A 102,792-nucleotide genomic window follows, 5' to 3' on the forward strand; every position below is an offset into this window, starting at 1 on the left:
CTGTAGCCCCGACCGGATTCGAACCGGCGCTACCGCCTTGAGAGGGCGGCGTCCTGGGCCACTAGACGACGGGGCCAGGCACTTTTCCTGCTTCGACCGCCCTGACGAGCGGTGCGGCAGTAGTCTAACGGCACCGGCTCCGGGCACCGACGACGGCCCTGGGCGCCGTGCGCCGGCGCAGGTGACAGGGCCGAAACGCGAAGAAGCCCGCCCCACCGAGGTGGGACGGGCTGTCATCACTTCTGTAGCCCCGACCGGATTCGAACCGGCGCTACCGCCTTGAGAGGGCGGCGTCCTGGGCCACTAGACGACGGGGCCAGAACTTCCCTTGCTCCCCCGACCCTTCCGGGCGGGGAAGCTGCACTCTATCAGAGATCATCTCCGCCCCCGAGGGGACGGAGGTGAACTCCATCAGAATCCAGCGACCGGGGCTCTCACGAACCCGCGGCTGCGCTGGGGTACCAGGACTCGAACCTAGACTAACTGAACCAGAATCAGTCGGGCTGCCAATTACCCCATACCCCATTGGCCCCTTGCGGCGCCGGGAATGAACCTTACCCTCCCGGCACCGACAGGCCAAATCCAACCCCCCACACCGCCACTGAACTGCGGAAACAGGTGGTCGGACCGCTCAGGCGACCGGAACCACCGGGTTGGTGAGCTCGCCGATCCCCTCGATCCGCACGGTGACCGTATCCCCCTCGGTGAGCGGGCTAACCCCCGCCGGGGTGCCGGTCAGCACCACGTCGCCCGGCAGCAGCGTCATCACGTGCGAGATGTACGACACCAGCCCCGCCACGTCGAAGACCATGTCCCGGGTCCGGCCGAGCTGGCGTACCTCCATCTCCTCGGGATTGCGACCCACCTCACAGCGGATCTCCAGATCGGAGACGTCCAGCCCGGTGGTGATCCACGGGCCGATCGGGCAGAACGAGTCGAAGCCCTTGGCCCGGGTCCACTGCCCGTCCGAGCGCTGCAGGTCCCGCGCCGTGACGTCGTTGGCGCAGGTGTAGCCGAAGATGGCCTTCTCCGCGGCTGCCCGGTCGGCCCGCCGCGCGCCGGGAGCCCCGATCACCACGGCCAGCTCGGCCTCGTGCTCCACCTGCTTGGAGAAGATCGGCAGCCGGATCGCGTCCCGCGGTCCGATCACCGAGGTGGAGGGCTTGAGGAAGAGCAGCGGCTCCCTCGGCACCTCGCTGCCGTGTTCGGCGGCGTGCTCGGCGTAGTTGCGGCCGACACAGACCACCTTGCTCGGCAGGATCGGCGAGAGCAGCCGGACGTCGGAGAGCGCCCAGCGGGCGCCGGAGAACTGGATCTGCCCGAACGGGTGGCCCTCGATCTCGGCGATGGTCAGGCCCTGCGGCCCGGCCTCCGGCTCGCCCTCGACGACCCCGAACGACATTCCCTTGGCATGAGCAAAACGAGCGATACGCACCAGGCCAATCTAGCCCCCGGTACGGCGTCGGTCCGCCGACGGCGGCGTCCGGCCCGGGTGGCGTCGGCGCAGCGTACGCCACCCGCCGCCGGCCGGGGCGGGGTTCGGCACTTCGTACCCGCGCGGAGGTCCCCGCCCATAGTTTCGGCTCCGGAGGTTCGTTCGTATGCCTGCATCGAGACGACACCACAGGGCCCTCGCAGTGATCGTGAACTGTCTGGGCATCCTCGCCGCCGTGCCGGCGCTGCCCACGACGGCTCCGGCGACCAGGGCCGCGGCGGCCACGCCGGCACCAGAAGCGTCGACCAGCCCGGCACCGGCCGCGGCGGCCACGCCGCAGGGGCACGCCGGGGCGGCCGGACCGCCGGGGGCGCACGCCGGGGCGGCCGGACCGCCGGGGGCGCACGCCGCGCCGGCGGCGCCCGGGGTGGCGGCCACCGGTGCGGTGATCCCGGTGACACCGGCCGCACCGGCGCCCGGGATGGCCACCACGGCGAACCCGGGAGCACCCCGGCCGGCCCCGCCGATCACCGTGGCCGTCGCGCCCGCCGCGACACCGGTGCCCGGCTACCGGATCCTGATCCGCAACTCCGCCGCCACGACGGTAATCACCACGGTCCGGCAGGAGCTGCCGCCGGGTTCGTCGACCACCGCGGTGAGCGCGGGCGGACTGGCCACCCGACAGAACGGCACCGGCGAGGTCACCTGGCGGCTCACCGTGCCGGCCCGTAGCTCCCGGACGCTGGACACCGCGCTGGCCGCCACCGCGCCCGGCCGGGCGCTGACCGCGCCGGCCTGCGCGTTCACCAGCGACGGCAACCGGCCGTACGACTGCGCGACCGCCACCTGGCAGGCCGCCCCGGCGACGCCCGAGGCGCAGGTCACCCCAGCGCCGCCCTGGCGCCGCCCACCGGTCCTGGCGGCCGCGCTGGCCGCGCTGCTGGTGCTCGCCGCGGGCGGGCTCTGGTGGTGGCAGCGGGCGCGCCGGCGGCGCGGCGGCGTGGAGCCGACCGGCACCGCGCCGGCGGCCGCCGGCCAGCCCACGTACGCCGGGGGCCCCAGCGCCCCGGGCGGCGGCACCGTCTACCCCCGTCCCGCCTCACCCGGGCCGGGGGCGCGCCGTCGCACCCCGCCGGTGTGGCTGGTCGTCGGAGTGGCGGCGGCCGTGCTGGCCGGCGTGGTCTTCGCCGCGGTCTGGACCGGCACCCAGCGGGTCGCCGCGATCGACACCACCAAGCAACCGACCAGCGGCGCCTGGATGGGCCGCAGCGCCACCGGTGCGGTCGGGACTCCGCTGCGGGAGAAGGCGTTCGAGTTCACCGTCTACCGGGTGAGCTGTGCGACGGCGAAGGTGGCGAGCCAGCAGTGCCAGGCCACGGTCGGAGTGCGCAACGTCACGCCGGAGCAGCAGACCTGGCACGGCCAGCTCCAGCGGGCGTACCTGCAGGGCGGGAACTGGGTGAGCACCGACGAGGACGCCACCCGGCTGGCGAACCTGGGCCGCGACGTCTTCGCCCAGCCGGTGGCGGCGGGCAACCGGGTGGTGCTGCCGCTGGTCTTCACCGTCGACGGCATGCAGAAGCCGAAGCAGTTGGAGCTGCGCAGCGGGGTCTTCTCCGCCGGGGTACGGGTGGACGTGCCCTGACCGGGGGCGGGCGGCGGTCGTACCCTGGGGTCCGTGACCGCCGCCCTCGCTCCCGCCACCGCCCTCGACGCGGCCGACTGGCAGGCCCGGCGGGCCGCGCACGAGGCGCGGGTGGACGCCTGGCTGGCGTCGCACCTGGCCCGCCGCCGCACCGGCGGGCGACACCCGGTCGAGGACTTCCTCTTCACCTACTACTCGCACCGGCCGGCCCAGCTGCGCCGCTGGCACCCGGGCGCCGGCGTGCTGCTGCGCGACGCGGACCCGGCCGAGTTCGGCCGGGACTACCGCGCCGACGCCGCCGGGGCCACCCTGGACACCGATCGGGTACGCACCCGCCGCGCCGACTCCATCGCCTGGATCCGCGGGCTGCTCACCGCCACCGCCTCCCGGCCGGCGCACTTCGGCTGCTTCGGGATGCACGAGTGGGCGATGGTCTACCGGCAGACCCAGGAGGAGGTACGCCACAACGCCTGGCCGCTGCGGCTGTCCCCGGAGCGGACCGCCGCGGTGGTCGAGGATCGGGGCGTGCGGTGCAGCCACTTCGACGCTTACCGGTTCTTCACCGCGCCGGCCCGACCGTTGAACCTGCTCACCCCGACCCGGGAGAGCCAGCACGCGCTGGAGCAGCCGGGCTGCCTGCACGCCAACATGGACCTCTACAAGTACGCGTACAAGCTCTCCCCGCTGGTGCCGAGCGAGGTGGTCGCGGACGCGTTCGCGCTGGCCCGGGAGATCCGCACGTTGGACATGCGGGCCAGCCCGTACGACCTGGCCGCGCTCGGGTACCCGGCGGTCCGGGTGGAGACCCCGGAGGGCCGGGCCGAGTACGCGACCGCGCAGCGCGGCTTCGCGGAGCGGGCCAGCGGGCTGCGGGCCCGGCTGGTGGCCGCCCTCGACACCGCCCTTCCTGCCTGACGGGCCGCTCCGCCAGGGCTGCCCGGCGGGTGGGTCAGCCGGCCCGCAGGCCGCGCAACAGCACGGTTCTGTCAGCAGCGAGGACGTCGCGCATCGGTCACCGCGTCCGGGCGTCCGCGGTGCGCCGCCCACTCCGGCGTGAGGATCGACATCACCGTGGCGTCCACCCAGCCGTCGCCGTCGCGCAGCACCTGCCGCAGCACGCCCTCGGCGACGAAGCCCACCTTCTCGTACGCCCGGCGGGCGCGGGGATTGAACGAGAACACCTCCAGCGAGATCCGGTGCAGGCCGAGCCGTTCGAAGCCGTGGCCGACGATGAGGCGTACCGCCTCGGTGCCGAGGCCCCGGTCCCGGCCGGCCGCGGTGAGCAGGATGCGGAAGGTGCAGTTGTCGTTGTGCCGGTCCCAGTTGTTCAGCACCACCTCGCCGACGCAGGCGCCGGTGGCGTTGTCGACCACCGCCAGGTCGAGCCGGTCGGTCTGCGCGTTGCGGCTGCCGTACCAGGAGCGCAGCCGCTCCTCGTCGATCTCGTCGGGCGGGCTGCCGGTCAGCCGCGCCAGCTCCGGGTCGGCCAGCGCCTCCCGGAAGGTGGCGAGGTCGTCGTCGACGAACGGCCGCAGCGTGACCAGGTCACCGGCGAGCGTGGGCTTGGTGGCGAAGTCGGGGGTCATCCGGGGATTGTCGGGAGCGGCCCGAGGTTCCTCAATCGGTTTTCGCGGCGGCCCGCTCGTCCCGGTGGCGCAGCCGCTCCTCCAGCTCGGCCATGGTGGCGACGAACCAGAGCTGGTCGCCCCGGTTCGCCTCGGCGACGAAGTCGCGCAGGGCGGTGCTGCGGGCGACGTGCGGCGAGACGTCGCCGACCACGGCCAGTCGCAGCCGGTAGTTGACGAACTTCTGCACCAGCTCCCCCGCCACCCCGGTACGCAGCGTGAAGAACTCGACGGCGAGCCGGCGTACCGGCAGCAGGACCAGGTCCGCCCCGTAGCCGAGCGCCTCGCCGATCACGTCCGTCGCGTCGGCGGCGGAGCAGAGCTTCGGCCCGTCGGCGGCGCAGGCGAGCACGGTGCGCCCGTGCAGGGTGACCAGGGTGTCGGCGGACATGCTGGCAGCCTAGGCAGCCGGACCGGAGCCGGGCACCCGAATTCCGGCGCTCAGTCGCCGTCGACCCGGCGGTCGCGCTTGCGCTGCGCCTGGCGCTTCTTGTCGGCGAGCCGGCGCTCCTTGGCGCCCCGGGACGGGCGGGTCGGCCGGCGGGGCGGGGGTGGCGGCGCGACCGCCTCGCGCAGCAGCGCGACCATCCGCTCCCGGGCCGCCTCCCGGTTGGCCAACTGGGCCCGGTGCTCGCTGGCGGCGATCGTCAGCACCCCGTCGACCAGCCGGCCGGCCATGCGGTCCAGCGCCCGCGCCCGTAGCGCCGGCGGCAGGCTGGGCGTGGCGGCGAGGTCGAAGCTCAACTCCACCCGGGAGTCGGTGGTGTTCACGCCCTGCCCGCCCGGACCGGAGGACCGGGAGAACCGCTCCCGCAGCTCGGCGGCCGGCACGATCCATCGGTCGGTCACCCGCAGTCCGTCGTCCACGCCCCGAGGCTAACGCCCCCGGCTGCCGTGCGGGGCGGTGGAGCTCGGCGTCGGGCTCGGCCCGGGCTCGGCCCGGCCCTGGTCGGGACCGACGGTGGCGTACGCGACCGCGCCGACCAGCAGCAGCGCGACGATGCCGATTTTGGTGGCTGCCAGCCGGATGAGCAGCCATGCCGCCTTGCGGAGGATCGGCACGCTCCTTTTCGTGGTCTGGTAGTCGGACCATCCACGACGCGCCCGCGCATAGGCGGCACCCATCACGCCACCGCCCAGGATGCCGACTGCCAGCAGGACCGCCATGAGTGATCGCTCCACCCACGCCAGTATCCATACTCAACGTCATATTTCCATGGCCCGATGGTCCTGCGCCGGATATCCGACAGTTCTTCCGTTACGACCGTCCGGTCCTGGCGCGTCCTGACTCAGCCGCCCTTGCCGATGATCGTGTCGGCGGTCTGCTGCACCTGGTCGATCGGGATGGCGAACCCGATGCCGATCGAGCCGTTGCCGTCGATGGTGGCGATCGCCGTGTTCACCCCGACCACCTCGCCGCGCGCGTTGACCAGCGGACCGCCGGAGTTCCCCGGGTTGATCGAGGCGTCGGTCTGCACCGCGGTGCGCCGGTTGGTGCCGAGGCGTACCGGGCGGTCCAGGGCGCTGACGATGCCCGCCGTCACCGTGCCGGCCAGCCCGAGCGGCGAGCCGACCGCCAGCACCGGCTCGCCCACCCTGGCCGAGCGGGGCTTGGCCAGCGGCAGCGGCGCCAGCCGGGCCGCCGCCGGCACCTTCAGCACCGCGAGGTCGCTGCCCGGTTCCCGGCCGACCACCTCGGCGGCGTACCGCCGGCCGTCGGGCAGCTCCACGGTCACCGTACCCCCGCCCCCCCTGGCCAGGATGTGGTCGTTGGTGATGAGGTGCTGCTGGTCGTCGATGGCGAAGCCGGACCCGGTGGCGCCCTGGCCGGAGCCCCCGCCGGCCAGCACCGACACCACGCCGGGCACGGTCTTCTGGGCGGCGGTCACCAGTTCCGCCGGGACCGGGGCGGCGGAGGCCGCCGTCGGCCCGGGGCCGCCGCCCTGGCCGGCCACCCACCCGCCGGCCGCCGCGCCGGAGACGGTGGAGAGCGCCACCACCGCCGCCGCGGTCAGCAGCCGCCGGCGCCAGCTCCGCCGGGAAGGATCCTCTCCCGACCCCGGTACGTCCCACCGGTGCCGCCCGTCCGGCCCCAGCTCGGGCGAGACGAACCACGGTCCCCGGGGCTCGCCCAGTCCGGTCTGTACTGCCATACGTCCGCTCCTCACTGCTCGCTCGACGGGCTCAGGGCAGGCGGGAGAACCACCGCATCGACCCGGCCGCGGCGCCCATGGCGAACACCAGCCCGAGACCGATGAACCGGGCGGAGATGTCCTGGCGTTCCTTGCGGTAGCCCACCGAGGAGCCGATGTCCTCGTAGACGCCGCGCAGCTCCTCATTCGAATCGGCCTCGTGGAACCCGCCCCCGGTCTCCTCGGCGACCGCCTTGAGAGTCTGCCCGTCGACCGGCACCTGGATCGGCCGGCCGCCCCGGTCGACGAAGCCGCCGGGGGTGCCGAAGGAGATGGTGTGCACCGGCACCTTGGCCGCCACGGCTGCCGCAGTGGCCTCCATCGGGTCCATGCCGGCCGTGTTCGCCCCGTCGGAGAGCACGATGATCCGGGCCGGTGGCGGCTGCTTCGCCGCCTTGTCGTCCAGGCCCTTGACCGCGCCCAGCGAGGCGCTGATCGCCTCGCCGATCGCGGTGCCCTGCACCCCGGTCATCCCCTCGGCGAGCCGCCCGATCCCGTCGTGCAGCGCCTCCCGGTCGGTGCCCGGCGGCACCACCACCGCCGCGCTGCCGGCGAACGCCACCAGCCCGACGTTGAACTCGTCGGGCAACCCGTCGACGAACTGGGAGGCGGCCTCCTTGGCCGCGCTGAGCCGGTCCGGTTCGACGTCGGTGGCGAGCATCGAGGTGGAGACGTCGACGGCGACCACGACGGTGGCCCGCTCCCGGGGCACCCTCACCTCGGCGCTGGGCCGGGCGAAACCCACCACCAGCAGCGCCAGCATGGCCAGGAAGAGGCCGGCGGGCAGGTGCCGCCGCCACGAGGGTCGGACCGGCGCCACCCGGTCGAGCAGCCGCAGGTTGGTGAACCGGACGGCGTAGGCGCTGCGCCGGCGCTGCATGAGCAGGTAGCCGACCGCCAGGGCGAGCACCCCGAACAGCAGCAGGAGCCGGACGGGCGACTGCCAGGTCACGCGCTACCTCCCCGGGTCACGGCGGGCGCCGCCGCGAGGCGGCGCTGGGCGTGCACGTGCCGGACGATGTCGGCGGTCCAGTCGCGGTCGGTGCGCAGCGCCAGGTGGGCCGCGCCGGACCGGCGCAGCGCCCGGCGTACCTGGTCGCGCTGGGCGGCGGCGGCGCTGGCGTAGCGCCGGCGCAGGGCCGGGTCGCCGGTCCAGACCTCCCGCCGCCGGCCGGTCTCCGGGTCGACCAGGGTGACCAGGCCGACGTCCGGCAGCTCCAGCTCACGCGGGTCGGTCACCTCGACGGCGAGCACCTGGTGGCGGGCCGCCAACCGGCGCAGCGCCGGTTCCCAGGGCGCCTGCTCGTGGTGGTCGTCGGGCAGCCCGTCGAGGAAGTCGGAGACCAGCACGACCAGGCCACGCCGGGTGGCGACCCGCTGCACCTCGGCGAGCGCGTCGCCCAGGTCGGGCGGGGCCGGAGCGGCGCCGTCGTCGTACCCGCCGGCGCGCGGCGCGGTCAGCAGCGCGCGGAGCAGCCCGAGCAGGTGGGTACGACCGCCGCGGGCCGGGAACCGGCGCAGCCCGGTCGGGGCGAGGACCTGCGCGCCGAGCCGGTTGCCGGCGCCGGCGGTGAGGAAGCCGACCGCCGCCACGGCGGCCACCGACAGCTCCCGCTTGTCCAGTTCGGCGGTGCCGAACTCCATGCTCGGGCTGGCGTCCACCAGCAGCCAGGTGGTCAGCTCCCGGTCGGCGTCCACCTCGCGGACGTGCGGCACGGTGGTCCGGGCGGTGACCGCCCAGTCCATCCGGCGGACCTCGTCCTCCCCCGGCCGGTACTCCCGGCTGCCGGCGATCTCGCTGCCGGGCCCCGGCAGCAGGCCACGGTGCTGACCCTGGAGCATGCCGTCCAGGCGGCGGGTGACGGTCAGTTCCAGCCGGCGCAGCTGCTGGTCGGGGGCGAGGTCGGCCAGGCCCGGTTCGGCCTGGACGGGCGCGGTGGCGCGCCTCACGCCGCCGCCAGGTCGGGCGCGTGCTCGGGGTGCCCGGTGGCCAGCACGGGCGGCGGCACCGCCTCGACCAGCCGACGCACCACCGCCTCGGCGGTGATCCCGTCGGCGACCGCGTCGAAGGAGAGCACCAGCCGGTGGGACAGGACGTCCACCGCCAGCTCGCGGACGTCCTCCGGCAGCACGTACTCCCGGCCGCGCAGCAGCGCCTGGGCCCGGGCGGCGGCGACCAGTCCGAGGGTGGCCCGGGGGCTCGCCCCGTACGCCAGCATCGGGGCGAGCTCGGGCAGCCCGAACCGGCCCGGGTCGCGGGTGGCCAGGATGAGCCGGACGACGTACTCGGCCAACGCGTGGTGCACGAAGATGTGGGCCGCGCACTGCTGGAAGCCCCGCAGCCGCGCCGGGTCGAGCAGTTGCCGCGGTCGGGGCCGGTCGGTGCTCATCCGGTAGAGGATGGCCAGCTCGTCGTCGTCGCTCGGGTAGTCGACGACGACCTTCATCAGGAACCGGTCGCGCTGCGCCTCGGGGAGCTGGTAGACCCCCTCGGACTCGATCGGGTTCTGGGTGGCGAGTACCAGGAACGGCTCCGGCACCGGCCAGCTCCGGCCCCCGATGGTGACCTGGCGCTCCGCCATCGCCTCCAGCAGCGCCGACTGCACCTTCGCCGGGGCCCGGTTGATCTCGTCGGCCAGCACCAGGTTGGCCATGATCGGGCCCAGCTCGATGTCGAAGCTCTCCTTGGACGCCCGGTAGATGCGGGTGCCGACGATGTCCGAGGGGACCAGGTCGGGGGTGAACTGGATCCGGGAGAAGGTGCCGCCGACCACGGTGGCGAGGGTGTGCGCGGCGAGCGTCTTCGCCACGCCGGGCACCCCCTCCAGCAGGCAGTGCCCGTCCGCGATCAGCCCGGTGAGCAGGCGTTCGACGAGCCGATCCTGCCCGACGATCACGCGTTTGACCTCGAAGAGGGTCTGTTCCAGCTCGGCGCCCACCGCGTCGGGATCGACCGGGCTGGGCAGGCTGGCCAGGGTGTCCGACATGTCCGTCACGGTGCTTGCTTCCCGTGCGATGGGCGAACAAACGTCGGATTATCAGCGCCGGGCAGGCCCTTTCCCACCCGGAAGGGGACGAGTCACCCCTCCGGTGCGCAACGTCGTTCGCCGGCAGAGGTGCGGACGTTCCAGACCAGACGGTGCCGCGACCGGCCCGCCCGTTAGCCTGACGCCATGATCGAAGCCGCCCCGACGCCGACGGCACGACACCGGGGCCTGACCCTGCTCTGCTGGCTCGCGGTCGTCCCCGGCGTCGGCTGGGCGGCGGTCCGCCTCGCCGGGTTGGAGCGGGGGCCGCTGGTGCAGGCGGTCGCCTTCACGCCGTACGTCGCGGGGTGGAGCATGCTGGCGCTGGTGCTGGCGCTCGCCCTACGACGCCGCTGGCCGGCGGTGCTCGCGGCCGTGGTGGCGCTGGTGCTCGTCGGGGCGGTGGCGCCGCGGGCCCTCTCCTCCGGGCAGCCGGCGGCGGGCGGGCCGACGCTGCGGGTGCTCACCGCCAACCTGCTCAAGGGCGGCGGGGACGCGCGGACGCTGGTCGACCTGGTACGGCGGCACCGGGTGGACGTGCTCGCCGTGCAGGAGTTCACCCCACAGGTCCAGGTCGCGCTGGATCAGCAGGGGCTGGCGGACCTGCTGCCACACCGGCAGCTCAACGCCGAGGTGGGCACCACCGGCTCGGGGCTCTACAGCCGGTTCCCGCTCTCCGCCGGCGGCTTCCGGCGCAACGCCGGCTTTGCCTTCAGCCAGGCGTACGCCACGGCGGCGGTGCCCGGCGCGCCGCCGCTGCGGGTCGAGTCGGCCCACCCGGCCGCGCCGTACGCCGTGGAGGTGGTCGATGAGTGGTTCACCGACCTGCGGGCGCAGCCACGGGCCACCCCGGACGGCCCGTTGAGCATCCTCGCCGGGGACTTCAACGCCACCCTCGACCACGCCCCGCTGCGCGCGCTGCTGCGCAGCGGGTACGTCGACGCCGCCGGGGCCGGGCTGACCGGCACCTGGGGCCCCTACGACGGCGACCCGATCCCCCCGGTCGCCATCGACCACGTCCTGGTCGACCAGAGGATCGCCGTCACCGCGGCCACCGTGCACCCGGTGCCCGGCAGCGACCATCGCGCCGTCCTCGCCACCCTCCGCCTCCCGGCCGCCTGACCGGCCGGGTCAGACGCGGGCCCGGTCGAGGCCGTAGGTGAGGGCGTCGACCAGGGCGTGCCAGGACGCTTCGACCACGTTGGGGTGGACGCCGACCGTGGTCCAGTCGCGGCCGGTGCCGTCGGCGGTCTCCACCAGGACGCGGGTCACCGCGCCGGTGCCGTGGCTGCCCTCCAGGATCCGGACCTTGTAGTCGGCGAGTTCGAAGTCGCGCAGCTCGGGGTAGTGCCGGGAGAGCCCGACCCGGAGCGCCTCGTCGAGGGCGTTGATCGGGCCGTTTCCCTCGGCGGTGGCGATCACCCGCTCGCCGCGTACCCGGATCTTCACGGTGGCCTCGGAGACGACCGCGCCGTCCTCCCGGTGCTCGACCAGCACCCGGTACGACTCCAGCGCGAACGGCCGCAGCGGCGCGGCGTCCGGCAGCTCGGAGCGGACCAGCAGCTCGAACGAGGCGTCGGCGGCCTCGAACGACCAGCCGCCCGCCTCCAGCTCCTTGACCCGGCTGGTCACCTTCGACACAGCCTCCGGATGGCCGGCCAGGTCCAGGCCCAGCTCGCGGCTCTTGAGCTCGACGCTGGCCCGGCCGGCCATCTCGGTCACCAGGATCCGCATGTCGTTGCCCACCACCGACGGGTCCACGTGGTTGTAGAGCAACGGGTCGACCTTGATCGCGCTCGCGTGCAGCCCGGCCTTGTGGGCGAAGGCGGCGGCCCCGGCGTACGCCTGGTGGGTGTCGGGGGCGATGTTGGCGATCTCGGCGATGGCGTGCGAGACCCGCACCATCTGTTCCAGGCAGCCCTCGGGCAGGACGGGCAGCCCGAGCTTGAGCTGGAGGTTGGCCACCACCGCGAAGATGTCGGCGTTGCCGGGGCGTTCGCCGTACCCGTTGGCGGTGCCCTGGACGTGCCGGACCCCGGCCTCGACGGCGGCGACCGTGTTGGCCACCGCGCAGGCGGTGTCGTTCTGGGCGTGCATGCCGAACAGCTCCGGACCGACCCCGACCCGCGCGGTCAGGTCGGCGATGGCGGCGCTCACCTGGGACGGCAGCATGCCGCCGTTGGTGTCGCAGAGCACCATCCGCTCGGCGCCCGCGGCGAGCGCGGTCTCGACCACCGCGGCGGTGTACGCCGGGTCGTGCCGGTACCCGTCGAAGAAGTGCTCCCCGTCGACGAAGACCCGCCGCCCCTCGCGGACCAGGTGCGCCACCGTGTCGTGGATCATCGACAGGTTCTCCGCGCCGCTGGTCCGCAGGGCCCGCTCCACGTGCCGGATGTCGGCCTTGGCGACCAGGGCGATCGCCGGGGTCTCCGCGTCGAGCAGGCCGCGCACCTGCGGGTCGTCGGCGACCGCCACCCCGGCCCGGCGGGTCGCGCCGAAGGCGACCAGCAGCGCGTGGCGCAGGTGCAGCTCGGTCCGGGCGCGGCGGAAGAACTCGGTGTCCTTCGGCACGGCGCCCGGCCAGCCGCCCTCGATGAAGCCGACCCCGAACTCGTCGAGCAGCCGGGCCACCGCGAGCTTGTCGACCACCGAGTAGCTGAGCCCCTCGCGCTGGGCGCCGTCACGCAGCGTGGTGTCGTAGACCTGGAACGTCATGGGAGTCCCTTCTTCGGACCTCTGGGGAGCAACAAAAAGACCCCCCGCTGATGCGGGAGGTCTGCGCGCTCGGCGGAGGGGAGGCCGGCGCGCTAGCTGCCAATGATGAGGACGGTGCTGGTCACGATCGCCACTTTGCCACTCCCCCCCGGTTCTGGGAGGCACAATCCACATGGCGGGACGATGATGCAACGTCGCCGTACTCGATCGACCGACCGCTCCGGGCAGAACCCGCTGCCGGTGATCGACTTCACAAGTCATCCGGCCGCCAGTCGGCGGGAAACAACGCTGCGGAAGTATTTGGAACCGATCCAGTTACCGGCCTCGTGCCGTTGTCAAGGAGGACCCGTGCTCACTGTCGGTGACCGCTTCCCCGAATACGAACTCACCGCCTGCGTGTCGCTGGACGCCGACAAGGCGTTCGAGACGATCAACCACAAGTCCCACGAGGGCAAGTGGCGGGTGGTCTTCTTCTGGCCGAAGGACTTCACCTTCATCTGCCCGACGGAGATCGCCGAGTTCGGCCGGCTCAACGGGGAGTTCGCGGACCGCGACGCCCAGGTGCTCGGCGCCTCCGTGGACAACGAGTTCGTCCACTACGCCTGGCGCAAGGACCACCCGGACCTGCGCGAGCTGCCGTTCCCGATGCTCAGCGACGTCAAGCGTGAGCTGACCGACGCCTGCGGCATCCTCGGCGAGGACGGCGTCGCCCAGCGCGCCACCTTCATCGTCGACCCGGACAACGAGATCCAGTTCGCCATGGTCACCGCCGGCTCGGTCGGCCGGAACGTCTCCGAGGTGCTGCGGGTGCTCGACGCCCTGCAGACCGACGAGCTCTGCCCGTGCAACTGGAACAAGGGCGGCGCGACCCTGGACGCCACCGCGCTGCTCGCCGGCGCCGGCGCCTGACATGGGTCTGGACGCGGTCAAGGCGGCTCTGCCCGAGTACGCCAAGGACATCAAGCTCAACCTCGGTTCCACCGTCGCCACCTCGACGCTGAACCCGGCGCAGGCCTGGGGCACCGCCCTGGCCTGCGCGGTCGCGGCGCGCAACCCGGTGGTGCTGCGGGAGATCGCCGCCGAGGCGGCCGACCACCTCAAGCCGGAGGCGGTCGAGGCGGCCAAGGGCGCGGCCACCATCATGGCCATGAACAACGTCTACTACCGGGCCAAGCACCTGATCGGCGACGACCAGTACGCGTCGATGCCGGCCCGGCTGCGGATGCAGATCATCGCCAGGCCGGGCGTGGACAAGGGCGACTTCGAGCTGTGGTGCCTCGCCGTCTCGGCGATCACCGGCTGCGGGGTCTGCCTGGAGTCGCACGAGAAGGCGCTGCGCGGCGCCGGGTTCACCCGGGAGCAGGTGCACGAGGGGCTGCGGATCGCGGCCGTCGTGCACGCCGCCGCGGTGGCGCTGGACGCGCAGGCCGCGCTGGTCTGACCCGGACGGCCGGACGGGCCGGTGCCGCATCATGCGGCGCCGGCCCATCGTCGTTTTCGGTCATAGGGTGTGGAGGCCGGCGGACCCGGGTACCTGATTTCCGGACACGGAAGACCTTTTCTCCAATACGACTACGACAGTCGAGGCAGGAGTAATCCCATGGACAGGCTCGACCCCCGCACCACGCACGGCACCACCGACCCGATGATCGACGGCGGCCAGGGCGCCGTCGCCGGCGGTGCCCCCGCCGGCGCCTTCAGCCCGTGGAGCTACCGGGACCAGGCCGGAGTGACCGACGCCGACCTCGTCGGCTACAAGGTCGAGGCCACCGACGGCAGCATCGGCAAGATCGACAGCGCGAGCCACGAGGTCGGCGGCAGCTACCTGGTCGTCGACACCGGCCCGTGGATCTTCGGCAAGAAGGTCATGCTGCCCGCCGGCACCGTCAACCAGGTCGACCACGACGACAAGAGGGTCTTCGTCGACCGCAGCAAGGACCAGATCAAGGCCGCCCCGGAGTACGACGAGACCAGCCACAGCGACCCGGCCTACCGGGACAAGCTGGGCGGCTACTACGACGAGAGCTACGGCAACGTGCCCCCGGGCACCGCGCGGTAAGCAGATCGGACACGACGGCCGGTGGGGCGATGCCCCACCGGCCGTTACCGTGTCAGCGTGGACGCCATCGAGATCAACCGCAGGATCCCGTTCTCCGCGATGTTCAACTTCCGCGACGTCGGCGGCTACGCCGGCCACGACGGACGCACCGTACGCTGGGGCCGGCTCTACCGCTCGGACTCGCCGCACCGGATCGACGGCGCCGACCGGGAGGCCTTCACCGCCCTCGGCGTCCGCACCGTCATCGACCTGCGCCGGCCGTCCGAGGTGGAGCGGGACGGTCGGGTGCCGGAGCAGGACGGGCTGGCGTACCGCAACATCCACCCGGAGCACGTCGACTGGGGTGAGCGCCCCTACCAGCAGGGCTCGGACCTCCCCCGCTACCTCGCCGACCGGTACGCCGACCTCGCCGACACCGGCGCCGGAGGGCTGGCCGAGGCGGTCGGCCTGATCGCCGACGAGGCCAACGTTCCCGTCCTGGTGCACTGCGTCGCGGGCAAGGACCGCACCGGCATCGTCTGCGGGCTCACCCTGGCCGTCCTCGGCGTCGCCGACGCCGAGATCGCCACCGACTACGCCCTGAGCACCGAGGCCGCCGAGCAGTTCCAGGCCTGGTTCACCAGCACCGGAAGGCAGATCCGGCCGGGGCTGCCACCGCTCACCACCCCGGCCGAGGCGATGACGCTCTTCCTGGCCGAGCTGCGGCAGCGGCACGGCTCGGTGGAGGACTACCTGCGGCAGGCCGGGGTGACCGACGCCCAGCTCGCCGCCCTCCGCGACCACCTGCTGGAGTGACCTGCGGCCAGGCCGCAAGCGCCGTCTGCGGCATGTCGCGGTGTAGCCGGACCGGGCCACCGCGACATGCCGCGAACGGCGTGACGGGCCGCGCAGACACGTCCGCCGGCCCGCCAATTCGGCGGGCCGGCGGACGGCACGAACAGATCAGAGGACGTGCCGCACCCAGCCGTGCGGGTCCTCGGCCTCGCCGCGCTGGATGGACACCAGCTGCTCGCGCAGCGCGGTGGTGGACCGGCCCGGCTCACCCCCGCCGATCAGGAACTCGCCGTCCGGGAAGCGCACCCGGCCGATCGGGGTGATCACCGCGGCGGTGCCGCAGGCGAAGACCTCCCGCAGCCGACCGCTGGCGGCGTCCGCCTGCCAGTCGGCGAAGCTGACCGGCCGCTCCTCGACCCGGTGCCCGGAGGCGGCGGCCAGGGTGAGAATGGCGTCCCGGGTGATGCCGGGCAGGATCGTGCCGGTCAGCGGCGGGGTGACCAGGGTGTTGTCGTCGTAGACGAAGAAGACGTTCATGCCGCCCAACTCGTCGACGAACCGGCGCTCCACCGCGTCGAGGAAGACCACCTGGTCGCAGCCGGCCTCGATCGCCTCGGCCTGGGCGGCCAGCGAGGCGGCGTAGTTGCCGCCGCACTTCGCCGCGCCGGTGCCGCCGGGGGCGGCCCGGGTGTAGTCCGGGGAGACCCAGACCGTGACCGGCTTGACCCCGCCGGCGAAGTACGCCCCGGCCGGCGAGGCGATGACCAGGTAGAGGTACTCGGTGGCCGGGCGGACGCCGAGGAAGACCTCGCTGGCGAACATGAACGGCCGCAGGTAGAGGCTGGCGTCCGGGCCCTCCGGGATCCAGTCCCGGTCGATCTCGACCAGCCGGCGCAGCGACTCGACGAAGGTCTCCGGCGGCAGCTCCGGCATGGCCAGCCGCCGCGCGGAGGCGGCGAAGCGGGACGCGTTGGCCTCCGGGCGGAACATGGTGACCGAACCGTCCGCGGTGCGGTAGGCCTTCAGGCCCTCGAAGATCTCCTGCGCGTAGTGCAGGACCGCGCTGGCCGGGTCCATCGGGATCGGCGCACGCGCCTCGACCCGGGCGTCGTACCAGCCCTTGCCGGCGGCGTACCGGATGGTCACCATGTGGTCGGTGAAGACCCGGCCGAAGCCCGGGTTGGCCAGCAGGGCGGCCCGGTCGGCGGCGGATACCGGCGCGGGATTCGGACGGATCTCGAAATCGAGCTTGTCACCACCGCTCATCGCGCTGACCTCCCTGCGGGTTCGCGGCGTGCGGGGCCGCACACCGACTCGGTGCCAGAAACTTACCCCGAACGGTCGTTCAGCGGATAGCTCCGGCAGGCAGATCGAGCACCCCGGATGGGGGGCGCGCCAGGGGCCGCCGCGCCGACGACGGTGGGACGAGTCCGGTCCGGCCCGGGGTCCGGCGGACCCGGTACCGGACCGGTGGAGGAGGCGACGGGCCGGTCAGGCCACGGCGTGGGCGGCGAGCCGGTCGCCGACCTCCTCGGTGCGCAGCGGTACGCCCGGAGCCCGGGCGGCCAACTCGGCGGCGACCGCCCCGGTCACCCGCGCGGCGGCGTCGGCGTGGCCGAGCTGGTCGAGCAGGAGCGCGGCGGAGAGCACCGCGGCCACCGGGTCGGCGATCCCCTTGCCGGCGATGTCCGGCGCCGAGCCGTGCACCGGCTCGAACATCGACGGGTACGTCCCCTCCGGGTTGATGCAGCCGCTGGCGGCCAGCCCGATCCCGCCGGTGACCGCGGCGGCGATGTCGGTGAGGATGTCGCCGAAGAGGTTGTCGGTGACCACCACGTCGTACCGCTGGGGCTGGGTGACCAGGAACATCGCCGCGGCGTCGACGTGCTGGTATTCCGTGGTCACGTCGGGGTGCTCGGCGGCGACGGCCTCGAAGGCGCGGGCCCAGAGCGACCCGGCGTGGGTCAGCACGTTGGTCTTGTGCACCAGGGTGACCTTGCGCCGCTCCCGGCGGGCGGCCCTGGCGAAGGCGTCCCGGATCACCCGCTCGACCCCGTGCCGGGTGTTCAGGCTCTCCTCGGTGGCCACCTCGGCCGGGGTGTCCCGGTGCAGCACCCCGCCGGCGCCGGCGTAGAGCCCCTCGGTGCCCTCCCGGACCACGACCAGGTCGACCTCGCCGGGCTTGACGGTGGCCAGCGGACCGGACACCCCCGGCCAGAGCCGGGACGGGCGCAGGTTGACGTACTGGTCGAAAGCGAACCGCAGCTTGAGCAGCAGGCCGCGCTCCAGCACGCCCGGCGGCACGGTCGGGTCGCCGACCGCGCCGAGCAGGATCGCGTCGTGGCCGGCCAGCTCGGTCAGCACGGGGTCGGGCAGCACCTCGCCGGTGCGGTGGTACCGCGCCGCGCCGAGGTCGTACTCCGTGGTCTCGATCCCGGGGAGCACGGCGTCGAGGACCTTGCGGGCCTGCGCGACCACCTCGGGTCCGATCCCGTCCCCGGCCACCACCGCGATGCGTGCCACCTGGCGCTCCCCACCTCGTCGCTCCCGTGCACGGTACGTCGCCGTCCCGTTTCCCGGTACGCATCTTCCACCATTCGGGATATTCGAATGCTCAGCAGGCTCCCAGGCGGCATTCATGGTGCGGTCATCTCCACTACCTAGGGTCGAAGACGTTCGGGTCACGGGGCCCGGGACGGAAATCGCCGCGGCGCTGCGGCGCCCGTCGGCGAAGGGGCAGGTGGCATGCGGATCGACCAGCAGTCCAGACAGGGCCGGATGGACGAGCAGCCGCGCACCCGGTGGGTGGACCAGGCGGCCTTCTCCCGACGCCGGCCGGACCTGCGGCTGGGCACCCGCAGCCCGCGGGTCGACCAGTCCGGCGAGGCCGCCGTCGACCGGATCGCCGCCCAGCACACCGTCCAGACCAGCACCGCCGAGTATTCACTGCTGCTCAACGCCCCCCAGCACCTGGGCCGCCGGGTCGTCGGCGACGCGCTCCGCGACGCCGTCGCCGAGCTGCGCGCCATCGACCTCACCTACGGCCCCACCCGCCCGGACAGCCTGGTCTCCCGGCTGCGCCGGGGTGAGATCAGCCCCGAGTCGTACCCGCCGCTGGCCGACCTGGTGGACCGCTGCGCGGCGATGCGCGCCGCCACCGACGGCTGGTTCGACGCCTGGGCGGTGCCGGGCGGCTTCGACCCGGGCGGCCTGCTCAACGGCTGGGCCGTGGAGCGCGCGGCGGCCCGGCTGCGCGCCGCCGGGATCACCGACTACGCGGTGCTCTCCGGCGCCGACCTGACGGTACGCGGCCACGCCGCGCACGGCGGGCCCTGGCGGGTGGCTGTGCACCACCCGACCGACGGGCGACGGGCGCCGCTGGTGCTGGAGATGACCGCCGGCGCGGTGGGCACCTCGGGGGTGACCGGCCGCCGCGGCCACGTGGTCGACCCGCACACCGGCGAGCCGGCCGAGCAGCTGGTCGCCGCCACCGTCGTCGGGCCCGACCTCGCGGTCGCCGACGCCTACGCCACCGCGCTGTACGCGGCCGGCCCCACCGGGCTGTCCTGGTTCCGCAACGGCTCGGGATACCAGGCTCTCTTCGCCCATCGCCGTCGCTGAGCGGCGCGGCGGCGCGTCGGCCAGCCTGTGGAGGGGGTCCACGGGGTGGCGCGGTCGACGGGCCGGCAATCGGCCCCCACGGTCTCGGCAACGACCCGTGGGGGCCGATCAGCGACGAGTGCGCGTGGCTCGCGCAATCGAGGGGTGCGGACCGGCCGGCCGAACGCCTGACCTCGCCACCCGAAGACGGGTCAACGCCTCGACTCACCCGGTGACCGCACCGGTACGCTAGCGAATCGACACAACTCGACGCAAGAGTCTCCACAGCGGACCGTTCCCCGAGGACGGTCCCGTCCCTGCGCCGACGCCGGCGGGTCAGTGTCGCCCGCGTGAACGGCGGATGGCACGCTGTGCGCCGTGAGTTTCGATCTGAGCGTGTGGGCCCTGCACGACGGGGCCACGCCCGAGGACGTCCGGGCGGCGGTGCGGCGGTGCCGCGAGGGGCACCACAGCGACCGGTACCCGGACCCGCGGTTGGTCGGTTTCTACCGGGCCATCACCGCCACGTACCCCGACCGGCCGGCCGGCCCGGGGACCCCGTGGGAGGTCGCACCGCTGCACGCCGCCGGCGACCACGTGGAGCTCAACCTCGTCCCCACCTGCGAGGACCAGGTGCTGCTCGACATCGAGCGGCTGGCCGGCGAGCACGGCCTGATGCTCTTCGACGCCCAGGACGGCTCGGTCTACCCGCCGCCGTCCCGCGTCACCGGCTGATCCGGCATACGGAAAGGGCCCGGCCGTGACGACCGGGCCCTTCGTGCTGCCGGAAAACTACTCGTCGCGCAGGTCGGCAGCGCTGGCCGCGGTCGCGCCGATCGAGTCGGCCGCCGAGGTGAGCAGGTCCGCCCCGAGCGCCTGGTCGACGGTGAGGGTCATCAGCGTCTCGCCGCCGGCCTCCCGGCGGGCGACCTGCATCGCCGCGATGTTGATGCCGGCCTCGCCGAGCAGGGTGCCGACGGTGCCAACCACGCCTGGGCGGTCGACGTAGCGCAGGAAGAGCAGGATGCCCTCCGCGCCGATCTCCACGTCGAACCCGTCCACCTCGGTCAGCTTGATGACGTCCCGGGCGCCGGTCTGGGTGACCGTGCCGGAGACGCTGACCGTACGGCCGTCGGGCAGCGCGCCCCGGACGGTGACGAGGTTGGCGTGGTCGACCGTCTCGGCCTGGGTCGCCAGGGACACCTCGACGCCCCGCTCGGCGGCCAGGTGCGGCGCGTTGACGTAGGTGACCTGCTCCTCCACCACGGAGCTGAACAGCCCCTTGGTGGCGGCGAGCTTGAGGACCGAGACGTCGTGGTTGACGATCTCGCCGCGCACCTCGACGGTGACGCTGGCGGCCACCCCGCCGGCCACCGCGGTGAAGGCCCGGCCGAGCTTCTCGGCCAGCGGCAGCAGCGGGCGGACGTCCTCGGCGACCACGCCGCCGGCCTGCACATTCACCGCGTCCGGGACGAACTCGCCCTGCAGCGCCAGCCTGACGCTCCTGGCCACGGCCAGGCCGGCCTTGTCCTGCGCCTCGTGGGTGGAGGCGCCCAGGTGCGGGGTGGCCACCACGTTGTCGAAGGCGAACAGCGGCGACGAGGTGCAGGGCTCCTTGGCGTACACGTCGACGCCGGCGCCGGCGACCCGGCCCTCGGCGATCGCGTCGGCGAGGGCCTGCTCGTCGACCAGGCCGCCGCGGGCGGCGTTGATGATCCGCACGCCGGGCTTGACGATCGCCAGCTCCTTCTCACCGATCAGGCCCACGGTCTCCGGGGTCTTCGGCAGGTGGATGGAGATGAAGTCGCTCTCCCGCAGCAGCTCCTCCAGGCCCACCAGGCGGACGCCGAGCTGGGCCGCGCGGGCCGGCTGGATGTAGGGGTCGTACGCGATCAGCCGGGTGCCGAACGCGGCGATCCGCTGGGCGAAGAGCACGCCGATGCGGCCCAGTCCGACCACGCCCACGGTCTTGCCCTGCAGCTCCACGCCGGTGTACTTGGACCGCTTCCACTCCCCCGCCTTGAGCGCGGCGCTGGCCGCGGCGGTGTTCCGCGCGACGGCGAGCAGCAGCGCGACGGCCTGCTCGGCCGCGGAGACGATGTTGGAGGTGGGCGCGTTGACGACCATCACGCCACGCGCGGTGGCGGCCGGCACCTCGACGTTGTCCAGTCCGATGCCGGCCCGGGCGACCACCTTGAGTCGCGGCGCGGCCGCGATCGCCTCGGCGTCGATCTGGGTGGCGCTGCGTACGATCACCGCGTCGGCCTCGGAGAGCGCGGAGAGCAGGGCAGGGCGGTCGGTGCCGTCGACATGACGCACGTCGAAGTCGTGCGCGAGCACCTCGATGGCGGCGGGAGCGAGTTCTTCGGCGATCAGTACGACAGGATTCATCGGTCCTCGTAGACGTCGTATGCGGTCGGCCGGGGCGACGGGACGCCGCGCTGCGCCCTACGCTGATCCGTGCCATGGCCGTCAGGTGCCGGCTACGCACCTACCAGGGATCGTAGGCGGCGGCCCGCCCGGCGTGTCCCGGACCGCGGGGTGAGCGCCCTCACACAGGGTTGTCGCACGCCCGTCATCCCCGGTTCACCAGCGAGCGCGGTTGACCTTGCCCGCTACAACGGGGGCCAGCGTCCGCAACGGGGAGGAGCGCTGCCATGTCACCCGCCCTCCGCATCGCGCTGCTGCGTCCACTGGCCCGCCCACACCCGCTGCGGTACGGGCCACGGCTGGCCGAGGCGTTGGTCACCCGGTCCCAGCAGGTGAAAAGCTCCGCCCGGTCCGTCCCCCGCCGCACCGCGGCCGCCGAGGAGGCGGTGGCGCTCTACCGGCGGGTGGACCGGGAGCAGCCGGGCCGGCACCGGGCCGGTCTCGCCCGAGCCCTGGTCGCGCGGGCCGCCGTCCCGGACGACCGCACCGCCGCCGCCGCGCTCGCGCAGTGCGAGGAGGCGATCGGGTACGTCGAGGGAGCCACCGACCGCGCGTCCCAGGTCGTGCTCGCCGAGGCCCGCCGGTTGGCGGCCACCCTCCTGTACCGCTCCGGGGAGGTACGCGAGGCGCTGCGGCTGGCGCTGCGCGCCCGGTCGACCTGGCGTCGTCTCGTGCCACGCTCCGTCGACGAGCGGATGCGGTCGGCGTTGACGCTGTCGGTGATCGGGGACTGCCAGGCGGCGCTGCAAGGCCCAGAGGAGGCGCTGGCGGCCCGGCAGGAGGCGATGGCGCTCTACCGGGAGGTCCCGCTGCTGCGGCAGGCCCGGTGGCCACCGTCGGGACAGTTGATCGCGATCGGCCTGGTCGAGTCGCTGGCTGCGGTCGGGCGGCTGGCGGAGGCTGGCGCCCTGGCCACCGAGACCCGTACCGAACTGCGGTTCCTGGCCCGGATCAGGCTGCGGCCGGAGCTGGTCCAGCCCGGGCTCGGGCGGCTGCTGACCGCGCTCGCCGGGTGCCGGCAGGCGCTCGACGAACCGGACGTGGCCCGGCGCGCCGCTGAGGAGGCGGTCGACCACTGGCGGTCGGCGCTGGCCAGCGGGTCGTCCACAGACCGGGGCGGACTGGGTAACGCGCTGCTCGTCCTGGCCGAGGTGGCGAAGCGGGCGGGCCACCGGGACGAGGCGGCCGAGCGGCTGGCGGAGGCGGTCGACCTTGCCCGGGACGCCGACGACGACGTGCTGGCCCGGGCCCTGCCCGAGCTGTTCCAACTGCGAGTGGAGGGCGACGGGCCGGCAGCCCGGGCGCTGCTGGCCGAGGCGGTCGCCCTCTGCCGGCAGCACCACGCGCGGCTGCCGGAGGTGTGGCGTCCACGGCTGGTCGTCGCCCTGTCGTTGACCTGCATGATGTCCGCGTTCCACTGGCCGTCGTCCGCAGTCGGTGCGACCCGGCCGAGGCCGCAGCCCGCCACCGCCGACACGGTGTCCGCCGAGAAGGTGCGGGAGGGGCAGGCGGCCGGACGGGAAGCGGTGGAGCTGGGACGGCTGCTGGTCGATGCCGACCCTCGGTACCGGGAGCTGCTCTCCGGCGGCCTCTTCTGGCTGGGACGGATGGTGCACCTCGGCGGTGACCCGCTCGGCTCGGCCGAGCTGCTTGGTGAGTGCGTGGCGATCCGGCGGGAGCTGTTCGCGGCCGACCCGGCGAAGCACCGGCTGTCGCTCACGGAGGCCCTGTGCGACCTGGGCAACCGGCGACACGTCCTCGACCGGCTCGACGAGGCGCTCGACGCCTACCGCGAGTGCGTCGACCTGCTGCGGGCGGACCCGGAGCGGATCCACCAGGCGGAACTCCTCACCCCGCTGCGCAACATGGGGCGTACGCTCTGGCGCCTCCACCGGAAGGCCGAGGCGGAGCGCGTCCGGGACGAGATCCTCGCCGTCGAGGAGTCGGTCGGGACCGCCGGTCCCGACCCGGCGTGATCCATACCGGGAACAGGACCGTACGCACGCGGCCCGCGACCCGACGCCGGGGAGAGCGTCGGGTCGCGGGCCGCCGGGCCCCCGTGCGGGAAGGCGCGTCAGGCGGTCTCGGTGATCGGCCGGTCCACCCAGCTCATCATCGCCCGCAGCTTCTGGCCGGTCTCCTCGATCGGGTGCGCCGCGCCCTCGGCCCGCCACTTGGCGAAGTTCGGCCGGCCGGCCTCGTCCTCGGCCACCCACTCGCGGGCGAACTCGCCAGACTGGATCTCGCCGAGGATCTTGCGCATCTCCTCCTTGACCCGGGAGTCGATGACCCGGGGGCCGCGGGAGAGGTCGCCGTACTCGGCGGTGTCGGAGACGCTGTACCGCATCCGGGCGATGCCGCCCTCGTACATCAGGTCGACGATGAGCTTCAGCTCGTGCAGGCACTCGAAGTAGGCCACCTCGGGGGCGTAGCCGGCCTCGGTGAGCACCTCGAAGCCGGTCTGCACCAGCGCCGCCGCGCCGCCGCAGAGCACCGCCTGCTCGCCGAAGAGGTCGGTCTCGGTCTCCTCGGTAAAGGTGGTCCGGATCGCGCCGGCCCGGGTGCCGCCGATGCCCTTGGCGTACGACAGGGCCAGCGGGAACGCGGTGCCGCTGGGGTCCTGCTCAACGGCGACCAGGCAGGGCACGCCCTTGCCGTCGACGTATTGGCGACGGACCAGGTGACCGGGGCCCTTCGGGGCGACCATCGCGACGTCCACGTCGGCCGGCGGGGTGATCAGGCCGTACCGGATGTTGAAGCCGTGGCCGAAGAAGAGCGCCTTGCCGGGGGCCAGGTTGGGCGCGATCGCCTCGGCGTAGAGCCCGCGCTGCGCGGTGTCCGGCGCCAGGATCATGATCACGTCGGCCTCGGCCGCCGCCTCGGCCGGCGTGCGCACCCGCAGGCCCTGCTCCTCGGCCTTCGGCCGGCTCTTCGATCCCGCCGGCAGGCCGATCACCACGTCGACGCCGGAGTCGCGCAGCGACAGCGCGTGGGCGTGGCCCTGGCTGCCGTACCCGATCACCGCGACCTTGCGGCCCTGGATCAGGCCCAGGTCGGCATCGTCGTCGTAGTACACCTCAACGCTCATTGACTTCCCTTTCGTACGGCGGCCCTCAGCGGTCCGTCGTGGACTTGTGCGGTGGGGATCAGGCGGCACGCAGCGCGGGACCGGCGGTGATCGAGCGCGAGCCGCGCCCGATCGCCACCGTGCCGGACTGGACCATCTCCTTGATGCCGAACGGTTCGAGGTCGCGCAGCAGCGCGTCGAGCTTGTCCGGGGTGCCGGTGGCCTCGATGGTCAGCGTGTCCGGTGCGACGTCGACCACCCGGGCCCGGAACAGGTTGACCGTCTCCAGCACCTGCGCCCGGGCGTTGCGGTCCGCGCGGACCTTGACCAGCAGCAGCTCCCGGGCCACCGAGACCTGCGGGTCCAACTCGACGATCTTGAGTACGTTGACCAGCTTGTTGAGCTGCTTGGTGACCTGCTCCAGCGGGGACGACTCGGCGTTGACCACGATGGTGATCCGGGAGACGTCCGCGTTCTCGGTCTCGCCGACGGCCAGGCTGTCGATGTTGAAGCCGCGCCGGGAGAAGAGACCGGAGACCCGGGCCAGCACACCGGGCTTGTTCTCCACCAGGACGGAAAGGGTGTGCAGAGTCATCAGATCTCGTCCTCGTCGAAGGCCGGGCGGACGCCACGGGCGAACATGATCTCGTCGTTGCCGGTGCCGGCGGCCACCATCGGCCAGACCATCGCGTCCTTGCCGACCACGAAGTCGATCACCACCGGCGCGTCGGTGATCGCCATCGCCGCCTCGATGGTCCGGTCCACGTCCTCGGCGGTCTCGCAGCGCAGGCCGATGCAGCCGAGCGCCTCGGCCAGCTTGACGAAGTCCGGGATGCGGTGCTTGTGGGTGCCCAGCTCAGTGTTGGAGTAGCGCTCGCCGTAGAAGAGCGTCTGCCACTGCCGGACCATGCCGAGGTTGCCGTTGTTGATCACGGCGATCTTGACCGGGATGCCCTCCAGCGCGCAGGTGGCCAGCTCCTGGTTGGTCATCTGGAAGCAACCGTCGCCGTCCACCGCCCAGACCACCGTGTCCGGCCGGCCGACCTTGGCGCCCATCGCCGCCGGGACGGCGTAGCCCATGGTGCCGAGGCCACCGGAGTTGAGCCAGGTGCCGGGCTTCTCGTACGAGATGAACTGGCTGGCCCACATCTGGTGCTGGCCGACGCCGGCGACGTAGACCGCGTCCGGGCCGACGATCTCGCCCAGCCGCTTGATCACGTACTGCGGGGAGAGGGTGCCGTCGCCCGGCTCCTCGTAGCCGAGCGGGTAGCGCTCGCGCAGGTCGTCCAGCTGCGTCCACCAGTCGGACAGGTCGGCGCGGTGGCCGGTCTTCCGCTCCGCGCTGACCGCGGTGATCAGCTCGTCGATGACGTGCCGGGCGTCACCGACGATCGGCACGTCCGCGTGCCGGTTCTTGCCGATCTCGGCCGGGTCGATGTCGGCGTGCACCACCATCGCGTCCGGGGCGAACGAGTCCAGCCGGCCGGTGACCCGGTCGTCGAAGCGCGCCCCGAGCGCCACGATCAGGTCGGACTTCTGCAGGCCGTAGACCGCGGCGACGGTGCCGTGCATGCCGGGCATGCCCAGGTGCTGGCGGTGCGAGTCGGGGAACGCGCCCAGCGCCATCAGCGTGGTGACCACCGGGATGCCGGTCAGCTCGGCGAGCTTGCGCAACCCCTCGGTCGCGCCGGCCTTGAGCACCCCGCCGCCGACGTAGAGCACCGGCCGGCGGGCGGTGCTCATCAGCCGGGCCGCCTCCCGGATCTGCTTGCCGTGCGGGTGCAGGGTCGGCCGGTAGCCGGGCAGGTCGAGGGTGGGCGGCCAGGAGAAGGTGGTCGGCGCCTGGAGGACGTCCTTGGGGATGTCGACCAGCACCGGCCCGGGCCGGCCGGTGGAGGCGAGGTGGAACGCCTCGGCCAGCACCTGGGGGATCTCCTCGGCGGTCTGCACCAGGAAGTTGTGCTTGGTGATCGGCAGGGTGATGCCCTGGATGTCCGCCTCCTGGAAGGCGTCCGTGCCGATCGACGGGCGCGCCACCTGGCCGGTGATCGCGACCATCGGCACCGAGTCCATGTACGCGTCGGCGATCGGGGTCACCAGGTTGGTCGCGCCCGGCCCGGAGGTGGCGATGCAGACGCCGACCCGGCCGGTCGCCTGGGCGTAGCCGGTGGCGGCGTGCCCGGCGCCCTGCTCGTGGCGGACCAGGATGTGCCGGACGGTGGAGTCGTAGAGCGGGTCGTACGCGGGCAGGATCGCGCCGCCAGGGATGCCGAAGACGACCTCGACGTCGAGCGCCTCGAGGGACCGCACCAGCGAGCCGGCGCCGGAGACCTGGGCCGGCGCGGGCTGCCGTACGGCCGGGGCGGCCGGGACGGCGCCGGTACGCGGCGCGGGGGTGTGATCGGCGTCGCTGGCCGGCTCGGTGGCCGTCCGCGCCCGCCGGGCGGAGTGGGCGAGTGTCTCTGGCGTGGGTCTCGTCATGGCGGTTCAGGCCTTCGGCTGGAGTGGGTGGAGCTACTTCGACACGAGCAACGCGGGCGGGGCCCGCCCCGACGGGGTCCGACGGCAATAAAAACGGCCCTCGTGCAGATGCACGGGGCCAGCGCACTCTCGGCGGAGGAGAGTGCGCTCAGTCAAGTACTCGCAGCGACCGGATCGACGACATGTGGACCAGCCTGACGCATCTCACGCGATGAGTCAACTGATCCCACATGTTGGTTCACGAACGGGGGACCCTGTCTCCCGTCGTGGGGCCGGCAACCGTCCCGGCCTGCGCGGATCCCTCGTGGGAGGCGCGCGGCGCGGGCACCGGTGCCGACGCTGGCGGATTGGACCGCAGCCGCGGCAGGAGCGGCGACGGGCCGGGACGCAGCGGCGCGGACGGCGGGGCCGGCGGCAGCGACGCCGGGCGCGCGCCGGGCGAGGTGGCCGCCTCCAGCATCGCCTCCAGGTGCTCCGCCGGCACCCCCCAGCCGAAGAGCGCCCCCTGGCCGAAGCGGCAGCCGGCGGCGACCACCGCGGCCAGCTCGGTCGGCGTGGTGACCCCCTCGGCGATCACCTCCAGGCCGAGCTGGTGGCCGAGCCGCATGACGATGTCGACCATCGGCGCGAAGGCCGGTCCGTCCCGGTCCACCGGGCGGACCGGTTCGTGCTCGGCGACCAGGCTGTGGTCGATCTTGAGGATGTCGATCGGGAGCCGGCGCAGCTGCCCCAGCGACGAGTACCCGGCGCCGAAGTCGTCCAGCGCGATGCGTACCCCGGTCAGCCGCAGCGCGGTCAGCCGGCGGATCAGCTCGTCCAGGTCGGTGGCGACCGCGTGCTCGGTGACCTCCAGCACCAGCCGCTGCGGCGGCACGTGGTGGGCCCGGAGCGCCTCGGCGACCTGCACGACGTACTCCGGGGCGTGCAGCTCGCGCGGGGAGACGTTGACCGAGACCCAGACGTCGTGCCCGTCGGCCAGCCAGCGGGAGAGCTGCCAGCAGGCCTGGTGCAGCACCCAGGCGCCCAGCTTGGCGATCATCCCGCACTCCTCGGCGAGCGGGATGAACTCGTCAGGCCGGACGTTGCCCAGCTCCGGGTGGTGCCAGCGCAGCAGCGCCTCGGCGCCGACCGGGCGGACCGAGGGCAGCGAGGCGACCGGCTGGAACGCCAGCCGCAGCTCGTCGCGTTCGATCGCGCCGCGCATCTCGTGCTCCAGCCGGGTCCGCCGCAGCAGCATTCGGTCATACGTGCCGTCGTAGCGCTCGATCCGGTTCTTGCCGCGCTGCTTGGCGTAGCGCAGCGCCAGGTCGGCGTGGCGGAGCAGTCCCACCACGTCGGGCTCGCCGCTCTGGCCGGCCACCCCGATGCTGACCGAGAGGAACACCGGCCCGTCCGGCTGGTCGAAAGCCCGGCCGAGCACCCCGAGCAGCCGCTCGGCGACCGCGTCGGCGTCGGCGTCGCGGCCGCGCATCAGCACCGCGAACTCGTCACCGCCGAGCCGGGCGGCCAGGTCGCCGGGGCGCAGGTTGCCCTTGAGCCGCCGCCCCACCTCGGCCAGCACCATGTCGCCCACGTCGTGACCGCGCATGTCGTTGACGTTCTTGAAGCCGTCCAGGTCGAGCCCGAGCAGCACGCACCCGACGCCCTCGGCGGCGCAGCGCTGCATCTCCCGCAGCAGCCCGCGCCGGTTGGCCAGCCCGGTCAGCGGGTCGGTGTGCGCCAGCTCGCGGAAGTGCGCCTCCCGCTCGGCCAGCCGGCCGGCGTACCCGCGCATGTCGTTGAGGGTGAGGTACTGCCGGGCGACCAGGGCGAACCCCTCGATGCTGCCGGCGACGATGCCGAGCGCGTCGAACCGGCCACCCTGCGCCAGGTGGTACATCGCCGAGGCGGCCATCGCGACCATCGGGACGAAGGCGTACTCGCCGTCGCGGCGAATCAGGTCGACGTCGACCTGGCCGGGTGGCTCCACCCGGTGCACCGCCAGCGCGGCGGCCAGCAGGCCCAGGGCGAGCAGCGCGGCGCCCGCGAGGGTCACCCCCGGGCCGGCCTGGCAGACCCCGGCGGCGACGCCGAGGCCGCCGGTGGTGGTCGCGGTGATGCCGGCGCCGAGCAGCGCGAACCGGGACCGCGGCGAATCGGCGCGGAGTACCACGATCAGCATCAGGCCGGCGGTCGCCGCGGCGGTCACCGAGGCGAGCAGGATCGCCGGGCAGGTCACCGGGGTGGCCGCGCCGAGCAGCCGGGTCGGCGCGGAGAAGACCACCCAGCCGACGAACCAGAGCGCGGCGGCCATGATCAGGCCGTCCATGAGCAGCCGGGCGGTGGCCGCCCGGCTGACCACCGTGCCCGGCAGCCGGAGCAGCCCGGTGCAGGCGGCCAGCCCGCTCAGCGCGGTGGTGACGGAGATCAGGACCGGCCAGCCGGTCAGCTGCGCCGGGTGGGGCGCGTGGCGCGGGTCTCCGAACACCTCGACCAGCCCGACCAGCATGCCGACCAGGGCGGTCGCCGCAGCGGCGGCGAGCAGGACGTACGCCCGGCGGTGCGGGCCGGTGCGGTGCCGCGCCGAGCCGGCCAGCAGTGCGGTGGCGGCCACGGCGACGAGGGCGCTCAGCACCGCGACGGCGACCATGCCCGGGGGGAAACGCACGTCCTCAACTGTGCCGGATGGGCGCCGCCAGCGGGGCACCGGGTGTGCATCTGTTGGGACACGGCGCGACCGTCGGGGGCCCGCCGGCCGGCGGTGTAAGACTGGTAGGCATGCCTGAGCTGCGGTCGAGGACCTCCACCCACGGTCGGACGATGGCCGGCGCCCGGGCCCTGTGGCGGGCCACCGGGATGACCGACGACGACTTCGGCAAGCCGATCGTCGCCATCGCCAACAGCTTCACCCAGTTCGTACCCGGTCACGTCCACCTCAAGGACCTCGGCGGCCTGGTCGCCGACGCGGTGGCCGAGGCCGGCGGGGTGGGTCGGGAGTTCAACACCATCGCGGTCGACGACGGCATCGCCATGGGCCACGGCGGGATGCTCTACTCCCTGCCCAGCCGGGAGCTGATCGCCGACGCGGTGGAGTACATGGTCAACGCGCACTGCGCGGACGCCCTGGTCTGCATCTCCAACTGCGACAAGATCACCCCGGGGATGCTGCTGGCCGCGCTGCGGCTGAACATCCCGACCGTCTTCGTCTCCGGCGGGCCGATGGAGGCCGGCAAGACGGTGGCGATCGAGGGGATCGTGCACTCCAAGATCGACCTGATCGACGCGATGATCGCCTCCTCCAACGAGGCGGTCACCGACGACCAGCTCGGCGAGATCGAGCGCTCGGCCTGCCCGACCTGCGGCTCCTGCTCCGGCATGTTCACCGCGAACTCGATGAACTGCCTGACCGAGGCGATCGGCCTGGCCCTGCCGGGCAACGGCTCGACGCTGGCCACCCACGCCGCGCGCCGGTCGCTCTTCATCGAGGCCGGCCGCACCGTCGTGGAGATCGCCAAGCGCTGGTACGACGAGGACGACGCCTCGGTGCTGCCCCGCGCGGTCGCCAACCGGGCCGCCTTCGAGAACGCGGTCGCCCTGGACGTGGCGATGGGTGGGTCGACCAACACGATCCTGCACCTGCTCGCCGCCGCCCGGGAGGCCGAGCTCGACTTCGACGTGGCCGACATCGACGCAATCTCCCGCCTGGTGCCCTGCCTGGCCAAGGTCGCGCCGAACTCGCCGCAGTACCACATGGAGGACGTGCACCGGGCCGGCGGCATCCCGGCCATCCTCGGCGAGCTGGACCGCGCGGGGCTGCTCAACCGGGAGGTGCACGCGGTGCACTCCGCCACCCTGGACCGCTGGCTCGCCGACTGGGACGTCCGGGGCGGCTCGCCGACGCCGGAGGCGGTGGAGCTGTTCCACGCCGCCCCGGGCGGGGTGCGCACCACCGAGCCGTTCTCCACCGCCAACCGCTGGTCGTCGCTGGACACCGACGCGGCCGGTGGCTGCATCCGCGACCGGGAGCACGCCTACAGCGCGGACGGCGGCCTGGCCATCCTGCACGGCAACCTGGCGCCGGACGGCTGCGTGGTGAAGACCGCCGGGGTGCCCGAGGAATGCCTGACCTTCCGCGGCCCGGCGAAGGTGTACGAGTCGCAGGACGACGCGGTGTCGGCGATCCTGGCCAAGCAGGTCGTCGCCGGGGACGTCGTGGTGATCCGCTACGAGGGCCCCAAGGGCGGCCCGGGCATGCAGGAGATGCTCTACCCCACCTCCTTCCTCAAGGGCCGGGGGCTGGGCCGTGCCTGCGCGCTGCTGACCGACGGACGCTTCTCCGGCGGCACCTCCGGGCTCTCCATCGGGCACGCCTCCCCCGAGGCGGCCTCGGGCGGCCTGATCGCGCTGGTCCGGGAGGGCGACGAGATCGTCATCGACATCCCCGGCCGGTCCATCGAACTGAACGTCGGCGAGGACGTGCTCCAGGCCCGCCGGGTCGCCGAGGAAAAGCGGGACCGGCCGTACACCCCGACCGACCGGCAGCGCCCGGTGTCGGCGGCGCTGCGCGCGTACGCCTCGATGGCCACCTCGGCCAGCGACGGCGCCTACCGGCGGGTCCCCGAGTAACGGGCGGCGTCACCGGCCGCCGCACGGCGTGCCGTCCGCGCCGGCGGCCGGGCGAGCGCACGGAGCCTTCCCGATCCGCCCGGGCCGGTATCGTCCCGCGTCGTGGAAACGGAAACGAGCTACGCGGGTCTGATCCGACCGGTCATCGACCGGGTGTACGTGAGCGCGCGCTGGGCGGCGCGGGCCCGGATGGAGGCGTTCTACGCCGAGCGCGGGCTGAGCTTCGGCTTCGAGAGCAGCTTCTTCTTTGGGGTGCTGGCCCGGCCGATGCCGGCCGAAGCGCTGGCCGACGCCCTGGTCTACGGCCCGGGCGACATGACCGCCGAGCTCGCTCAGGGCGTGGTCGTGGTCGACGACGACGGCGCGTGGCGGCTGACCGACCGGGGTCGGGAGCTGGCGCTCTTCACGCAGCGGGCAATTGCCGGGGCGGCCGAGGAGCAGTGGGCTTCCGGGCCGACCCTGCTGCCCGGCCTGGCCTCGGTGCCCCGACTGGCCGACCTGGTCGGCCGGGTCCTCGACCACGGTCTCGCCACCGGCGGGCCGGCGTTCCGGGCGATGACCCCGGTGTACGAGCCGGCCGACGCCTCCCCCGCCCTGCGGCTGGTCACCCGGCTCGGCGCGCTGCGCCACCACCGAGCCGACGCGCACCGGGCGGCGTGGCGGGCCGCCGGGCTGACCGTCGAGCAGATCCAGGCGCTGCCGGACGGCCCCGAACGGCAGGCGATCGAGGACGAGACCAACCGCCGCGACGCGCCCGCGTACGCGGTGCTGACGGACGGCGAGCGACTCGAGCTGCTCGCCGGCCTCGGCGCCCTGCCCGGCTGAACGTCTCTCCCCTCACGCGGATTCGCGGCGAGCCTCCTCGTGATCCTGCCGCAGACCGGCGTGCAGCACGGTCAGGCCGAGCAGGAAGGTCATCGAGGTGAGGACCAGGAAGGCCGCCGCGAAGCCGAACCAGAGTGCGACAAGGGTGCCGAAGAGGCCGCCGAGCAGGCAGAGGAACGAACCGAAGCGTGACGTGTTGCTGATGGCGACCCTCCGCACCGGCGCGGACGGGTCGAGGGTTGGCGTGTCGGGGCGGGGCGGACATGTGTCCACGAGCGATATGACGGAGAGGCATATTTATATGACTCCCAGGCATATCGCTCGCGGCGATGTCGGCTCCGGCGCCGGCTACCGTCGGTGACTGCACCCGGGCGCCCACCCGTCGCAGCCGGCGGGCGGCCGGCGGGAGGCCCGTCGGCCTCCCGCCGACCGGCTCACTCGGCGCGCAGGTTGTCCAGGTCGTGCGTGCCGGGGCTGACCCAGATCAGCACCCTGCCCGCCAACGGTGGATCGGTTAAGCGATCGCTGAACGACCGCTCCGATCAGCGGAAGGCCGAGGGGAACTCCTCGAAGTACGCCTCCACCCGCTCGGCGGTGGCCGGCCGGGCCAGCGCGAAGCCCTGGCCGTACCGGCAGCCGGCCCGGCGCGCCCGCTCCACGTCGGCGTCGGACTCCAGCTCCTCCACCACCACCGACAGGCCGAGCCGGTCGCCCAGGGCGACCACCACGTCGAGCAGCGGGCTGGCCGGCTCGTCCGTCGGGTCCACCGGCCGCGGCCGCACCTTGAGCAGGTCGATCGGGAGTCGGCGCAGCTGGGCCAGCGAGGCGTGCTCGGCCCGGAAGTCGTCCAGCGCGGTGCGCACGCCCAGCGACCGCAGGCCCGCCAGCCGGGCCACCACGGTGGGCAGCTCGGCGCGGATCCGCGGCTCGGCCACCTCCACCACCAGCCGTTCCGCCGGTACGCCGTGCCCGGCCAGCGTGGCGCTCACCCGGGCCAGGAAGTCCGGCGCGAGCAGCTCCCGCGGCGTCACGTTGACCGCCATCCAGAGCTGCCGGCTCCCCGACGACCAGTCGGCGAGCTGCCGGCAGGCCCGATTCAGCACCCAGCCGCCCAGCTCGCCGACCAGGTCGAGCTCCTCGGCGACCGGCAGCAGCTCGGCCGGGAGGACGGTGCCGAGCACCGGGCTGCGCCAGCGCAGCAGCGCCTCGATGCCGACCGGCGACCGGTCGGCCAGCCCGAGCACCGGCTGGTAGACCAGGTCCAGCTCGCCCCGGGCCACCGCCCCGGGCAGCTCCCGCTCCAGGTCCAGCCGGCGGACCAGCTGCTCCTCCAGATAGGCGTCGTACCACTCGACCCGGTTGCGGCCGAGCTGGACCGCCCGCCGCCGGGCCAGCTCCGCCTGACGCAGCACGTCCTCCGGCCCGTCGCCGGCCAGCTCGGCCAGGCCGACGCTGACCCGCAGCCGGACCATCGACCCGGGAACCGGGCAGGGCTCGGTCAACGCGGCCAGCAGCCGGGCGCCCAACGCGTACGCCGGCACCGGCCCGGCACCGGTGACCACCGCGAACTCCTCCCCCGACACCCGGGCCACCAGATCCCGCGGGCCGACCACGTCCCGCAGCCGACGGGCGGCGGTGACCAGCATCGAATCCACCACCGCACGGCCGGCGGCGTCGTCGACCGCGCCGAAGCCGTGCAGGTCGACCAGGAGCAGCCCGCCCGGCTCGCCGCGCCGGGCGCCGAGCACCCGCAGCAGTTCGCCCCGGTCGGGCAGACCGGTGAGCCGGTCGGTGGCGGCCAGCCGGCGCAGCTCCCGCTCCAGGCGACGGCGCTCCCCGACGTCGCGCACGTACAGCACCACCGCGTCGACCTCAGGCACCCCGCGCTGGTCACTCACCGTGGACTCGGTCGCCCGCCAACCGCCGTCACCGGTGGCCATCCGGGCCACCAGCAGGGGCGGTTCGTCGCCGGGCCGGATCGCGGCGATCAGGGCCAGCGCCGCCGGGGCGTCGTCCGGGTGCAGCAGGCCGGCCAGCGGGCGGCCCCGCACCTCGTCGTCGCGGAGCCCGAACCACCGCGCCCCGGCCGCTGAGAGCCAGCCCACCCGCAGCTCGTCGTCGAGCAGCAGCAGCAGGTCCCGGCCGCCGGCGACCAGGGCCCGGAAGTGCGCCTCCCGGGCGGCCAGCCGCCGGGCCCGACGTCGGTCGTCCGCGGCGGCGATCAGCTCCCGCCCGACCAGCGGCGGAACGACCGCCAGGCCGAGCAGGACGGCGCCCGGCGTGAACGGGCCGATCACCCAGAGGTGGAGCAGCGCGGCGAGCATGGCCACCGCGGCCGGCGCGGTGATCCTCGGCCAGGCCGGTGGCGGTCCGGCGCCGCGCGGCGGGTCGCCGGCCGACACCCGTGCCAGCCCGGCGGCGGTGAGCAGGGTGCCGACGACCAGCGGCGGCACCGCGGTCAGCACCGCCGGCTCCGGCGCGCGGTAGGCCAGCAGCACCACCAAATCGACCAGGCCGGCCAGGGCCGCCACCGCACCGGCCCGGCAGAGCGCCGCGCCCGGCCGGCGTCGCCACCCGGCGAGCGCGCTCACCAGCAGGCCCGCCAACCCGCCCGCGCCGACCACGGTGACCACCCGGACCACCGGCGGCACCGGCCCCGGCGGGACCAGCACCCAGCCGGCGAAGAGCAGGGCGGTGCCGAGGCTGAGCACGTCGACGGCCCGCCGCACCCGGACCGGGGGCGCCGGCCGCGAGCGGCCGGGGAGCAGGAGCAGGCCGCCGCCGTAGCCGAGGGCCGCGGCGGCCAGCCCGGCCGTCGCGACGTCCGCGCGCTGGGCGGGCCCGGCCAGCGGCAGCACCATCACGGTCATGCCGACCACCGCCACGGTCGTGTCGAGCAGCGCGGCGGCCCGGCGCCGGTGCCGCGCCCGCCGGCCGCTCCCGCCGGCGGCGAGCCGGGAGAGCCGGACTCCGGCCAGGGCGCAGCAGACCGCGCCGGCCAGCGTGGTGGCGGCCAGCGGCGGCAGCGCGCCGGCCAGGGCGGCGCCGACCAGCAGCGCGGCCAGCGCGAGCACGGCGGCCGCCTCGGGCGGCGGGCGACGGACGAGGTACGCGAGGGGCACGACGGTCGCCTTCGTGAGGGGGGCACGGGGCGGTGCGGCGGTGCGGGTGGTGCGGCGCTTCGGACGGATATCCGACGCACCAACCCTGCCCAACGACGACCCGGCTCCCCGGATACGCCACTGCGTAGTGATCCGCGTCACCACGATGGCGCCGGTCACGGGGAACCCGCCCGGCCGGAGCCGGACCGGTCCGGAGTGGGATCATTCGGGAGTGAGTCGCGCCGACACCATCCGCTTCCGGTTCAACCAGGCCATCCTGGTCGCCGCGATCGTCGCCTTCATCGGCGCGCTGCCGCTGGCCACCGCCGAGTGGTACCTGCTGCCGGTGCTGCTCGTCCCGCTGGCCGTCGGGGTCTGGGCCTGGCGGGCCGGCACCGACGCCGACCCCCGCGAGCTGCGGCTCCGGGCGCTGGTCGGCGGCCGGCGGATCCCCTGGGACCGGGTCGTCGAGCTGACCACCGACGCGCGCGGCCGGGCGGTCGCCCGGCTCGACGACGGGCAGGAGGTCCTGCTGCCCGCGGTCCGCGGCACGGACCTGCCCCGGCTGGTCTCCGCCACCGGTCAGACCATGCCGGGCACCCGCTGACGCCCGCGGCACCCCCTCAGTAGCCGTCCACCACCACGTTGACCAGTGACTCCCCCGCGGCGAACCGGCGTAGTTGCCCGCCCACCAGCCGGTACGCCCGCGGCAGCAGGCCGCGCACCGAGCCGGCGACGTGCGGGGTGATCAGCACGTTCGGCAACTCCCAGAGGGGGTGGTCGGCGGGCAGCGGCTCCGGATCGGTCACGTCCAGCGCGGCCCGTAGCCGGCCGGAGGTCAGCTCGGCGACCAGCGCCTCCGTCTTCGCCACCGGACCCCGGGCGGCGTTGACCAGCAGCGCGCCGTCCGCCATCGCGGCGAGGAACGCCGCGTCGACCATGCCCCGGGTCTGCGCGGTCAGCGGCACCAGCAGCACCACCACGTCGGCCTCGGGCAGCAGCCGGGGCAGCTCGTCCACCCCGTGCACCCCCTCGGCCGGGCGGGCGGAGCGGGCCACCAGGGTGAAGGTGACCTCGAACGGGGCCAGCCGGGCGCGAACCGCCACGCCGATCGAACCGGCGCCGACGATCAGCACCCGCTTGCCGGTCAGCTCGTCGGTCGGGGTGACCAGGTCGTACGCCCAGTCGCGGCGGGCCTGGGCGCGGGCCATCGCGGGGAAGTTCCGCAGCTGGGACAGGATCGCGGCGACCACCCACTCGGCGGTGCCGGCGTCGTGCACGCCCCGCGCGTCGCAGAGGGTCACCCCGTCCGGGACCCGACCGACCCAGGCGTCCGCCCCGGCGGAGAGCAGCTGCACCACCGCCAGGTCGGGCAGCCGGTCCAGCATCGCGGTGGTGTCCCCGGCGGCGAGGAACGGCGGCACCCAGAACCGGACGCCCGCCGGGTCGGACGGCGGGTTCGCCGGATCGGTCCACGGCTGCACCGTGACGCCGGCAGGCACCTCGCCGAGCAGGTCGACGCCGGTCTCGTGCGGAATCCATACCTTCACAATCGCCGACGATAACGGCCCCGCCCGGCCTGGCAGGGCGGGTTGGTGACCGGCGGCCACGCCGCCAGCGCCGCGCCCGTTCGTGGGCGTCCGGGCATCCGGGCGGGTATAACGAAGGGTCGGAACGCCGCTCGGCGTGCCGTCCCTCCGGAGACAGGTGGCAGATGACCGCGCCCTCCCCGGGCCGCCCCGAGCGACCGCCCGCCGACGACCTGCCGGCGCTGACCGACCCCGCCCGCCTGCGCGCGCTCGCCGACACCGGCCTGGACGCGGACCCGGACGAGGCGTTCGACCGGTTCGCCCGGCTGGTCAGCGACCTGCTCGACGTGCCGGTCGCGCTGGTCTCCCTGGTCAGCGACGAGCGGCAGTTCTTCCCCGGCATGGTCGGCCTGCCCGAGCCGTGGGCGGCCCGCCGGCAGACCCCGCTGAGCCACTCCTTCTGCCAGCATGTGGTCGACATCGAGATCCCGATGGTGCTGCCGGACGCCCGGCTCTATCCCCGGGTCCGGGACAACCTCGCCGTCCCGAGCTGGGGGTCATCGCGTACGCCGGGATGCCGCTGACCGACCTGGACGGCCGGGTGCTCGGTTCACTCTGCGCGATCGACAGCAAGCCCCGGGCGTGGACCCCCGGCCAGCTGCGGACGCTGTCCGACCTGGCCGCCGCCTGCTCGTCGGAACTGCGGCTGCGGATCGCCCTGGACAGCGCGGAGAAGGCCCGGCGGCGGGCCGAGGAGGCGCACGAGCGGCTCGAGCTGCTGGCCGGGCTGAGCGAGACGCTGGCCGGCACGCTGGACGTCGGGGCCGCCGCGGCGCGGCTGACCGGCGCGGTGGTGCCGCTGCTGGCGGACTGGGCCCTGGTGACCCTGGTCGGCCGGGACGGCGAGCCGCGCAGCGTCACCGCGGTGCACCGGGACCCGGCGTGCGCCACCGACGTCGCGCGCTTCGCCGAGCTGATGCCGACCCGGCTCGGCCCCGAGTCGGTCACCCACACCGTGCTGCGGACGGGCCAGCCGGTGCTGAGCAGCGCGGCCACCCTGGAGGACATCCGGCGGGCCAGCGACGATCCCGAGATGGGGGCGCTCGTCGGCCGGCTCGGCTTCGGCTCCCACCTGACCGTGCCCGTCCCGGCCCCCGGGCGGAACGCCCTGATGGGCTCGATCACCCTGGTCAACGGCCCCGACCGGCGGGCCTTCGACGACGGCGACCTGCACACCGCCCTGGAGATCGGCCGCCGCGCCGGGCAGGCGGTGGGCAACAGCTGGATGTACAGCGAGCAGCGGCACGTCGCCGAGGTGCTCCAGCACAGCATGCTGCCGCAGTTGCCGGAGAGCCCGCGGGTCGAGCTGACCGCCCGCTACCAGCCGGCCGCCGACCGGGTCGAGGTGGGCGGCGACTGGTACGACGCCTTCGCCCAGCCGGACGGGGACCTGATCGTGGCGATCGGGGACGTCGCCGGGCACGACATCGAGGCCGCAGCGGCCATGGGCCAGCTGCGCAACCTGGTCCGGGGCAACGCGTACGGCCGGACCGATCCGATGGACGAGCTGATGAGCCGGCTGGACGACGCGATCTCCGGGCTGCGCATCCGGGCCGCCGCCACCGCGATCCTGGCCCGGCTGCGCCCCGCCCCGGCCGGCGGCCTCTCGGTCAGCTGGTGCAACGCCGGGCACCCGCCGCCCCTGCTGGTCAGCGCCGACGGCACGGTGCGGGTCCTGGACGGCCGGCGCGAGCCGCTGCTCGGCTTCACCCGCCCGGTCCCGCGGACCAGCCAGGAGGCGCTGCTGGCCTCCGGGGACACCCTGCTGCTCTACACCGACGGTCTGATCGAGCGCCGGGACCGGCCGGTCGATGAGGGGACGGCCGAACTGCTCGACCGGATCGCCGGTACCGCCGCGCTCTCCTCCGCCGGGCTCTGCGACCTGCTGCTGACCGCCGCGGACAGCCGGGAGGACGACATCGCCCTGCTCGCCGTCCGGGCCCGCTGAGCCCGTCGCCATGCCCGGCTGTCGCCGGTGGCCCGGCGAGTCCGGTTCGGCGGGCTACGCTGGGGCGGGTGAGCATCCCTCCCCCGCACCCCCGCACCGGTCGCGCCCGCGCGACGCTGGCGGCGTCCTGCGCGGCGCTGCTGCTGACCGCCACCGGGTGCAGCCTCGGCCCGCCCGAGCCGGACCCGGCGGGTGAGCCGCCCAACCTGCCGACCCCGTCGGCGTCGGCCACCTCCGGCGCGGGTCAGCAGGTGGTCGCCACGGTCCTGGCCAAGGGGCTGCGGGTGCCGTGGGACATCGCCTTCCTGCCCGACGGAGCCGCCCTGGTCACCGAGCGGGACAGCGGGCGGATCCTCAAGGTGGGCCCGGAGTCCGGCCCGGAGGGGCTCAGGGTCACCCCGGTGCAGACCGTGCCGGACGTGGCCGCCGCCGGCGAGGCGGGATTGCTCGGCATCGCCGTCTCCCCCTCGTACGCCACGGACCGGACGGTCTTCGTCTACTACACCACCGAGCGGGACAACCGGGTCGCCAAGCTGACCCTGGGCGGGACGCCGACGCCGATCCTCACCGGCATCCCGAAGGCGCGCAACCACGACGGCGGCGGCCTCGGCTTCGGCCCGGACGGGCAGCTCTACGTCAGCACCGGCGACGCCGGCAAGCTCGCCACCGCCCAGGACCCGAAGAGCCTCGGCGGCAAGATCCTGCGGATCAGCCCGGACGGCAGGCCGGCAGCCGGCAACCCGTTCCCCGGCTCGCCGGTCTGGTCGCTCGGCCACCGCAACGTGCAGGGCTTCGCCTGGGACGCGGGCAAGCGGATGTACGCCGTCGAGTTTGGCCAGAACACCTGGGACGAGATCAACCGGATCAACAAGGGCGGCAACTACGGCTGGCCCACCGTCGAGGGGCAGGCCGGGGACAAGCGGTACGTCGACCCGATCGTGCAGTGGCGGACCACCGAGGCCTCCTGCTCCGGGCTGGCCGCCGCGGGCCGGCTGCTGGTCACCGCCTGCCTGCGCAGCGAACGGCTCTGGCTGGTCGAGCTGACCGACACCGGCACCGTCCTCGGGCAGCCGCGCGAGTTGCTGACCGGCAGGTACGGCCGGCTGCGAGCCGTCACCGCCGCGCCCGACGGCTCGGTCTGGGTCTCCACCTCCAACCACGACGGGCGCGGCCAGCCGGTGCCGGAGGACGACCGGCTGCTGCGGCTGGTCTTCGCCGACGGCGGCGCCGGCCGCAGCTGACCGGTACGCCGGGCCGGCACGGGCGACACACCCCTGGGCGTTCCGGCACAGACGGGCACCCGTCCCTCGGGTTTGCCAAGATCTTCCGTTGGGCAGGTCAGAATCTCAGCATGGACGGTCAGGAGAACGAGCAGCGCGGGCCCGGGGACGTCGACGCCCCGGCCCGGCGCGAGCGGCGCTGGCGACCCTGGCGGCGACGGGCCGGGCGGCCCGACGGATCCGGGCGGGCCCGACGGGCCGGCGTCGTGCTGGCGGTGCTCGTCGTCGCCCTGGCCGGGGCGGTGATCGGGGTGCTGGCCGGCGGCCGGGTGAACACCGACATCGGTCCGTTCCGCGCCAACCTGACCCTCACCCCGGCGGTCCAGGGCAGCACCACCGTCGACATCCCACCGCTGGGCGCGCTCCAGCTCAACAGCCACGACGGGCCGACCCACCTGACCGTCCGGCTCGGCGCGCTCGACCAGCGCCGCACCGAGGCGTTGATCGACGATCCGGCCAGCATCAGCCGGGCCAGCCAGTCCGCCGTCGAGGACGTCCGCAACGGCGCGATGCGGCTCGGCCTGCGTACCCTCGGCTCGGCCGTGCTGGTCGCCCTGCTGCTGGCCGCCCTGGTCTTCCGGGACACCCGCCGTACCGCCTGGGCCGGCGGGATCGCGCTGGCGGTGACCGCCGGCAGCCTCGGGCTCGCCGCCGGCACCGTCCGCCCGCAGGCGATCGAGGAGCCACGGTACGAAGGGCTGCTGGTCAACGCGCCGGCGATCGTCGGTGACGCGCGGCGGATCGCCAACGACTACTCGAAGTACGCCGAACAGCTGCAACGCCTGGTCGGCAACGTCAGCCAGCTCTACACCACCGTGTCAGCGCTGCCGGTCTACGAGCCGGCGCCCGGCACCACCCGGGTGCTGCACGTGTCCGACATGCACCTCAACCCGACCGGCTGGCAGCTGATCCGCACGGTGGTGGCGCAGTTCGACATCGACGCGGTGATCGACACCGGGGACATCACCGACTGGGGCAGCGAGCCGGAGGCCTCCTTCGTCGGCTCGATCGCCCTGCTCAAGAAGCCGTACGTCTACATCCGGGGCAACCACGACTCGCCGCGGACCGCGGCGGCGGTGGGTCGCCAGCCCAACGCGATCGTGCTGAACAACTCGACCACCACAGTGGCCGGGCTGACCGTCGCCGGGATCGGCGACCCCCGGTTCACCCCGGACAAGAACACCTCACCGGCCGGCAGCGGCCTGACCAAGCAGGTCGCCGACCAGGTCATCGGGGCCGGGGACCAGCTCGCCACGACGGTGCGCAGCTCGCCGCGGAAGGTCGACATCGCCCTGGTGCACGACCCGGCCTCGGCCGGCCCGCTCTCCGGCACCTGCCCGCTGGTGCTCGCCGGGCACACCCACGCCCGGCAGGTGTCCAAGCTGCCGCAGGTGCCCGGCAAGCCGCCCACCCAGCTGATGGTGGAGGGCTCCACCGGCGGGGCGGGGCTGCGCGGCCTGGAGGGCGAGAAGCCCACCCCGCTGTCGATGACGGTGCTCTACTTCGACCAGCAGAAGCTGCTCCAGGCGTACGACGACATCACCGTGGGCGGCACCGGGCAGGCGCAGGTCAACCTGGAACGGCACGTGGTGAAGGACCCCGCGCGGGGCGCCCCGGTCCCGGTCACCCCCACCCCGACCCGCTGACCGCGGGGCGGTCAGGCGGTCAGCGCAGCGAGAGGGCGGCCAGGGCGGCGTTGACGATGCTGCCGGGGAGCAGGTCGTGCAACTCGTACAGCTCGCGGACGGTGCCGGACTGGCCGAACTCGTCCACGCCCAGCGGCACCGCCGGCACCCCGAGCGCCGAGCCGAGCCAGGCCATCGCGTGCGAGGCGGCGTCGTGCACGGTCACCACCGGGGCCCGGTCGCCGAACGCGGCGCGCAGCGCGCCGGGCACGCTCGGCACGGTCGCGGTCCGCACACCCTGGCGCAGGGTGCGCTGCCAAGCCCGGTAGAGCCGGTCCAGCGAGGTCACGTCCACCACGTGCGCGGCGATGCCCTCCTCGGCCAGCTCCGCGGCCGCCGCGAGGACCTCCGGCAGCACCGCGCCCGAGCCGGCCAGGGTGACCACCGGGGCGTCCGCCAGGTGCGGGTACGCCTGGTGGGCGTCCACCAGCCGGTACGCCCCGGCGACCACCTGCCGGCGCAGCACCGCGTCGCCGATCCGGGCCCGGGCCGCCTCGAAGGGCGCCTGGTCGATCGGGCGGGTGCTGAGCCGGAAGTAGTACGCCCCGTCCTCGGCCGGCGCGGCGGTGGCGGCCGGCGCCGCTCCCCCGGCGATCTGACCGAGCGCGTCGCAGAGCAGCCAGTCCAGGCTGCCCGCGTACGCGGGTTCGAGGAAGGTCACCCCGGGCAGCTCCAGGCCCACCGAGGCGGTGATGGTGGACTGGTGGGCGCCGCCCTCCGGGGCCAGGGTGATGCCGGACGGGGTGCCCGCCACCACGAACCGGGAACCGGAGTAGGTGCCGTAGAGGAACGCGTCCAGGCCACGCAGCACGAACGGGTCGTAGACCGTGCCGACCGGCAGCAGCGGCTGCCCCGACAGGTCCCAGGACAGGCCGAGCTGGCCCAGCAGCAGGAACAGGTTCATCTCCGAGATGCCCAGCTCGATGTGCTGGCCCGACGGGCTCTCCGTCCAGCGCAGCATCCGGTCCTCGGTCCAGGAGCGCTGCTCGGTGGGGGCGAAGACGCCGGTCTTGTTGATGAACCCGGCGAGGTTGGTGGAGGTGGCCACGTCCGGCGCGGTGGTCACCAGGTAGGGCGCCACGGCGGGATCGCGGGCCAGGTCCACCAGCACCCGGCCGAAGACCTCCTGGGTGGAGACCGGCTTGTTCGCGCGTACCTTCGTGGCTTCCGGGACGGTGACCCCGAGCGCGCGCTTGCGCGGCGCGCGGGACAGCGCCTCCCGACGCGCGCCGGCCCGGATGCCGGCCGGGGTCGCCGGGTCGAGGCGGTCCCACTCGGTCTCGGCGCTCAGCCCGTGCGCGGCGCGCAGGACGTCGACCTGCTCGGTGCTGAGCAGCGCGGAGTGGTTGCGCGGGTTGCCGGCGATCGGCAGGCCCCAGCCCTTGACGGTGTACGCGAAGACCACGCTGGGCCGGTCGGTGACCGCGTCGCACTGGGCGTACGCGTCGAGCATGGCCGCCAGGTCGTGGCCGCCGAGGTCGGTGACCAGCGGGCCCAGCTCGTCGTCGGGGATGTCGGCGATGAACTCCTCGACGCCGGCGGCCGCGCCGTCCAGGAACTGCTTGCGCAGCGCCGGCCCGGCCAGCCCGAACAGCGACTGGTACTGCTCGTTGGGCATCCGGTCGATCCAGTCGCGCAGCGCCTCGCCACCGGGCCGGGCGTACGCCTCGGCGAGCTTGCGGCCGTACTTGACCTCGACCACGTGCCAGCCGGCGGCCTCGAACTGGCCGCGCCACTGGTTGATCCGGATGCCGGGGACGACCCGGTCCAGCGACTGGCGGTTGAAGTCGACCAGCCACATCACGTTGCCCAGCCCGGTGGTGGCCGGGTCGGCGACCGCCTCCCAGATGTTCCCCTCGTCCAGCTCGGCGTCGCCGATCAGCGCGACGAACCGGGAGTGCGGGCGGGCGCCGAAGTGCGCGTCGACGTAGCGGCGGGTGACCGCGGCGAAGAGCGGCGCCGCCGCGCCCAGCCCGACGGAACCGGTGGAGAAGTCGACCTCGTCCGGGTCCTTGGTCCGCGACGGGTACGACTGGAGCCCGCCGCGCGCCCGAAGCTTCGGCAGGTAGGACCGGTCCAGGTTGCCGAGCAGGTACTGGATGGCGTGGAACACCGGCGAGGCGTGCGGCTTGACCGCCACCCGGTCCTCGGCGTCCAGGTGGGCGAACCAGAGCGCGGTCATCGCGGTGACCAGCGATGCGCTGGACGCCTGGTGCCCGCCGACCTTCACCCCGTCGCCGGTGTCCCGGTCGTGGTTGGCCGCGTCGACGATGCGGGTGGCGAGCCAGAGCACCCGCCGCTGGATCTCGTCGAGGACGTCGAGGTCGTGCTCACGGTGGTTCACGGGTGGCTCCATCCGGGCGTCGTCGTTGACGCCCTCCGAGGGGGGTGCGGGGTGGCCGCGTACTCGAAAAGGGGGAAAGGCCGCCGCCGGGTCCGACGGCGGCCTTTCGGAGTGGACTCAGCCCTGGACGCCGAGGCGCTCCAGGATCAGCTCACGGAGGGTCTTGGCGTCGGCCTGGCCACGGGTGGTCTTCATGACCGCGCCGACCAGCGCGCCGGCCGCGGCGACCTTGCCGCTGCGGATCTTGTCCGCGACGGCCGGGTTGGCGGCGATCGCCTCGTCGACGGCGGCGGTGAGCGCGCCGGTGTCGGAGACGACCTCCAGGTTGCGGCTGGTCATGATCCCGGTCGGCGAGCCCTCGCCGGCCACCACGCCCTCCAGCACGGTACGGGCCAGCTTGTCGTTGAGCTTGCCGGCGTCGACCAGGCCCTGCAGCTCGGCGACCTGAGCCGGAGTGGCGCCGATGTCGGCCAGTTCCACGCCGGTCTCGTTGGCCCGCCGGGACAGCTCACCCAGCCACCATTTGCGGGCCGCGGCCGGGGTGGCGCCGGCGGCAACGGTCTGCTCGATCAGCTCGACCGCGCCGGCGTTGAGCACCGACTGCATGTCCGCCTCGGACAGGCCCCACCGCTCCTGGAGCCGGCGGCGGTGCAGCCGGGGCAGCTCGGGCAGGGCGGCCTTCAGCTCGGCCACCCAGGCGGTGTCCGGGGCGAGCGGGACCAGGTCGGGCTCCGGGAAGTACCGGTAGTCGGTGGCGGTCTCCTTGGATCGGCCGGGCCGGGTGTCGCCGGTGTCCTCCTGGAAGTGCCGGGTCTCCTGGGTGATCCGGCCGCCGGCGTCGAGCACCGAGGCCTGCCGCAGGATCTCCGAGCGGACCGCCCGCTCCACCGAGCGCAGCGAGTTGACGTTCTTGGTCTCGGTGCGGGTGCCCCACTCCTCGCCCGGCAGATTGAGCGAGGTGTTGACGTCGCAGCGCAGCGAACCCTCCTCCATCCGGACGTCGGAGACACCCAGCGAGCGGAGCACGTCGCGCAGCTCGGTGACGTACGCCCGGGCCACCTCCGGCGCCAGCGCGCCGGTGCCGGGGACCGGCTTGGTGACGATCTCGACCAGCGGGATGCCGGCCCGGTTGTAGTCGACCAGGGACTCGGTCGCGCCGTGGATGCGACCGGTGGCGCCACCGACGTGCAGCGTCTTGCCGGTGTCCTCCTCCAGGTGCACCCGCTCGATGTCGATCCGCACCAGCTCGCCGTTGACCTCGACGTCCAGGTACCCGTCGAAGCAGAGCGGCTCGTCGTACTGGCTGATCTGGAAGTCCTTCGGCATGTCCGGGTAGAAGTAGTTCTTCCGGGCGAACCGGCACCACTCGGCGATCGAGCAGTTCAGCGCCAGGCCGATCCGGATCGTCGCCTCGATGGCCGCCTTGTTGGCCACCGGCAGCGAGCCGGGCAGGCCCAGGCAGACCGGGCAGACCCGGGTGTTCGGCTCGCCGCCGAAGTCGGTCGGGCAGCCGCAGAACATCTTGGTGTTCGTGCCCAGCTCGACGTGGGTCTCCAGGCCGATCACCGGTTCGTAGCGCGCGACGACCTCGTCGTACGCGGGCAGTGTCGTCGTCATCTGAGCTCCTGCCTCACAGTGCCGGTGGGGTGAACGTGCCGACCACGGACTCCAGCGCGGCGGCGACCCGGTACATCCGGTCGTCCGCCATCGTCGGGGCCATCACCTGCAGGCCGACCGGCAGGCCGTCGGAGAGGCCGCAGGGCACCGAGATGCCAGGGCCGCCGTACAGGTTGGTCGGAATGGTGAACAGGTCCGCCAGGTACATCTGGTACGGGTCGGAGGTGCGTGCCCCGATCGGGAAGGCCACGAACGGGGTGGTGGGCGAGATCAGCGCGTCCACCTGCTCGAACGCCGCGGTGAAGTCGCGGGTGATCAGCGTCCGGACCTTCTGCGCCTGACCGTAGTAGGCGTCGTAGTAGCCCGAGGAGAGCGCGTACGTGCCGAGCATGATCCGCCGCTTGACCTCGGGGCCGAAGCCGGCCTCCCGGGTCAGCGACATGACCTCCTCCAGCGACCGGTTGCCGTCGTCGCCGACCCGCAGGCCGAACCGGACGCCGTCGAAGCGGGCCAGGTTGGAGGAGCACTCGCTCGGCGCGATCAGGTAGTACGCCGGCAGCGCGTACCGGAAGTGCGGGCAGGAGACCTCGACGATCTCGGCGCCCAGCTTCGCCAGGGTGTCGACCGACTCGCGGAACGCGGCCATCACGCCCGGCTCGGCGCCCTCGCCGGTGAGCTCCTTGACGATGCCGAGCTTCACGCCGGTCAGGTCGCCGGTGGCGCCGAGCTTCGCGGCGGTCACCACGTCCGGCACCGGCTGCGGGATGGAGGTCGAGTCGCGCGGGTCGTGGCCGCCGATGACCTGGTGCAGCAGCGCGGCGTCGAGCACCGTACGGGCGCACGGGCCGGGGGTGTCCAGCGACGAGGAGAACGCCACCAGGCCGTACCGGGAGGTGCCGCCGTAGGTGGGCTTCGCGCCGACGGTGCCGGTGACCGCGCCGGGCTGGCGGATCGAGCCGCCGGTGTCCGAGCCGATCGCCAGCGGCGCCTCGTACGCGGCCAGCGCGGCGGCGCTGCCGCCACCCGAGCCGCCCGGGATCCGGTCCAGGTCCCACGGGTTGTGCGTCGGGCCGTACGCCGAGTATTCGGTGGAGGAGCCCATCGCGAACTCGTCCATGTTGGTCTTGCCGAGCATCACCGTGCCGGCGTCGCGCAGCCGCTGCACGATGGTCGAGTCGTACGGCGGGCGCCAACCCTCCAGGATCTTCGAACCGACGGTGGTGGGCACGCCCTTGGTGGTGAGCACGTCCTTGACCGCGACCGGCACGCCGGCCAGCGGGCCCAGCTCCTCGCCGGCGGTCCGACGCTCGTCCACCCGGCGGGCGGCGGCCAGCGCGCCCTCGCCGTCGACGTGCAGGAAGGCGTGCACCCGGTCGTCCACCGCGGCGATCCGGTCCAGGTGGGCCTGCGTCACCTCGACGGCGGAGGTCTCACCGCTGGCGACGAGACCCGCGATCTCGACGGCGGTCAGCTTGGTCAGGTCGCTCATGAGGCCACATCCTCATCCAGGATCCGCGGGACGCGGAACCGCTGCTGGTCGGCGTCGGGCGCGCCGGACAGCGCCTCCTCCGGGGTCAGCCCGGGCACCACGACGTCGTCGCGGAGCACGTTGGTCAGCGGCACCGAGTGGGAGGTCGGCGGGATGTCCGCCGCGGCGACCTCGCCGACCTGGGCGACGGACTGGAGGATCACGTCCAGCTGGCCGGCGAAGGTGTCCAGCTCCTCCTCCGTGACGGCGAGCCGCGACAGTCGCGCCAGGTGCGCGACCTCCTCGCGGGAGATGGCGGCCATCGGTGCCCCCTTCGTGGCTGTCCTGCTGCGTCTGGTGCCGGCCGCGCGGTCCGATGGTGCGATGACGCGCGGTGACCGGAGCGAGTCTATTGTCCTGCGCTCGCGGCGACGCCTCCGACTCCCCCCTCCGCCCGCCGGGACGGGGCGGCGGACCGCCGGCCGGCAGCAAGCTCAGCGGGCGTGCCGGCGGGGAATCTCCGCGTCCGCGTGCGGGGCCGGGCGGACCGGGCGGTAGCGGGCCAGCCAGGCGGCCAGCTCCTCGGCCGGCATCGGGCGGGCGTAGAACCAGCCCTGCGCGGCGTCGCAGCCGGCCGCGTGCAGCAGCCGCCAGGTGCGCTCGTCCTCGACGCCCTCGGCGACCACCCGCAGCCCGAGCGCGCCGGCCAGCTCGATCGTCGACCGGACGATCGCCGCGTCGTCGGCGTCGTCGGCCATCCCGAGGACGAAGGACCGGTCCACCTTCACCTCGGCCAGCGGCAGCCGGCGCAGGTGCTGCAGCGAGGAGTAGCCGGTGCCGAAGTCGTCCAGCGAGATGGCCACCCCGAGCCGGTGCAGCTGGGTGATCGTCGCGAGCACCCGCCGGGGGTCGGCCATCAGCGCGCCCTCGGTGATCTCCAGTTGCAGCCGCTCGGGGCGTACCCCGTAGCGGGTCAGCCGCTCGGAGATCCGGTCGGCGATCTCCCCGGTGTGCAGGTCGCGGACGCTGACGTTGAGCGAGGCCCGCTGGGTGATCCCGGCCGCCGCCCACTTGGCCAGCTGCTCCACCACGTCGTCGACCACCCGGTGGGTGAGCAGCCGCATCACCGCGCTCTGCTCGGCCACCCGGATCAGCTCCTCCGGGTCGACCATGCCGCGACGGGGGTGCCGCCAGCGCAGCAGCGCCTCGACCCCGACCACCTCGCCGGTGGCGATGGCGATCTGCGGTTGGTAGTACATGGTGATCTCGCCGACGTCCACCTCGGCGTCGGCGTCCGGCCGGTCCGCCGGGACGGGGCTCACCGGGGCCTCGGATCGCGGCTCGTCGGGCGTACCGGCGTCGGGCGTACCGGCGTCGGGCGTACCGGCGTCGGGGGCTCCGGCGTCGGGGGCTCCGGCGTCGGGGGCTCCGGTCCGGCGGCGGACCGGATCTGCGCCGGTGAGGATCCGGTTCAGCAGCTCGTCGGAGTCGTCCAGCCGCACCCGCGGCCGGCGGCGGCGCAGCCGCCACCGGCCCGTCCCGCCGGCCGGTTCCGGCTCCGCGCCGAGCCGGGACGGCAACGCCGCGCCGTCCCCACCCCGCACCGGCCGTCCGCCCGGCGGCCCCGCCTCGAGTACGCGGCGCAGGTCGGCCAGGAGGCCGAGCCGCTCGGCGGAGTTGTGGTCGGACTCGGCGGCGTACACGGCCACGGTGTCGTTGCGGTGCTTGGCGTCGTACATCGCCACGTCGGCGTGGCGCATCAGGGTGGCGTAGTCCTCGCCGTGCTCGGGGAAGAGCGCGATGCCGATCGAGCCGCCGACGTCCAGCGGCAGCCCGTCCAGGGACACCGGCTCGGCGAGCGCGGCGACCACCTGGTCGGCCAGTTCCCGCGCCTCGTCGATGCCGGACAGGCCGCCAGCGACGATGGCGAACTCGTCCCCGCCGAGCCGGGCCAGCATGTCCCGCCCGTCGAGCGCGTCGACCAGCCGGGCGCTCACCTCGACCAGCAGCCGGTCCCCCACCGCGTGGCCGAGCGCGTCGTTGACGTTCTTGAACCGGTCCAGGTCGATCAGGAGCAGCGCCAGGCGGGCGCCCGGGTCGTTGCGGGCGACCCGCTCGGCGTGCAGGTGCACCTGCTCGGCGACCTCGGCGAGCAGCGCCTTGCGGTTGGGCAGCCCGGTCAGCGGGTCGAGCGCGGCGAGCTGCTCCTGTTCGGTGGAGAGCCGGGCCATCCGGTAGACCGCGAAGAGCGGCACCAGCACCAGCGGGACCAGGGCGGCGCTGGCCCGCGCGGCGGTGACCAGGACCGGGGCGAGCAGCAGCAGCGAGCCGGTGGAGAGCAGCTCGAACGGCAGCCCCTGCCGCGCGCTGGGCCACCACCGGCCGCCGAAGCGCAGCCGCAGCGCGGTGCTGACCAGGCCGTAGTTGACCGCGAACCAGGTGACGGTGGCGGCGGCGACCGCGGCCACGTCGGTCCAGCGCAGCCGGCCGCCGGCGAAGAGGGCACCCGGCCCGAGCCGGAGCATCAGGTACGCGGCGCCCAGCGCGCAGGCGTACTGGGCGGCGTTGAAGGTGGTCCGCCAGACGGAGTGCCGCATCCGCCAGCCGGAGACGGCGACCGCGACGGCCTGCACCGCCACCGCCGGGCCGAGCCCCCAGCCGAGCAGGATGGCGAAGGTGAAGCAGGTCGACGGGAAGACCGCCGAGGTCTGGCGTCGGCCCGGCGGGACGAAGGGCCGGGCGTCGCAGGCGACGGCGAGCGCCGCCATCGTCCAGAACGCCACCGGTAGCCCGGGCAGCCGGTCGGGGAGCCCGATCAGCGGGACCGCGGAGACCAGCAGGGCCAGCGCGACGACCGCGACCACGAAGCCGGCGAAGGGCGTCTCCCGACCGGGCGGCACCGAGTTGCGGGGGTCCGCGGTCTCCATCGCACCTCCCGGCGCCACGTCGGGCGCGCGCCGCTCGCACGCCGTGCCCCCATGAAACGCCCTCCATGCCTTCACCCCTGCACGACAGTCACGAATCGGTCGTACTCGTAATTAAGTTGGTATACGGCCCCAAGATTCACCTGTTGCCGTCAGACCGCTCAGCCCTCGGTGCGGGCCACCCCACGGGCGGCGTCCGGTCCGGAGTCGAGCAGCACCCGGAAGCCGTCCTCGTCCAGCACGGGCAGCTTGAGGCTGGCCGCCTTGTCGGCCTTGGATCCCGGGTTGTCGCCCACCACCACGAAGCTGGTCTTCTTGGAGACCGAGCCGGTGACCTTGCCGCCCCGGCTCTGGATCGCCTCGGACGCCTGGTCGCGGCTGAACCCGACGAGTGTGCCGGTCACCACCACGGTGATGTCCTCCAGCGGGCGCGGCCCCTCGTCGACGGCCTCCTCGGCCATCCGTACGCCCGCCTCGGCCCACTTGCGGACCACCTCGCGGTGCCAGTCGACGGCGAACCACTCCTTGATGCTGGCGGCGATGGTCGGGCCGACGCCGTCCACCGAGGACAGCTCCTCCTCGGTGGACGCGTCGATCGCCTCCACCGAGCGGAAGTGCCGGGCGAGGGCCTGGGCGGCGGTGGGCCCGACGTGCCGGATGCTCAGCGCGACGAGCACCCGCCACAGGTCGCGCTCCTTCGCCACGGCGAGGTTGTCCAGCAGCTTGGTGGCGTTGCTGCCCAGGCTGCCGTCCTTGTTGACGAAGAACGGGGAGCGGGCGAGCTGGTCGGCGTCGAGCTCGAACAGGTCGCCCTCGTCGGCGATGACCTCGGCGTCGAGCAGGGCGGCGGCGCCCTTGTAGCCGAGCACCTCGATGTCGAAGGCGCCCCGACCGGCGAGATGGAACACCCGCTCGCGCAGCTGGGCCGGGCAGCTGCGGCTGTTGGGGCAGCGGATGTCGACGTCGCCCTCCTTGGCCGGCGCCAGCGGGGTGCCGCAGGCCGGGCAGGTGGTCGGCATCACGAACGGGCGGGCGTCGGCCGGGCGCAGGTCGACCACCGGCCCGAGCACCTCGGGGATCACGTCGCCGGCCTTGCGCAGCACCACCGTGTCGCCGATCAGCACGCCCTTGCGCTCCACCTCGCGGGCGTTGTGCAGGGTGGCCAGCGCGACCGTCGAGCCGGCCACCCGCACCGGTTCGAGGACGGCGAACGGGGTGACCCGGCCGGTGCGGCCGACGTTGACGTCGATGTCGAGCAGCTTCGTGGTCACCTCCTCCGGCGGGTACTTGAAGGCGATCGCCCAGCGCGGCGCGCGGCTGGTCGAGCCGAGCCGGCCCTGGATGGAGACCGGGTCGACCTTGACCACCACGCCGTCGATCTCGTGCTCGACGTCGTGCCGGTGCTGGGCGTAGTGGGCGATGTAGCCCGCGACGCCGGGCAGGTCGGGCACCACCCGCCAGCGGTCGCTGGTCGGCAGCCCCCACGCCTTCAGCGCCGCGTACGACTCCGACTGCGCGGTGGGCGAGAAGCCCTTGCGGGCGCCGATGCCGTGCACCACCAGGCGCAGCGGCCGGGACGCGGTGATCCGCGGGTCCTTCTGCCGCAGGCTGCCGGCGGCCGCGTTGCGCGGGTTGGCGAACGGCGCCTTGCCCTGCTCGACCAGGCCCGCGTTGAGGTCGGCGAAGGCGGCCACCGGGAAGTAGATCTCGCCGCGCACCTCGAGCAGCTCGGGCAGCTCGCCGAACTCGGCCGACGGGGTGAGCTGGTTCGGCACGTCCCGGATGCTGCGGACGTTCGGAGTGACGTCCTCACCGGTACGCCCGTCGCCCCGGGTGGCCGCCCGGACCAGCCGCCCCCGCTCGTAGGTGAGGTTGATGGCCAGGCCGTCGACCTTGAGCTCGCAGAGGTAGGGCACCGGGCCGCCGGCGTCCCGCTCGACCCGCTCGGCCCAGGCGGCCAGCTCCTCGTCGGCGAAGGCGTTGTCCAGCGAGAGCATCCGCTCGGCGTGGGTGACCGGGGTGAAATCGGTGGAGAAGGTGCCGCCGACCCGCTGGGTGGGCGAGTCCGGGGTGCGCAGCGCCGGGAACTCGGCCTCCAGCGCCTCCACCTCGCGCAGCTGCTTGTCGAACTCTGCGTCGGAGATGGTCGGCGCGTCGAGGACGTAGTAGCGGTATTGATGGTCGGTGAGCTCCTGGCTCAGCGTGGCGTGCCGCTCCCGCGCCTCGGGGGTGGGCTCCCCGCCGGCCGCCGCCTCCTGCGCGGGGCTGACCTGCTGGGGGATCGCTTCTTCGGACACCCTGCCGCCTCCGGACACCAGTCGGGTTTCCCCGTGATCACGCTACCGGAGCACCGTATCGGCCCGGTGGGACAATCCACCGCCTCCCCCGACGCGCCCGACGGGCGCCCGGTTGCCGACCGTGCGACGATCGCCGCACGCCGGCGCCCTGCCGGCGGCGGGGAGAGGCAGGGGTAGGGATGCCTGAGTGGGTGCTCTGGGCAGTGCTGGTGGTGCTGGCCGTGGTCGCCGGCTGGGCCTGGAACGAGTGGCGGCGGCGCGCCGGCCGCCCGTCGAGCGGCGACGGACGGACCCGCCCCGAGCGGGGCAGGCCACCGCGCGACCGGTCCCGCCCGACCGCACCGCCCCGGCCGCGCACCCCCACCGGTACGCCCCGGGCGGGCGAGATCTGGTGGGCCGACGTCCCGTACCACGACGGCACCGGATCCAAGGTGCGACCGTGCCTGGTGCTGCGCGCCGACAACCGGGGCGCCGAGGTGCTCAAGATCACCAGCCAGGACAAGAGCGACCGGGACGACCACGTGCGGATCCCCACCCGCGACTGGGACGCCGACGCCGAGCAGGACAGCTGGCTCGACCTCGCCGAGCCGGTCCGGATATCGCTGAGCGCCTTCGCCAACCAGGCCGGCAGCTGCGACCCGGACCTCTGGCGTCAGGTCCGACAACTGCACGGCAGGCCGAGCGGGGCCTGACCGGGCGGACCTGCCGGGATCGGTCCGGTCAGGTCAGGGTGGTGGGGTGACCGACGCCGCCGCGCCCACCCCGCCTGCCACCACCTGGTGCCGGCGGGCGGTGGCCGGTGGAACCCTCTGCCTCGTGCTCGCGTTCGTCCGGCTGCGCCGGCCCGGCAGTTGGTGGCTGCTGCCCGGCGGCGTGCTGGCGTGCCTCGCCGCCGGCGCGCTGGTGCCCGCCCGGCTGTACTGACGGGTCGGCCCGCTCAGTCCCAGCCCGCGCCGAGGATGGCGAGCTGGCCGGCGTACTCGATCCGGGCGGCCCACTCCGCCGGCCAGGCCGGCATCCCGTGGGCGGCGCCGAGGAAGGCGCCGGCCAGCGCGGCGATGGAGTCGGAGTCACCGGCCGTGGTCGCACCGCGGGCCAGCGCGGCGACCGGTTCGTCGGCGTGGCGCAGGGCGCAGAGCAGCGCGGTGACCAGGGCCTCCTCGGCGATCCAGCCCTCACCGGTGTGCCCGCACGGGTCACCGCCGTCGTCCGGTCCGGCGAGCGCGACGTCGAGCCGGGCCAGCGCGCGGAGGCACTCGTCCCAGCCCCGGGCGATGAACTCCTCCGGCGTCTCCACGCCGGGGCGCTGCCACAGGTCGCCGAGCCAGTCGGCGCGGTAGACCCGCCGCTGCTCCCGGGCCCGGTCGGTGAGCAGCCCGGGCAGCTCCGGCAGCGCGGCACCGGCGCGCAGCAGGCGCACCGCGTACGCGGTCAGCTCGCTCGCCGCCAGCCCGGTCGGGTGCCCGTGGGTCAGGCCGGCCTGGAGCTGGGCCAGGCCGGCGAAGGTGTCCAGGTCGACGTCGAGCAGCCCGACCGGGGTGACCCGCATGTTGGCGCCGCAGCCCTTGGAACCGGCCACCGTCGCCTCCTGCCAGCGCAGCCCCCGGCCCAGCTCGGCGCAGGCACGCAGGCAGGTCATCCCCGGCGCCCGGTTGTTCTCCGGGCTGACCGCCCAGTCGAGGAAGCGTCGCCGCAGCAGCGGCTCGACCGCCTCCGGGGTGTACGCCGGCGCCTCATGCAGCGCCCAGCCCACCGCGAGGGCCATCTGGGTGTCGTCGGTGACCAGTACGGGATCGCCGACCAGCTCGCGCGGGCCGGCGGGGCCGTACCGGCGGGTGATCTCGGCGACGGTCAGGAACTCGGTCGGCTTGCCCAGGGCGTCACCGTAGGCGAGACCGAAGAGCGAGCCGGAGGCCCGCCGGAGGGAGGAGTCGATCACGCTGGCGATCATGCCCGCCGCCCGCAACCCCCGCCTCGGCGGGCACCGCCCCGGTCAGTCCCAGCAGAGGCAGAACGGATGACCGGCCGGGTCGGCGTAGACCCGGAAGCCCTCCCCCCCGCCGGGCAGCCGCCGCGCGCCGAGCGCGAGCGCCGCCTTCTCCGCGGTCTCGATGTCGTCGACAGTGAGGTCGAGGTGGAACTGTTGCGGCCGCTCCGGATCCGGCCAGGCCGGCGGGCGCAGGTCGGGCGCCTGCTGGAAGGCGATCCGGGGCCGGTGGCCGGGCCGGCCACCGAGCACCACCCAGTCGTCGTCGGAGTTGTCCTCGATCACCGGCAGGCCGAGCAGCTCCGAGTAGAAGCCGGCCAGGGCCCGCGGATCGGGGCAGTCGATCACCACTGAACGCAGCTGTCCAATCATGTCGGTCATCCTGCCCCGCGGGTACGACGGGAAACCCTCAGTCCTCGTGCAACCGCCGTCCGGCGTCCCGGCAGGCGGCGAGGACGGCCCGGGCGTACTGCGGGGTGGCCCCGGCGAGGCCGCAGGCCGGGGTGACCACCACCTGCTCGGCGAGTTGACGGCGGGGGAAGCCGAGGCGGTCCCAGAGCTTGCGTACCCGGTCGGCGACCTGGGCCGACGTCGGTGCGCCACCGGCCGGCGGCGGCAGCGCGGGCGCGGCGCCGGCCAGCAGGCCCAGCCCGGCGTCGAGGGCCTCGCCGAGCGGGTCCAGCTCGGTGAGCAGGCCGAGGTCCAGCGCGACGCCGACCGCGCCGGTCGAGCGGATCAGCTCCAGCGGCACGTCGGGCGCGCAGCAGTGCACCACGGTCGGCACCCCGGCCGCCTCGACGACGTCGCGCAGCAGCGCGCCGGCGACGCCCGCCTCGATGGCCCGGTAGGTGCCGAAGCCGCTCTCGGTGGAGATCCGGCCGGCGAGCACCGCCGGCAGCGACGGCTCGTCGAGCTGGAGCAGCACGGACGCCCGCGGCAGCCGGCGGGCCACCGCCTCGACGTGCCGCCGCAGCCCCTCGGCGAGGGAGCCGGTGAGGTCGCGCACCGCGCCCGGGTCGCGGATCATCCGCCCGCCGATCGGCAGCTCCAGCACCGCGGCCAGGGTCAGCGGGCCGCCGGCCTGGATCTTCACCGGCCCGGCGTACGCCTCCGCCTGCTCGGCCAGCTGGTCCAGATCGCGTTCCATCAGGTCCCGGGCCCGGCGCAGGTCCCGCCCCGGCCGCAGCGCGATCCGCCAGCGGGCCGCGTACAGCTCGACGGGCAGCTCCACCAGCAGGCCGCCGGTACGCCCGATCAGGTCGGCCCCGGGGCCGCGCGCCGGCAGCTCGGGCAGGTGGGGCAGGGCGGGCAGCTCGCCGAGGACGACCCGCTGCGCCTCGGCGATGTCGGTGCCGGGCAGGGAACCGATGCCGGTCGCCGCGCCGGCGGGCCAGGGCCAGGGCTGATCAGTCACGGCCGAAGGCTACCCGCCCCCGGGTGGTCAGCCGGTGATGGTGGCGGAGCCGAGCACCACGTCCCCGGCCGGATCCGGCCGGTACGCCACGATCGCCTGCCCGGCGGCCACCCCGCGGACCGGTCGGCGCAGCTCGGCGGAGAGCGTGTCGCCGTCGAGCGCGACGGTGGCGGGGACGACGTCGCCGTGCGCCCGCAGCTGCACCTCGCACTCGACCGGCCCGGTCAGCCGCTCGCCGCCGGTCCAGACCGGGCGGGTGGCCCGCACCTGCGAGACCTCCAGCGCCTCGGCCGGGCCGACGGTGACCGTGTTGGTCTTCGGGGTGATGGAGAGCACGTAGCGGGGTCGACCGTCCGGGGCCGGCCGGTCCAGGTGCAGCCCGCGCCGCTGCCCGACCGTGTACGCGTACGCGCCGGAGTGGCTGCCCACCACCGTGCCGGTGAGCGCGTCGACCACGTCGCCGGGCGCCTCGCCGAGCCGCTCGGCCAGGAAGCCGCGGGTGTCGCCGTCGGCGATGAAGCAGATGTCGTGCGAGTCGGGCTTGTCGGCCACCGCCAGCCCGCGCCGGGCGGCCTCCTCGCGCACGTGGGCCTTGGTGGAGTCGCCGAGCGGGAAGATCGACCGGTCCAACTGCGCGCGGGTGAGCACCGCGAGGACGTACGACTGGTCCTTGGCGAGGTCGACGCTGCGGCGCAGCAGGCCGTCCGGGCCGAGCCGGGCGTGGTGGCCGGTGACCACCGCGTCGAAGCCCAGGGCCACCGCCCGGTCCAGCACCGCGGCGAACTTGATCTTCTCGTTGCAGCGCAGGCAGGGATTCGGGGTACGACCGGCCGCGTACTCGGCGACGAAGTCGTCCACCACGTCCTCGTGGAACCGCTCGGCCATGTCCCAGACGTAGAACGGGATGCCGATCACGTCGGCGGCCCGTCGGGCGTCCCGGGAGTCCTCCAGGGTGCAGCAGCCGCGGGCCCCGGTGCGGTAGGTCTGCGGATTGCGGGCCAGCGCCAGGTGCACCCCGGTCACGTCGTGCCCGGCCTCCACCGCGCGTGCCGCCGCCACAGCGGAGTCCACCCCGCCCGACATCGCCGCCAGAATCCTCACCGCCACGCCTCCTTCACCCCCCGAGCCTATCCACCCCGCCGCCCCATCCCCCGCCCGCCGCACACCCCTGCGGCGCTCACCACGCCCTGCACCGTCGATCACGAAATGGTGGCGGGCGACAAACGCCGACAAATCACGCTCCGGGAATCACCACAGCTCGGGGATCGACGCGGAGCGGGGTGGGGGGTGGGGGTCAGCGGGGAGGGCGGAGGGCGGCGGCGCGGCGGGCGCGGCGGGCGCGGTCGACGGCCGCCGGGAGGGCGGCGATCAGGGCGTCGACGTCGGCGGGGGTGCTGGTGTGGCCGAGGGTGAAGCGCAGCGAGGAGCGGGCGCGGTCGTCGTCAGCGCCCATCGCGATCAGCACGTGGGAGGGCTGCGCCACCCCGGCCGAGCAGGCCGAGCCGGTGGAACAGGCGATGCCCTGGGCGTCGAGCAGGAGCAGCAGCGCGTCCCCCTCGCAGCCGGGGAAGGAGAAGTGCGCGTTGCCGGGCAGCCGGTCGGTCGGGTCGCCGTTGAAGACCACCTCGGGCACCGCCTCGCGGACCCGCCGGACCAGGTCGTCGCGGAGCGCGGCGACCCGGGCGGCGTACTCCTGCTGGCCCTTCACCGCGGCCTCGACGGCCACCGCGAAGGCCACGACGCCGGCGGTGTCGAGGGTGCCGGAGCGGACGTCGCGTTCCTGGCCGCCGCCGTGCAGCAGCGGGGTGGCGGCGACGTCCCGGGCCAGCAGCAGCGCACCGACCCCGGTCGGGCCGCCGAGCTTGTGCCCGGTGACGGTGAGCGCCGAGACGCCGCTGGCCGCGAAGTCGACCGGGATCTGGCCGACCGCCTGGATCGCGTCGGTGTGGAACGGCACCCCGTGCTCGGCGGCGACGGCGGCCAGTTCGGCCACCGGCTGGACGCTGCCGACCTCGTTGTTGGCCCACATCGCGGTGACCACGGCGACCCGGTCGGCGTGCGCGGTCAGCTCGGCCCGCAGCCGCTCCGGGTCCAGCCGGCCGGCCGCGTCGACCGGCAGCCACCCCACCTCGGCGCCCTCGTGGTCGGCGAGCCAGTCCACCGCGTCGAGCACCGCGTGGTGCTCGACCGCGCTGGAGACCACCCGCACCCGGTGGCCGGCCTTCCCGCGCCGGGCCCAGAAGATGCCCTTGACCGCGAGGTTGTCGCTCTCGGTGCCGCCGCCGGTGAAGATCACTTCGGAGGGGCGGGCGCCCAGCGCCGCGGCCACCCGCTCGCGGGACTCCTCCACCCGCCGCCGGGCACGGCGGCCCGCCGCGTGCAGCGACGACGCGTTGCCGACCTCGCGGGCGGTGGCGACGTACGCCGCCAACGCCTCGTCGAGCATCGGAGTGGTCGCCGCGTGATCCAGGTATGCCATCACCGTTCAGCCTAACGGCCGAGGGGCGACCCGCCGGACGCCGGACCGCCGGACGCGGGACCCGGGCCGGCCACCACCGTCGTCACCGCCACGGCCGCCGCCGCGATCGGGGTGGCCGGCACGCTCGCCGTGCTCCGCCAGACCGACCGCGACCAGCCCGCGCCGCAGCAGATCGTGCTGGCCAGCGCGCCGCTGGCCGGGTACGGGACGACGCCGAAGGACGCGAACGGCGACGCCCGGATCTTCACCGACGGCCGACTGCACCTGCACGTCGCGAATCTCCCGGACGTTCCGGGGTATTACGAGGTCTGGCTGATCAATCCGAAGAACATGGAGATGTTCTCGATCGGTGTGCTGCGCGACGGGGTCGGGAGATCCGCTGCTGCCGTTGCCACCGAACGTCGATCTTCAGGCATACTCTGTGGTCGACGTCTCCACCGAGCAGTACGACAACAAGCCCGCCCACTCCGGCGACAGTTTGCTGAGGGGCACCCTGACGGGCTGATCGGCGGGCCGGCTCAGCTCCCCGGCCCGCCGATCAGCTCCCTTCCCCCGCAACGGGAACGGGAACACATACGGAGAAAGAGTGGCCATCCCGTGAAGGATGACCACTCTTTCTCCGTATGCGCGCGAGTAGGAACGCCCGCGTCGGGGCGGCGCGATGCGCCGCCCCGGGCAGGGGTCACTTCCGCTTGCGGATCTCCTCGGCGGCCTGCGGGACGACCTTGAACAGGTCGCCCACCACACCGAAGTCGGCCAGCTCGAAGATCGGGGCCTCGCCGTCCTTGTTCACGGCGACGATGGTCTTCGAGGTCTGCATGCCGGCCCGGTGCTGGATCGCGCCGGAGATGCCCAGCGCGACGTAGAGCTGCGGGGACACGGTCTTACCGGTCTGACCGACCTGGAACTGGTGCGGGTAGAAGCCGGAGTCGACCGCCGCGCGGGACGCGCCGACGGCGCCGCCGAGCAGGTCGGCCAGCTCCTCGACCAGCTTGAAGTTGTCCGCGTTGCCGACGCCACGACCGCCGGAGACGACCACGCCGGCCTCGGTGAGCTCGGGGCGGGAGCCCTTCTGCTCAGCGACCCGGTCGACGACCTTGGCCAGCTTGTCGGCGTCGGTGACCGACACGGTGAGCTGCTCGACGGCCGGGGTGGCCGGCGCCGGGGTCGGGTTGACCGAGTTCGGCCGGACGGTGACCAGCGGCAGGCCCTTGGTGACCTTGGACTTGACGATGGTGGAGCCGGCGAAGGCGACCTGGGTCGCGGTGCCGTCGGCGGCCAGGCCGACCACGTCGGTCAGGATGCCGTTGTCCAGCTTGACGGCCAGCCGGGCGGCGATCTCCTTGCCCTCCTGGGCCGAGGCGAGCAGCACGGCGGCGGGCTGCACCCGCGTGACCAGCTCGGCCAGCACGGTGGCCTTGGGCGCCACCAGGTAGCCGTCGATCTCCTCGCCCTCGGCGGCGTAGATCTTCTCCGCGCCGTACTCGCCCAGCTTGGCGCTCAGCGTTTCTGCGGCGCCGGCGCCGCCGAGCACCACCGCGCTGGGGGTGCCCAGCTCGCGGGCGAGGGTGAGCATCTCCAGGGTGACCTTCTTGACGCCGAATTCCCGGGTGGCTTCGACGACGACGAGAACCTCAGACATGTCCAGACCTCTCACACGAACTTCTCGGTGGCGAGGAACTCGACCAGCTTGACGCCGCCCTCGCCCTCGTCGGTGATCTTCGCGCCGCCGGAACGCGGCGGACGCTTGGTGTGCTCCAGCACGGCGCTGGTCGCGCCGTCGAAGCCCACCTCGGCCGGGGCGACACCGAGGTCACCCAGGGAGAGCGTCTGCACCGGCTTCTTCTTGGCGGCCATGATGCCCTTGAACGACGGGTAGCGCGGCTCGTTGATGGTGTCCCAGACGGAGACCACGGCCGGGGTCGAGGCGGTGACCACCTCGTAGCCCTCCTCGGTCTGCCGCTCGACGGTCAGCGTGCCGCCGTCGACGGTGAGCTTGCGGGCGCCGGTCAGCGCCGCGACGCCCAGCCGCTCGGCGATCATGTGCGGCAGGACCTGGACCCGACCGTCGGTCGACTCGGCGCCGCAGATCACCAGGTCCGCGCCCAGCTGACCGAGCGCGGCGGCGAGCACCTTCGAGGTGGCCACGGCGCAGGACCCGTGCAGGGCGTCGTCCACGACGTGCACGGCCTTGTCCGGGCCCATGGAGAGCGCCTTGCGGATCGACTCGGTCGCCCGGTCCGGACCCATGGTCAGGATGGTGACCTCGCCGCCGTGCGCCTCCTTGATCTTCAACGCCTCTTCGATGGCGTACTCGTCCATCTCATTGATGACGTTGTTCGCCGAACCGCGGTCGACGGTGTTGTCGTCAGAACGCAGGTTGCGGTCCGCGCCCGAATCGGGCACCTGCTTGACGAGTACGACGATGTTCATCGCGCTTCGACGACCCTCCTGTTTGGTGTTGCGATTGCTCGCCCGGTCACGGGCGCAGCCTCGCGCGTCCGTTGACGCCCGGTCAACCGCGGGCTGCTGTGCACTTGCCCACGGCGCAATGTTACCTGCCAGTAGCTTCGGCTCTCCGGGCACTCAGAGTGACACAACTCACCGCGCACCGCCGGTCTGGGTAAACTCCCAAAAAGGGAGGTGTCGTACTATGTCAGGACAAGACGGTGACGGGTCGGTGCCGCGCGACGCCCTCCCGGGCCGGTGCGGCCGGGTGGAGCCGCCGGAGACGTACCGGTGCGCCTGCGGGCGGGTGCGGGACGAATGCGTCCGGGACGCGGTGCACATCCTCTGGAGCAGCCCGGACCGCGACCCGACCGGTGGCCCCGCGTCGGCGGGGCCTGACGCCCGGATCACGCCGGCTCGGCCAGCGCTCCCCTGATCCGCTCGATCACCGCCGCCTCGGCCGGCACGACCCCCCGGCTGGCCCGGGCCACCCGCTCCGCCGCGGCCAGCACCACGTCCCGGTACACGGCCAGGTCCCCGGGCGACTTCTCGCGCAGGATGTCGACGGCCCGACCCAGCGCCGGAAGCACCACCGACTCCACCTCCAGGGCCGATTCCCGGGGCAACCGGGGCAGCGGGCCGGTGGTGAGCGCCTCCTTCACCAGCCCGCTGGCGTCGGCCATCGCGTCGGACGCGGCGATGCTCTCCCGGATCATGGCGAACATCCCGGGGTCGGCGTTGGAGACCAGGAACACGGCGCCGAAGGCGCCGGTCTTGAGGGTCAGCCGCTCGTCGTCCGTCAACTGCTGCATCATCACGGAGTGTAGACGTAAGGGGTCGTCGTGGTGACCGGGACGAAGCCGAGTCGCTCCAGGATCGGTCGGCTGTCCTCCGAGGCGTCCACCTGGAGCAGCGTCTTTCCACGCTGGTCGGCCAGGCGCGCCCGGTACGTCACCAGCGCCCGGTAGATGCCCTGGTGCCGCCACCGCTCCAGCGTCGAGCCGCCCCACAGTCCGGCGAACCCGGTGTTCGCCACGTACCGGACCCAGCCGGCGCTGACCACCGTGTCGTCGGCCTCCGCCACCACCACCGTGATCGACTGCGGGTCGGCGGAGATCTCCTTCGCCAGGCCGGTCACCAGGTGGCTCCGGTCGGACCGCCAGACCTCTTCCTCCATCGCGGCGATCCGCTCCAGATCCTCCCGGGCGGTGACCTCGCGCAGGCGTACCCCCTCGGGCAGCACCGGGACGGCGCCGGCCAGCGGCGCGACCGGCCCGACCAGGACGGTCTCCCGGTCCTCCGGCACGAACCCCGCCGCGCGCAGCCGGTCGGCGAGGTCGGCCGGCTCGTCGTGCGCGTTGAGCTTCCACTCCGTCGACTGCCCCCGCTGCCGGAAGTACTCGACCTGGCGGGCGATCAGGGCGTCCAGCTCCGGGCCGGCCAGCCCGTCCAGCGTCCGGTACGTGAGGAAACCGCCCAGGTCGAGGCCGAGGATCCGGACCAGCGGCCCGTCCCGCTCGACGGTCACCCCGGCCGGCACCGGGTCGGGGATCTCCGGACGGAGCTGGCTGTCATATGCGTCGCGCAGCACGCGCGGGTCAAGATCGGTCATCGGTCCAGGCTATGACGGGAACAAAGCGGATAATCGCAGCCGTGTGGCAGGCGATCAGGCGGTGGTTCGACCCGTCGGAGCTGCGGTCGGTCGGGGCCACCCCCGACTACCGCTTCTCCCTGGCCAACGAGCGGACCTTCCTGGCCTGGCTGCGGACCGGGCTGGCGCTGATCGCCGGCGGTCTCGCCGCCGCCCAGTTCCTGCCGCCGTTGCCGGTGCGGCACCTGCGTGAGGCGATCGCCGTCGCGCTGCTCCTGCTCGGCGGCACGGTCGCGGTCCGGGCGGTCGACCACTGGGCCCGCACCGAGCGGGCCATCCGGCTCGGCGAGGAGCTGCCCGCCTCCCGCTTCCCCGCCGTCCTCGCCCTGCTGGTGGCGGTGGGGTCACTGCTGCTGGTGGCCGCGGTGCTGGTCCGGGCGGTCGGCGACCGGTGACCCGCGACCCCGGGCTGCAACCCGAGCGCACCCGGCTGGCCTGGCGGCGTACCGCGCTGGCGCTGACCGTGGTGACCGTGCTGGCGGTCCGGCTCGCCCTGACCGGCGACCCGGCCGGCGCGCTGCTCGCCGCGGCCGTGCTGGCCGTCTGGTTGGGGGCGCTCGCGATCTGTTGGGAACGGGCCGCCGGGCGCGGCCCGCTGCGGGTCGGGTCCCGCGCCCTGCCGCTGGTCGCGCTGGCCACCGCCGGGCTGGCGCTGCTCGCCGTGCCGCTCGTCCTACGCGGGGTGTGGTGACGGGCGGCGGTGCGCCATCATGGGGGGCATGGCCCGGTTGTCCCTCCTGCTCTTCGCGGTTCAGATCGTCCTCGCCGTCTGCGCGCTGATCAGCTGCCTCTCCGCCGAGGAGGGGACCATCCGCGCGCTGCCCCGCATCGCGTGGGTGCTGATCATCCTGTTCTTCCCGCTGGTCGGTTCGATCGCCTGGTTCCTCGCCGGCCGCCCGGCCACGCCGGCCCGCCCCGGGACGGCGGAACCCGCCCCCACCGGACGGGACCGGCGCCGACCCGTCGCCCCGGACGACGACCCGGAATTCCTCGGATCCATCGCCGAGCGGTCCCGCCGCGACGACGAGGAGCTGTTCCGCCGCTGGGAGGACGACCTGCGCCGCAGGGAGGACGACCTGCGGAACCGCGAGGGCGACCCGCCGCGCGAGGAGGACCGCCCCGAGGTCTAGGTGACCTCGGTCACACTCGACGCTTGAGGGCCCGCACCGCCAGCGGGGCGAAGAGCACGGCGATGCCGGCGCCCCAGAGCAGGGTCTGCAGCACCGGGCCAGCGACCGGACCGCTGACCAGCAGCCCGCGCAGGGCGTCGGCGACGACGGTGACCGGGTTGACCTCCACCCAGTTCTGCAACCAGCCGGGCATCCGGTCGGTCGGCACGAAGATGTTGCTGGTGAAGGTGAGCGGGAAGATCACCATGAAGCCGAAGATCTGCACCTTCTCCGGCTCGCTGACCAGCACTCCGACCAGCACCGAGATCCACGACGCGGCCAGGGTGAACGCCAGCAGCAGGGCGAACGCCGCCAGCACGCCGAGTACGCCGTTGCCGACCCGGAAGCCGAGGACCATCCCGACCCCGAGCAGCAGCGCGATCGACCAGGCCTGCTTCACCGTGTCGGCGAGGATCCGGCCGGCCAGCGGCGCCCAGCGGGCGATGGGCAGCGCCCGGAGTCGGTCGAAGACGCCCTTGGTCAGGTCGTTGTTCAGCCCGAACCCGGTGGTCATGGTGGCGAAGAGCGCGTTCTGCACCATGATGCCGGGCAGCATGAAGGTCAGGTACTCGCCGGAGGAACCGGCGATCGCGGTGCCGAAGACATACGTGAAGAGCAGCACGAACATCACCGGCTGGATGCTCAGGTCCAGCAGTTCCATCGGGTTGTGCTTGATTTGCACCAGGCTGCGCCAGGCCAGGGTGAGGGTGTGCCGCAGGCCGGCGCCGACGCCGAGCCGGCGGGCCGGGGCGAGCGGGGTCGCGGTCGCGGTGACGGCGGTCATGCCAGGGTCCCTTCGAGTACGTCGGCGGACGCGTCCTGCTCGGCCCGGTGGCCGGTGAGGGAGAGGAAGACCTCGTCCAGGCTCGAGCCGCGCAACGCCAGTTCGGCGACGTGCACCTCGGCGGCGTCGAGGCGGCGGACCACGGCGGGCAGCACGCCCGGGTCGTTCACCGGCACGGTCACCGTGTTCTGGGCGACCTCCGGGGTCGCCCGGGCCACCTCGCCGGCGATGGCGAGCACGGTCGGCAGGTCCGACTGGTCGACCGGCCGGACGGTGAGCACCTGCCCGCCGGTCTTCGCCTTCAGCTCCTCGGGCGTGCCCTGGGCGATCACCCGCCCGTGGTCGACGACCGCGATCTGGCCCGCGAGCTGGTCGGCCTCCTCGAGGTACTGCGTGGTCAGCAGCACGGTCACCCCGTCGGCGACGAGCCGGCGCACGATGTCCCACAGCTCGTTGCGGCTGCGCGGGTCCAGGCCGGTGGTCGGCTCGTCGAGGAAGAGCACCTGCGGCCGGCCGACCAGGCTGGCGGCCAGGTCGAGGCGGCGGCGCATGCCGCCGGAGTAGGTCTTGGCGGCCCGGCCGGCGGCGTCGGTGAGCTGGAAGTCGGCGAGCAGCTCCGCCGCCCGGGCCCGGGCGGCGGACCGGCCCAGCCCGAGCAGCCGGCCGATGAGCAGCAGGTTCTCGGTGCCGGTGAGGGTCTCGTCGACCGAGGCGTACTGGCCGGTGAGGCCGATCAGCTGGCGCACCCGGTGCCCGTCGCGCCGGACGTCGTAGCCGCCGACGGTGGCGTGCCCCTCATCGGCGGCGAGCAGGGTGGCGAGCACCCGTACCGCCGTGGTCTTGCCGGCCCCGTTGGGCCCGAGCAACCCGAAGACCGCCCCGGTGGGGACCTCCAGGTCGACTCCGGCGAGGGCGGTGGTGGCGCCGAAGCGGCGCACCAGCCCCTCGGCGCGGATCGCGTACGTCATGCGAACTCCCGTCGTTATCGCTGGTCACCTCACGATGAGCGACGGGTCTGACGGTACGGTGACGGGCGCTGACAAACCGCTGATTTTGCTGTTGGCCGAATCACGACCGCCGCCGCCGGCACCCGGCGACGGCGGCGACGGGCCGGCTCAGGCCAGGTTCGAGGAGCGCGGGTACGCGTCGGTCGGGTCGGTCAGCACGTTCACCAGGTACGGCACCCCGGCGTCGAACGCCCGGGCCAGGGCGGGGCCCAGGTCGGCCGCCTTCGCCACCGTCTCACCCGCGCCGCCGAGCGCCTCGACGACCTTGTCGTAGCGCAGCTCGGGCTGGAGGTCGGCGGCGACGTCGTAGCCGTACATGGCCCGCATCGGGTGCTTCTCCAGGCCCCAGATGCCGTTGTTGCCGACCACGATGACCACCGGCAGCTTCTGCCGGACCAGCGACTCGACGTCCATCAGCGAGAAGCCGGCGGCGCCGTCGCCCATCAGCACACAGATCTGCCGGTCCGGGTGGCTGACCCGGGCCCCCATCGCGTAGCCCATGCCGGTGCCGAGGCAGCCGTACGGGCCGGGGTCGAGCCAGGTGCCGGGCTGCGCGGGCTCCAGGTAGCGGCCGGCGTACGAGACGAAGTCGCCACCGTCGCCGATGGTGATCGCGTCGGCGGCGAGCACCTTGCGCAGCTCGCCGTAGACCCGGGCCGGGCGGATCGGGTCGGTTCCGGCGGCCATCTCCTCGGCGTCGCGGGCCCGCGCGGCGTCCTCGGCGGTACGCAGCTGCGCGATCCAGTCGGTGTGGTCGACCCGGTCACCGGGGTGGTCGGCCAGCGCGGAGAGGATCAGTCGCAGGTCGCCGGCGGGACTGGCGGCCGGCTGCACGTGCCCGGCCCGCTGGCTCGGGGCGTCGACGATGTGCACCACGGTCGCCTCGCCGAAGTCGCCGAAGCTGAGCCGGAAGTCCAGCGGGGTGCCGATCACCACGACCACGTCGGCGCCGGAGAGGGCGGCCCGGCGGGCCTTGGCGAAGGCGAGCGGGTGCTCCGGCGGCAGCGCGCCGCGGCCCATGCCGTTGGCGAAGACCGGCACGCCGAGGGCCTCGGCGGCCTCGCGGAGCGCGGCGACGGCGTCACCGGCGTACACGTCGGAGCCGGCGATGATCACCGGCCGCTCGGCGGCGGCGATCAGCCGGGCCGCCCGCGCCACCTCGTCCGGGTCCGGCTCGACCGGGTCGACGGCGGCCGGCGCGGGAAGGTCGGCGTCGCCGACGGAGAAGACCGCCTCGAGGGGGAAGTCGAGGAAGACCGGGCCGCGGTGCGGGGTGAGCGCGGTGGCCAGGGCGGCGGCGACCGCGCGCGGGATGTCGTCGGCGCTGAAGACCGTCTCGGCGTGCTTGGTGACCGGGGCGACCAGCGGCAGGTGGTCCATCTCCTGGAGGCTGCCCGAGCCCCAGCGGAACTGCGGGGCCCGCCCACCCAGCACCAGCACCGGGGAGGCGTTGAAGTACGCGCTGGTCAGCCCGGAAATGCCGTTGGTGACGCCGGGGCCGGCGGTGAGCACGGCCAGGCCGGGGCGGCGCTGGAGCTTGGCGACCGCCTCGGCGGCGAAGACCGCGGACTGCTCGTGCCGGACGTCGTAGATCGGGAAGTCGGCCTTGTGCGCGGCGTCGTAGAGCGGGAATACGTGCCCGCCGGAGAGGGTGAACATCTCCCGTACGCCGTGCGCGCGCAGGGCGGCCAGCGCCAACTCCCCGCCGTGACCCTCGGCCCGTTCCGTCATCGCCGCTCCCCTCGTCGCAGATGCGGAGTCACACGCTACTGGCCGGTACGCGCGATGTGAACCGTTCTCGGGTCGGCGGCGCCCTCCGGTCGCCGCCGACCCGGTCCGGCTCAGCGCCCGGTGAAGCCCGGCTTGCGCTTCTCGACGAAGGCGGCCATGCCCTCGCGCCGGTCGTCGGTGGCGAAGAGCGCCGCGAAGAGCTGGCTCTCCCAGGCCAGGCCGGAGTTCAGGTCCATGTCCAGGCCGCCGTCGACGGCGGCCTTGGCCGCCCGCAGGGCCTGCGCCGGGCCGGCCAGGAACGGCGTCACCAGCTCGACCGCGGTGTCGTAGACCCGGTCGGCCGGGGCGACCCGGTCCGCCAGGCCGATCCGGAGCGCCTCCTGGGCGTCGACCATCCGACCGGACATGATCAGGTCCTTGGCGCGGGCCGGGCCGACCAGCCGGGCCAGCCGCTGGGTGCCGCCGGCGCCGGGGATGATGCCCAGCTTGATCTCCGGCTGACCCAGCTTGGCGTCCTCGGCCACCACCCGCCAGTCGCAGGCCAGGGCCAGCTCGCAGCCGCCACCCAGGGCGTACCCGGTGATCGCGGCGACCACCGGCTTGGGGATCCGGGCGATCGCGCCCAGCGCGCTGGAGAGGTCCGCCGCCCGCTCGGCCATGTCCACGTAGGACATGTCGGCCATCTCCTTGATGTCCGCGCCGGCGGCGAAGACCTTCTCCCCGCCGTACACGATGACCGCGCGGACCTCCGGGTCGGCGGTGGCGGCGGCCGCGGCGGCGCGCAATTCCTCCTGCACCTGGGTGTTGAGCGCGTTCATCGGCGGCCGCTCCAGTCGGATGGTGCCGATGCCGTCCTTTGTTTCCAGCCGCACGAACTCGCTCACGCTGCCCTCACTTCCTCGTCGAAGTCGCGTGCCAACCTTACGGCCCGGTCGTTGGGGTACGTAGGCTGGTGTCAGCCCCGCCGCCGGGAGTCCAGCGATGATCACGTACTACGACGACAGGTCCGTGCAGGTCACCTCAGCCGCCATCCGGGTCGACGGGCGGGCCTACCCGCTCGCCGAGATCGGCATGATCTGGCATCGGCGGGGCAGCCGCTCCTGGCGGGTGCTCGCCGGGCGCGGCGCGATCGGCGTGGCGCTGGCCGGGCCGCTGGTCGCCGCGGTGCTCGGCGTGGCCCTGGCCGTCTGGCTGCACCGCTCCGTCACCGTCACCGTCGCCATCGTCGGCGTCTCGGTGCTGGTGGGACTGGCCGTCGGCCCGCTGGCCGACTTCCTCTTCGAGCACCTCGACCGGTCGTACGTGCGGGGCAGCCGGCAGCTGGAGATGTGGGCCCGCTGGCGCGGCCAGCCGGTGCTGCTGCTGCGCACTGGCGACGCGCTGCGCTTCGGGCAGATCTACCGGGCGGTGCAGCGGGCGGTGGAGAGCGGCCGGCCGGCGTCCCGGGCTCAGAACTCGATCGGCCGGTCGGGCAGCATCTCCAGGCCGCGCAGCAGACCGTAGACGTCCTGCTCGCCCCAGAACTGGACGATCCGGCCGCCGGCCAGCCGGTACATCTTGCAGGTGCTCTGCACGGCGGTCGCCCCGGTCGCGTCCCGCCGGTAGGTCTGGGCGAAGGAGACGACCACCCGGTCGCCGGCCGGGTACAGCTCGACGATCTCCTGGTCGAGCACGGTCAGCCCCGGGGAGGAGACCGCCGCCTCGACGAAGTGCCGGCCCCGCACCGCCGTACCGGAGCCGTAGATCTCCACGTCGTCGGCGACCACCGCGCGCAGCTCGGCCAGGTCCTTGGTGACGAAGGTCCGCAGGTACCGGCGGACCGTCGCGACGTTGCGCTCCCGCTCGCTGTCGTCCATGCGCCCGGACGCTACGCCGCCGCCCGCTCCCCACGCCGCCCCACCGACGCCCCCAATGGCCGCCTCGTTCACGGAAAGAGTGGCTGTTCGACGCGGGGGGGGGTGTCCGGGGGGTGGTTAGGGTTAGTGATGGCCATCTATTATCGGGACGACGCGGTCGAGGTGACCTCCGAGTCGATCCGGGCCGGCGGGCACACGATCCGGCTCGCCGAGGTGACGTACGTCTGGCATGCGAGAGGGACCACCACCCTGGCCGTCCGGGGCCGGGTCCTGGGTCGGGGCGTGCTGGTCCTGCTGCTCTCCCTGCCGCCGCTGGTAGCGCTGGTCTGCGTGGTCTCGCTGGCCTGGTCGGCGCAGGACCGGGGCAACTGGAAGCTGGCGCTGATCATCCTGGCCGCCTGCGCGGTCGGGGCGCTGGCGCTGACCCCGTTCCTGGAGCTGCCGCTCGGCTGGTTGGACCGCTCCTACGAGCGCGGCAACCGGGTGCACGAGCTCTGGGTGCAGCACCACGGCCGGGAGGTGATGCTGGTGCGCACCCCCGACGCGCTGCGGTTCGGGCAGATCTACCGGGCCGTGCAGCGCGCCGTCGAACAGCAGGGAGAGCACCGATGACCACCCGTCGCGGCGAGGCGGTCGCCCTGGCCGGCCTGCTCGCCACCGCCGGCGTCACCCACCTGGCGAGGCCCGCCTTCTACGACCGGATCGTGCCGCGCGCGCTGCCCGGTCCGGCGCGCTTCTGGACGTACGCCAGCGGGGTCGCCGAACTGGCGGTGGCGGCGGCGGTCGCCCACCCGGGCACCCGGCGGCGCGGCGGGCTGGCCGCTGCCGCGCTCTTCGTCGCGGTGCTGCCGGGCAACGTGCAGATGGCGGCGGACTGGCGGCACAAGAGCCCGGCCCGGCGGGCGGTGGCCTACGGCCGACTGCCGTTGCAGGCGCCGCTGGTCTGGTGGGCGCTGCGGGTGGCCCGTACCCGGTGATAACCCGCCCGCAGGTCAGTTTCGAGAGCGTGCGCTGATCCACCCGGTCGGGGCGGCCGGCCGCCCGACCGGTGCGCCGGGCTCAGTCCAGCGGCAGGGTGGTGGCGACCGGCCAGGCCAGCAGCACCGCGCCGACCAGGGCCGGCACCCAGCCGGGCGCGCCGGACCGGCGCAGCACCGCCGCCCAGGCCGCCTGCCAGCCGACCAGCACCGCGAAGAGCGGCACCACCAGCAGCACGAAGCCGGGCGCCAGCCCGGCCACCGCCGAGGCGGTGAGGGCCAGCACGGCGATGCCGCCGACGGCCGCGTACCGCCAGCTCCGCCCGGCGGTGACCCGCTCCGCGCCGATCAGGAGCACCAGGCAGCCGACCGCCACCACGGGCAGCAGCCACCACCGGGCGCCCACCGGGAACGCGGAGGTCAGCCCGAGGTGGATCGGCACGGCGACGGCGACCAGCGCGTACCCGGTCAGCACGACGGCCGCGAGCGCGACGCGGACCGGCGGGCGACCCCCGGCCGGCGTGCCGGTCCCGGCCGGCGCGAGGGCCGGCCACCAGCGTCCGGCCGCGGCCAGCAGCAGGCCGGTGAGCAGCAGGAAACCGGTGACGTACCCGCCGACCGCGAGCGGCAGTCGGGTGGTCGGCAGCGCCGCCGCGGCCACCGCAGCCACCCCCGCCGCGGCGACCGCCACCAGCAGCGGACACCACGCGGCGGTCGCGACCACCGCCGGACCGTCCCGGCGTGGGCCGCAGAGCACCCGGACCAGCGGTACGAAGCCCAGGCCGAAGCCGAGCAGCAGCAACCCGGCGGCGACCAGCCGGGCGGTGGGGTCCGGAGGCGGCCCGTCCGCCCGGCCGGGCAGCGCCCCGGCGACCACTTCGTGGGTACGGCCGGCGAAGAGCACCGAGATGTGCTCGGTGGCGGGGACGACCGTCATCGCCCGTTCCCACGGCGGCGCCCGGCGCAGCGCCTCCTCGGCCGCCCGGTGGAAGCCCGGGAACTCGGCGGCACCGACCACCAGCAGCAGCGACCGGGGTCGCCCGTACGGCAGGTCGCTGGCGTCGGGGAGCGAGATCGCGACGGTGTCGAGGATCTCCGGGTGGTCGGCGGCGTACCGGGTGACCGCGCCCGCGCCCATCGAGTGTCCGACCAGGACGATCCGAGCCGGGTCCACGTCCGGCAGGCCCCGCAGGTGTGCGACGGCGACATCCAGGTCGTGGGTCAGGGTGGCGCGGGCGGCGCCGTCGTCCCGCCCCGCGCCGGGCAGCCGGGCCGGGTTGGCGCCGTGCCCGGCGAAGTCGAGCAGCAGCGCGACCGCGCCGTGCCGGACCGCGCTGTCGGCGAGCGGGCGCATCAGCCGGGCCGAGCCGGCGAAGCCGTGCGCGATCACCACCCCCGGCCGTCGACCGTCCGCCGGCCCGGCCCGTACCTCGCTCAGCGGGACGCCCCCGACGGTGACCGAGCGGGTGGTCAGCCCGGCGTCCGCGCGGATCAGGCCGAGCCCGCCGAGGGCCAGGGCGAGCGCCGCGAGCCCGGTGAGCAGGAGGTTCCGGCGGGCGGCCGGGGTGGCGCCGGAGGGGCGGACCGACATGCCGGGCACAGTACCGCCGGGCTCCCCGGCCCACCGCCCCGCGAGCCACCGACCCCGCCGGCGGACCGCCCGCCCGCCGTCCGGCGGTGCTGGCGGGTCCGACGCACACTGGTCACATGGCTATTCCGCTCCCCCGCCCGACCGCCGTCGTCGGCCTCACCCGCTCCGCCCTCGACCAGGCGTTCGGCTCGGCCGCCTCGTTCGCCGCCGTGCCGGCCCGCGCCTTCGCGGTGCTCGACGGGGTGGAGGCCCTGCTGGGCCGGATCAACGGCGTGGTGGACCGGATCGAGGCCACCCTGGACCGCACCGACCGGGTGCTCACCGACGCCGAGGGGGCCGTCCGCGAGGTCGCGGTGATCAGCGCGGCGGCGACCACCGCGATCGAGACCGCCACCGAGGTCGCCGCGGCGGCCGCCGTGGTGGTCGCCGAGGCCGAGCAGGTCTCCGGCGCGGCGGCCGTGGTGGTGGGCGAGGCCGAGAAGGTGGCCCGGGCCGCCGGCGTGGTGGTCGCCGAGGCGGACGCGGTGGCCGGCCGGGCCGCCGGCACGGTGGTCGTCGCGGAGGGCGCGGCCGCCACCGCGGGCGAGCTGCTGGAGGCGTACGAGCCGGCGCTGCGCCGGGGCGCGCCGATGGCGGACCGGTTCGTGGCGGAGCTCAGCCAGGAGGAGGTCACCGCGGCGATCCGGCTGATCGACGAGCTGCCGAAGCTCAAGCAGCACCTGACCGCCGACATCCTGCCGATCCTGGCCACCCTGGACCGGGTCGGACCGGACCTGCACGACCTGCTCGACGTCACCCGGGACCTCAAGCTCGCCGTCGCCGGCATCCCCGGGCTCGGCATGCTGCGGCGGCGGGGTGAGCGGCTCAGCGACGAGCCCGCGGAGTGAGCTGACCCGGGGTCAGCCGGCCGGCGGGGTGTAGAGCTCGTCGATCTCGGCCCGGCGGGGCAGCGCCACCGAGGCGCCGAGCCGGCGGACGCCCGCGGCGCCGGCCGCCGCCGCCCAACGCACCGCGTCGAGCACCTCCCGGCCCTCGCCCCAGGCCACGGCCAGCGCGGCGGTGAAGGCGTCGCCGGCGGCGGTGGTGTCGACCACCGTGACCGGGACGGCCGGGACGTGCACCGACGCGCCGTCCCGGTCGACGTACCAGGCACCCTCGCCACCCAGGGTGAGCACCGCCCGGGAGACCTGTTCCAGCAGGGCCCGCGGCTCCTCCCGGCCCCGGCCGGTGAGCGCCTGCGCCTCGGGTTCGTTGACCACCAGCAGGTCCACCGTGGCCAGCAGCTCGGCCGGCACCTGCCGGGCCGGCGCCGCGTTGAGGATCACCCGGGTGCCGGCGGCGCGGGCGGCCACCGCCGCCGCGGTCACCGTCTCGACGGGGATCTCCAGCTGCGCGACCAGCACGTCCGCCTCGCGTACGGCGTGCAGCTCGCCCTCGGTGAGGCCGGTGAAGGCGGCGTTCGCGCCGGGGGTGACCAGGATGGTGTTCTCGCCGACGGCGTTGACCATGACCAGCGCCACCCCGGAGTCGCCGTAGACCACCCGGAGCTGGCTGGTGTCCACCCCGGCGGCGGTGATCCGGGCCCGGAGGGTGACGCCGAAGGAGTCGGAGCCGAGCGCACCGAGGAAGGCGCAGGAGGCGCCGGCCCGGACCGCGGCGACCGCCTGGTTGGCGCCCTTGCCGCCGGGGACCATGACGAACTCGCTGCCGAGCACGGTCTCACCCGGCCGGGGCAGCGTGGGACCGGTCCCGACCAGGTCCATGTTCGCGCTGCCCACCACGACGACCCGGGTCTGCCGCACCACGACCTCCTGCCCGACCTGCACGCTGCGGCGAGTCTAGGGCCTCGCCCTGGTCAGCGCCCCGCCTCAGGCGGCGCGGGCGGTGTAGCGCTCGCCGTGCCGCTCGACCACCAGCGGCAGGCCGAAGGTCTTGGAGAGGTTGTCGCCGGTGAGCGTCTCGGTGAGCAGCCCCTGCGCGACGACCCCACCCTCGCGCAGCAGCAGCGCGTGGGTGAAGCCGGGCGGGATCTCCTCCACGTGGTGGGTGACCAGAACCAGCGCCGGGGCGTCCGGGTCGTACGCCAGCTCGGCCAGCCGGGCCACCAGGTCCTCGCGGCCGCCCAGGTCGAGCCCGGCGGCCGGCTCGTCGAGCAGCAGCAGCTCCGGGTCGGTCATCAGGGCGCGGGCGATCTGGACCCGCTTGCGCTCGCCCTCCGAGAGGGTGCCGTACGTCCGCTCGGCCAGGTGTCCCATGCCGAGTTGCCCGAGCAGGGCGTGCGCGCGCGCCTCGTCGCTGCGGTCGTAGCTCTCCCGCCAGCGCCCGACCACCGACCAGGCGGCGGTGACCACCACGTCGCTGACCCGCTCCTCGGCGGGGAGCCGCTCGGCCAGGGCGGCGGTGGAGAGCCCGATCCGCGTCCGGAGCTCGTTGACGTCGGTCCGGCCGATCCGCTCACCGAGCACGTGCGCGGTGCCGGTGGTGGGGTGCAGCCGCCCGGCGGCGAGGTTGAGCAGGGTCGTCTTGCCCGCCCCGTTGGGCCCGAGGACGACCCAGCGCTCGTCCAGCTCGACCCGCCAGTCGAGGTCGCGCAGCAGCGCGTTGCCCGAACGTCGTACGTCGACGCCGTCCAGGCTGACCACCAGATCCGCGTCCACGGGCGAGGGGGCGGTGGCGCCCGGGGCGCCGGGGATCAGGTCACCAGTCACGGCCCCATCCAATCACGCGGCCCGCGAGGTGCCCCCCACGGGCGGCGGCGCGGCCATAGGGTGAGGCGCCGTGTCGTTGGTCACCACAGCCGGAGGACGGATGCCCGAGTGTCGTCAGGAGCACCGCGGATGAGCGCGGTCATCGAGATCGAGGGTCTGCGTAAGACGTTCCACACCCTCCGGCAGGGGCGCCGGGTGGCGGTGGACGGCTTCGACATGGTGGTCGAGGCGGGGCAGGTGCACGGGTTCCTCGGCCCGAACGGCTCCGGCAAGACCACCACGCTGCGCGCCCTGCTCGGGCTGGTCGGCGCGGACGGCGGCCGGATGAGCGTGCTCGGCGCGTCCGCCCCGGAGCAGCTCCCCCGGGTGGCCGGCCGGGTCGGCGCGATCGTGGAGAGCCCGCAGTTCTTCGGCAACTTCACCGGTCACCGGACGCTTCGGCTGCTCGCGGTGGCCGGCGGCGTGCCCACCGCCCGGGTCGACGAGGTGCTGGAGCAGGTCGGGCTGTACGACCGCGGCCACGACCGGGTCAAGGGCTACTCGCTGGGCATGAAGCAGCGACTCGCCGTCGCCTCGGCCCTGCTCAAGGGGCCGGAGCTGCTGATCCTGGACGAACCGGCGAACGGCCTGGACCCGGCCGGCATCCGGGAGATGCGGGACCTGATCCGGTCGCTGGCCGAGGCGGGGGTGACCGTGCTGGTCTCCAGCCACATCCTGGCCGAGATCCAGCTGATCTGCGACCACGTGACGATCATCTCCGAGGGGCGCCGGGTGGCGGCGGGCCGGGTGGATGAGGTGCTGGCCGGCTACGACCAGCACGAGTGGCAGGTACGGGTGGCCGAGCCGACCCGGGCCGCCGAGCTGCTGCAGGCGGCCGGCCTGACGGTCATCGCGCACGACGGGCTGCTGGTGGTCGGCGGCGCGGACGAGCCCGAGCTGATCAGCCGCAGCCTTGGCGAGCAGGGGATCTGGGTACGCGAGCTGACCCCGATCCGGCCGGACCTGGAGAGCGTCTTCCTGGAGCTGACCGGCACCGCACCGCATCCGACACTGCCGAGGCAGCTGGGCGGGTCCGTCCCGCCCGAGGAGGGATCCGACCAGCCGATGATCGATCTCGACGTGAGGGCCCACCGGGGGGCGGACGCGTGAACCTGATCCGCGCCGAGCTGGAGCGGCTGGCCGCCCGCCGCTTCGCCCAGCTGATGGTGGTACTGCTGGCGCTGGCCTTCGCGATCACGGCGGCGACGACCCTGGCCGGGTCCCACCGGCCGTCGGCGAGCGAGCTGGCCGCCGCCCAGGCGCAGGTGTCCCAGACGATCTCCGGCATGGAGGCCGAGCACAACCGCTGCCTGAGGATCAAGTCGGGCGAGTTGTCGGTCACCGAGGACACCGGCTACCTGCCGAAGGACTGCAGCGAGCTGGACCCGGCGTTGATGGAGCGGCTGCCGGTGGCCGCCGACTACCTCATCGGGGTCTTCGTCTTCTCTCAGCAGGCCCGGGGGCTGGTCTACTTCCTGATCGCCTTCCTGGCCCTGTTCGGCTTCCTGGTCGGCGCCTCCTACATCGGCGCGGACCTGAACTCCGGCGGAGTGGTCAACCTGCTGCTCTGGCGGCCGCGCCGGCTCACCGTCCTCGGGGCCAAGCTGGGCACGCTGCTCGGGGTGGTGGCCCTGCTGTCGCTGGCGGCGACGGTGGTCTACCTCGGCACGTTCTGGACCATCGCGCAGACCGCCGGTCTGCCCGGTTACCTGGACGCGGAGTACTGGCAGGCGCTCGGCGCGGTCTACGGCCGCGGGATGGTCGTGGTGCTGCTCGCCGCCGTGGGGGGCTTCGCGATCGCCACGCTGGGCCGGCACACCTCGGCGGCGCTCGGCACGGTCGCCGCGTACGCGGTGGTCTGGGAGCTGGGCGCCCGGCTGGTGCTGCAGATCCTCAAGGTGGCCCGCCCGGACCAGCTGATGCTCTCCAGCTACCTGATCGCCTGGCTGAGGGGCCGGGTCGAGTTCTGGGACAACTCGCTGGGCTGCTCGGCCGACAGCCCCTTCTGCGGCGGCGGCAGCTACGCGATCACCTGGGGTCCGGCGCTGCTGGTGCTGCTGCTGCTCACCGGCGCGGTCACCGCGGCGGCGTTCGCCGTGTTCCGCCGCCGCGACCTGCTCTGATCCGCCTTCGTGCCCGCTCCGACCCGTCGGGGCGGGCACGCCGACCAGCGGACCGGGCGCGGCGAGATCTTGCCGCGGCCGGACCAGTCGTGAAGAATTCCTTCACATGGCGGGCGGCGGCGCGATCCGGGACCGTGCCGTCCGGTCAACCGACGGTCGACCCGAAGACCTCGTCCCGGACGGCGTCCAGCGCCGTGCGCAGCGCGCCCCGCAGGATCGGCTCCTCGGTCAGCCCGGTGGGCACCACCCGGGGCCGGACCAGGGTGATCGCGGCGACCTCGTGCTGCACCCGCTCCGCGAGGGCCGCGCCGCCGGCCTGCCCCACGTCACCGGCGAGCACCACCAGCGGCGGGTCCAGCACCACGCAGGTGCTGGCCACGCCGAGGGCCAGCCGCCGGGCCAGCTCGTCGAGCACCGGGCCGCCGGCGGTGCCGGCGGCGATCGCGGCCCGTACCGCGTCGGCGGCCCGCTCGTGGTCGAAGCCGTGCTCGCGGGCCACCGCCCGGACCGCGTCGGCCCCGGCCAGCTGCTGGAATGCCGGCTTGGCGCGGCGGGACACGTCCCGCGGGATCGGCACCCCGGGCACCGGCAGGTAGCCGATCTCCCCGGCCGCGCCGCTGCTGCCGTGGTGCAGCCGGCCGCCGAGGACGATCGCCAGACCGACGCCCGCGCCCACCCAGACCAGCACGAAGTCGGCCACCCCCTGCGCCGCACCGGACTGCGCCTCGGCAACCGCGGCCAGGTTGACGTCGTTCTCGAAGACGACCGGGGTGTGCAGGTCCTCGCGGAGCGCGGCGAGCAGGCCGCGGTGCCAGCGGGGCAGGTTGAAGGCGAAGGTGATGTCCCCGGTGGCCGGGTCCACCAGGCCCGGGGTGCCCAGCACCACCCGCCGTACGCTGGACAGCTGCGCGCCGGCGCTGCTCGCCGCCTGGACCACCGCGTTGTGCACCACGCCGACCGGGTCGTCGGTGTCCCGGGTGGACTGCTCGACCCGGCCGATGACCGCCCCGGTGATGTCGGCGCACGCGGCCACCACCCGCCCCGCGCCGACGTCCACGCCGACCACGTGCGCGCTGCCCGGACGTACCGCGTAGAGCTGGGCGTTCGGTCCCCGCCCGCCGGCCTGCTCGCCGACCCGGGTGACCAGCCCGCGCTCCTCCAGCCGCTCGACCAGCTGGGACGCGGTGACCTTGGACAGGCCGGTCAGCTCGCCCAGCCGGGACCGGGTCAGCGGGCCGCGTTCGAGCAGCAGCTCCAGGGCGGCGCGGTCGTTGAGCGCCCGCAACAGGCGGGGGGTGCCGGGCAGTCGGGTCGCACTCATGCCACGTCCTCTAGTTTCCGTGAACTCTGCTAACCGAATCGACCTGATGACGGGTGCCCGTAGCGTATCGGCCACCCCGCAGCGCGGTGATCGGACGACCCGGCCGCCGCGGTGCGACACTCGTGCCGTCCGGCACCGAAGGGGGAATCACGTGGGGCTGGATCCAGGACTGCGCCGACTCGCGCTGGGCACGCTGCTCGCCGCGTACCCCGGGCCGGTGCCGCCCGACTGGGCCGTCGACCTGGTGGCCGAGGGGCTGGCCGGGCACACCCTCTTCGGCACCAACGTCCACAACCCGGACCAGGTGGCGGCGAGCACGGCCGCGCTGCGGGCCGGCCGGTCGGACGTGCTGATCGCCATCGACGAGGAGGGCGGCGACGTCACCCGGCTGGCGCACGCGACCGGCAGCCCGTACCCGGGCAACGCGGCGCTCGGCGCGGTCGACGACACCGCGCTCACCCGCACGGTCTACGCGGCCATCGGCGCCGAACTGGCCGCCCTCGGCATCACCGTCGACCTGGCCCCGACGGTCGACGTGAACACCGCCGACGAGAACCCGGTGATCGGCACCCGTTCGTTCGGCGCGGACCCGATCCGGGTGGCCGCGCACTCGGCCGCCGCCGTCGAGGGCCTCCAGGCGGTCGGGATCGCCGCCTGCGCCAAGCACTTCCCCGGGCACGGCGCGACGGTCGCCGACTCGCACCACGTGCTGCCCACCGTCGACGTGCCGCCGGCCCTGTTGCGCGAGCGCGACCTGCCGCCCTTCGCCGCGGTGATCGGTGCGGGCGCCCGGGCGATCATGACCGCGCACATCCGGGTGCCGGCGCTCACCGGGGACGGGCCGGCCACCTTCAGCCGGGCCGTCCTGGTCGACCTGCTCCGCGGCGAGTACGGCTTCACCGGCACGGTCATCACCGACGCGCTGGAGATGAAGGGCGCGGCGCTCGCCGCCGGCGGGGTCGGGCCGGCCGCCGTCCGCGCCCTGGCCGCCGGGGCGGACCTGCTCTGCGTCGGCGCGAAGGTGGACGCCGCGCTGGTCGAGCAGGTGGCCGCCGAGATCGTCGGGGCGATCTCGGACGGCCGGCTGGACCGCGCCCGGGTGGAGGAGGCGGCCGGCCGGGCCGCCGCGCTCGCCGCCTGGACCCGGGCCGCCGGCCCGCCCGCCCGCGCCGCCGCCGACCTCGGGTACGACGCCGCCCGCCGGGCGGTCCGGGTGGAGGGGGACGTCGCCGGGCTGGACCGGCCGCTGGTGGTGCAGCTGCACGCCGCCTCCACGATCGCCGAGGGCCGGGTGCCGTGGGGGCTGGGCCCGCACCTCGCCGACGCCGAGGAGATCCGCGTCGTCGCCGCCGAGACCGATCCGGCCGCACTGGGACGGCTCGCCGACGGGCGGCCGATCGTGCTGGTCGGGCGGCACCTGCACCGGTTGCCCGGCGGCGTCGCGCTGGTCGACGCGCTGGCCGCGGCGTACCCGGTGACCGTGGTGGAGATGGGCTGGCCGGGGCGGTGGCGGCCGGCGGGCGTGCGGGCCTTCGTGACCACGTACGGCGCGAGCCACGCCAACGGGCGGGCCGCGGCGGAGGCGCTCGGCCTGGCCCGCTGACCGACGCGGCCGGAGCGGGGGGTCAGCGGACCGGGCCGGGTCCGCCCGCGGTGCCGTCCACGCCGCCGTCGGGGAGCCCGAGCAGGGGGCCGACCGCGGTGATCCGCAGCACCCGGGCCACCACCGGCTGGGGGTCGACGATCCGGAGGGTGGCGCCCCGGCCGACCGCCTCGGCCGCACCGCTCAGCAGCGTGGCCACGCCGGTCGAGTCGATGAAGGTGACCCCGGCGAGGTCGACAACGATCTCGATCAGGCCGGGCCGGTCGAGGACGTCGTCCAGGGCGCTCTCCAACTCGTCGGCGCTGGACATGTCGAGCTCGCCCACGGGCCCGAGCACCACCCGGCCGCGCTCGGCGTCCGGCGTCCGCACTGCATCCCCATTCCCACCGCTGAGAGTTCCCCGGCGTCCCTCGCCGGGGCCCGACGATACCGGGGGCGCGTCGGCCCCGCCCGGTGACGACCGGGCACCCGCTCTTGAACGCGTTCAACTCTTCCCCTACGCTGATCCCGACCTCAATTTGAACGCGTTCAAGAAGGGTGCCGAGATGGACGTGAAGGTCTGGATGTACCTGGCGTACCTGGCGGTCAGCATCGGGCTGACGGTCTGGGTCGCCCGGGCGCTGTCCCGCAACGGGCTGGTCTTCCTGGAGGACGTCTTCTCCGACAAGCGACTGGCGAACGCGGTGAACAGCCTCCTGGTGGTCGGCTTCTACCTGCTCAACCTCGGCTACGTCACGGTGGCGATGAAGCACGACGACCCGGTGCTCTCCACCAGCCAGGCGATGGAGGAGCTGTCCCTGAAGATCGGCCTGGTGCTGCTGGTGCTCGGCGCACTGCACTTCTTCAACGTGTTCGCCCTCAACCGGTACCGCCGCGGCCGGCTCCGACAGGTCGCCACCCACCCGCCACTGGCCCCCACCGGCCGGCTGCCCGGGCCGCAGCCGGTGCCGGCCGGCGCCGTACCAGCCCCGCACCCGGGCGGACCGGCCGGTACGACCCCACCACCGCAGATGCGATGAGCGTCCCGCCGGCCGGCGCGGGCGCGGCCCCGCGGATCCCACCGGGCACGGGGCCGGCGGGATCCGCGGGTTCACCGTCCTCTACGACGCGCACTGCCCGCTCTGCCGGGCCGCCCGGCGCTGGCTCGCCACCCGGACTCAGCTCGTACCCCTGGAGTTCGTGCCGGCCGGTTCCGCCGAGGCCCGGCGGCGCTTTCCCGGGCTGGACCACGACGCGACGCTGCGGGACCTCACCGTCGTGGCCGACACCGGCGAGGTGTACGCCGGGGACGCGGCCTGGCTGGCCTGCCTGTGGGCGCTGGCCGACCACCGGGTGCGGGCCGAGCGGCTGGCCCGGCCGCACCTGCTGCCGCTGGCCCGGCGGGTGGTGTCGGCCGCCTCGTCGGTCCGCGAGCTGGTACGCGAGCCTTGGCCCGACCCGGGATACGGTGACGACGATGACCGAGCCGACTGCGCCGACGACCGCTGCGGGCGACCCGACGGCGGGCGAGCCGGCGACCCTGCGTGGTGAGCAGACCCGCCAGCTGATCCTGGACACCGCGATGCGGCTGTTCCGGGAGCGCGGGTACGCCCGGACCACGATGCGCGCCATCGCCCAGGAGGCGGGGGTGGCGGTGGGCAACGCCTACTACTACTTCGGCTCCAAGGACCACCTGATCCAGGAGTTCTACGCGGAGACCCAGGTCGAGCACCGGTCCGCGGCGGCGCCCGTGCTCGCCCGGGAGCGCGGGTTCGCCGCGCGGCTGGCCGGGGTGCTGCACGCCGGGGTCGACGTGCTCACCCCGTACCACGAGTTCGCCGGGACCTTCTTCAAGACCGCGGCCGAGCCGACCTCGCCGCTGAGCCCGTTCTCCGCCGAGTCCTCGTCGCCGCGGCAGGCGTCGATCGCGCTGTTCCGCGAGGTCGTCGAGGGCTCGACCGCCCGGGTCGACCCGGAGCTGCGGCCGGAGCTGCCGGAGCTGCTCTGGCTGGGGTACATGGGCGTGGTCCTCTACTGGGTGCACGACCGGTCGCCGGGTCAGGCGAGGACGCGGCAGCTGATCGACGGGGCGGTACCGCTGGTGGACCGGTTGGTGGGGCTGTCCCGGCTGCGCGTGCTGCGCCCGGTCACCGGTCAGGTGCTCACCCTGATCCGCACGCTGCGTCACTGACCCGCCGGGCCACCCCGAGCCGCTTCTTTGCAGCTCAAATCCACTACCGGACAGTCTGAAACAGCCCGCCTACTCTTGCCCGGCGGCCAGTCCGTACGTAGCGTGACCATCGGTGGGACTGGCCGGCCGGAGCGCCGGCTCACGGAGGGGCCTGGGGGGAAGGCTGCGGACCGTGGTATCCGGCCCGGGATCCACGGTCCGCGCCCCCGCCGTCCCGGAGCCGCGTGACGCGGCCCCGGGGGTGCCGCGCGGCACCCCCGCCGGCGGTCACGGCGGGTAGACCCCGTACGACCGCCAGCCACGGTCCGGGAAGCCGGCCGCCTCCGCGACCCGGGCGGACGCGACGTTGGCGGGGTCGTGCCGGTAGGTCGGTACGGCGCCCTCGTCGAGTACCCGGCGGGCCGCCTGGGCGACCAGCCGGCGGGCCAGCCCCCGGCCGCGCGCCCCCGGCACCGTCCCGACCGCCAGCTCGTGGCCGTGGGCGTCGTGCCGCTTGATCCCCACGCCGGCCAGGTAGCCGCCATCGTCGTCCCGCACCACCAGCACCTCCCGGTCGAACAGGCGCAGCCAGGGCGGGAACCCGGGAGCGTCCGGGTCGGCCCACTCCCCCACGTCGGGCAGCGGCGCCGGCGTCAGAGACCACCGGAAGGTGTCCCAGTTCAGCGCCCAGTCCGGCTGGCCGACCGCCGCGGGGAGCGCCGCGAGCAGTTCGGGCTCCGGCCCGCGAGCCAGCGCCCGGATCGCCTCGACCCGCTCCGGCGGCACCGAGAGCACCGTGCGGCCGGCGGACCCCACCGCGATCGCGGGGCGCAGCCGCCCGTCCCAGGCCGGCCGGCCTCGCCGGCGGGAACCGACGACGTGCAGCCCGGGCCCGGCCGGCCACTGGCCCAGCCAGGTGACCAGGTGCAGGTAGAGCCGCCGGTCGAGCACCGGGTGACACCTCCTCCGCCCCGCTGGGGCACGACCGACACGTCGTGATCACCGTACGCCGGACCGGACGGCGTCAAGCTCCCTTCACCGGTGCCCGACACCGGCCAACGGTGCGGTCAGGTGGATTGAGGCCCGGGCGCGACGGGTAGGCGTACCGATGGATGCCGATGGGTCGGCCGAGAAACCCACCCGCCACGGGAACCTGAGACATCGATCGTGCGTCATATCTATTTCCATACATATACAACTTTCTTTGGGACGGTAATGGTCATGCCGAATCAGCCGAATGACCGGTACCAGCAGGACAACGAGCGGGCCTGGCGGGCCGCGGAGGCCGCCGGGCGGTTCCCGGCCCAGCCGCCGTACCGGGAGGCCCGCAGCGGGCGGGGCGAAAACGCTTCGCTCTCCTGGAGCGATCTCAACAGCCTGCCGGCCGGCACCTCCTCCCCGGGCGGCCTGACCGCTCGCTGACGCACCAGTTCCAGCCTCTGAACCTCGCCGAGGAAAGCGGCGACACATCCGGGGCGTCCAGCCGGGGCTTTCGCACACCTGTCGAGTAGCGTCTCCTGGTCCGAAACCCGGCCCACGACAGGAGAAGCTCAGCGCATGGGCAAGAAGACGATCCACGTCTCCGACTTCAGCGGCACGGCGCTGCGCCCCGACGACGAGGTGGTCAAGGTCGTCGTGCTGGAGCACCCTGACCTGGTGGCCGGGCCCGTGCAGCTGGACGCCACCCCGGTCGAGGTGGAGGCCATCGACGACGCGGCGCTCGACGTGGCGGTGGTGGAGATCCACGACCGGCACGGCAACGGCGAGCCCCGCCGGGTGGTGCTGACCGCCAGCGAGTTCGACGCGATGGCCACCGACGTACCGATGGCGCAGCTGCTGAGGACGGCCGAGCGGGTCCGCCCGCCGAAGGCGCGCAAGAGCGCGGAGAAGGTGGACTACGGCACCGTCGAGCACGCCGGCAGGCCGCACCGCGGCCGGGTCACCGCGGAGGAGGCCCGGCTGGTCCGCGAGCAGCTCGACGAGGTCAACAAGCGACTCGCCGACGCCGGCATCCGGCAGGTCGACCCGGCCGACCCGGAGCACGCCGCCCGGTACGGCTTCCCCACCGCCTCCTGATCCGTACCCGTCGGTGGCCGGGACGCGCCCTCGTGCCGCGCCCCGGCCACCGACGGGACGTCAGCGGCCGGGTGTCGCGAGGGCACGGCGGCGGCACCGGTGGGCCATGGTGACGGCGCCGAACAGGCCGGGCCAGCCCAGCTGCCTACTCATGACCTGCTCCTCGTCGCGGATCCACCTGGGACTCTGCCGAGCGGATCCGCCGGGTTCCTCCCCGGCGCTGGGGACGCCCCTCCCGAGGAAGGTCACTGGCCCGAGGCGACCTGACCGAGCGCGGCGATCAGCCGGGCCTCGACGCCGGCCTTGTCCAGACCAAGGCCGGAGAGCACGCCCGTGCCGTCCTCCAACTCCAGCAGGGCCAGCAGGATGTGCTCGGTGCCGACGTAGTTGTGCCCAAGCCGCAGCGCCTCCCGGAAGGTGAGTTCGAGGGCCTTCTTGCCCTGCGCGTCGTACGGGATGAGGTCCGGGACCCGGTCGGCCGGCGGCGGGAGGGCCGCCGTCGCGGCCTGCCGCAGATCGTTCAGGGACACGCCCTCGGCGACGATCGCCTTCGCGGCGAGCGCCTCCGGCTCGGCGAGCAGGCCCAGCACGAGGTGCTCCGGGCGGATCTCCGCGTGCCCGGTGCCCCGAGCCTCGTTCTGCGAGGCCATCACCACGTTGCGGGCCCGGGCGGTGAAGCGGCTGAAGCCGGCGCTCGGGTCGAGGGTTGCCGCCGCGTCGGCCTTGGCGGCGGAGCGCTTCTGGGCGGCCTGCTTGCTCACCCCCATGCTGTTGCCGATCTCCGTCCAGGAGGCGCCGGAGCGGCGCGCCTGGTCGACGAAATGGCCGATCAGGTGGTCGGCGAGCTCACCGAGATGGTCGGCGGCGATCACCGCGTCGGTGAGCTGGTCGAGGGCGTCGGGACGGGCCTTCTTGATCGCCTGGATCAGGTCGTCGAGGCGGACCGGGTTGCTCATCTGGATGGGTTCCGTCATGCGTCAACCATAGGTTGACGCTTGGGGAACGTCAACCGCACGTTGACGAACCTTCGGGCGTGGTCGACATCCCGTACGCCGGTGCCGCCCCGCTCCGGTGGCGCCGGAAGAACGCGCAGCCGGGCCGGCGTGGCCCCCGCCACCGGCGGTCCCGCCGTCACGTCGGTGAACGGACGCCGCAGCCGCGCGCCCCTGCGGAGGGAACACGCGGCTGCGTCGGTGGCGCGGAGCGCCGGGGCGGGTCGGTCAGCGGCCCGCGGGAACGGCCGCGAGCTCCCCGAGCGGCTCCCGCGCGGGCGACGGCCGGCGGTCGGCCACCGCGCGCCGCGGCGAGGGGACGGCCAGGGCCGCGAGCACGGCCGCCAGGGCGAGGCCGGTGAGGACCAGGAAGCCCAGGGTGAAGCCGGCCTCCCGGGGCAGGCCGTTTGCCTGCGGGTGGGCGGTGATCACACCACTGACCACGGCCGCGCCGATCGCGCCGCCGATGGTGCGGATGTTGGCGTTCATGCCGGTCGCCACGCCGGTCTGTCCGGGCGGCACGTTGCCCACGATCAGGTTCGCCATCGACGCGAACGCCAGCCCGATGCCGAGGCCGACGAGACCGCCGGCGATACCGATCTCCCAGCGGGTGTCGTGCGCGACCGTCAGCATCGCGGAGGCGAGCACGTTGAAGGCGGCCCCGGTGGCGAGCTGCGCCTTCGCGCTGAAGCGCGACTCCAACCGGCTGGCGAGAAGGCCCGCGACGAACATGGCGACCAGCATCGGCAGCATGAGCAGTCCCGCCTGGGTGATGCTGGCGCCAAAGCCGTAACCGGCCACGGTCGGGGTCTGCACGAACTGCGGCAGGAACGCGTAGACGGAGAACATCGACGCGCCGTAGAGCAGGGCGACCAGGTTCGTCGTCCAGACCCCGGGAAGGCGCATCATCCGCATGTCGATCAGCGGGTTGGTGGAGCGGACCTCGGCGACCAGCCAGCCGGCCAGCAGCACCGCGGCGAGCGCCAGCAGACCGACCACGCGACCCGAGGTCCAGCCCCAGGCGGCGGCCTTGCTGATCGGCAGCAGCAGGGCGACCAGCCAGCCGGAGAGCAGGAGGGTGGCCCGCCAGTCGATGCGGCCGGGGGTCCGGACCGGCGACTCGGGCACGAGGAGGTGCGCGGCGACGGCGGTCAACCCGACGACGACCATCGGGATCCAGAACAGCCACCGGTAGTCGAGGGCGGTGACGATCGGACCGGCGAGCACCACGCCCAACCCACCCCCGGCGGCGACGATCGCCGAGATCGCGGCCACCGCGGAGGAGACCCGCGCGGCGGGGAACTCGTCGCGGATGATCCCGAACGAGAGCGGGAAGACGGCGCCACCCACGCCCTGGATGACCCGGGCGGCGATGAGCACGCCGATGCTCGGCGCGACCGCGGCCAGCAGACAGCCGAGGGCGAGCGCGGCGAGGGAGACGACCAGCATCCGTTCCTTGCCGACCATGTCGCCGACCCGGCCGAGAATCGGCGTGAAGACGGACGCGGAGAGCAGGTAGGCGGTCAGCACCCAGGTGACGGTGTTCTGGGACGTGTGCAGGTCGTGCTGGATGGTCGGCAGCACCGGGGTGATCAGCGACTGGAGCATCGAGAAGAACCCGGCTCCGGCCGCCAGGACGAGAAAGGTGAGCCGACGCGAGCCGCGTCGGACGGTCTCTGTCACGGCGGGAACTCCAATTTCGCGTACGGGAACAGGGTCGTCACGGACGACGGTCACTCGCCCGTCCGGGCGACTTCGGGCCTGCTGGCGCTCCCCGGTCGGGTGCCGGGTCCTGCCGGTCGCCTGCTCGGCGTCATCGGCGCGGGACAGCGGCGTAAGCTATCCGGAGGCATGGCTCCGGAAGTTTCTGGAGGGGTGCCTCCATAAAACTAGCGGAGGGGTGCCTCCGTTTGCAACCGAGGTGAGGTGACGCACGTCATGTCCAGCGCGGGGCAGGTGCCCGACGCCTTCGCACGGCGGCTCAAGCGGGCCGACGCCCGACGCAACTACGAGTCGCTGATCACGGCGGCCCGCGAGGCGTTCGCGGAGAACGGGGCCTCCGCCTCACTGGAGGAGGTGGCTCGGCGCGCCGGCGTGGGCATCGGCACCCTCTACCGGAACTTCCCCACCCGGCGGGACCTCTTCGAGGCCATCTATGTCGAGGAGGTCCGGGCGCTCAGCCGGTCCGCCGCCGACCTGGCCGACCTGCCCCCGTGGGACGCCCTCGTCGCCTGGCTGCACCGGTTCGTCGGCTACGTCGCCACCAAGCGCGCACTGGCCGAGGAGTTGCTGCACGACTCCGAGGTCTTCCGCAGCTGCCGGGTGGAGATCTACCAGGCGGGCGAGCCGATGATGCGGCGCGCCCAATCGGCCGGGGCGGTCCGCGACGACATCAGCTTCGACGACGTGGTCCGGCTGCTCAGCGGCCTCACCATGGCACAGTTCCCCGAACCGGAACAGCGCGAACGGGTGCTCGGCGTCGCCCTCGACGGCCTGCGCCCGCCGACGTCGCGCTGACGGGTCAGCCGCGGAACCAGATCACCAGGGCGACGGCTCCCAGGCATCCGGGCAACGGTGAGTGCGCGGCGTTTGCGCAGGTCCGCGGCCGGATTGGTTGACGCGGAGGCGGGTACGGCGCTGGTCATGGTCTGCTCTCAGAGAAGCGCGTCCGGTTGCTTGCCGAGTGCCGGGTTTACTGACCGTGACGGTTGCAGCATCGACTCAACGACTCGGCGTGATCTAGGTACGGCTCGTCGGATCGGGTACCGTCCCCTGTCACACCGTATTTGCACCAACCCTGGCTGCCCGTCATACGGGGGCCGAATCGGAGGGACACAGCCGTGAGGTTCCACAGCGCGGTCCGCAAGGCTGGCCTCATCGTGGCGATCGCCGCCCTCGCGGCGAGCGCGGGATGCGCCAAGAAGGATGAGGGCGAGGTCCAGGCGAGCGGGGTCAAGCTGATCGAGAAGGACAAGCTGACCGTCTGCACCCACCTGCCGTACTCGCCGTTCCAGTCCAAGGATGCCAGCGGCAAGGTCGTCGGGTTCGACGTCGACGTGATGGACCTGGTCGCCAAGGAACTGGGCGTCGAACAGACGATCGTCGACACCCCGTTCGAGGGGATCAAGTCCGGCCAGGATCTGAACACGGGCAAGTGCGACGCGGCCGCCGCCGGCATGACGATCACCGAGGAGCGGCAGAAGGTGATGAACTTCTCCGACCCCTACTTCGACGCAACCCAGGCGATGTTGGTCAAGACCGGCAAGCCGTACAAGTCGCTCGACGACCTCAAGGGGAAGAAGCTCGGTATCCAGGCGGCGACCACGGGCCGTGACTACGCCCGGAAGTTCGAGAAGGAGAAGGGCCTGCAACTCGTCGAGTTCGAGGATCTCGCCGCCCTGCAGCAGGCCCTCGCCAACGGCCAGGTGGAGGCCGCCGTCAACGACCTGCCGGTCTGGACCGAGTACATCAAGGAGCACCCGGGCGGATTCGCGGTGGCGGCCGAGTTCGACACCGGCGAGCAGTACGGGTTCTCGGTGAAGAAGGACAGCAACCCGGAACTGCTCAAGAAGATCAACGAGGCGCTCGCCAAGGCCAAGCAGGACGGCACGTACGACAAGATCTACGAGAAGTGGATCGGCAAGCAGCCGAACTCGTGATTGAAGCTCGTGGCAGGAGGGCGCGCGCCTGGCGCGCCCTCCGCGTAGGCAACCTCCGCGTAGCAAGGAGCGTCGAACCGTGAAGCTGCGACGCCGACAGCGAGAGCGGCTGTCCCTCTCGCTCCAGTACCTGGCCTTCATCGCCATCATTGCCGCGGTGATCTATGGCGCGGACTGGGGCAGGCTGAGAGCGGCGTTCTTCCGCGTCGACATCATCGAGTCGATGTTCCCGACGATCATCACCGTCGCGCTGCGCAACACGATCCTCTACACGCTGGGTGCGTTCGCCTTCGGCCTCGTGCTAGGCACCATCCTCGCGCTGATGCGGCTGTCCCGGGTGGCTCCGTACCGCTGGGTGGCGACGGCGTACATCGAACTGTTCCGGGGTCTGCCCGCGCTGCTGGTGCTCTTCCTCGTCGGGTACGGCATTCCGATCGCCTTCCCGGAGCGGGAGATTCCGGGCGGCGTGTTCGGTTCGATCGCGATCGGTCTCGGATTGACCGCCGCGGCGTACATGGCCGAGACCATCCGGGCCGGTATCCAGGCCGTGCCGAAGGGACAGATGGAGGCGGCGCGCACCCTCGGCATGTCGCACTTCACGGCGATGCGCACCATCGTCATCCCGCAGGCGTTCCGGGTCGTGATCCCGCCGCTGACGAACGAACTCATCCTGCTCACCAAGGATTCGTCGCTCGCCTACGTGCTCGGCGTGACAGCGCAGACCATCGAGGTCACCAAGTTCGGTCGGGACACGCTGAACGACCGGGTGAACGCCACCCCGCTGCTGGTGGCCGGCCTCACCTACCTGGCCATCACCCTGCCCCTCTCCCAGGTGGTACGACGCCTCGAACTCCGCTACGCCAAGGCCCGGTGATCCACATGACGACTACCCAACCCCGGCCCGCCGTCGAGATCCGCGACCTGCACAAGTCCTTCGGGCCGCTCGAGGTGCTCAAGGGCATCGACTTCGAGGTCGGCCACGGCGAGGTGGTCTGCGTCATCGGGCCGTCCGGGTCCGGCAAGTCGACGCTGCTGCGGTGCGTCAACCTGCTGGAGGAGCCGACCGCCGGCAAGATCTGGGTGAACGGGATCGAGCTGACCGACCCGGATGTCGAGATCGACTCGGTACGCCGCGGCATCGGCATGGTCTTCCAGTCGTTCAACCTCTTCCCGCATTTGACCGTGCTGAACAACCTCACCATCGCCCAGCGCCGGGTGCTCCGGCGCGGGCGCGCGGAGGCCGAGCGGATCGCGCGGGACAACCTGGAGCGGGTCGGCCTGACCGACAAGGCCGACGCGTTCCCGGCGCAGCTCTCCGGCGGGCAGCAGCAGCGGGCGGCGATCGCCCGATCGCTGTCGATGGACCCCAAGCTGATGCTCTTCGACGAGCCGACCTCCGCGCTCGATCCGGAACTGGTCGGCGACGTGCTCACCGTCATGCGCAAGCTGGCCGAGGACGGCATGACGATGATGGTGGTCACCCACGAGATGGCGTTCGCCCGGGACGTCGCCGACCGGGTCGTGTTCATGGACGGTGGCGTGGTGGTCGAGCAGGGGCCGCCGCAGGAGGTGCTCGGCGCGCCGCGGCACGAACGGACCCGCTCATTCCTCTCCCGGGTCCTCGACCCGACCCATGTCGCGCAGCTCGGTCAGCCCGACCAGTCCCCCGAGCCACCGGAGCCGCCCCTCCAGCCGGCTGACGACCGCCACGACCGGTGACGGCCGCTCGTCGTGGCTCTGTCCACCCGGGTTGAGACCCGGGCGGTCCCGTGAGCCGTGGATGACCGACGAGGCTGAGTTGGCCCGGCCCAGGTCCGCCGCGCCCCGGACGATGGGCGAACTCTGGCTAGGGTCGTGGCGATGCCCCGATCCGCCGTCGGTCTGCCTAACGTCGGGCCCTTCGCCGATGTTCGGACCCTGGTCGAGTTGGCCGTCTCGGCTGAGGAGCGGGGCTGGGACGGGGCCTCAAGCCGAGCTACCGCGCACGGTGGCTCAACCGCTGGTCGCCGAGATCAGCGCCGACGGATCCGACGGATCCGCGGAAGCCCCGTCCAGCGGTCAGCCCGCCGCAGTCGATGTGGTTGCGCACCTTCCGCGGCAAGCTGGTCAAGGGCAAGGCCCCCAAGGTGCGGAACTGGATCGCCCGACGCATCGCCGCCCTCAACGCCGACGTGTTGTGCGTGCAAGAGGTCGAAGACCAGGACGCCCTGGACGCGTTCCACCGCGAGGACCTACAGCCCCTCGGCGTCGACTAGCGCTACCGGGCGGGCGTGGAGGAAGGCAACGACCCACGCCGCATCGTGCTCCCGCCTGACCAACGGGCCAGAGCGTGCGGGTGTGTTCGATGGTGAAGCCGAGGCGTTGCAGGTTGGCCTGGCTGGTGACCAACCCAGGGCCATTACCTCGGCAACTTTCTGCGCCGCGTCAGCAGTTGGAGGCCTGCCAATCGCCCGTGGCAAGATCTGCTAGGTGCAGATCGGGATGCTTGGACCATTCGAGGTTCGCGCGGACGACGGCGTCTTAGCCGACGTGCCGGGCGCCCGGTTGCGCGGGCTGTTGATCGCCCTCGCGCTCGAACCAGGTCACGTGGTCCCGAAGGCGACGCTCGTCGACTGGATTTGGGGTGAGCGCCCGCCCTCCGACGCGGCGAATGCCTTGCAACGCTTGGTTTCCCGGCTGCGGAAGGCGCTGCCGGAAGGGTCGGTCGAGGGGCAGACGGACGGCTACCGGTTGGCGGTGGAACCCGACGCCGTCGACGCCGTGCGGTTCGAACGCCTCATCACCGCGGGCCAGGTCCGGAATGACGATGATCCACGGCGGATACGGCTGCTGCGCGAGGCCCTCGCACTGTGGCGCGGTGCGGCCATGCAGGGCGTCGGTTTGCAGGATAGTGCCGCGTTTGACGCGGCGGTCACCCGGATCGAGGGGCTACGCCTGACTGCTCTGGAGGATCGGTTCGATGCGGAGGTCAGCCTCGGCCACGGTGTGGAGCTGGTCACGGAACTGACCGACTTGGTGGCCGCGCATCCGGTGCGAGAACGGCTTGTCGCTGCGCTGATGCGTGCCCTCGTTGCGGCCGGTCGCGACACCGACGCGCTGCTCGTGTACCAGCGCACAAGAGAAGCACTGGCCGACGCGCTGGGCATCGACCCCTCACCGGAGCTGTCCGCATTGCACGTCGCGCTGCTGCGAGGCGAGTTGGGACGGCGGGAGGAGAAGCGTAAGACCAACCTGCGTGCCGAGCTGACCAGCTTCGTCGGCAAGGACGCTGACGTCGCCGCGGTCCGCGAACTCATCGCCGGACATCGGCTCACCACCCTGATCGGGCCGGGCGGCTCGGGGAAGACCAGGCTGGCCACGGAAACCGCGCGCACGCTGCTCGGCGACCTGCCGGACGGGGCCTGGCTGGTGGAGCTCGCAGCCATCGGCGCGGACGGTGACGTGGCGCAGTCGACGCTCGCCGGGCTCGGCCTGCGGGATGCGCTGCTCGGCGGGGCACCGCACGCGGAGCTGACGGACCGGCTCATCGCCGCGATCCGCGAGCGGGAGGCGTTGCTGATTCTGGACAACTGCGAGCACGTGATCGAGTCCGCGGCGATCTTCGCCCATCGAGTGCTCGGGGAGTGCCAGCGGCTGCGGATCCTGGCGACGAGCAGGGAACCGCTCGGCATCACCGGTGAGGCGCTGTGGCTGGTCGAGCCACTGGCCGTGCCGGAGGGGGACGCCAGCCCCGGCGAGATCGAGTCCTCTCCAGCCGTCCAGCTGCTGCGGGACCGGGCGGGCGCGGTGCGCAAGGATCTCGGGGTCGACGCCCATACGTTGTCGACGATGGTGCGCGTCTGCCGGGCGCTGGACGGGATGCCGCTGGCGATCGAACTGGCCGCGGCCAGGTTACGCACCATGTCCCTCGATCAGCTCGCCCACCGGCTCAACGACCGGTTCCGCCTGCTGACCAGCGGTAGCCGTACCGCATTGCCGCGGCACAAGACGCTGCGCGCGGTGATCGACTGGAGCTGGGAGTTGCTCACCGACGCCGAACGGATGGTCCTGCGCAGGCTCTCGGTGTTCTCGGGCGGGGCGAGCCTGGAAGCGGCCGAGCGGGTCTGCGCCGGCGATGCGGTCGAGCAGGAGCAGGTGCTCGAGTTGCTCACCGCGCTGGCCGAGAAATCGCTGCTGCTCACCGAGGGCGACAGCGCACCGCGCTACCGGATGATCGGCACGATCAAGGAGTACGCCGGGCACCGGCTCGCGGAGGCGGGGGAATCGGACCTGGCCCGCCAGGCGCATCTCGCCTACTTCACCGAACTCACCGAGACCGCCGAGCCGCATCTTCGCCGCGCCGAGCAATTGGAATGGCTCGCCACGCTCGAGGTCGAGCACGACAACATCGGTTCGGCGATGCGTGGTGCGCTCGCGGCCGGCGAGGCGCACGCGGCAATGCGGCTCGCGGCGGGCGCCGGCTGGTACTGGTGGCTCAGCGGGCACAAGGCCGAAGGCATCGAGCTGATCACCGCGGCCACCGAAACGCCCGGCGAGGTAGCCGATGAGATCCGGGCCATCGTGTATGCGCTCGTCGTGCTGTTCGCGAGCTCCGGGCGGGGCGACGAACACCAGGCGGCGGAGTGGATCCACAAGGCATACCGGTTCAGCCAGCGTAGTCAGTCCCGCAACCCGCTGCTGGGGTTGGTCGTCCCGCTGGAACGCATGTTGCAGGCGCCGGACGCGTTCCTGCCCGCGTGGGAACCATTGCTGGACGACGAGGACCCTTGGGTACGCGCACTGGCCCGGTTTCACCTCGGCAAGATGCGGATCGTGCTCGGCCAGGGCGGGCGGGATGCGGATGCGCATCTCGAGATGGCGCTCGCCGAGTTCCGGGCAATCGGCGAAAGGTATGGGACCTCGATGGCCCTGACCGAGCTGGCGGACCGAATCGCCGTGCGCGGCGAGTTCGCCGGTGCGTGCGATCACTACGAACAGGCGATCGCGGTCGTCACCGAAGTCGGTGCTATCGAGGATGTCATCCGGATGCGGTCGCGACAGGCGCAGCTGTACTGGTTGCTAGGCGATGAGGAGTCCAGCGCGGCTGCTATAGCCGAGGCGCAACAGTGCGCGGAACGGGTCACCTGGCCGGATGCGCTGGCTGAGCTGGCCCTTGCGAAGGCGGAACTCGCCCGCTGGCGCGGCAACGCCGAGGAGGCATACCAGCAACTCGGCGTCGCGACAACCATGCTGGGCAACGACGCGGAGCAGGCAAACATCCGCGCGGTAACACACGACCTGCTCGGCTACCTTGCCGACGATCTCAGCGAGGCCCGTACGCACCACGCGGCGGCCTGCCAGGCGGCCTCCGAGGCGGGGCACGCACCCCTGATCGCGCAGGTACTCGTCGGGATCGCGGACCTGGCACTACGCAGCGAAGAGTACGAGCAGGCCGCGCGGCTGCTCGCGGCAAGCGCCGGCGTGCGCGGACTGCCGGATCGTTCCCACCCGGATGTGGCCCGGATCGAGCAGGCCGCGCGGAGCCGCCTCGGCGAAGCACGGTACGCCGAGGCGGCTCGGGAGGGCACGCAGACGAGCTGGTCTCAGGTGGTCACCGTCACGCTCGCCTCCTGAACGTGGCAAGCGCCCACCGGTACCCGACGAGCGCGATCCCGACGCACCAGGCGATCGCGACGTCGGCTGACCCTGAACGCGACGGCGCGCCATGGCGGCGCCGTCGCGTTCAGGTCAGTTTGCTGCGGGTTGAATGATGATGTCGCCGTGCCGCGTGCGGGCGTGGACCGAGACCTTGGGGTCTGACGGGCCAGGGCTTGGCAGCGACGGAACCCAGTTGCGCACCGACCCTCGCTCGCTGTTGACGTCGATGGAGGCCGCGGTGCCCTCGCTGATGCCGACCTCGATGTTCCCTGAGCCGTTCATCAGCTTCGCATGACCGTTCCTCATTCGTCCGATCCGAATGGCACCGCTGGCGGTCTTGGCGGTGACGCTGCCGTCGGCGCGGTCGATGTCGAAACCGCCGCTGCCACTGCTGAGGTCGAGATCGGCCGATGCGTGGTCGATCCAAATCTGCCCGCCCGAGCTCGAGAGCTTGACGGTGTCCTTGACCTCGCTGATCCGCATTGCGAACGCCGCACCGTCGATGTTGGCGCGCTCGGCGATGTGGCCGATCGTGACCTCACCGGCCGCGATGTTCGCCTGCAGCGCGTTGATGCGATCGAGCTGGACCCGACCCGATGCCATGTGCAGCTCGCACTCTCCAAGTGAGCCGTCAGCGTGAACATCCGAGTGCGCCAGGTACGAAACCAGGCTGGAGCCGGCGGGCAGGTCGATCGTGATGGCGACCGAACCGCTCTTGTCCCCGGAGGCGGTCGTTTTGACCGATAGCTGACCGCCGGCGAAGTCGACCTTGGTTTTGTTGGCCACCTTGACGTCCAACCGGCTCGCCTTGTTGATGGGTTCGACCAGCACCACGGTATCGGTCCGGTCGCTCGCGGTGACCCGCACCTGAGCACCGGCGACAACAACGGTGGCGACGATGGGTCCTGGCGTGGCGAATGTAGGCATGACAACTCTCCGCTTGTCTCATACTTGATCTGTTGGTGGGCGGCTCAGCCAACCCAGCCTGTGAAGCATCGGTCCGCACGCCCGCGGCGCGCGCTCGTCGCCAGCGAGCGCGCGCCGTATCAGCTCGTCGCTCGCGGCTTCGGGGTCAGCCCGATCACGGTCCTCGGAAGGCCATCGCCCGGGAGGTCACGCGCGCCTCTTGAATGTGGAACGCGCCCACAGGTACCCGACGAGAGCGATGCCGACGCACCAGGCGATGGCGGTGATCGCGTCGCTGGAGGACGGTGCGCCGTTGAGCAACCCGCGCAAGGTTTCGATGATCGGCGTGAAGGGCTGGTACTCCGCGAACTGCCGGAGGCCCGGCCCCATCTTCTCCGCCGGTACGATCGCGCTGCTGAAGAACGGCAGCATGACCAGCGGCACGGCGGCCAGACCCGCCGTCTCCGGAGACTTCGCCGCCAATCCCAAGGCGACCGTGAGCCAGCCGGCCGCGAAACCGAGCAGCACGACGATGCCGACCACGCCGAGCCAATCGAGGGAACTCGCCGACGGGCTGAATCCCAGCAGGAAGGCCACCCCGATGAGCGCCCCGATGGCGATCAGATTGGTCAGCAGACTGGCGACGACGTGACCGGCCAACACCGCACCACGGGAGACGTCCATGACCTTGAACCGGTTGATGATGCCCTTCGTCATGTCGGAGTTCACCGACGTCGCGGTCGCCCCCAGCCCGTAACAGACGGCCAACAGCATCAGTCCCGGCGTCGCGTAGTCGATGTAGTCGACACCGACGTTGAAAGCGTCTCCGAACATGTACACGAACATCAACATGATCACGACCGGCATCAGGACCGCGTTGAACACCGAGGTCGGATTCCGGGCGATGTGTTTGAAGTTGCGACGCAACATGACCATCGAATGGGACTTGGTGCTCATTTCGCGACCACCTCCGTGGTGTGGCCCGTCAGGGCGAGGAAAACGTCGTCGAGGTCCGGTGTGTGGACGGAGAACTCTTCGGCACTGATCGAGTACTCGTCGAGCCTGTCCAGCAGGGCCCGCAGCGATTTCGTCCCACCGTCGCTGGGAACCCGCAGGGCCAGTGCCTCGTCGTCCCGCGTGGAGTCGGTGAGGACCCGCGCGGCCGCGTCGAGTTCGACGACGTCGGTGAACCGAAGCCGGACATGACTGCCGGGGACCTGGCGTTTGAGGTCGTCGGGAGTGCCCTGGGCAACCAGGCGGCCCTGGTCGAGTACCGCGATCCGGTCGGCGAGCTGATCGGCTTCCTCGAGGTACTGGGTGGTAAGGAAAATGGTTACACCATCGGCCACCAACTCGCGGACGATTTCCCACATCGTGCGGCGGCTGCGCGGATCCAGTCCCGTCGTCGGCTCGTCCAGGAAAATGATTCGTGGCTTGCCGACCAGCGTCATCGCCAGATCCAGCTTCCGGCGCATACCCCCGGAATAGGTCGACACCAGCTTCTGCGCCGACTCCACCAGATCGAACCGCTCCAGCAACTCCGTGACAACCCGCCTGCCCTCGCCGGAGCCCACACGCTTCAGATCCGCCATCAACTGCAGGTTCTCCTGGCCCGTCATCAGCTCATCCACCGCCGCGAACTGACCGGTGACCCCGATTGCCGCACGCACCGCCTTGGTCTCGGTCGCGACATCATGTCCGGCAACTTGTACCGTTCCACCGTCGGCCTTCGTCAACGTGGTCAGCACGTTCACCGTCGTCGTCTTACCCGCCCCATTCGGGCCGAGCAGGGAAAAGACCGTGCCCGCACGAACATCTAGATCGATGCCATCGAGCACAACTTTGTCCCCATATGCCTTCCGCAGCCCTGAAACTGCAATCGCCGAACTTGTCATGCGACCACTGTCGGCATCCGGCCTGACACGCCCCTGACACACCCCTGACACGACCACTGACACGGCGTTCTACCTCGTCACATCGAATGGCCGTCAGCCCCGCTTCGCGGAACTCGAGAAACGGTCACCTGGGATCAGGCGTTGCGCCGAGCTATCCGGATCTGCCGCCGACCGTGCGCGACCGCAGGCGGGCGGTGCCATCACGCACCGTAGGGTGCTTCGCGGTCGCCCGGCGCCCGGACATTTCGATGAGCGGTCGTCGTGACATGGGCATCCCGCGTGCCTGAGTCGGGTGCACGTGCTGTGTGAGTAGGACCCGGGTGCGGGGCCGATTGCGCCTGGCAATCTGAGGGACCTCCGAAAGAGGAGACCCGAACTACGATGAGCCCGGCTCGGCGCCTGGTCTCAGGCACATCCACCCTTCCGCGCGCGAATTCGGAGGCACCTTGAAGCTCTTGCTTACATCAGGTGGCGTCTCGAACCCCAGCATCCACTCGGCGCTCGTGCAGCTTCTCGGCAAGCCGATCGGCGACGCCGATGCCCTCTGCATTCCCACAGCGGAGTACGGGCACCCCATGTGCACCCCCACCTCGGCCTGGCGTTTCATCGCCGGCCGGAGCCCGTCACCCATGTGCGACCTGGGCTGGAAGTCGTTGGGCGTGCTGGAACTCACCGCGTTGCCCACCATCGGGGCGGAGCGATGGGTCCCCTGGATCCGGGAGGCCGACGTGCTCCTGGTCGACGGCGGCGACGCGACGTATCTGTGTCATTGGATGCGAGCGTCCGGGCTGGCCGATCTGCTGCCTTCGCTGCCCGACATGGTCTGGGTGGGCGTGAGTGCGGGAAGCATGGTGATGACGCCCCGGATCGGAACGGACTTCGTCGAGTGGCCGTCCGCGCCGGACGACCGCACCCTGGGAGTCGTCGACTTCTCGATCTTCCCGCACCTGGACGCTTTCCCAGAGAACACCCTCGCTGACGCGGAGCGGTGGGCCGCTGACCTCGGCGTCCCGGCCTATGCCATCGACGAACAGACGGCCATCAAGGTCGTCGACGGCTCCGTCGAGGTGGTCTCCGAAGGGCAATGGACGAAGTTCGGGTGAGGCCCCGGGCGGCCCTCCGGATCTGCCGAATAGAGTGCGTCGTGAAGGGCTCCGGGTAAGGCGCCATGCGTGGGCTGCGAGGCCGGGGACACCGCGGCCAGCAGTCGATCCGGGTTCCGTGACAACATGCCTCCGATACGTCTCAGTCTGCATCGACTCTCGAAGGCGGGATTCGCCAAAGGGTCCAAGAGAGGGACTTCCCATCCCGGATGTCGGCAGCGAACACGTCCTCTGCAACACCGAACACGGCCTCTGCGACACCGCGCATTGTCGACACCTCCACGTCCCTTGCCTGAAAGGGCGGATTCAGGCTGATCCACCCCACAGGATTGAGCTCGCCGGTGCACAGCAACAGCCCGTGTTCGTAGGTCATGAGGAGTACCCGCCGGTCGCTCAGGAAACATCCGTACAGGAAAAATGCAAGACCTTCGATTTCCATATCGTCCGCGTGGAGCCGAGCAAGGGGACGCCGACTCGGCCATTCCAGGACGGATATCTGGTTATCGAAGCTGGGGTGACGCGTGAGCAGCAGGCGATCTCCGGACGGTGCGAAGCTCGCCGCGATCACATTCTCGGCAACAAGCGCCACCTTGAGCCTGTCGTCCAGCACCTGCGCGACATAGATCAAAGCACCATCCTGACCCATGGCTGCATCCAGGACTACCGATCCGTCGTGCGGATGAGGCACGGTGGTCACACTGGCGTCCACCGCATCTAGAACGGCCTGGTCCAGGACATGTCCCGAGCCTAGATCCACCAGCAATACCAGATGCTCGCCCTTGGTGTCGTACTCGCGGCCTTTGTACGTCAGCCGTTCGAGTATCGGCGCGGTGACCAGCAGGCGGCCGCCCGGTAGCAACGTCGCGGAATCGGCTGCCACAATCTCGACCGGGATTGGTCGGCCTGCCGCCATGATGATGACCCGACGGGTGTCGGTCACGACGACGGTCGCCAGGTCCGGACTTGCGGCAAGAAGTTCTGCTGTGGGTGGCACGTCCAAGGACAGCCGCTGGATGGGCTGCAACTGCTCGTCCAGCGCGCTTACTGTTCCGTCAGATAAGTGGTATCTGACCACCGGCTCCATCGACTGTGGCGCAAGAACACGATCCAGCCGTAAATCCGGGAGGCGACGTACCCATTCCGCTTCGATTCGACGCACTTGGTCATCCTGCCAGCATCGGGGTGGCAGGCCCCACTGAGCCTCCGCCGGGCCGTCCAGGTCGTCAAGATGGTCTGATGGCGGAGCACCAAGCCGCTAGGGGCACAGTCAAGGTCAGTGCACTGTTCTGCCGCCGACCGTGCGCGCTGGGCCTCGATGCGCCGTGACGCTCGGTCTTCAACAGCAGCTGGCGCGGCTGGGAATCATCTGAGTGGGTTCCTCACCGAGCGACCGGCGGCGGTCTTGCGGAACCCGCAGCATGGCGAGCTGTTCATCGTTGACCAGCCGACGCAACCCTGCCCTGCCCACGCGGACACCCCGGGCCCGCGCTCAGTCCACGTCGGCCGGGATCGGGTCGAACGACGTTCCGTCCGCCGGGCCCACCTCGTGCAACCGCCCGTCCCGCACCAGGTACACGAAATTGTGCCGGGTCCGCGCGGCGAAGTCGGCCCGCTGCTCGTCGGTCCAGTCGTCGCGGTGGGTGCGGGGGTACTCGGCGTGGTCCGGTTCGGTCAGCAGCCGGACCACGTAGACGGCGTTGGCGCGCACCTCGATACGCCAGCGGTCGTCGGGCCACTCGCCCTCGGCCTCGATGACGCCGTCGACGACGTGGTCGAAGGTGAACCTGTCCAGCGCGGGCGGATACACCCGGCCGGGCACCGGGTCGACCCGCTCGCGCACGACGGTGGCGTCCTGCTTCAGGAACGTGTGCACCAGGTACCCCATCCAGAATTCGGCATCGTAGAACTTCTCGTGCTCGTTCCAGGCGATCGCGGTGCCGTCGGCGGTCGGCGCCCACTTGCACCAGTACCCGGGCTTGCTCGGGTCTGGATCCCTGGCGTCCTCGATCTCGTCGCCGTAGCCAAGGGCGTAGGGGCCGGTGGACCGGGGTTCGTGCCTGGTCTCGGCGAACGCCAGCAGGTAGTCGATCTCGTGGTGGTTCAGCGGAGGAGTGATCGTCACCTGGCCGGCAAACGTGGTCTCGTAACCCACGGCGGTTCCCTTCCACGAAGCGTCACATGTGTATACCAAAGCGTGGAAGGCGCTGATCCGAGCGTGCAGGAGTTCGGGAGTGGAGGTGACCGGCACGTTGGCGGAGACCCACTGGGAATCGCATCGACCTGCGATCTTCGGGGCGGCCTACCGGATCCTCGGTTCCGAGGCCGAGGCCTGCCTGTCGGCGGCGTGGCAGCGCAGGAGCCGAACGCAAGATCTGAAATCGGCGAAGGCATCCGCTTCTGCCGCGATCAGGGCACCGGCTCACCGGTCGCTGAACGACAAGTAGCCGATGAGAGTGCGTTACGCGGCCAGGCAAGGTGGGTCTGCCGGTCCCGTTCCGCCGCTGGCCGGAATCGATTTATGTTGCCGCCTGCCTCCACAGGTCACCAGTGGTAGCTCAGGTTTACGGCTAGTGCGGCCACCGCAGTGGAGAAGAATACGGCCCATCCCACGAGCTGGCGGGAACCCACTCGCAGGTGCGCGATGAGCGCGCCGAGGAAGTACAGCACGAGGCCGGCGGCGGCAAGTATCCCCAACAGTGGAACGGCGAACCCGGCCAGCAGCCCCAAGGAGCCTGCCGCCAGCAACATGCCCAACACCGGTACCCACGACCGTGGCACGCGCTTCATGTCCGCCTGGGCCTTTGGATAGTCGTGGCCGATCAGGTAGGTGACGGCGGCGATGCCGTTGAAGACCGAGGCGAGGATGGTGACCGTGACGTAAGCGGCGAACATGAACGCTCCATGGTGGTTGTTTGCTTTAAGGACGAGGTCGCCCTGTGAGGTGTGACGTGCCGTGCTGTGACTTAGCCACTCCGTCGCGCGCTGGTGTGGCGGCCGAAGGAGCGGCGGTAGGCGGCGGGCGTGGTGTTCACCATGGCGTGGAAGCGTCTGCGGAGGTTGGCGGCCGTGGACAGGCCGACTCTGGTCGCGATCGTCTCGACGGAGAGCTCGGTTTCTTCCAGGAGGGCGCGGGCCGCCGTGATGCGCCGTTGAAGCAGCCATCGGCCGGGGCCGAGGCCGAGCTGGTCGGCGAATCTCCGGGCAAGGGTTCGCGGGGAGATGTTGGCCTGTGCGGCGAGGTCGCTGACGGTGAGGGGCTCGTGTAGCCGTTCAACGGCCCAGTCGAGGATGGGGGCCAGGGACTCCGGTGGACGGTCGGCGAGGGGTGGAGCGACGTACTGCAGTTGCCCGCCCTCGCGATGCGGTGGCATGACCATGTGCCGGGCGATCTGCGCGGCGTGGGCGGCGCCGTGGTCGTTGCGGGCCAGGTGCAGGCACAGGTCGACGCCGGCGGCGGTGCCTGCGCTGGTGGCGATGTCGCCCAGATCGATGTAGAGGGTGTCCGGCTCGACCTGGACGTTGGGGAAGCGGGCGGCGAGTTCGGCGGCCATCCGCCAGTGGGTGGTTGCTCTGCGGTGGTCGAGCAGCCCGGTCTGGGCAAGGAGGAAGGCGCCGGAGCAAATCGCGACGATGCGACCGCCGCGCCGGTGGGCTTGCCGTACCGCATCGATCACGGCGGGCGGGGCTGGCTGCTCGCGGCGTTGCCAGCCGGGGATCACGACCGTGTCCGCGGCCTCGAGCGCAATCAGCCCCTGGGTCACCACCATGTCGTAACCCGCCAGGGTCGGCACGGCGCCCGGGCGCTCCGCGCACACGCCGAACTCATAACCAGTGGGCAGACCAGGGCGGTGCACGCCGAACACCTCGGCGGCGCACGCCAGCTCAAATGTGGATTGCGGCGGCAGGACCAGGGCGACCACCCGATGAGAGCTCATGGCAGGAAAGTACCCGAGAATGTCATTCCAGACACTGGGCGGGTACGGCTGGCGCCGCGACGATGGCTCCATGACGCAAGAGTCCAGTGCTGTTCAGATCCTGCACGTCGACGAGGTCGAACCGGTGGAGGTCGTTCCCGGGATCATCCGGCGGCGCCTGCCGGCCACGGAATGGGCGCGCGGGTGGATGTACGACTTCGCCCCGGGGACGGAGTGGCCCGAGGTGGACGTGCACGAGTGCGAGGAACGCTATTACGTGGTGTCGGGGGAGTTCATCGACCAGGGCCAGCGCCTCGGGCCGGGCAGTTACGTGGTGTTCGCCCCGGGGAGCACGCACCGCCCGCGCACCGAGACCGGCGCTCGCATGATCGGCATCAGCATCCTCACCCCGTAGCCGGCCCGCCGTCGTGCGCCGGCCGCAGAGCGCCGGCGCGCGCGGCGGCAGATGCACACATCTGCCGCTGGTCGTGCGTCGCGCATCCGGTCGTGCCGATGAGCGGCCGCTTCGCTTGACTGTCCTTTAGGGGAACCTCAACCGTACAGGCGATTGATACCAGCGCTCGGGAAAGTCACGTGTGAGGCCGTTGACTGGTAGGGCGGGGCTACAGCCCCGCCCTACCAGTCAGTTCGCACGCCCGTTAGTCGCCGAGATTCCGCTCGGCATATACCTTCATCGCGTCACAGATGAAAGCCGCTGTGCCCGTGCCGTGTCGGTCGTAGGTCGCTGTGAAGCGCGGGTCGGCCGGTAGTTGTCAAGTCAACCTGAGACAGGTTGTCGTTAGCGGGCGGGTTGCTCTTGCCGGGCGGGGCTGTTGATCCA

The 102,792-nt window shown here is 73.1% G+C and carries 98 protein-coding genes, 3 tRNA genes and 2 pseudogenes; 44 read left to right on the forward strand and 59 right to left on the reverse strand.

Translation table 11 applies throughout. The features are described 5' to 3' along the window. Positions 1 to 3: 3 nt before the first annotated feature. From ACLQ2U_RS21575 to ACLQ2U_RS21590, 4 genes are all read right to left on the reverse strand, one after another. Positions 4 to 76, reverse strand: a tRNA-Glu gene (locus ACLQ2U_RS21575). Positions 77 to 245: 169 nt separating this feature from the next. After that, positions 246 to 318 (reverse strand) — tRNA-Glu (locus tag ACLQ2U_RS21580). Between the two features lie 135 nt (positions 319 to 453). After that, positions 454 to 525 (reverse strand) — tRNA-Gln (locus ACLQ2U_RS21585). A 106-nt stretch (positions 526 to 631) separates the two neighbouring features. Then, positions 632 to 1,435: a fumarylacetoacetate hydrolase family protein gene (locus ACLQ2U_RS21590; protein WP_425752532.1), complete on the reverse strand. Its 804-nt coding sequence runs from the start codon at positions 1,433 to 1,435 to the stop codon at positions 632 to 634. A gap of 166 nt (positions 1,436 to 1,601) precedes the next feature. Here ACLQ2U_RS21590 and ACLQ2U_RS21595 point away from each other — a divergent pair, with 166 nt between their 5' ends. Both ACLQ2U_RS21595 and ACLQ2U_RS21600 read left to right on the forward strand, forming a co-directional pair. Then, complete coding sequence (locus ACLQ2U_RS21595; protein ID WP_425752533.1) at positions 1,602 to 3,080, forward strand: hypothetical protein; 1,479 nt, start codon at positions 1,602 to 1,604, stop codon at positions 3,078 to 3,080. A gap of 33 nt (positions 3,081 to 3,113) precedes the next feature. Continuing rightward, a complete protein-coding gene (locus ACLQ2U_RS21600) occupies positions 3,114 to 3,995 on the forward strand; it encodes a 3-methyladenine DNA glycosylase (protein WP_425752534.1) in 882 nt (293 codons plus the stop codon). A 71-nt stretch (positions 3,996 to 4,066) separates the two neighbouring features. Here ACLQ2U_RS21600 and ACLQ2U_RS21605 read toward each other — a convergent pair whose 3' ends face one another. The 8 genes from ACLQ2U_RS21605 to ACLQ2U_RS21640 all read right to left on the reverse strand — a co-directional run bounded on the left by ACLQ2U_RS21605 (position 4,067) and on the right by ACLQ2U_RS21640 (position 9,893). After that, positions 4,067 to 4,666 (reverse strand): GNAT family N-acetyltransferase, encoded by a 600-nt coding sequence (locus ACLQ2U_RS21605; RefSeq protein WP_425752535.1) that lies wholly within the window; start codon positions 4,664 to 4,666, stop codon positions 4,067 to 4,069. Between the two features lie 31 nt (positions 4,667 to 4,697). Then, positions 4,698 to 5,096 carry a DUF4180 domain-containing protein gene (locus ACLQ2U_RS21610; protein WP_425752536.1) on the reverse strand — a complete coding sequence of 133 codons (399 nt, stop codon included), beginning with the start codon at positions 5,094 to 5,096 and terminating at the stop codon, positions 4,698 to 4,700. A 50-nt stretch (positions 5,097 to 5,146) separates the two neighbouring features. Continuing rightward, positions 5,147 to 5,572 (reverse strand): alternative ribosome rescue aminoacyl-tRNA hydrolase ArfB, encoded by a 426-nt coding sequence (gene arfB, locus ACLQ2U_RS21615; protein WP_425752537.1) that lies wholly within the window; start codon positions 5,570 to 5,572, stop codon positions 5,147 to 5,149. Positions 5,573 to 5,581: 9 nt separating this feature from the next. Continuing rightward, a complete protein-coding gene (locus ACLQ2U_RS21620) occupies positions 5,582 to 5,887 on the reverse strand; it encodes a hypothetical protein (protein ID WP_425752538.1) in 306 nt (101 codons plus the stop codon). Positions 5,888 to 5,994: 107 nt separating this feature from the next. After that, the gene (locus ACLQ2U_RS21625; RefSeq protein ID WP_425752539.1) at positions 5,995 to 6,858 is read right to left on the reverse strand and encodes a S1C family serine protease; all 864 of its coding nucleotides are present in this window, start codon (positions 6,856 to 6,858) and stop codon (positions 5,995 to 5,997) included. A gap of 31 nt (positions 6,859 to 6,889) precedes the next feature. Next, positions 6,890 to 7,849 (reverse strand): VWA domain-containing protein, encoded by a 960-nt coding sequence (locus ACLQ2U_RS21630; RefSeq protein WP_425752540.1) that lies wholly within the window; start codon positions 7,847 to 7,849, stop codon positions 6,890 to 6,892. Further along, on the reverse strand, positions 7,846 to 8,847 hold the full coding sequence (locus ACLQ2U_RS21635; protein ID WP_425752541.1) for a DUF58 domain-containing protein: 1,002 nt from the start codon (positions 8,845 to 8,847) through the stop codon (positions 7,846 to 7,848). The genes ACLQ2U_RS21630 and ACLQ2U_RS21635 overlap by 4 nt, the downstream gene beginning before the upstream one ends. Continuing rightward, positions 8,844 to 9,893 carry an AAA family ATPase gene (locus ACLQ2U_RS21640; RefSeq protein WP_425752542.1) on the reverse strand — a complete coding sequence of 350 codons (1,050 nt, stop codon included), beginning with the start codon at positions 9,891 to 9,893 and terminating at the stop codon, positions 8,844 to 8,846. Before ACLQ2U_RS21640 ends, ACLQ2U_RS21635 begins: the two co-directional genes overlap by 4 nt. A 177-nt stretch (positions 9,894 to 10,070) precedes the next feature. Between ACLQ2U_RS21640 and ACLQ2U_RS21645 the strand changes: the two genes are divergently transcribed. Continuing rightward, positions 10,071 to 11,045 carry an endonuclease/exonuclease/phosphatase family protein gene (locus tag ACLQ2U_RS21645; RefSeq protein WP_425752543.1) on the forward strand — a complete coding sequence of 325 codons (975 nt, stop codon included), beginning with the start codon at positions 10,071 to 10,073 and terminating at the stop codon, positions 11,043 to 11,045. Positions 11,046 to 11,054: 9 nt separating this feature from the next. Here the strand turns inward: ACLQ2U_RS21645 and cimA are convergent, their stop codons facing one another. After that, a complete protein-coding gene (cimA, locus tag ACLQ2U_RS21650; RefSeq protein ID WP_425752544.1) occupies positions 11,055 to 12,638 on the reverse strand; it encodes a citramalate synthase in 1,584 nt (527 codons plus the stop codon). A gap of 348 nt (positions 12,639 to 12,986) precedes the next feature. On the opposite strand from cimA, the gene ACLQ2U_RS21655 reads away from it, so the two are divergent. The 4 genes from ACLQ2U_RS21655 to ACLQ2U_RS21670 all read left to right on the forward strand — a co-directional run bounded on the left by ACLQ2U_RS21655 (position 12,987) and on the right by ACLQ2U_RS21670 (position 15,492). After that, the gene (locus ACLQ2U_RS21655; RefSeq protein ID WP_425752545.1) at positions 12,987 to 13,547 is read left to right on the forward strand and encodes a peroxiredoxin; all 561 of its coding nucleotides are present in this window, start codon (positions 12,987 to 12,989) and stop codon (positions 13,545 to 13,547) included. Position 13,548: 1 nt separating this feature from the next. Next, the gene (locus ACLQ2U_RS21660) at positions 13,549 to 14,079 is read left to right on the forward strand and encodes a carboxymuconolactone decarboxylase family protein (protein ID WP_425752546.1); all 531 of its coding nucleotides are present in this window, start codon (positions 13,549 to 13,551) and stop codon (positions 14,077 to 14,079) included. 159 nt (positions 14,080 to 14,238) lie between these two features. Further along, the gene (locus tag ACLQ2U_RS21665) at positions 14,239 to 14,697 is read left to right on the forward strand and encodes a PRC-barrel domain-containing protein (protein ID WP_425752547.1); all 459 of its coding nucleotides are present in this window, start codon (positions 14,239 to 14,241) and stop codon (positions 14,695 to 14,697) included. Positions 14,698 to 14,754: 57 nt separating this feature from the next. Next, positions 14,755 to 15,492, forward strand: a complete 738-nt coding sequence (locus tag ACLQ2U_RS21670; RefSeq protein ID WP_425752548.1) for a tyrosine-protein phosphatase — start codon at positions 14,755 to 14,757, stop codon at positions 15,490 to 15,492. Positions 15,493 to 15,639: 147 nt separating this feature from the next. On the opposite strand, the gene ACLQ2U_RS21675 is transcribed toward ACLQ2U_RS21670, so the two are convergent. Together ACLQ2U_RS21675 and ACLQ2U_RS21680 are read right to left on the reverse strand one after the other, a co-directional pair. Further along, a complete protein-coding gene (locus ACLQ2U_RS21675; RefSeq protein ID WP_425752549.1) occupies positions 15,640 to 16,737 on the reverse strand; it encodes a branched-chain amino acid aminotransferase in 1,098 nt (365 codons plus the stop codon). Between the two features lie 225 nt (positions 16,738 to 16,962). Continuing rightward, complete coding sequence (locus tag ACLQ2U_RS21680) at positions 16,963 to 17,994, reverse strand: 3-isopropylmalate dehydrogenase (protein ID WP_425752550.1); 1,032 nt, start codon at positions 17,992 to 17,994, stop codon at positions 16,963 to 16,965. A gap of 222 nt (positions 17,995 to 18,216) precedes the next feature. On the opposite strand from ACLQ2U_RS21680, the gene ACLQ2U_RS21685 reads away from it, so the two are divergent. Further along, the gene (locus tag ACLQ2U_RS21685) at positions 18,217 to 19,092 is read left to right on the forward strand and encodes an FAD:protein FMN transferase (protein ID WP_425752551.1); all 876 of its coding nucleotides are present in this window, start codon (positions 18,217 to 18,219) and stop codon (positions 19,090 to 19,092) included. 357 nt (positions 19,093 to 19,449) lie between these two features. Continuing rightward, the gene (locus ACLQ2U_RS21690) at positions 19,450 to 19,806 is read left to right on the forward strand and encodes a hypothetical protein (protein WP_425752552.1); all 357 of its coding nucleotides are present in this window, start codon (positions 19,450 to 19,452) and stop codon (positions 19,804 to 19,806) included. A 57-nt stretch (positions 19,807 to 19,863) separates the two neighbouring features. On the opposite strand, the gene serA is transcribed toward ACLQ2U_RS21690, so the two are convergent. Further along, a complete protein-coding gene (gene serA / locus ACLQ2U_RS21695; protein WP_425752553.1) occupies positions 19,864 to 21,462 on the reverse strand; it encodes a phosphoglycerate dehydrogenase in 1,599 nt (532 codons plus the stop codon). A 266-nt stretch (positions 21,463 to 21,728) separates the two neighbouring features. Here serA and ACLQ2U_RS21700 point away from each other — a divergent pair, with 266 nt between their 5' ends. Continuing rightward, entirely contained in the window at positions 21,729 to 23,477 is a 1,749-nt protein-coding gene (locus ACLQ2U_RS21700; protein ID WP_425752554.1) for a hypothetical protein, read from the forward strand. Positions 23,478 to 23,575: 98 nt separating this feature from the next. On the opposite strand, the gene ilvC is transcribed toward ACLQ2U_RS21700, so the two are convergent. The 4 genes from ilvC to ACLQ2U_RS21720 all read right to left on the reverse strand — a co-directional run bounded on the left by ilvC (position 23,576) and on the right by ACLQ2U_RS21720 (position 29,696). Then, complete coding sequence (ilvC, locus tag ACLQ2U_RS21705; RefSeq protein WP_425752555.1) at positions 23,576 to 24,589, reverse strand: ketol-acid reductoisomerase; 1,014 nt, start codon at positions 24,587 to 24,589, stop codon at positions 23,576 to 23,578. Between the two features lie 58 nt (positions 24,590 to 24,647). Continuing rightward, positions 24,648 to 25,163, reverse strand: coding sequence for an acetolactate synthase small subunit (ilvN, locus tag ACLQ2U_RS21710; protein WP_425752556.1), 516 nt, complete (start codon positions 25,161 to 25,163; stop codon positions 24,648 to 24,650). Further along, positions 25,163 to 27,049: an acetolactate synthase large subunit gene (locus ACLQ2U_RS21715; RefSeq protein ID WP_425752557.1), complete on the reverse strand. Its 1,887-nt coding sequence runs from the start codon at positions 27,047 to 27,049 to the stop codon at positions 25,163 to 25,165. Before ACLQ2U_RS21715 ends, ilvN begins: the two co-directional genes overlap by 1 nt. Positions 27,050 to 27,287: 238 nt before the next feature. Beyond that, entirely contained in the window at positions 27,288 to 29,696 is a 2,409-nt protein-coding gene (locus ACLQ2U_RS21720; RefSeq protein WP_425752558.1) for a putative bifunctional diguanylate cyclase/phosphodiesterase, read from the reverse strand. A gap of 110 nt (positions 29,697 to 29,806) precedes the next feature. Here ACLQ2U_RS21720 and ilvD point away from each other — a divergent pair, with 110 nt between their 5' ends. Together ilvD and ACLQ2U_RS21730 are read left to right on the forward strand one after the other, a co-directional pair. Further along, entirely contained in the window at positions 29,807 to 31,654 is a 1,848-nt protein-coding gene (gene ilvD, locus ACLQ2U_RS21725) for a dihydroxy-acid dehydratase (RefSeq protein ID WP_425752559.1), read from the forward strand. 102 nt (positions 31,655 to 31,756) lie between these two features. Beyond that, entirely contained in the window at positions 31,757 to 32,479 is a 723-nt protein-coding gene (locus tag ACLQ2U_RS21730) for a hypothetical protein (protein ID WP_425752560.1), read from the forward strand. A gap of 12 nt (positions 32,480 to 32,491) precedes the next feature. Here the strand turns inward: ACLQ2U_RS21730 and ACLQ2U_RS21735 are convergent, their stop codons facing one another. Both ACLQ2U_RS21735 and ACLQ2U_RS21740 read right to left on the reverse strand, forming a co-directional pair. Next, on the reverse strand, positions 32,492 to 32,752 hold the full coding sequence (locus tag ACLQ2U_RS21735) for a hypothetical protein (protein ID WP_425752561.1): 261 nt from the start codon (positions 32,750 to 32,752) through the stop codon (positions 32,492 to 32,494). 269 nt (positions 32,753 to 33,021) lie between these two features. Continuing rightward, positions 33,022 to 35,601, reverse strand: a complete 2,580-nt coding sequence (locus ACLQ2U_RS21740; RefSeq protein ID WP_425752562.1) for a putative bifunctional diguanylate cyclase/phosphodiesterase — start codon at positions 35,599 to 35,601, stop codon at positions 33,022 to 33,024. A gap of 211 nt (positions 35,602 to 35,812) precedes the next feature. Here ACLQ2U_RS21740 and ACLQ2U_RS21745 point away from each other — a divergent pair, with 211 nt between their 5' ends. Beyond that, a complete protein-coding gene (locus ACLQ2U_RS21745; RefSeq protein WP_425752563.1) occupies positions 35,813 to 36,187 on the forward strand; it encodes a PH domain-containing protein in 375 nt (124 codons plus the stop codon). Positions 36,188 to 36,203: 16 nt separating this feature from the next. On the opposite strand, the gene ACLQ2U_RS21750 is transcribed toward ACLQ2U_RS21745, so the two are convergent. Then, a complete protein-coding gene (locus tag ACLQ2U_RS21750) occupies positions 36,204 to 37,130 on the reverse strand; it encodes a 2-hydroxyacid dehydrogenase (protein ID WP_425752564.1) in 927 nt (308 codons plus the stop codon). 164 nt (positions 37,131 to 37,294) lie between these two features. On the opposite strand from ACLQ2U_RS21750, the gene ACLQ2U_RS21755 reads away from it, so the two are divergent. From ACLQ2U_RS21755 to ACLQ2U_RS21770, 4 genes are all read left to right on the forward strand, one after another. Continuing rightward, positions 37,295 to 37,693 (forward strand): hypothetical protein, encoded by a 399-nt coding sequence (locus ACLQ2U_RS21755; RefSeq protein ID WP_425752565.1) that lies wholly within the window; start codon positions 37,295 to 37,297, stop codon positions 37,691 to 37,693. Then, positions 37,669 to 39,117: a PP2C family protein-serine/threonine phosphatase gene (locus ACLQ2U_RS21760; RefSeq protein ID WP_425752631.1), complete on the forward strand. Its 1,449-nt coding sequence runs from the start codon at positions 37,669 to 37,671 to the stop codon at positions 39,115 to 39,117. The genes ACLQ2U_RS21755 and ACLQ2U_RS21760 overlap by 25 nt, the downstream gene beginning before the upstream one ends. 68 nt (positions 39,118 to 39,185) lie before the next feature. Then, positions 39,186 to 40,358 (forward strand): PQQ-dependent sugar dehydrogenase, encoded by a 1,173-nt coding sequence (locus ACLQ2U_RS21765; RefSeq protein WP_425752566.1) that lies wholly within the window; start codon positions 39,186 to 39,188, stop codon positions 40,356 to 40,358. 110 nt (positions 40,359 to 40,468) lie between these two features. After that, positions 40,469 to 42,043 (forward strand): metallophosphoesterase, encoded by a 1,575-nt coding sequence (locus tag ACLQ2U_RS21770; RefSeq protein WP_425752567.1) that lies wholly within the window; start codon positions 40,469 to 40,471, stop codon positions 42,041 to 42,043. 19 nt (positions 42,044 to 42,062) lie between these two features. Here the strand turns inward: ACLQ2U_RS21770 and ACLQ2U_RS21775 are convergent, their stop codons facing one another. From ACLQ2U_RS21775 to ligA, 6 genes are all read right to left on the reverse strand, one after another. Continuing rightward, the gene (locus tag ACLQ2U_RS21775) at positions 42,063 to 44,438 is read right to left on the reverse strand and encodes a transketolase-like TK C-terminal-containing protein (protein ID WP_425752568.1); all 2,376 of its coding nucleotides are present in this window, start codon (positions 44,436 to 44,438) and stop codon (positions 42,063 to 42,065) included. A gap of 105 nt (positions 44,439 to 44,543) precedes the next feature. Further along, positions 44,544 to 46,043: an Asp-tRNA(Asn)/Glu-tRNA(Gln) amidotransferase subunit GatB gene (gene gatB, locus ACLQ2U_RS21780; protein WP_425752569.1), complete on the reverse strand. Its 1,500-nt coding sequence runs from the start codon at positions 46,041 to 46,043 to the stop codon at positions 44,544 to 44,546. A 13-nt stretch (positions 46,044 to 46,056) separates the two neighbouring features. Continuing rightward, the gene (gene gatA / locus ACLQ2U_RS21785) at positions 46,057 to 47,532 is read right to left on the reverse strand and encodes an Asp-tRNA(Asn)/Glu-tRNA(Gln) amidotransferase subunit GatA (protein WP_425752570.1); all 1,476 of its coding nucleotides are present in this window, start codon (positions 47,530 to 47,532) and stop codon (positions 46,057 to 46,059) included. Then, positions 47,529 to 47,834, reverse strand: a complete 306-nt coding sequence (gene gatC / locus ACLQ2U_RS21790; RefSeq protein ID WP_425752571.1) for an Asp-tRNA(Asn)/Glu-tRNA(Gln) amidotransferase subunit GatC — start codon at positions 47,832 to 47,834, stop codon at positions 47,529 to 47,531. Before gatC ends, gatA begins: the two co-directional genes overlap by 4 nt. 171 nt (positions 47,835 to 48,005) lie before the next feature. Beyond that, a complete protein-coding gene (locus ACLQ2U_RS21795) occupies positions 48,006 to 50,438 on the reverse strand; it encodes an EAL domain-containing protein (RefSeq protein ID WP_425752572.1) in 2,433 nt (810 codons plus the stop codon). 158 nt (positions 50,439 to 50,596) lie between these two features. Further along, a complete protein-coding gene (gene ligA, locus ACLQ2U_RS21800) occupies positions 50,597 to 52,732 on the reverse strand; it encodes an NAD-dependent DNA ligase LigA (RefSeq protein WP_425752573.1) in 2,136 nt (711 codons plus the stop codon). 179 nt (positions 52,733 to 52,911) lie between these two features. Between ligA and ACLQ2U_RS21805 the strand changes: the two genes are divergently transcribed. Together ACLQ2U_RS21805 and ACLQ2U_RS21810 are read left to right on the forward strand one after the other, a co-directional pair. Further along, complete coding sequence (locus ACLQ2U_RS21805; RefSeq protein WP_425752574.1) at positions 52,912 to 53,424, forward strand: type II toxin-antitoxin system PemK/MazF family toxin; 513 nt, start codon at positions 52,912 to 52,914, stop codon at positions 53,422 to 53,424. A gap of 46 nt (positions 53,425 to 53,470) precedes the next feature. Continuing rightward, the gene (locus ACLQ2U_RS21810) at positions 53,471 to 53,656 is read left to right on the forward strand and encodes a hypothetical protein (protein ID WP_425752575.1); all 186 of its coding nucleotides are present in this window, start codon (positions 53,471 to 53,473) and stop codon (positions 53,654 to 53,656) included. A 13-nt stretch (positions 53,657 to 53,669) separates the two neighbouring features. On the opposite strand, the gene ACLQ2U_RS21815 is transcribed toward ACLQ2U_RS21810, so the two are convergent. From ACLQ2U_RS21815 to ACLQ2U_RS21835, 5 genes are all read right to left on the reverse strand, one after another. Then, complete coding sequence (locus tag ACLQ2U_RS21815) at positions 53,670 to 54,683, reverse strand: ADP-ribosylglycohydrolase family protein (protein ID WP_425752576.1); 1,014 nt, start codon at positions 54,681 to 54,683, stop codon at positions 53,670 to 53,672. 42 nt (positions 54,684 to 54,725) lie between these two features. Then, entirely contained in the window at positions 54,726 to 55,091 is a 366-nt protein-coding gene (locus tag ACLQ2U_RS21820; protein ID WP_425752577.1) for a VOC family protein, read from the reverse strand. A 37-nt stretch (positions 55,092 to 55,128) separates the two neighbouring features. Then, positions 55,129 to 56,133: a methionine synthase gene (locus ACLQ2U_RS21825; RefSeq protein WP_425752578.1), complete on the reverse strand. Its 1,005-nt coding sequence runs from the start codon at positions 56,131 to 56,133 to the stop codon at positions 55,129 to 55,131. A gap of 27 nt (positions 56,134 to 56,160) precedes the next feature. Beyond that, positions 56,161 to 57,234, reverse strand: a complete 1,074-nt coding sequence (mnmA, locus tag ACLQ2U_RS21830; protein ID WP_425752579.1) for a tRNA 2-thiouridine(34) synthase MnmA — start codon at positions 57,232 to 57,234, stop codon at positions 56,161 to 56,163. 193 nt (positions 57,235 to 57,427) lie between these two features. Further along, complete coding sequence (locus ACLQ2U_RS21835) at positions 57,428 to 58,612, reverse strand: cysteine desulfurase family protein (RefSeq protein ID WP_425752580.1); 1,185 nt, start codon at positions 58,610 to 58,612, stop codon at positions 57,428 to 57,430. A 63-nt stretch (positions 58,613 to 58,675) separates the two neighbouring features. On the opposite strand from ACLQ2U_RS21835, the pseudogene ACLQ2U_RS21840 reads away from it, so the two are divergent. Next, positions 58,676 to 59,117 (forward strand): annotated as a pseudogene (locus ACLQ2U_RS21840) (anti-sigma factor); the annotation flags it as partial. Positions 59,118 to 59,294: 177 nt separating this feature from the next. Here ACLQ2U_RS21840 and ACLQ2U_RS21845 read toward each other — a convergent pair. From ACLQ2U_RS21845 to ACLQ2U_RS21860, 4 genes are all read right to left on the reverse strand, one after another. Further along, positions 59,295 to 60,254: an electron transfer flavoprotein subunit alpha/FixB family protein gene (locus ACLQ2U_RS21845; RefSeq protein WP_425752582.1), complete on the reverse strand. Its 960-nt coding sequence runs from the start codon at positions 60,252 to 60,254 to the stop codon at positions 59,295 to 59,297. An 11-nt stretch (positions 60,255 to 60,265) separates the two neighbouring features. Then, a complete protein-coding gene (locus ACLQ2U_RS21850; RefSeq protein WP_425752583.1) occupies positions 60,266 to 61,045 on the reverse strand; it encodes an electron transfer flavoprotein subunit beta/FixA family protein in 780 nt (259 codons plus the stop codon). Between the two features lie 422 nt (positions 61,046 to 61,467). After that, positions 61,468 to 61,875 (reverse strand): hypothetical protein, encoded by a 408-nt coding sequence (locus ACLQ2U_RS21855; protein WP_425752584.1) that lies wholly within the window; start codon positions 61,873 to 61,875, stop codon positions 61,468 to 61,470. Continuing rightward, positions 61,875 to 62,672: a GNAT family N-acetyltransferase gene (locus tag ACLQ2U_RS21860; RefSeq protein WP_425752586.1), complete on the reverse strand. Its 798-nt coding sequence runs from the start codon at positions 62,670 to 62,672 to the stop codon at positions 61,875 to 61,877. Before ACLQ2U_RS21860 ends, ACLQ2U_RS21855 begins: the two co-directional genes overlap by 1 nt. An 11-nt stretch (positions 62,673 to 62,683) precedes the next feature. On the opposite strand from ACLQ2U_RS21860, the gene ACLQ2U_RS21865 reads away from it, so the two are divergent. Genes ACLQ2U_RS21865 through ACLQ2U_RS21875 form a run of 3 tightly spaced genes read left to right on the forward strand, consistent with a single transcriptional unit; the run spans position 62,684 to position 63,841 of the window. Beyond that, positions 62,684 to 63,106: a YidH family protein gene (locus tag ACLQ2U_RS21865; RefSeq protein ID WP_425752587.1), complete on the forward strand. Its 423-nt coding sequence runs from the start codon at positions 62,684 to 62,686 to the stop codon at positions 63,104 to 63,106. Continuing rightward, on the forward strand, positions 63,103 to 63,402 hold the full coding sequence (locus tag ACLQ2U_RS21870) for a DUF202 domain-containing protein (protein ID WP_425752588.1): 300 nt from the start codon (positions 63,103 to 63,105) through the stop codon (positions 63,400 to 63,402). Before ACLQ2U_RS21865 ends, ACLQ2U_RS21870 begins: the two co-directional genes overlap by 4 nt. A 28-nt stretch (positions 63,403 to 63,430) precedes the next feature. Continuing rightward, on the forward strand, positions 63,431 to 63,841 hold the full coding sequence (locus ACLQ2U_RS21875) for a PLDc N-terminal domain-containing protein (RefSeq protein WP_425752589.1): 411 nt from the start codon (positions 63,431 to 63,433) through the stop codon (positions 63,839 to 63,841). 10 nt (positions 63,842 to 63,851) lie between these two features. On the opposite strand, the gene ACLQ2U_RS21880 is transcribed toward ACLQ2U_RS21875, so the two are convergent. The 4 genes from ACLQ2U_RS21880 to ACLQ2U_RS21895 form a co-directional block, all read right to left on the reverse strand. Further along, positions 63,852 to 64,664 carry an ABC transporter permease gene (locus tag ACLQ2U_RS21880; protein WP_425752590.1) on the reverse strand — a complete coding sequence of 271 codons (813 nt, stop codon included), beginning with the start codon at positions 64,662 to 64,664 and terminating at the stop codon, positions 63,852 to 63,854. Next, the gene (locus tag ACLQ2U_RS21885) at positions 64,661 to 65,632 is read right to left on the reverse strand and encodes an ATP-binding cassette domain-containing protein (RefSeq protein WP_425752591.1); all 972 of its coding nucleotides are present in this window, start codon (positions 65,630 to 65,632) and stop codon (positions 64,661 to 64,663) included. The genes ACLQ2U_RS21880 and ACLQ2U_RS21885 overlap by 4 nt, the downstream gene beginning before the upstream one ends. Before the next feature lie 147 nt (positions 65,633 to 65,779). Continuing rightward, positions 65,780 to 67,402: an acetolactate synthase gene (locus ACLQ2U_RS21890; RefSeq protein WP_425752592.1), complete on the reverse strand. Its 1,623-nt coding sequence runs from the start codon at positions 67,400 to 67,402 to the stop codon at positions 65,780 to 65,782. 110 nt (positions 67,403 to 67,512) lie between these two features. Further along, entirely contained in the window at positions 67,513 to 68,286 is a 774-nt protein-coding gene (locus ACLQ2U_RS21895; RefSeq protein WP_425752593.1) for an enoyl-CoA hydratase-related protein, read from the reverse strand. A 97-nt stretch (positions 68,287 to 68,383) separates the two neighbouring features. Here ACLQ2U_RS21895 and ACLQ2U_RS21900 point away from each other — a divergent pair, with 97 nt between their 5' ends. Continuing rightward, the gene (locus tag ACLQ2U_RS21900) at positions 68,384 to 68,905 is read left to right on the forward strand and encodes a DUF6232 family protein (protein ID WP_425752594.1); all 522 of its coding nucleotides are present in this window, start codon (positions 68,384 to 68,386) and stop codon (positions 68,903 to 68,905) included. Here the strand turns inward: ACLQ2U_RS21900 and ACLQ2U_RS21905 are convergent. After that, entirely contained in the window at positions 68,851 to 69,258 is a 408-nt protein-coding gene (locus tag ACLQ2U_RS21905) for a nuclear transport factor 2 family protein (RefSeq protein ID WP_425752595.1), read from the reverse strand. The genes ACLQ2U_RS21900 and ACLQ2U_RS21905 overlap by 55 nt on opposite strands. 129 nt (positions 69,259 to 69,387) lie before the next feature. Here ACLQ2U_RS21905 and ACLQ2U_RS21910 point away from each other — a divergent pair, with 129 nt between their 5' ends. Both ACLQ2U_RS21910 and ACLQ2U_RS21915 read left to right on the forward strand, forming a co-directional pair. Beyond that, a complete protein-coding gene (locus tag ACLQ2U_RS21910; RefSeq protein WP_425752596.1) occupies positions 69,388 to 69,870 on the forward strand; it encodes a DUF6232 family protein in 483 nt (160 codons plus the stop codon). Beyond that, a complete protein-coding gene (locus ACLQ2U_RS21915; protein ID WP_425752597.1) occupies positions 69,867 to 70,235 on the forward strand; it encodes a DoxX family protein in 369 nt (122 codons plus the stop codon). The genes ACLQ2U_RS21910 and ACLQ2U_RS21915 overlap by 4 nt, the downstream gene beginning before the upstream one ends. An 82-nt stretch (positions 70,236 to 70,317) precedes the next feature. Here ACLQ2U_RS21915 and ACLQ2U_RS21920 read toward each other — a convergent pair whose 3' ends face one another. After that, positions 70,318 to 71,826, reverse strand: coding sequence for an alpha/beta hydrolase (locus tag ACLQ2U_RS21920; RefSeq protein WP_425752598.1), 1,509 nt, complete (start codon positions 71,824 to 71,826; stop codon positions 70,318 to 70,320). A 116-nt stretch (positions 71,827 to 71,942) separates the two neighbouring features. On the opposite strand from ACLQ2U_RS21920, the gene ACLQ2U_RS21925 reads away from it, so the two are divergent. Then, positions 71,943 to 72,713 (forward strand): hypothetical protein, encoded by a 771-nt coding sequence (locus ACLQ2U_RS21925; RefSeq protein WP_425752599.1) that lies wholly within the window; start codon positions 71,943 to 71,945, stop codon positions 72,711 to 72,713. Between the two features lie 12 nt (positions 72,714 to 72,725). On the opposite strand, the gene ACLQ2U_RS21930 is transcribed toward ACLQ2U_RS21925, so the two are convergent. Next, positions 72,726 to 73,628 carry a ribokinase gene (locus ACLQ2U_RS21930; RefSeq protein WP_425752632.1) on the reverse strand — a complete coding sequence of 301 codons (903 nt, stop codon included), beginning with the start codon at positions 73,626 to 73,628 and terminating at the stop codon, positions 72,726 to 72,728. A gap of 66 nt (positions 73,629 to 73,694) precedes the next feature. After that, positions 73,695 to 74,534, reverse strand: coding sequence for an ABC transporter ATP-binding protein (locus ACLQ2U_RS21935; RefSeq protein ID WP_425752600.1), 840 nt, complete (start codon positions 74,532 to 74,534; stop codon positions 73,695 to 73,697). Between the two features lie 129 nt (positions 74,535 to 74,663). Here ACLQ2U_RS21935 and ACLQ2U_RS21940 point away from each other — a divergent pair, with 129 nt between their 5' ends. Together ACLQ2U_RS21940 and ACLQ2U_RS21945 are read left to right on the forward strand one after the other, a co-directional pair. Then, the gene (locus tag ACLQ2U_RS21940) at positions 74,664 to 75,683 is read left to right on the forward strand and encodes an ABC transporter ATP-binding protein (RefSeq protein WP_425752601.1); all 1,020 of its coding nucleotides are present in this window, start codon (positions 74,664 to 74,666) and stop codon (positions 75,681 to 75,683) included. Continuing rightward, a complete protein-coding gene (locus ACLQ2U_RS21945; protein ID WP_425752602.1) occupies positions 75,680 to 76,696 on the forward strand; it encodes an ABC transporter permease subunit in 1,017 nt (338 codons plus the stop codon). Before ACLQ2U_RS21940 ends, ACLQ2U_RS21945 begins: the two co-directional genes overlap by 4 nt. Positions 76,697 to 76,841: 145 nt before the next feature. Here the strand turns inward: ACLQ2U_RS21945 and ACLQ2U_RS21950 are convergent, their stop codons facing one another. Next, entirely contained in the window at positions 76,842 to 78,017 is a 1,176-nt protein-coding gene (locus ACLQ2U_RS21950) for an ROK family transcriptional regulator (protein WP_425752603.1), read from the reverse strand. A 151-nt stretch (positions 78,018 to 78,168) separates the two neighbouring features. On the opposite strand from ACLQ2U_RS21950, the gene ACLQ2U_RS21955 reads away from it, so the two are divergent. Beyond that, complete coding sequence (locus tag ACLQ2U_RS21955) at positions 78,169 to 79,620, forward strand: glycoside hydrolase family 3 protein (RefSeq protein WP_425752604.1); 1,452 nt, start codon at positions 78,169 to 78,171, stop codon at positions 79,618 to 79,620. Positions 79,621 to 79,642: 22 nt separating this feature from the next. Here ACLQ2U_RS21955 and ACLQ2U_RS21960 read toward each other — a convergent pair whose 3' ends face one another. Further along, on the reverse strand, positions 79,643 to 79,990 hold the full coding sequence (locus ACLQ2U_RS21960) for an STAS domain-containing protein (protein WP_425752605.1): 348 nt from the start codon (positions 79,988 to 79,990) through the stop codon (positions 79,643 to 79,645). Positions 79,991 to 80,165: 175 nt separating this feature from the next. Here ACLQ2U_RS21960 and ACLQ2U_RS21965 point away from each other — a divergent pair, with 175 nt between their 5' ends. The 3 genes from ACLQ2U_RS21965 (at position 80,166) to ACLQ2U_RS21975 (ending at position 81,790) form a co-directional block, all read left to right on the forward strand. Then, positions 80,166 to 80,639, forward strand: a complete 474-nt coding sequence (locus ACLQ2U_RS21965; RefSeq protein ID WP_425752606.1) for a hypothetical protein — start codon at positions 80,166 to 80,168, stop codon at positions 80,637 to 80,639. A gap of 61 nt (positions 80,640 to 80,700) precedes the next feature. Continuing rightward, a complete protein-coding gene (locus ACLQ2U_RS21970; protein ID WP_425752633.1) occupies positions 80,701 to 81,150 on the forward strand; it encodes a thiol-disulfide oxidoreductase DCC family protein in 450 nt (149 codons plus the stop codon). Continuing rightward, a complete protein-coding gene (locus ACLQ2U_RS21975; RefSeq protein WP_425752607.1) occupies positions 81,077 to 81,790 on the forward strand; it encodes a TetR family transcriptional regulator in 714 nt (237 codons plus the stop codon). Before ACLQ2U_RS21970 ends, ACLQ2U_RS21975 begins: the two co-directional genes overlap by 74 nt. 267 nt (positions 81,791 to 82,057) lie before the next feature. Here the strand turns inward: ACLQ2U_RS21975 and ACLQ2U_RS21980 are convergent, their stop codons facing one another. Next, positions 82,058 to 82,720, reverse strand: coding sequence for a GNAT family N-acetyltransferase (locus ACLQ2U_RS21980; RefSeq protein ID WP_425752608.1), 663 nt, complete (start codon positions 82,718 to 82,720; stop codon positions 82,058 to 82,060). A 270-nt stretch (positions 82,721 to 82,990) separates the two neighbouring features. Here ACLQ2U_RS21980 and ACLQ2U_RS21985 point away from each other — a divergent pair, with 270 nt between their 5' ends. Then, entirely contained in the window at positions 82,991 to 83,191 is a 201-nt protein-coding gene (locus ACLQ2U_RS21985; RefSeq protein WP_425752609.1) for a DNA repair protein, read from the forward strand. A gap of 135 nt (positions 83,192 to 83,326) precedes the next feature. Then, complete coding sequence (locus ACLQ2U_RS21990; RefSeq protein WP_425752610.1) at positions 83,327 to 83,845, forward strand: hypothetical protein; 519 nt, start codon at positions 83,327 to 83,329, stop codon at positions 83,843 to 83,845. A gap of 245 nt (positions 83,846 to 84,090) precedes the next feature. On the opposite strand, the gene ACLQ2U_RS21995 is transcribed toward ACLQ2U_RS21990, so the two are convergent. Further along, on the reverse strand, positions 84,091 to 84,819 hold the full coding sequence (locus tag ACLQ2U_RS21995) for a Clp protease N-terminal domain-containing protein (protein WP_425752611.1): 729 nt from the start codon (positions 84,817 to 84,819) through the stop codon (positions 84,091 to 84,093). 246 nt (positions 84,820 to 85,065) lie between these two features. After that, positions 85,066 to 86,520, reverse strand: a complete 1,455-nt coding sequence (locus tag ACLQ2U_RS22000; RefSeq protein WP_425752612.1) for an MFS transporter — start codon at positions 86,518 to 86,520, stop codon at positions 85,066 to 85,068. A 255-nt stretch (positions 86,521 to 86,775) separates the two neighbouring features. On the opposite strand from ACLQ2U_RS22000, the gene ACLQ2U_RS22005 reads away from it, so the two are divergent. From ACLQ2U_RS22005 to ACLQ2U_RS22030, 6 genes are all read left to right on the forward strand, one after another. Then, on the forward strand, positions 86,776 to 87,354 hold the full coding sequence (locus ACLQ2U_RS22005; RefSeq protein ID WP_425752613.1) for a TetR/AcrR family transcriptional regulator: 579 nt from the start codon (positions 86,776 to 86,778) through the stop codon (positions 87,352 to 87,354). Between the two features lie 323 nt (positions 87,355 to 87,677). After that, entirely contained in the window at positions 87,678 to 88,496 is an 819-nt protein-coding gene (locus ACLQ2U_RS22010; protein ID WP_425752614.1) for a basic amino acid ABC transporter substrate-binding protein, read from the forward strand. A gap of 79 nt (positions 88,497 to 88,575) precedes the next feature. Beyond that, the gene (locus ACLQ2U_RS22015) at positions 88,576 to 89,370 is read left to right on the forward strand and encodes an amino acid ABC transporter permease (RefSeq protein ID WP_425752615.1); all 795 of its coding nucleotides are present in this window, start codon (positions 88,576 to 88,578) and stop codon (positions 89,368 to 89,370) included. Positions 89,371 to 89,375: 5 nt separating this feature from the next. Further along, entirely contained in the window at positions 89,376 to 90,215 is an 840-nt protein-coding gene (locus ACLQ2U_RS22020) for an amino acid ABC transporter ATP-binding protein (protein ID WP_425752616.1), read from the forward strand. 356 nt (positions 90,216 to 90,571) lie between these two features. After that, positions 90,572 to 90,751 carry a hypothetical protein gene (locus ACLQ2U_RS22025; protein WP_425752617.1) on the forward strand — a complete coding sequence of 60 codons (180 nt, stop codon included), beginning with the start codon at positions 90,572 to 90,574 and terminating at the stop codon, positions 90,749 to 90,751. Positions 90,752 to 90,965: 214 nt separating this feature from the next. Continuing rightward, a complete protein-coding gene (locus tag ACLQ2U_RS22030; RefSeq protein WP_425752618.1) occupies positions 90,966 to 94,109 on the forward strand; it encodes a BTAD domain-containing putative transcriptional regulator in 3,144 nt (1,047 codons plus the stop codon). A 114-nt stretch (positions 94,110 to 94,223) separates the two neighbouring features. Here ACLQ2U_RS22030 and ACLQ2U_RS22035 read toward each other — a convergent pair whose 3' ends face one another. The 3 genes from ACLQ2U_RS22035 to ACLQ2U_RS22045 form a co-directional block, all read right to left on the reverse strand. Further along, positions 94,224 to 95,060 carry a DUF4097 family beta strand repeat-containing protein gene (locus tag ACLQ2U_RS22035; RefSeq protein ID WP_425752619.1) on the reverse strand — a complete coding sequence of 279 codons (837 nt, stop codon included), beginning with the start codon at positions 95,058 to 95,060 and terminating at the stop codon, positions 94,224 to 94,226. 186 nt (positions 95,061 to 95,246) lie between these two features. After that, the gene (locus ACLQ2U_RS22040) at positions 95,247 to 95,996 is read right to left on the reverse strand and encodes an ABC transporter permease (RefSeq protein WP_425752620.1); all 750 of its coding nucleotides are present in this window, start codon (positions 95,994 to 95,996) and stop codon (positions 95,247 to 95,249) included. After that, a complete protein-coding gene (locus ACLQ2U_RS22045; RefSeq protein ID WP_425752622.1) occupies positions 95,993 to 96,934 on the reverse strand; it encodes an ATP-binding cassette domain-containing protein in 942 nt (313 codons plus the stop codon). Before ACLQ2U_RS22045 ends, ACLQ2U_RS22040 begins: the two co-directional genes overlap by 4 nt. Positions 96,935 to 97,380: 446 nt before the next feature. Between ACLQ2U_RS22045 and ACLQ2U_RS22050 the strand changes: the two genes are divergently transcribed. Next, positions 97,381 to 98,037, forward strand: coding sequence for a Type 1 glutamine amidotransferase-like domain-containing protein (locus ACLQ2U_RS22050; RefSeq protein WP_425752623.1), 657 nt, complete (start codon positions 97,381 to 97,383; stop codon positions 98,035 to 98,037). Positions 98,038 to 98,179: 142 nt separating this feature from the next. On the opposite strand, the gene ACLQ2U_RS22055 is transcribed toward ACLQ2U_RS22050, so the two are convergent. Together ACLQ2U_RS22055 and ACLQ2U_RS22060 are read right to left on the reverse strand one after the other, a co-directional pair. Then, positions 98,180 to 99,196, reverse strand: a complete 1,017-nt coding sequence (locus ACLQ2U_RS22055) for a hypothetical protein (protein ID WP_146231323.1) — start codon at positions 99,194 to 99,196, stop codon at positions 98,180 to 98,182. A gap of 330 nt (positions 99,197 to 99,526) precedes the next feature. Then, positions 99,527 to 100,189: a hypothetical protein gene (locus ACLQ2U_RS22060; protein WP_425752624.1), complete on the reverse strand. Its 663-nt coding sequence runs from the start codon at positions 100,187 to 100,189 to the stop codon at positions 99,527 to 99,529. An 85-nt stretch (positions 100,190 to 100,274) separates the two neighbouring features. On the opposite strand from ACLQ2U_RS22060, the gene ACLQ2U_RS22065 reads away from it, so the two are divergent. Then, complete coding sequence (locus ACLQ2U_RS22065) at positions 100,275 to 100,481, forward strand: hypothetical protein (protein ID WP_425752625.1); 207 nt, start codon at positions 100,275 to 100,277, stop codon at positions 100,479 to 100,481. A 97-nt stretch (positions 100,482 to 100,578) separates the two neighbouring features. Here the strand turns inward: ACLQ2U_RS22065 and ACLQ2U_RS22070 are convergent, their stop codons facing one another. Then, positions 100,579 to 100,929, reverse strand: coding sequence for a DoxX family protein (locus ACLQ2U_RS22070; protein ID WP_425752626.1), 351 nt, complete (start codon positions 100,927 to 100,929; stop codon positions 100,579 to 100,581). A 71-nt stretch (positions 100,930 to 101,000) separates the two neighbouring features. After that, entirely contained in the window at positions 101,001 to 101,957 is a 957-nt protein-coding gene (locus ACLQ2U_RS22075) for a helix-turn-helix domain-containing protein (protein ID WP_425752627.1), read from the reverse strand. A gap of 85 nt (positions 101,958 to 102,042) precedes the next feature. Between ACLQ2U_RS22075 and ACLQ2U_RS22080 the strand changes: the two genes are divergently transcribed. Beyond that, positions 102,043 to 102,366, forward strand: coding sequence for a cupin domain-containing protein (locus ACLQ2U_RS22080; RefSeq protein WP_425752628.1), 324 nt, complete (start codon positions 102,043 to 102,045; stop codon positions 102,364 to 102,366). A gap of 244 nt (positions 102,367 to 102,610) precedes the next feature. On the opposite strand, the pseudogene ACLQ2U_RS22085 reads toward ACLQ2U_RS22080, so the two are convergent. Further along, a pseudogene (locus ACLQ2U_RS22085) lies at positions 102,611 to 102,703 on the reverse strand (hypothetical protein); the annotation flags it as partial. Between the last annotated feature and the right edge of the window lie 89 nt (positions 102,704 to 102,792).

The organism is Micromonospora sp. DT47, from assembly GCF_049844475.1.
GTDB lineage: Bacteria > Actinomycetota > Actinomycetes > Mycobacteriales > Micromonosporaceae > Micromonospora.

Excerpts from the sequence above, each read along its gene's own strand:
- gatC (WP_425752571.1), bottom strand. The coding sequence starts at position 47,834 with ATGGCCGCCATCTCCCGCGAGGAGGTCGCGCACCTGGCGCGACTGTCG.
- ACLQ2U_RS21965 (WP_425752606.1), top strand. The coding sequence starts at position 80,166 with ATGGACGTGAAGGTCTGGATGTACCTGGCGTACCTGGCGGTCAGCATC.
- ACLQ2U_RS21880 (WP_425752590.1), bottom strand. The coding sequence starts at position 64,664 with ATGACCGCCGTCACCGCGACCGCGACCCCGCTCGCCCCGGCCCGCCGG.
- ACLQ2U_RS21985 (WP_425752609.1), top strand. The coding sequence starts at position 82,991 with ATGCCGAATCAGCCGAATGACCGGTACCAGCAGGACAACGAGCGGGCC.
- ACLQ2U_RS21815 (WP_425752576.1), bottom strand. The coding sequence starts at position 54,683 with ATGATCGCCAGCGTGATCGACTCCTCCCTCCGGCGGGCCTCCGGCTCG.
- ACLQ2U_RS21875 (WP_425752589.1), top strand. The coding sequence starts at position 63,431 with ATGGCCCGGTTGTCCCTCCTGCTCTTCGCGGTTCAGATCGTCCTCGCC.
- ACLQ2U_RS21905 (WP_425752595.1), bottom strand. The coding sequence starts at position 69,258 with ATGGACGACAGCGAGCGGGAGCGCAACGTCGCGACGGTCCGCCGGTAC.
- ACLQ2U_RS21995 (WP_425752611.1), bottom strand. The coding sequence starts at position 84,819 with ATGACGGAACCCATCCAGATGAGCAACCCGGTCCGCCTCGACGACCTG.
- gatB (WP_425752569.1), bottom strand. The coding sequence starts at position 46,043 with ATGACGACGACACTGCCCGCGTACGACGAGGTCGTCGCGCGCTACGAA.
- ACLQ2U_RS21890 (WP_425752592.1), bottom strand. The coding sequence starts at position 67,402 with ATGACGGAACGGGCCGAGGGTCACGGCGGGGAGTTGGCGCTGGCCGCC.
- ilvD (WP_425752559.1), top strand. The coding sequence starts at position 29,807 with ATGCCTGAGCTGCGGTCGAGGACCTCCACCCACGGTCGGACGATGGCC.
- cimA (WP_425752544.1), bottom strand. The coding sequence starts at position 12,638 with ATGACGTTCCAGGTCTACGACACCACGCTGCGTGACGGCGCCCAGCGC.
- ACLQ2U_RS21795 (WP_425752572.1), bottom strand. The coding sequence starts at position 50,438 with ATGGAGACCGCGGACCCCCGCAACTCGGTGCCGCCCGGTCGGGAGACG.
- ACLQ2U_RS21885 (WP_425752591.1), bottom strand. The coding sequence starts at position 65,632 with ATGACGTACGCGATCCGCGCCGAGGGGCTGGTGCGCCGCTTCGGCGCC.
- ACLQ2U_RS22080 (WP_425752628.1), top strand. The coding sequence starts at position 102,043 with ATGACGCAAGAGTCCAGTGCTGTTCAGATCCTGCACGTCGACGAGGTC.
- ACLQ2U_RS21940 (WP_425752601.1), top strand. The coding sequence starts at position 74,664 with ATGAGCGCGGTCATCGAGATCGAGGGTCTGCGTAAGACGTTCCACACC.
- ACLQ2U_RS22040 (WP_425752620.1), bottom strand. The coding sequence starts at position 95,996 with ATGAGCACCAAGTCCCATTCGATGGTCATGTTGCGTCGCAACTTCAAA.
- ACLQ2U_RS21665 (WP_425752547.1), top strand. The coding sequence starts at position 14,239 with ATGGACAGGCTCGACCCCCGCACCACGCACGGCACCACCGACCCGATG.
- ACLQ2U_RS21605 (WP_425752535.1), bottom strand. The coding sequence starts at position 4,666 with ATGACCCCCGACTTCGCCACCAAGCCCACGCTCGCCGGTGACCTGGTC.
- ACLQ2U_RS21850 (WP_425752583.1), bottom strand. The coding sequence starts at position 61,045 with ATGAACATCGTCGTACTCGTCAAGCAGGTGCCCGATTCGGGCGCGGAC.
- ACLQ2U_RS21915 (WP_425752597.1), top strand. The coding sequence starts at position 69,867 with ATGACCACCCGTCGCGGCGAGGCGGTCGCCCTGGCCGGCCTGCTCGCC.
- ACLQ2U_RS21925 (WP_425752599.1), top strand. The coding sequence starts at position 71,943 with ATGGCTATTCCGCTCCCCCGCCCGACCGCCGTCGTCGGCCTCACCCGC.
- ACLQ2U_RS21860 (WP_425752586.1), bottom strand. The coding sequence starts at position 62,672 with ATGACCGATCTTGACCCGCGCGTGCTGCGCGACGCATATGACAGCCAG.
- ACLQ2U_RS21835 (WP_425752580.1), bottom strand. The coding sequence starts at position 58,612 with ATGGCATACCTGGATCACGCGGCGACCACTCCGATGCTCGACGAGGCG.
- ACLQ2U_RS21675 (WP_425752549.1), bottom strand. The coding sequence starts at position 16,737 with ATGAGCGGTGGTGACAAGCTCGATTTCGAGATCCGTCCGAATCCCGCG.
- ACLQ2U_RS21900 (WP_425752594.1), top strand. The coding sequence starts at position 68,384 with ATGATCACGTACTACGACGACAGGTCCGTGCAGGTCACCTCAGCCGCC.
- ACLQ2U_RS21610 (WP_425752536.1), bottom strand. The coding sequence starts at position 5,096 with ATGTCCGCCGACACCCTGGTCACCCTGCACGGGCGCACCGTGCTCGCC.
- ACLQ2U_RS21820 (WP_425752577.1), bottom strand. The coding sequence starts at position 55,091 with ATGATTGGACAGCTGCGTTCAGTGGTGATCGACTGCCCCGATCCGCGG.
- ACLQ2U_RS21595 (WP_425752533.1), top strand. The coding sequence starts at position 1,602 with ATGCCTGCATCGAGACGACACCACAGGGCCCTCGCAGTGATCGTGAAC.
- gatA (WP_425752570.1), bottom strand. The coding sequence starts at position 47,532 with ATGAGCGACCTGACCAAGCTGACCGCCGTCGAGATCGCGGGTCTCGTC.
- ACLQ2U_RS21660 (WP_425752546.1), top strand. The coding sequence starts at position 13,549 with ATGGGTCTGGACGCGGTCAAGGCGGCTCTGCCCGAGTACGCCAAGGAC.
- ilvC (WP_425752555.1), bottom strand. The coding sequence starts at position 24,589 with ATGAGCGTTGAGGTGTACTACGACGACGATGCCGACCTGGGCCTGATC.
- ACLQ2U_RS21990 (WP_425752610.1), top strand. The coding sequence starts at position 83,327 with ATGGGCAAGAAGACGATCCACGTCTCCGACTTCAGCGGCACGGCGCTG.
- ACLQ2U_RS21715 (WP_425752557.1), bottom strand. The coding sequence starts at position 27,049 with ATGACGAGACCCACGCCAGAGACACTCGCCCACTCCGCCCGGCGGGCG.
- ACLQ2U_RS21625 (WP_425752539.1), bottom strand. The coding sequence starts at position 6,858 with ATGGCAGTACAGACCGGACTGGGCGAGCCCCGGGGACCGTGGTTCGTC.
- ACLQ2U_RS22045 (WP_425752622.1), bottom strand. The coding sequence starts at position 96,934 with ATGACAAGTTCGGCGATTGCAGTTTCAGGGCTGCGGAAGGCATATGGG.
- ACLQ2U_RS22035 (WP_425752619.1), bottom strand. The coding sequence starts at position 95,060 with ATGCCTACATTCGCCACGCCAGGACCCATCGTCGCCACCGTTGTTGTC.
- ACLQ2U_RS21805 (WP_425752574.1), top strand. The coding sequence starts at position 52,912 with ATGCCTGAGTGGGTGCTCTGGGCAGTGCTGGTGGTGCTGGCCGTGGTC.
- ACLQ2U_RS22020 (WP_425752616.1), top strand. The coding sequence starts at position 89,376 with ATGACGACTACCCAACCCCGGCCCGCCGTCGAGATCCGCGACCTGCAC.
- ACLQ2U_RS21770 (WP_425752567.1), top strand. The coding sequence starts at position 40,469 with ATGGACGGTCAGGAGAACGAGCAGCGCGGGCCCGGGGACGTCGACGCC.
- ACLQ2U_RS22070 (WP_425752626.1), bottom strand. The coding sequence starts at position 100,929 with ATGTTCGCCGCTTACGTCACGGTCACCATCCTCGCCTCGGTCTTCAAC.
- ACLQ2U_RS21910 (WP_425752596.1), top strand. The coding sequence starts at position 69,388 with ATGGCCATCTATTATCGGGACGACGCGGTCGAGGTGACCTCCGAGTCG.
- ACLQ2U_RS21775 (WP_425752568.1), bottom strand. The coding sequence starts at position 44,438 with ATGGAGCCACCCGTGAACCACCGTGAGCACGACCTCGACGTCCTCGAC.
- ACLQ2U_RS21645 (WP_425752543.1), top strand. The coding sequence starts at position 10,071 with ATGATCGAAGCCGCCCCGACGCCGACGGCACGACACCGGGGCCTGACC.
- ACLQ2U_RS22025 (WP_425752617.1), top strand. The coding sequence starts at position 90,572 with ATGTGGTTGCGCACCTTCCGCGGCAAGCTGGTCAAGGGCAAGGCCCCC.
- ACLQ2U_RS21975 (WP_425752607.1), top strand. The coding sequence starts at position 81,077 with ATGACCGAGCCGACTGCGCCGACGACCGCTGCGGGCGACCCGACGGCG.
- ACLQ2U_RS21845 (WP_425752582.1), bottom strand. The coding sequence starts at position 60,254 with ATGTCTGAGGTTCTCGTCGTCGTCGAAGCCACCCGGGAATTCGGCGTC.
- ACLQ2U_RS21920 (WP_425752598.1), bottom strand. The coding sequence starts at position 71,826 with ATGTCGGTCCGCCCCTCCGGCGCCACCCCGGCCGCCCGCCGGAACCTC.
- serA (WP_425752553.1), bottom strand. The coding sequence starts at position 21,462 with ATGAATCCTGTCGTACTGATCGCCGAAGAACTCGCTCCCGCCGCCATC.
- ACLQ2U_RS21950 (WP_425752603.1), bottom strand. The coding sequence starts at position 78,017 with ATGAGTGCGACCCGACTGCCCGGCACCCCCCGCCTGTTGCGGGCGCTC.
- ACLQ2U_RS21865 (WP_425752587.1), top strand. The coding sequence starts at position 62,684 with ATGACGGGAACAAAGCGGATAATCGCAGCCGTGTGGCAGGCGATCAGG.
- ilvN (WP_425752556.1), bottom strand. The coding sequence starts at position 25,163 with ATGACTCTGCACACCCTTTCCGTCCTGGTGGAGAACAAGCCCGGTGTG.
- ACLQ2U_RS21855 (WP_425752584.1), bottom strand. The coding sequence starts at position 61,875 with ATGATGCAGCAGTTGACGGACGACGAGCGGCTGACCCTCAAGACCGGC.
- ACLQ2U_RS21685 (WP_425752551.1), top strand. The coding sequence starts at position 18,217 with ATGCGGATCGACCAGCAGTCCAGACAGGGCCGGATGGACGAGCAGCCG.
- ACLQ2U_RS21755 (WP_425752565.1), top strand. The coding sequence starts at position 37,295 with ATGACCGCGCCCTCCCCGGGCCGCCCCGAGCGACCGCCCGCCGACGAC.
- ACLQ2U_RS22005 (WP_425752613.1), top strand. The coding sequence starts at position 86,776 with ATGTCCAGCGCGGGGCAGGTGCCCGACGCCTTCGCACGGCGGCTCAAG.
- ACLQ2U_RS21700 (WP_425752554.1), top strand. The coding sequence starts at position 21,729 with ATGTCACCCGCCCTCCGCATCGCGCTGCTGCGTCCACTGGCCCGCCCA.